Source organism: Pedobacter sp. MR22-3 (assembly GCF_026240075.1).
Classification (GTDB): domain Bacteria; phylum Bacteroidota; class Bacteroidia; order Sphingobacteriales; family Sphingobacteriaceae; genus Pedobacter.
This window is the reverse complement of sequence record NZ_JAPIVF010000004.1, coordinates 403700-519042: the sequence shown is the minus strand read 5'-3', so window position 1 is coordinate 519042 and position 115343 is coordinate 403700. Positions and strand designations below refer to the sequence as shown.

95 protein-coding genes, 2 tRNA genes and 2 pseudogenes (1 of these 99 cut by a window edge) are annotated in these 115343 nt (G+C 39.8%); 61 read left to right on the top strand and 38 right to left on the bottom strand.

All coding sequences use genetic code 11. The features are described from left to right. The 5 genes from OQ267_RS12015 to OQ267_RS11995 all read right to left on the bottom strand — a co-directional run. On the bottom strand, positions 1-126 hold the 5' portion of the coding sequence (locus tag OQ267_RS12015; protein ID WP_265836109.1) for an abortive infection system antitoxin AbiGi family protein. It extends 606 nt beyond the left edge of the window; 126 of the gene's 732 nt are visible here — the first part of the coding sequence; the start codon lies at positions 124-126; the stop codon falls past the left edge of the window. 71 nt (positions 127-197) lie between these two features. Beyond that, positions 198-1877, bottom strand: coding sequence for an ATP-binding protein (locus tag OQ267_RS12010; RefSeq protein ID WP_265836108.1), 1680 nt, complete (start codon positions 1875-1877; stop codon positions 198-200). Position 1878: 1 nt separating this feature from the next. Continuing rightward, on the bottom strand, positions 1879-3090 hold the full coding sequence (locus OQ267_RS12005) for a DUF4297 family anti-phage-associated protein (RefSeq protein ID WP_265836107.1): 1212 nt from the start codon (positions 3088-3090) through the stop codon (positions 1879-1881). A gap of 261 nt (positions 3091-3351) precedes the next feature. After that, a complete protein-coding gene (locus tag OQ267_RS12000; protein ID WP_265836106.1) occupies positions 3352-3825 on the bottom strand; it encodes a hypothetical protein in 474 nt (157 codons plus the stop codon). Between the two features lie 398 nt (positions 3826-4223). After that, positions 4224-5261: a hypothetical protein gene (locus OQ267_RS11995; RefSeq protein ID WP_265836105.1), complete on the bottom strand. Its 1038-nt coding sequence runs from the start codon at positions 5259-5261 to the stop codon at positions 4224-4226. A gap of 85 nt (positions 5262-5346) precedes the next feature. On the opposite strand from OQ267_RS11995, the gene OQ267_RS11990 reads away from it, so the two are divergent. Beyond that, complete coding sequence (locus OQ267_RS11990; RefSeq protein WP_265836104.1) at positions 5347-5751, top strand: EVE domain-containing protein; 405 nt, start codon at positions 5347-5349, stop codon at positions 5749-5751. On the opposite strand, the gene OQ267_RS11985 is transcribed toward OQ267_RS11990, so the two are convergent. Together OQ267_RS11985 and OQ267_RS11980 are read right to left on the bottom strand one after the other, a co-directional pair. Further along, positions 5748-6938: a cation:proton antiporter gene (locus OQ267_RS11985; RefSeq protein WP_265836103.1), complete on the bottom strand. Its 1191-nt coding sequence runs from the start codon at positions 6936-6938 to the stop codon at positions 5748-5750. The genes OQ267_RS11990 and OQ267_RS11985 overlap by 4 nt on opposite strands. Before the next feature lie 69 nt (positions 6939-7007). Then, on the bottom strand, positions 7008-7529 hold the full coding sequence (locus OQ267_RS11980; RefSeq protein WP_029283387.1) for an acyl-CoA thioesterase: 522 nt from the start codon (positions 7527-7529) through the stop codon (positions 7008-7010). A gap of 243 nt (positions 7530-7772) precedes the next feature. Between OQ267_RS11980 and amyA the strand changes: the two genes are divergently transcribed. Next, entirely contained in the window at positions 7773-9263 is a 1491-nt protein-coding gene (gene amyA, locus OQ267_RS11975; protein WP_265836102.1) for an alpha-amylase, read from the top strand. A 439-nt stretch (positions 9264-9702) separates the two neighbouring features. Here the strand turns inward: amyA and OQ267_RS11970 are convergent, their stop codons facing one another. The 6 genes from OQ267_RS11970 to OQ267_RS11945 all read right to left on the bottom strand — a co-directional run bounded on the left by OQ267_RS11970 (position 9703) and on the right by OQ267_RS11945 (position 17520). Beyond that, positions 9703-10629 carry a hydroxypyruvate isomerase family protein gene (locus tag OQ267_RS11970; RefSeq protein ID WP_088302032.1) on the bottom strand — a complete coding sequence of 309 codons (927 nt, stop codon included), beginning with the start codon at positions 10627-10629 and terminating at the stop codon, positions 9703-9705. A gap of 30 nt (positions 10630-10659) precedes the next feature. Continuing rightward, positions 10660-11652: an FAD:protein FMN transferase gene (locus tag OQ267_RS11965; protein ID WP_265836101.1), complete on the bottom strand. Its 993-nt coding sequence runs from the start codon at positions 11650-11652 to the stop codon at positions 10660-10662. A 6-nt stretch (positions 11653-11658) separates the two neighbouring features. After that, positions 11659-12978 (bottom strand): Gfo/Idh/MocA family oxidoreductase, encoded by a 1320-nt coding sequence (locus OQ267_RS11960; RefSeq protein WP_265818683.1) that lies wholly within the window; start codon positions 12976-12978, stop codon positions 11659-11661. Between the two features lie 31 nt (positions 12979-13009). Further along, entirely contained in the window at positions 13010-13972 is a 963-nt protein-coding gene (locus OQ267_RS11955; RefSeq protein ID WP_265836100.1) for a formylglycine-generating enzyme family protein, read from the bottom strand. Positions 13973-14117: 145 nt separating this feature from the next. Then, positions 14118-15395 (bottom strand): DUF5103 domain-containing protein, encoded by a 1278-nt coding sequence (locus OQ267_RS11950; protein ID WP_265836099.1) that lies wholly within the window; start codon positions 15393-15395, stop codon positions 14118-14120. 217 nt (positions 15396-15612) lie between these two features. Further along, complete coding sequence (locus OQ267_RS11945) at positions 15613-17520, bottom strand: ABC-F family ATP-binding cassette domain-containing protein (RefSeq protein WP_265836212.1); 1908 nt, start codon at positions 17518-17520, stop codon at positions 15613-15615. Positions 17521-17806: 286 nt separating this feature from the next. Here OQ267_RS11945 and nudK point away from each other — a divergent pair, with 286 nt between their 5' ends. The 4 genes from nudK (at position 17807) to OQ267_RS11925 (ending at position 20765) form a co-directional block, all read left to right on the top strand. Beyond that, on the top strand, positions 17807-18391 hold the full coding sequence (nudK, locus tag OQ267_RS11940; RefSeq protein WP_265818680.1) for a GDP-mannose pyrophosphatase NudK: 585 nt from the start codon (positions 17807-17809) through the stop codon (positions 18389-18391). Between the two features lie 105 nt (positions 18392-18496). Further along, a complete protein-coding gene (locus OQ267_RS11935; RefSeq protein ID WP_265818679.1) occupies positions 18497-18904 on the top strand; it encodes an Rrf2 family transcriptional regulator in 408 nt (135 codons plus the stop codon). Between the two features lie 38 nt (positions 18905-18942). After that, a complete protein-coding gene (locus tag OQ267_RS11930; protein WP_322974868.1) occupies positions 18943-19620 on the top strand; it encodes an NAD(P)-dependent oxidoreductase in 678 nt (225 codons plus the stop codon). 113 nt (positions 19621-19733) lie between these two features. Next, positions 19734-20765 (top strand): quinone-dependent dihydroorotate dehydrogenase, encoded by a 1032-nt coding sequence (locus OQ267_RS11925; RefSeq protein WP_088302041.1) that lies wholly within the window; start codon positions 19734-19736, stop codon positions 20763-20765. A gap of 132 nt (positions 20766-20897) precedes the next feature. On the opposite strand, the gene OQ267_RS11920 is transcribed toward OQ267_RS11925, so the two are convergent. From OQ267_RS11920 to OQ267_RS11905, 4 genes are all read right to left on the bottom strand, one after another. Further along, positions 20898-21614, bottom strand: coding sequence for a YoaK family protein (locus OQ267_RS11920; RefSeq protein ID WP_265836097.1), 717 nt, complete (start codon positions 21612-21614; stop codon positions 20898-20900). 106 nt (positions 21615-21720) lie between these two features. Further along, positions 21721-21891: a hypothetical protein gene (locus OQ267_RS11915; RefSeq protein WP_010602219.1), complete on the bottom strand. Its 171-nt coding sequence runs from the start codon at positions 21889-21891 to the stop codon at positions 21721-21723. A gap of 34 nt (positions 21892-21925) precedes the next feature. Next, positions 21926-21999, bottom strand: a tRNA-Cys gene (locus OQ267_RS11910). 69 nt (positions 22000-22068) lie between these two features. Then, positions 22069-22815: a TrmH family RNA methyltransferase gene (locus OQ267_RS11905; RefSeq protein ID WP_265836096.1), complete on the bottom strand. Its 747-nt coding sequence runs from the start codon at positions 22813-22815 to the stop codon at positions 22069-22071. Between OQ267_RS11905 and OQ267_RS11900 the strand changes: the two genes are divergently transcribed. Beyond that, entirely contained in the window at positions 22806-25220 is a 2415-nt protein-coding gene (locus OQ267_RS11900) for a BamA/TamA family outer membrane protein (protein WP_265836095.1), read from the top strand. The two genes, OQ267_RS11905 and OQ267_RS11900, sit on opposite strands and share 10 nt — an antisense overlap. Here the strand turns inward: OQ267_RS11900 and OQ267_RS11895 are convergent, their stop codons facing one another. Then, complete coding sequence (locus tag OQ267_RS11895; RefSeq protein WP_265836094.1) at positions 25221-25796, bottom strand: 2'-5' RNA ligase family protein; 576 nt, start codon at positions 25794-25796, stop codon at positions 25221-25223. It lies immediately after the preceding gene. Positions 25797-26005: 209 nt separating this feature from the next. Here OQ267_RS11895 and OQ267_RS11890 point away from each other — a divergent pair, with 209 nt between their 5' ends. Then, on the top strand, positions 26006-26959 hold the full coding sequence (locus tag OQ267_RS11890) for a DUF3829 domain-containing protein (protein ID WP_265836093.1): 954 nt from the start codon (positions 26006-26008) through the stop codon (positions 26957-26959). Between the two features lie 142 nt (positions 26960-27101). On the opposite strand, the gene dnaJ is transcribed toward OQ267_RS11890, so the two are convergent. From dnaJ to OQ267_RS11865, 5 genes are all read right to left on the bottom strand, one after another. Further along, positions 27102-28268: a molecular chaperone DnaJ gene (gene dnaJ, locus OQ267_RS11885; RefSeq protein ID WP_265818673.1), complete on the bottom strand. Its 1167-nt coding sequence runs from the start codon at positions 28266-28268 to the stop codon at positions 27102-27104. 93 nt (positions 28269-28361) lie between these two features. Further along, on the bottom strand, positions 28362-28943 hold the full coding sequence (locus tag OQ267_RS11880) for a nucleotide exchange factor GrpE (protein ID WP_088302048.1): 582 nt from the start codon (positions 28941-28943) through the stop codon (positions 28362-28364). Positions 28944-29144: 201 nt separating this feature from the next. Next, positions 29145-29837, bottom strand: coding sequence for a cell division ATP-binding protein FtsE (locus OQ267_RS11875; protein ID WP_088302049.1), 693 nt, complete (start codon positions 29835-29837; stop codon positions 29145-29147). A gap of 1 nt (position 29838) precedes the next feature. Further along, positions 29839-30042: a fructose-6-phosphate aldolase gene (locus OQ267_RS11870; RefSeq protein ID WP_088302050.1), complete on the bottom strand. Its 204-nt coding sequence runs from the start codon at positions 30040-30042 to the stop codon at positions 29839-29841. A gap of 85 nt (positions 30043-30127) precedes the next feature. After that, on the bottom strand, positions 30128-31144 hold the full coding sequence (locus OQ267_RS11865; RefSeq protein ID WP_265836092.1) for an acyl-CoA reductase: 1017 nt from the start codon (positions 31142-31144) through the stop codon (positions 30128-30130). 78 nt (positions 31145-31222) lie between these two features. On the opposite strand from OQ267_RS11865, the gene OQ267_RS11860 reads away from it, so the two are divergent. Next, on the top strand, positions 31223-31573 hold the full coding sequence (locus OQ267_RS11860; protein WP_088302052.1) for a 4Fe-4S dicluster domain-containing protein: 351 nt from the start codon (positions 31223-31225) through the stop codon (positions 31571-31573). Between the two features lie 51 nt (positions 31574-31624). Here the strand turns inward: OQ267_RS11860 and OQ267_RS11855 are convergent, their stop codons facing one another. From OQ267_RS11855 to OQ267_RS11845, 3 genes are all read right to left on the bottom strand, one after another. Further along, the gene (locus OQ267_RS11855) at positions 31625-32167 is read right to left on the bottom strand and encodes an adenylate kinase (protein WP_265836091.1); all 543 of its coding nucleotides are present in this window, start codon (positions 32165-32167) and stop codon (positions 31625-31627) included. A gap of 138 nt (positions 32168-32305) precedes the next feature. Beyond that, the gene (locus OQ267_RS11850; RefSeq protein WP_265836090.1) at positions 32306-33559 is read right to left on the bottom strand and encodes a serine hydrolase domain-containing protein; all 1254 of its coding nucleotides are present in this window, start codon (positions 33557-33559) and stop codon (positions 32306-32308) included. Positions 33560-33569: 10 nt separating this feature from the next. Beyond that, positions 33570-34028, bottom strand: a complete 459-nt coding sequence (locus OQ267_RS11845) for a universal stress protein (protein ID WP_088302055.1) — start codon at positions 34026-34028, stop codon at positions 33570-33572. A 107-nt stretch (positions 34029-34135) separates the two neighbouring features. Here OQ267_RS11845 and OQ267_RS11840 point away from each other — a divergent pair, with 107 nt between their 5' ends. Next, positions 34136-34921, top strand: a complete 786-nt coding sequence (locus tag OQ267_RS11840; RefSeq protein ID WP_265836089.1) for a C40 family peptidase — start codon at positions 34136-34138, stop codon at positions 34919-34921. Positions 34922-35146: 225 nt separating this feature from the next. On the opposite strand, the gene OQ267_RS11835 is transcribed toward OQ267_RS11840, so the two are convergent. From OQ267_RS11835 to hisG, 10 genes are all read right to left on the bottom strand, one after another. Next, complete coding sequence (locus OQ267_RS11835; RefSeq protein WP_265836088.1) at positions 35147-36046, bottom strand: WD40 repeat domain-containing protein; 900 nt, start codon at positions 36044-36046, stop codon at positions 35147-35149. A 113-nt stretch (positions 36047-36159) separates the two neighbouring features. Next, the gene (gene hisIE / locus OQ267_RS11830; RefSeq protein WP_265836087.1) at positions 36160-36762 is read right to left on the bottom strand and encodes a bifunctional phosphoribosyl-AMP cyclohydrolase/phosphoribosyl-ATP diphosphatase HisIE; all 603 of its coding nucleotides are present in this window, start codon (positions 36760-36762) and stop codon (positions 36160-36162) included. 41 nt (positions 36763-36803) lie between these two features. After that, the gene (hisF, locus tag OQ267_RS11825; RefSeq protein ID WP_265836211.1) at positions 36804-37604 is read right to left on the bottom strand and encodes an imidazole glycerol phosphate synthase subunit HisF; all 801 of its coding nucleotides are present in this window, start codon (positions 37602-37604) and stop codon (positions 36804-36806) included. Between the two features lie 29 nt (positions 37605-37633). Then, entirely contained in the window at positions 37634-38032 is a 399-nt protein-coding gene (locus OQ267_RS11820; RefSeq protein ID WP_265836086.1) for an endonuclease domain-containing protein, read from the bottom strand. A gap of 161 nt (positions 38033-38193) precedes the next feature. Continuing rightward, positions 38194-38943, bottom strand: coding sequence for a 1-(5-phosphoribosyl)-5-[(5-phosphoribosylamino)methylideneamino]imidazole-4-carboxamide isomerase (hisA, locus tag OQ267_RS11815; protein WP_088302061.1), 750 nt, complete (start codon positions 38941-38943; stop codon positions 38194-38196). Positions 38944-39008: 65 nt separating this feature from the next. Then, positions 39009-39617 carry an imidazole glycerol phosphate synthase subunit HisH gene (gene hisH / locus OQ267_RS11810; RefSeq protein WP_088302062.1) on the bottom strand — a complete coding sequence of 203 codons (609 nt, stop codon included), beginning with the start codon at positions 39615-39617 and terminating at the stop codon, positions 39009-39011. 77 nt (positions 39618-39694) lie between these two features. After that, entirely contained in the window at positions 39695-40828 is a 1134-nt protein-coding gene (gene hisB, locus OQ267_RS11805) for a bifunctional histidinol-phosphatase/imidazoleglycerol-phosphate dehydratase HisB (protein WP_088302063.1), read from the bottom strand. Then, positions 40828-41868, bottom strand: coding sequence for a histidinol-phosphate transaminase (hisC, locus tag OQ267_RS11800; protein WP_265836085.1), 1041 nt, complete (start codon positions 41866-41868; stop codon positions 40828-40830). Before hisC ends, hisB begins: the two co-directional genes overlap by 1 nt. Positions 41869-41924: 56 nt before the next feature. After that, positions 41925-43247, bottom strand: coding sequence for a histidinol dehydrogenase (gene hisD, locus OQ267_RS11795; RefSeq protein WP_265836084.1), 1323 nt, complete (start codon positions 43245-43247; stop codon positions 41925-41927). 59 nt (positions 43248-43306) lie between these two features. Then, the gene (hisG, locus tag OQ267_RS11790) at positions 43307-44158 is read right to left on the bottom strand and encodes an ATP phosphoribosyltransferase (RefSeq protein WP_265836083.1); all 852 of its coding nucleotides are present in this window, start codon (positions 44156-44158) and stop codon (positions 43307-43309) included. A 269-nt stretch (positions 44159-44427) separates the two neighbouring features. On the opposite strand from hisG, the gene OQ267_RS11785 reads away from it, so the two are divergent. The 24 genes and pseudogenes from OQ267_RS11785 (at position 44428) to OQ267_RS11670 (ending at position 67210) form a co-directional block, all read left to right on the top strand. Next, a complete protein-coding gene (locus OQ267_RS11785) occupies positions 44428-45993 on the top strand; it encodes a L,D-transpeptidase family protein (RefSeq protein ID WP_265836082.1) in 1566 nt (521 codons plus the stop codon). Positions 45994-46137: 144 nt separating this feature from the next. Further along, positions 46138-46830, top strand: a complete 693-nt coding sequence (locus OQ267_RS11780; protein ID WP_265818661.1) for an NUDIX hydrolase — start codon at positions 46138-46140, stop codon at positions 46828-46830. Between the two features lie 67 nt (positions 46831-46897). Beyond that, positions 46898-47740, top strand: coding sequence for a ribose-phosphate diphosphokinase (prs, locus tag OQ267_RS11775; RefSeq protein WP_265836081.1), 843 nt, complete (start codon positions 46898-46900; stop codon positions 47738-47740). Positions 47741-47757: 17 nt separating this feature from the next. Continuing rightward, on the top strand, positions 47758-49239 hold the full coding sequence (locus tag OQ267_RS11770; protein ID WP_265836080.1) for an ADP-ribosylglycohydrolase family protein: 1482 nt from the start codon (positions 47758-47760) through the stop codon (positions 49237-49239). A gap of 8 nt (positions 49240-49247) precedes the next feature. After that, positions 49248-49789: pseudogene (locus OQ267_RS11765) on the top strand (RNA 2'-phosphotransferase). Positions 49790-49791: 2 nt separating this feature from the next. Beyond that, entirely contained in the window at positions 49792-50526 is a 735-nt protein-coding gene (locus tag OQ267_RS11760) for a metallophosphoesterase family protein (RefSeq protein ID WP_265836078.1), read from the top strand. A gap of 33 nt (positions 50527-50559) precedes the next feature. Further along, positions 50560-52017 (top strand): nicotinate phosphoribosyltransferase, encoded by a 1458-nt coding sequence (locus OQ267_RS11755; RefSeq protein ID WP_265836077.1) that lies wholly within the window; start codon positions 50560-50562, stop codon positions 52015-52017. Between the two features lie 67 nt (positions 52018-52084). Beyond that, entirely contained in the window at positions 52085-52489 is a 405-nt protein-coding gene (locus tag OQ267_RS11750) for a hypothetical protein (RefSeq protein ID WP_265836076.1), read from the top strand. A 63-nt stretch (positions 52490-52552) separates the two neighbouring features. Further along, the gene (locus tag OQ267_RS11745) at positions 52553-52987 is read left to right on the top strand and encodes a hypothetical protein (RefSeq protein ID WP_265836075.1); all 435 of its coding nucleotides are present in this window, start codon (positions 52553-52555) and stop codon (positions 52985-52987) included. Positions 52988-52993: 6 nt separating this feature from the next. Then, a complete protein-coding gene (locus OQ267_RS11740; protein ID WP_265836210.1) occupies positions 52994-53389 on the top strand; it encodes a TlpA family protein disulfide reductase in 396 nt (131 codons plus the stop codon). 55 nt (positions 53390-53444) lie between these two features. After that, positions 53445-55484 carry a vWA domain-containing protein gene (locus tag OQ267_RS11735; RefSeq protein WP_265836074.1) on the top strand — a complete coding sequence of 680 codons (2040 nt, stop codon included), beginning with the start codon at positions 53445-53447 and terminating at the stop codon, positions 55482-55484. After that, positions 55481-56737, top strand: a complete 1257-nt coding sequence (locus OQ267_RS11730) for a dihydroorotase (protein WP_265836073.1) — start codon at positions 55481-55483, stop codon at positions 56735-56737. Before OQ267_RS11735 ends, OQ267_RS11730 begins: the two co-directional genes overlap by 4 nt. Before the next feature lie 162 nt (positions 56738-56899). Beyond that, positions 56900-57568 (top strand): hypothetical protein, encoded by a 669-nt coding sequence (locus OQ267_RS11725; RefSeq protein ID WP_265836072.1) that lies wholly within the window; start codon positions 56900-56902, stop codon positions 57566-57568. Positions 57569-57584: 16 nt separating this feature from the next. Next, on the top strand, positions 57585-58154 hold the full coding sequence (locus OQ267_RS11720) for a DUF4199 domain-containing protein (protein ID WP_088302075.1): 570 nt from the start codon (positions 57585-57587) through the stop codon (positions 58152-58154). Positions 58155-58326: 172 nt separating this feature from the next. After that, positions 58327-59277, top strand: a complete 951-nt coding sequence (locus tag OQ267_RS11715; RefSeq protein ID WP_088302076.1) for a glycosyltransferase family 2 protein — start codon at positions 58327-58329, stop codon at positions 59275-59277. A 72-nt stretch (positions 59278-59349) separates the two neighbouring features. Continuing rightward, positions 59350-60318: a glycosyltransferase gene (locus OQ267_RS11710; RefSeq protein WP_265836071.1), complete on the top strand. Its 969-nt coding sequence runs from the start codon at positions 59350-59352 to the stop codon at positions 60316-60318. Between the two features lie 112 nt (positions 60319-60430). Continuing rightward, on the top strand, positions 60431-61258 hold the full coding sequence (locus OQ267_RS11705; protein WP_088302078.1) for a hypothetical protein: 828 nt from the start codon (positions 60431-60433) through the stop codon (positions 61256-61258). Positions 61259-61305: 47 nt separating this feature from the next. Continuing rightward, positions 61306-62805 (top strand): GH3 auxin-responsive promoter family protein, encoded by a 1500-nt coding sequence (locus OQ267_RS11700; RefSeq protein WP_265836070.1) that lies wholly within the window; start codon positions 61306-61308, stop codon positions 62803-62805. A 124-nt stretch (positions 62806-62929) separates the two neighbouring features. Beyond that, a complete protein-coding gene (locus tag OQ267_RS11695; protein WP_088302080.1) occupies positions 62930-63307 on the top strand; it encodes a four helix bundle protein in 378 nt (125 codons plus the stop codon). Between the two features lie 94 nt (positions 63308-63401). Then, complete coding sequence (locus OQ267_RS11690) at positions 63402-64589, top strand: 1-deoxy-D-xylulose-5-phosphate reductoisomerase (RefSeq protein ID WP_265836069.1); 1188 nt, start codon at positions 63402-63404, stop codon at positions 64587-64589. 29 nt (positions 64590-64618) lie between these two features. Beyond that, the gene (rseP, locus tag OQ267_RS11685; protein ID WP_265836068.1) at positions 64619-66007 is read left to right on the top strand and encodes an RIP metalloprotease RseP; all 1389 of its coding nucleotides are present in this window, start codon (positions 64619-64621) and stop codon (positions 66005-66007) included. 75 nt (positions 66008-66082) lie between these two features. Then, a complete protein-coding gene (gene hscB, locus OQ267_RS11680) occupies positions 66083-66619 on the top strand; it encodes a Fe-S protein assembly co-chaperone HscB (RefSeq protein WP_265836067.1) in 537 nt (178 codons plus the stop codon). Between the two features lie 56 nt (positions 66620-66675). Further along, positions 66676-67050 carry a DUF3817 domain-containing protein gene (locus OQ267_RS11675; RefSeq protein WP_265818646.1) on the top strand — a complete coding sequence of 125 codons (375 nt, stop codon included), beginning with the start codon at positions 66676-66678 and terminating at the stop codon, positions 67048-67050. 80 nt (positions 67051-67130) lie between these two features. After that, positions 67131-67210: transfer RNA gene (locus OQ267_RS11670), tRNA-Leu, on the top strand. Positions 67211-67938: 728 nt separating this feature from the next. On the opposite strand, the pseudogene OQ267_RS22545 reads toward OQ267_RS11670, so the two are convergent. Further along, a pseudogene (locus OQ267_RS22545) lies at positions 67939-68700 on the bottom strand (recombinase family protein); the annotation flags it as partial. Positions 68701-68714: 14 nt separating this feature from the next. Then, positions 68715-68960 carry a hypothetical protein gene (locus OQ267_RS11665; protein ID WP_265836066.1) on the bottom strand — a complete coding sequence of 82 codons (246 nt, stop codon included), beginning with the start codon at positions 68958-68960 and terminating at the stop codon, positions 68715-68717. A gap of 245 nt (positions 68961-69205) precedes the next feature. Between OQ267_RS11665 and OQ267_RS11660 the strand changes: the two genes are divergently transcribed. From OQ267_RS11660 to OQ267_RS11530, 27 genes are all read left to right on the top strand, one after another. Beyond that, complete coding sequence (locus tag OQ267_RS11660; RefSeq protein WP_265836065.1) at positions 69206-69526, top strand: hypothetical protein; 321 nt, start codon at positions 69206-69208, stop codon at positions 69524-69526. A gap of 511 nt (positions 69527-70037) precedes the next feature. Next, complete coding sequence (locus tag OQ267_RS11655; protein ID WP_265836064.1) at positions 70038-70634, top strand: RNA polymerase sigma factor; 597 nt, start codon at positions 70038-70040, stop codon at positions 70632-70634. Between the two features lie 97 nt (positions 70635-70731). Then, positions 70732-71877 carry a FecR family protein gene (locus OQ267_RS11650; protein ID WP_265836063.1) on the top strand — a complete coding sequence of 382 codons (1146 nt, stop codon included), beginning with the start codon at positions 70732-70734 and terminating at the stop codon, positions 71875-71877. A gap of 269 nt (positions 71878-72146) precedes the next feature. Continuing rightward, positions 72147-75863, top strand: coding sequence for a SusC/RagA family TonB-linked outer membrane protein (locus OQ267_RS11645; protein WP_265836062.1), 3717 nt, complete (start codon positions 72147-72149; stop codon positions 75861-75863). Positions 75864-75868: 5 nt separating this feature from the next. After that, positions 75869-77314, top strand: a complete 1446-nt coding sequence (locus tag OQ267_RS11640) for a RagB/SusD family nutrient uptake outer membrane protein (RefSeq protein WP_265836061.1) — start codon at positions 75869-75871, stop codon at positions 77312-77314. A 29-nt stretch (positions 77315-77343) separates the two neighbouring features. After that, positions 77344-78489 (top strand): TlpA disulfide reductase family protein, encoded by a 1146-nt coding sequence (locus tag OQ267_RS11635; RefSeq protein WP_265836060.1) that lies wholly within the window; start codon positions 77344-77346, stop codon positions 78487-78489. Positions 78490-78494: 5 nt separating this feature from the next. Then, positions 78495-81437, top strand: coding sequence for a M16 family metallopeptidase (locus tag OQ267_RS11630; RefSeq protein WP_265836059.1), 2943 nt, complete (start codon positions 78495-78497; stop codon positions 81435-81437). A gap of 20 nt (positions 81438-81457) precedes the next feature. Beyond that, positions 81458-84391, top strand: coding sequence for a M16 family metallopeptidase (locus OQ267_RS11625; RefSeq protein WP_265836058.1), 2934 nt, complete (start codon positions 81458-81460; stop codon positions 84389-84391). Positions 84392-84746: 355 nt separating this feature from the next. Next, a complete protein-coding gene (locus OQ267_RS11620; RefSeq protein ID WP_132401805.1) occupies positions 84747-85331 on the top strand; it encodes an RNA polymerase sigma factor in 585 nt (194 codons plus the stop codon). A 110-nt stretch (positions 85332-85441) separates the two neighbouring features. Beyond that, complete coding sequence (locus OQ267_RS11615) at positions 85442-86578, top strand: FecR family protein (protein ID WP_265836057.1); 1137 nt, start codon at positions 85442-85444, stop codon at positions 86576-86578. A 278-nt stretch (positions 86579-86856) separates the two neighbouring features. Beyond that, positions 86857-90531 carry a SusC/RagA family TonB-linked outer membrane protein gene (locus OQ267_RS11610; protein ID WP_265836056.1) on the top strand — a complete coding sequence of 1225 codons (3675 nt, stop codon included), beginning with the start codon at positions 86857-86859 and terminating at the stop codon, positions 90529-90531. A gap of 18 nt (positions 90532-90549) precedes the next feature. Next, positions 90550-92064, top strand: coding sequence for a RagB/SusD family nutrient uptake outer membrane protein (locus OQ267_RS11605; protein ID WP_265836055.1), 1515 nt, complete (start codon positions 90550-90552; stop codon positions 92062-92064). Between the two features lie 85 nt (positions 92065-92149). Further along, positions 92150-93073, top strand: a complete 924-nt coding sequence (locus tag OQ267_RS11600) for an ABC transporter ATP-binding protein (RefSeq protein WP_265836209.1) — start codon at positions 92150-92152, stop codon at positions 93071-93073. Positions 93074-93085: 12 nt separating this feature from the next. Beyond that, positions 93086-95527, top strand: a complete 2442-nt coding sequence (locus OQ267_RS11595; protein ID WP_265836054.1) for a Gldg family protein — start codon at positions 93086-93088, stop codon at positions 95525-95527. 78 nt (positions 95528-95605) lie between these two features. After that, the gene (locus tag OQ267_RS11590) at positions 95606-96952 is read left to right on the top strand and encodes a MutS-related protein (protein ID WP_265836053.1); all 1347 of its coding nucleotides are present in this window, start codon (positions 95606-95608) and stop codon (positions 96950-96952) included. Further along, entirely contained in the window at positions 96952-98292 is a 1341-nt protein-coding gene (locus OQ267_RS11585; protein ID WP_265836052.1) for a MutS-related protein, read from the top strand. The genes OQ267_RS11590 and OQ267_RS11585 overlap by 1 nt, the downstream gene beginning before the upstream one ends. A 32-nt stretch (positions 98293-98324) precedes the next feature. Continuing rightward, complete coding sequence (locus OQ267_RS11580; protein WP_265836051.1) at positions 98325-101111, top strand: M16 family metallopeptidase; 2787 nt, start codon at positions 98325-98327, stop codon at positions 101109-101111. Positions 101112-101437: 326 nt separating this feature from the next. After that, a complete protein-coding gene (locus OQ267_RS11575) occupies positions 101438-102007 on the top strand; it encodes an RNA polymerase sigma factor (protein ID WP_265836050.1) in 570 nt (189 codons plus the stop codon). A gap of 109 nt (positions 102008-102116) precedes the next feature. Then, positions 102117-103256 carry a FecR family protein gene (locus tag OQ267_RS11570; RefSeq protein WP_265836049.1) on the top strand — a complete coding sequence of 380 codons (1140 nt, stop codon included), beginning with the start codon at positions 102117-102119 and terminating at the stop codon, positions 103254-103256. Between the two features lie 268 nt (positions 103257-103524). Continuing rightward, the gene (locus tag OQ267_RS11565; RefSeq protein WP_265836048.1) at positions 103525-106788 is read left to right on the top strand and encodes a SusC/RagA family TonB-linked outer membrane protein; all 3264 of its coding nucleotides are present in this window, start codon (positions 103525-103527) and stop codon (positions 106786-106788) included. Positions 106789-106794: 6 nt separating this feature from the next. Beyond that, the gene (locus OQ267_RS11560) at positions 106795-108192 is read left to right on the top strand and encodes a RagB/SusD family nutrient uptake outer membrane protein (protein WP_265836047.1); all 1398 of its coding nucleotides are present in this window, start codon (positions 106795-106797) and stop codon (positions 108190-108192) included. Positions 108193-108198: 6 nt separating this feature from the next. Then, positions 108199-109395, top strand: a complete 1197-nt coding sequence (locus OQ267_RS11555; RefSeq protein ID WP_265836046.1) for a TlpA disulfide reductase family protein — start codon at positions 108199-108201, stop codon at positions 109393-109395. Positions 109396-109414: 19 nt separating this feature from the next. After that, positions 109415-110557 carry a TlpA disulfide reductase family protein gene (locus tag OQ267_RS11550; protein ID WP_265836045.1) on the top strand — a complete coding sequence of 381 codons (1143 nt, stop codon included), beginning with the start codon at positions 109415-109417 and terminating at the stop codon, positions 110555-110557. 279 nt (positions 110558-110836) lie between these two features. Further along, positions 110837-111052, top strand: coding sequence for a hypothetical protein (locus OQ267_RS11545; protein WP_265836044.1), 216 nt, complete (start codon positions 110837-110839; stop codon positions 111050-111052). A 177-nt stretch (positions 111053-111229) separates the two neighbouring features. Beyond that, a complete protein-coding gene (locus OQ267_RS11540; protein WP_265836043.1) occupies positions 111230-113605 on the top strand; it encodes a TonB-dependent receptor in 2376 nt (791 codons plus the stop codon). A 10-nt stretch (positions 113606-113615) separates the two neighbouring features. Then, entirely contained in the window at positions 113616-114359 is a 744-nt protein-coding gene (locus tag OQ267_RS11535) for a DJ-1/PfpI family protein (protein ID WP_132401754.1), read from the top strand. Positions 114360-114385: 26 nt separating this feature from the next. Next, positions 114386-115336, top strand: a complete 951-nt coding sequence (locus tag OQ267_RS11530) for a DJ-1/PfpI family protein (RefSeq protein ID WP_265836042.1) — start codon at positions 114386-114388, stop codon at positions 115334-115336. Positions 115337-115343: the final 7 nt, after the last annotated feature.

Below are 115343 nucleotides of genomic sequence, written 5' to 3'. Positions count from 1 at the left end.
CTCTACTGGTTTAGTTTTATGATTTAATTTTTCTAAACAATATTTAATTTTAAAGTTGTTAGCTAAGATTCCTTTTAATCCATCCTTTGATGTAAAGTGAAATAGTGTCGATGGTGATAGTCCCATATCTGAGTGATGTTATGATCAAAAATGATAATTGTATATTGGTATAATTATGCTTATGTATCTGTATTAAATTAGGAATACCACTCATTTTTAATTTCATCAATGCTCATGTTTTTCCACTCTTCTTTCCAGAGTTCCCAATATGGTATATCATTAGATGATGGTTCATTAATACACCTATCTATTTGAACAATAGAAGGCAAAATAATTGATTCACCAACTAGTAGTGCTTCTCCTTGTTTTAGAGATGGCATTGTGTCAATAAGTGTTCCCAATGTGTCTGGAAGAAGTTTTTTTACGTAACCTTGGTCGACAGGATTGGTCAAACGCATGGCTATAAAATTATTACATTGAGAAAAAATTGTTTCCGAAATTTCCGATGGTCTTTGACTTGCAAGAAGTAAGGTAATGCCATACTTTCGACCTTCTTTAGCTATTCGTTCAATTGATTTTTTAGAAGACCGATACTTAACTAGATCGCTATTTGGAACATATTTATGAGCTTCTTCATAAACAAGTAAAATTGGAATGTCGTTATTTATTTTTTCATTTGGGTCTTTGGCACTTCTGAGCCTTTTATAGAAATAACCATACTCAAAAACCATTCTCGAAATTAATGAAACCGTAATACTCAAAACTTCGAAAGGAACACCACTTAAGTCAATAACCGTTACATTAGATTGTTTTTCAGTTTGATAACCTATGAGTTGATTCAATGTTTCTTCAAAAGTTATTTCTTTGGATTTTTGTGCAAGTAAAAAGTCAAGTCGATTGTCATTTATTTTATTTTCTAGCCTATTTACAAAGTTGGTAAGCTTTCCGTTTAAACTTCCATTTGTAAGCTTTGGTTGTCCCGCTTTTTCTTTATTGCTAGCGGCATAAACTTCACCTGAATCAACTAGTTCGGTATTTTTTGCTTTTGCATATTCTAAAACATAATCAATATCAAAGTACAAAGGTGAATCATAATGGATTTTCTTTTTGCTTGCATCGTTTCCTTTGAAATGCTTTTTCCTGTCTGAAACTATGGCTTCCTTAAATATAAATTTTTGATTATGATCATTAGCTTCTGTATCTAAAAAGAATTCCTCAAGTTCTTCACTGTTTAAAAGCCAGTAGGGTAGCACCAAGTTTTTAATGTCAATAAAATTAGCTGCTGGAAATGCCGATTTATATTCGGAATGAATATCAAAGATAATAACGTGAGAATTGTTAATTGAAAAATCTCCATTTTTTTCCGAGACTGCTTTCTGGATTATAGTAGATAAGGTATGCGATTTTCCTGAACCTGTTGAACCAACTATTGCAACATGTTTGTTGAAAAACTTATTTCCATTTACCGATATCCTTATGTTCGGATTAGAGGATAACGAAGCAAAAGTAAATTTCTCTTTAGCTTCAATCGATTGCTCATATATTTTCTTAATCTCCTCCTCGGTTGCTGGCTCAACTTTCTTCGGTGGAATTGCTAATGAATCACCGCCTCTAATAAATTTGCCGTTTTTTATCATCCCTAAAGGAAGCGCTTCTATTGCATAATCTCGTTTTCCTTTGTCGTTCACAATAATCGAAAAGTTTTCAATTATTGCCATTAGAATAGCATTTTCATTATCTGAAATTTTAAGATAGGAACCAACCTGTAGGGCTTCTCCGGCTAATCTAAAGTCTTCTAGGTTGTCAACAATTACTTTTATTTTGTCAGGATAAACTGCAATTACTTCCGCATTTATTTTTTCTAATTCATCTGCCATATTATATGATTTTTTTGATGTCAGTTAGTAATGAAAATTGAATTTCAACTTGTTTTACATTTTGGTATTTAATGTCAAAAAAGGGGGTGGTGTTATAGAATTGATAAATTTCTTTGGTTTTGGTGATTTCTTTAACGGTTAAATCTATATGTTCAAATTTGTTGAGTATTTTAATTTTAATAGAATTGTTACTATTAGCCGGTTTTAATATAGATTTTGGATTAAAATCCGAACCGTCAAAGTCAAATCCATCTATGAATTGGAAGCCCTCTGAAAAAAGCTCCTTTTTCAGTTCGAGCAATTCTTGCGGAAGAATGTTATGCAGATAAATATACGGGCAGAACGGCTGTGGTTCTCGTGTAGAAAGTTTCGACCATTTTTTGGAAATTGTTAAGATCAAATCCTTTATTTCTGCCCTTAGATAATTAGTATTTGGAATTTCTATTATAAAAAGGCGTTCATAAGGTGAGATGTTCAAGCCTGTAAAGTATTGGCTTCGCAATTCTGCAAATAATTTTGACTCTCCTTTATAGGTAATAAACCACTCATTGAATAGAACTCTTTTGAAATTAATCTTACTTAGAAACTCCAGCTTACTTATTTTCCTTTTCGCTATATCGCCTTCAACAGCAATATCTTTTATTACTTTTAGAGCATTATTATAAAAAAAGTGTTCGGCTTCAAATGCCTGACAATTAAACTGCTTCATCAATAGGGTTATGATTTTTGAAACTTGTAATTGGTACTCTAAAGCCGAAATATCTATGGTAAGTAATGAAAGGAAATCATTTAATTCTGCATCTGATAAATTATGCTTTGTATGGTGGCAATGTTTTACTTTGTTTTCAATGTAGGTTAGGAAATAGTCTTTAAGAAAAATTGTATCAATAGGCAAGGTTAGCTTAGCCTGTCCTGATTGAAAATACCCATAGAGTTTATAATTTATTCTTTTCTTATTACCATTCGTTACTTCTTTATAATGGTCGAGCATTAGTCTGATAGGCTTCGCAATAACTGAATGATTATATTCTGTTTTTGCGTAATACTTACATTGAATTGCCAATTCATCTGTTGCCGTACTTACATCGACATCTTCAATGCCTTCAATAATAATCGTATCTGTATCTAGGTCTAATTCTAATAATTCAGAAATGGCATAGTCGAACTGATAGAAATAACCCTTTATTGTGTCTATAGCAGTTCTATCTGTCATTTTATTATGAGTTTGAATTTTTACTAACTATTCGGCGATCAATTGTGAACAGAATGAGAGGTTATTATTATGAATTAGGCGGAGTAAATTAAAATGGAGCATAACGGTTTATTTAGTTTACTAATGTATGAAGAAAAAAGAAAGGTGGATACGGGAAACCATAAATACACAAATCTAAGTATGCATATCCTATACCTATTGAGAAAGAGGTTGCGGTAAGGTAGAACGATATAATAAAAATTTAGGGAGAATCGAGTGAAATTAATACTCGTTAAGTGTTATTATTCTGCGAATCATTTCAATGTCGATGTTCTCTACTGCAATTGGAATCTTCTTGAATCCAAGCAAATAGGAAACCTTTGCTCGATGTCTTCCATCTATGAATGAAAGTTCTTTATTATTATCTCTTAAACTTATTGTTGGAGGATCCAAATGGGTGGTGTTTTCCCAGTTATATAATATGCGAGCAATCCTGTAATTGTTGGTTATATCTGTGGTGAATAATGTATCCAAATTAACTTCGTAGAAGAGGGCATTTTCAATAAGTTCATTGGTATATACTTCGAATATCTTATATGTTTTATGTATTGGTAGTTGAATCTTATTGAGTACTTTATCTGCGTCATCACCAAATGCCCAATATGGTTTTATATGAGACAGCTCTGCAATTGATTTGTCTATGTAAAGTTTAATTACTGATTCGTGACTTTGTGTTGATGCTTTTTGAAGTTTCATATTGAGTAGTCCTGTATAAATATAGGATAAGTTTTAATGTGCTCACTGGCTGCGAACTGAGAAAATGTGTGAGAACTGGTAATTGCGTAGCAATGAGGTTCGATCTATGTTTTAACACAAGCGACTGGCAAGATATTTGCACCAAATATCGTGACAGTTGTGCAGCATTTTTGATTGCGCAGGTGAGCTGAAAAGTAGAGCCTGACTAGATTTATCCAGGATGAAGCGAAGCAAATCCTAGATAAAGATAGAGAGAAGGCTCACGAAGCCATCCGCTTTGCCAAAATTAAAACCATGACAGAACGAATGTGATGGCGTGTGTTTTAAATGGCATTAGACATGGCGTAGTACCGATCTTCCTAATCGGGTTTGCAGTGCCTTAACCGATGCACCACTGGCTAAAGCTTTAAATGACACGGGAGATTGTGTTTGCTTTTAAAGAACCTCCAGTTTTGCCCAAAATAGTCGGAACAGACCTGTAAATATGCTGGTTTATTTCTTCCACCGAAAACAAACCATTCTTTTGGAAAACCACCTATTAACTGATTTAAAAGGTTTAAAGTGTCTCTATCCAGTTTAAATCGGGCTTCATTACCATTTTTTGTTTTTGATGGCGGTATTATTAGTACTTCGTCTTTCAAGTTTAAATCAGCAATTTGAAGCCTTGTTAATTCCAACGGTCTGATGTTATATTTGAAAAGTAGCTTAGTCGCTACATATAAGCCGAAATGACGCTTGTCGTTTGATAATAGTGATGAAACCAGTAGTAATTCTTCTTTCTCGAAAACTTTAAAACGTGTAGAATCATAACGAGTGACTTTCTTACTTACCTTATCACATGGGTTTTCTTTGATGATCTTCAGGTCTTTTAAATAATTGAAGAATGTACCAAGGTCAATAAGGTAAGTATTGTAGCTTACTTTACCCCAGTTTCTTTCAAATGCTTTAGTATCGACAAATTCCTTTACATGTACGTTAGTTATGTTTTTTGCTTTAATGTGGGTAAGATTATTATTGTCGAGAAACGACCTAAAATGCATCATCAAAATTTTGTTATTCTTTAGCGTTTTCTTAGCTATCGATTGATTTTTAAGGGCATCTTCACGTTTATTTATCCAATATGAAATGCATTCTTCAATCGATGTAGTTGAGTTTATAACCTCTTCGTTTTGTAAATTGGTCAAAGGGTTCCAATTGTCGTCGAGTAATGTGACCAATTCTAATATGAGTTTCTTAGCTTCATCCCTAATCAATTTTATATTCCCATCATTCTTTCCAATGTATTTCCTAATCCGTGCAGATTTATTAGTTTTGGGGTCTAAATAGTAGAAATAAACATAGGGCTTATTAGAACCTGTAAAGGTTTTCGGGATGCTTAAATAGAATTCATAATCTTCCCAAATGTGGATAAGTTGGGATTGCTTTGACTGTTTCATAAAGTTGCTTTTGTCGCCACTTTTGTAGCCAATTCGAAAATTGAACCAATAATATGCCTTTAAAGCCCTTTAAATAAAGAATAAGATGAACCATTGGTTAGTGAAATCAGAGCCTTTTAAATATAGCTGGGAAAAATTTAATGAAGATGGCCGTACCTTTTGGGATGGCGTTCGGAATTACCAGGCCAGAAACAACCTCAGGGACATGAAAGAAGGTGATTTGGTGCTGTATTACCACAGCAATGAAGGTAAAAATGTAGTGGGGGTGGCGAAGGTGGTGAAAGAAGCTTACCAGGACCCTACCACGGATGATAAAAACTGGGTGGTGGTCGATTTGGTACCCGTAGAATCATTAAAAAACCCGGTAACATTGGAGCAGATTAAAGCAGAGCCCAGCCTTTCTGATATCTCATTGGTGCGCCAGGGGCGTTTATCGGTCATGCCGTTAAAAGCTACTGAATTTGATAAAATTTTAGAAATGGGCAGTTAAGCCGTAGGGATCTCTTCCGTTCTGGTTTTACTTAAGGTAATGCCCAGCGTCATGACAATACTGGTGCCCAATACCACCAGGAATAAAAAGGACGTACCCACCTCCGGAATCTTCAGCGAAGCAGGCAGGTTAAAGTAGAGCAAAATACTGATCAGTCCGCGGGGCGCAATATAGGCGATGGGGGTTAGCGCACCCTTTTTGAAAACCTTCAGGAAGAAAAAACGGACGGCATAAATGGTGATCAGGATAAAAAGTCCGTTGGCCAGTACGGGTTTATCGTTCAGCTCACTAATGTTCATGGTGAAGCCAAAAATCACGAAGAAAAACGTGCGTAAAATAAAGGCACTTTCTGCTGAAAGCTGATAAAGTTGGGATAAATCGGCGGTAAGATTCTTATACAAAAACACCCCCCTGAACCAGGCATTCTGAATGGTATCAGCATTGTTCAGAAACAATCCGGTACTCAGAATTAACACCAATGACGATAAATGGTACGATTGCCCGATGGCGTAAACCAGGATCAGAATGGAAATGATCAGGAAAAATTTAATATGGTGCATCAGTTTGCCCATAATATAAAGCAGCACTACGCAGGCAATTGCCGATAAGAGAATAATCAAAAAGGTACTCAGGCCCAGGCCAATAAAGGCCGATGTGGTAATGGAATGGTTGGTGATGGCGAAATTAAACAGGATGATGCCGAGAATATCAGAAAAGGAAGATTCATAAATCACAAATTCCCGCTCCTGTTTCCCCAGGGCCGCCGCAGAGGGGATGGCAATGGCCGAACTGATTACGCTGAACGGAATGGCATTGGCAATACAGGTATATAAATCTTTATGGGTAATCTGGTAAATAATCAGCGTAATGATGGTAACGGTGCCCAGCAAAATGGTTAAGGCAGAGAAGAAAGCACTTTTGATGATTTTATTTTTTTCGCGGTCATATTTCAGCTCCAGTGAACCCTCAAAAACAATGAGGATTAAGCCTACGGTGCCGAGTGTAGGTAAAATGGAGAGGAAATTAAAGGTATGGATGTTCAGGTAATCAACCAGGAAGCGGAGGCCAATACCCAGTAAAAGCAACAGTAAAACCGACGGTACTTTGGTTTTACTGGCCACTAAGTCAAACAGATAGGAGAAGATGACCAATCCGCTTAAAATAATCAGTATGGTATAGGTTGTCATATTTTTTGCGAATGATAAGCTGCTAAAATAAGACAAACAGATGAAGCAGAAAGAAGTTTGATGTAAAATTTAGGCTTTAAAGAAGAGGGCTTTCAGTTCGCTGGCATCATCAGGGTTCATTTTTCCACCCAAAACCAGTCGCAATTGCCTGCGGCGTAAGGCACCGTTAAAAAGTTCCAGCTCTTCGGGCGTTTCCGGAATCAGCTCGGGTACAGGAATGGTCCGGGCACTCTGATCAAGCGCTACAAAAGTATAATAAGCTTCATTGCTTTTCTGGCGTGCACCGCTTGGGATATTTTCTGCCCATACATCTAAACGCACTTCTACAGAAGTATTAAAAGCCCGGGTAACTTTCGCCTCAATGGTAATGACATCACCCAGTTTAATGGGGTGTTTGAAAGATACATTATCAACAGAGGCGGTTACCACAATCCGGTTGCAGTGTTTCTGCGCAGAAATGGCTGCCGCAATATCCATCCAATGCAGTAACCGGCCGCCCATTAGGTTATTCAGCGTATTGGTATCATTGGGTAATACCAGTTCATTCATGATGGTAAAACTCTCTCTGGCAAATTTATTTTTCAGACTCATAATCCAGCAAAAGTAATCAAAAAGACGGTTAGTTGTTTGGTTGGGTGAGCATTGGTTAGTGGTTTAGTATGGGCTAGGGGAACATATTGCTGATGAGTGCATTTTTTTCGTGCTAAGCTACCAGCCTGCCACCTGCTTAACTGCTAAACTTCTAACCCAAAATACCCGGCACTAATCCTGCATCACGTTCTCTCTGACTATCGCCAAACAAACGTATATTTACCCTGAAAATAACAGTCGTACATGCAGAATCAAACGCTCATTCAATATTTCCATTGGTATTACAATGAATCAGAAAACTTATGGATCAAAGTGGCGAAGGAGGCTGCTTACCTGAAAGGAATCGGCGTAACGGGTGTTTGGTTGCCTCCGGCCTATAAGGCCAGTACCGGTGGGTATTCTGTTGGTTATGACATTTATGACCTGTTCGATTTAGGGGAGTTTGACCAAAAGGGAAGCATCAATACCAAATATGGATCAAAGGACGAATACCTGGCGGCCATCCGGGCTTTGCAGCAGCAGGGCATCACTGCCATTGCTGACATTGTTTTTAACCACAAAGCAGGGGCAGATGAGGTGGAGAAAGTAAAGGTAAGAACGGTAAACCCTGAAAACCGGAACGAATTTACCAGTGATGTTTTTGAAATTGAAGCCTGGACGAAGTTTACCTTTCCCAGTAGGAAGGGCAGGTATTCTGCTTTTATCTGGGATCATCAATGTTTCAGTGGGGTAGACTGGGCGGAAGACCGTAAAGAAACTGCCATTTATTCCATCCAGAATTTTGTGGGTGAGGGCTTTGAAGAGGTGCCTTCTACAGAGCTTGGAAATTATGATTACCTGATGTTCAGTGATATTGATTTCCGTAACCGGGCAGTGGTAGAAGAATTGAAATATTGGGGGGAATGGGTAGTTAACACCACCAACATTGATGGTTTCAGGCTGGATGCCGTGAAACACATCAACCCTGATTTTATTAAAGAATGGATTGCACACCTGGATACAACCTTTAATAAGCAGTTTTTTATTGTGGCAGAAGACTGGAATGTCGATAATTATGAATCGCAGCTGGAATATATCAAACTGATGGAAGGGCGGACGCAGATTTTTGATTCTTTACTGCACCATAACTTTTTCATGGCGAGCAAAGAAGGGAATACCTTTGACATGCGGACTATTTTTGACAATACCCTGGTGCAGGTGGCACCGGAATCGGCAGTTACTTTTGTGGATAACCACGATTCTCAACCGCTGCAGGCCCTGGAAAGTTATATTGATTTTTGGTTCAGGCCTATGGCCTATGCGATTATCCTGCTGCGTTTACAGGGTATTCCATGTTTATTCTTTCCGGATATATATGGCGGAATTTATGATGATGAAGACAAGGAAGGGGATGAGGTCCATATTGAACTGGCCATTTTGCCTGAGGTGGAGGTGATGAGTAAAATCAGGGCTGCGCTTGCCTATGGTGAACAACATGATTATTTCGACCATGGAAACTGTGTGGGCTGGACCCGGGGTGGAGATGATGATCACGAAAATAGTGGCCTTGCAGTGGTGTTGAGCAACAGTGAGGAAGGATACAAAACCATGGAGATAGGAACGCGTTTCGCCGGTAAAACCTTTGTCGATGCCTTAGGTCACCGGTCGCAGGAAGTGGTTATTGATGAAAAAGGCTGTGCCGAATTTCATTGCAATGCCGGAAGTGTATCGGTATGGGTATTGAAAATGGGGTAAGTTGCTCCCAAACTCGTCGTGGCGTGGAGGTATAGCAGCCTGCCCCGATCCTTCGGGGAAGCCATCTGTCTGGTACGGCTCACTATAAAGATTGCTTCATACCATCGCTCAGCCCGTACTTCGGTTCGCAATGACGGTTTTTTGTGGGGATTCGTCATGGCGAGGCGGCTTTTTCAGCCGGCGAAGCCATCTGTCTGGTACGGCTCACTATAAAGATTGCTTCATACCATCGCTCAGCCCGTACTTCGGTTCGCAATGACGGTTTTTTGTGGGGATTCGTCATGGCGAGGCGGCTTTTTCAGCGGGCGAAGCCATCTGTTTGATATGGCTCACTATAAAGATTGCTTCACGCCATCGCTCAGCCCATACTTCGGTTTGCCATGACGACCTACGTTAAATTCGTCATGGCAACGACGCTTTGAGTTGACCATGCCGGACCCTACAGGAAATTATCTTCCGCCCGGTATGCGGCTATAACGGCTAATTCGCCTTCCTTCCCACCTTTTGAATTGCCATGCTCCATGCCCATTACCCCTTTATAGCCTTTGGCATGCAGGTGCTTAAACAGGTTTTTATAATTAATCTCTCCGGTGGTTGGTTCTTTCCTGCCCGGATTATCGCCAATCTGGATATAGGCAATCTCATCCCAGCAACGATCGATGGTTTTAATTAAATCACCCTCGGTGCGCTGCATATGGTAAATGTCGTACAGAATTTTACACGACGGACTTTGCACGGCCTTGCAAACGGCATAGGTTTCATTGGTTTTCTGCAGGAACAACTCAGGCGTATCACTTAAGGTTTCAAGCACCATGACTAAGCCATGCGGTTCAAAAATTTCTGCTCCGGCACGCATGGCATCAATCACATTGGCGAACTGATTGCCGTAGGGTAAATTGCGCTCGTAAAATCCCGGAACCACCGTAAGCCATTTGGCATTGCAGCGTTTGGCCGCTTCAACCGATTTTTTGCAGGTGGCGATAAATTTATCTTTAAACTCTTTTTTACCGGTGGTGAGCGATGTTTTCCAGTTGTCGCCGCCATCTACCACAAAAACCCCCATTCGCATACCGAGTTTAGTCAGCAGTTTTCCGATTTTTTCCTGTTCTTCTACCGGTCGGTTAAGGTAACCGTTATCTTCAATGGAACGGAAGCCTTTATCATACATAAACTGGATCTGATCCAGGAAACTTTTGCCGGCATGGTTTTCAAACATGCCCTGGTGCGGGGCATAATCCATATTGAACACTTTATCTGCTGCGGATGGATCGGATTTCCCGGCGGCAAAGGTATTGGTAATGCCTGCGCCGGCAGTAAGTGCGCCCGCTGTAAGCAGGCTGCTTTTTATAAATTCACTTCTTTTCATTTAGGGGTGGTTAAAATGTAAAAGCCGGTTTTAATGTTTTAATATTTTTTTAAATCCTGTACTTAAGGTATCGGCAATCGCACCATCTGGCTGGTGGTACACAAAGTAAGCTTCCAGATCTGGACGTTCTTCCACAAATTTCAGGGCTTCCTGAAGGTGCATGCCCATTAAGGCATTGTCATAGCCATCAGCGGTTATGGCATCTGTCGCATAAACCGTTACACTGATCATTTCATTTTCCAAAGGATAGCCGGTTTGGGCATTGATCAGGTGCGAAATCTTTTTCTTCCCGCTCTGGTGAAATTTCCTATAGTTGCCCGAAGTGGTAATGGCGCCCTGATTTAAAACCGCAATATGCCTGATGGATGGTGCATCGTTCTGATCGGGACCTTCAATCCCGATTCTCATAGGCGAACCATCTGGCTTTGGGCCTGCAACCCTGATTTCTCCGCCCAGTTCAGCGACATAACTTTTAATTCCTTTCTGATCCAGGTAAGCGGCAATTAAATCAACACTGTAACCCTGGGCAATGCCGTTTAAGTCAATCTGGATGCAGGGCTTTGTTTTTGTGAGTATACCCTTTTCCAGTTTAAGATTTTGCATGCCCACACATTGGAGGATGGATTTGATCTCTGCGGTATCCGGCACCGTGCTGACCTGCTTGGGTCCGAAACCCCAGGCCTGCACCAGCGGCGCAACAGTAATGTCAAATATCCCTTTCGTATCGGCATTGATTTCAAAACTTCTTTGCAACACCGCATTTAAAAAACGATCTGTTCGGATTTGTTTCTCTGCAGCATTAAACTGATTGATCAGCGAACCTTTCTGGTATAAAGACATCGACTGATCAATCACTTTTAATAAACTATCAATACCACTTTTGGTTGCCACACTATCCTTTGCATAATATAAGATGGTATAATCTGTTCCCTGTGCCAGTCCGCTGATTTTGTATGCTTTCATTTCATCTACAGAAAATAAAGCAAAAAGTACAGGTAAACACAGGAACAGGATTTTATACATAGGACCTTACAAAACTTTGGTTTTACCCGGCATAGGAATAGGATAGAGGCCATTCTCATCAGGCATTAATTTCGGGTTGGCATCCCAGGCGAAACGCTCGGGCATTAAGCTGTTATTTGCCGCCAGGGCTTCATCCCATTTAATGGTTTGGCCCGAATAGGTGGCATAACGCCCCATAATGCCTGAAAAGGTGGTTGTGGCACCATAGTCGGCATTGGTAAATTTATATTCTCCTTTTGATATGGCATCAAAAAGTTCATCATGTTCGGTTTGATAGGGGTTGGCGTTCCCTTTGGTATTATGGTTATAAATTTCCTTTCCGCTGGCATCCCAGATAATGGCCTGGTTACCCGCCGATAGGTAAACTTTTCCTTTTGTCCCCTGGAAGCTTTCATCAACCCGGTTTCGGGTGCCTTCAAAATGCCTGCACTGGCTATAAATCTTTGCGCCATTGGCATAGGTAAATTCATTGGCATGGTTATCATAAATTTCACCATAGTCTTTTCCGGTGCGCCAGGCCCTGCTTCCTGTACCTTCTACTGAAATGGGGTGCTGCCCGGTGATCCAGTTGGCGATATCAATGTTATGTACATGTTGTTCTACGATGTGATCGCCACATAACCAGTTAAAATAATACCAGTTGCGCATCTGATACTCCATCTCTGTCTGGTTCGCCGTACGCGGACGAACCCAAACCCCGCCACTGTTCCAGTATACCTGGCCGGAAACGATGTCTCCGATGGCACCATCCTGAATGCGTTTCATGGCTTCACGGTAATTACTCTGGTATCTTCTCTGTAAACCCACCACCACGTTAAGCTTTTTCTTTTTGGCTTCTTCTGCTGCGGCCAATACTTTTCTGATGCCTGGTGCATCTACGGCAACCGGTTTTTCCATGAATACATGTTTACCTTGTTTTACCGCTTCTTCAAAGTGAATGGGCCTGAAACCCGGAGGCGTGACCAGCAAAACGACATCTGCCAGGGGGATGGCTTTCTGATAAGCATCAAAACCGACAAACTGGCGTTCTTTCGGGACATCCATTTTGGCGGCAAACTTGCTGCTTAACGATTGGTAACTGCTATCCAGCCGATCCTGAAAAGCGTCGGCCATGGCCACTAATTTTAAATTGAATTTGGTGCTTAACGCCTGGAATGCGGCACCTGTTCCGCGGTCGCCACAACCGATCAGTGCAATTTTGATGGTATCGCTACCCGCTGCATAAGCACCTGCAAGGGGGATGCTGCTTAAAATGGCGCCACCGGCCAGCAGGGCAGAGGCTTTTAAAAAATCGCGTCTTTCGTGTACGTTTGGTTCTTTTTTCATGCTTGGTTTATATTGGTTTGGTCAATTGGTATTATAAATCTTTAATCGGTTGTTTATTGTAATAGGCATCAATTTCAGCTTTTGACGGTGTTTTGGCCGGGCAAACTAAACGGATGCCAACAAAGGGTGCTTCAGGAAACCACCAGTTGCTTTTAGGGATTTGCGGGTCCAGTTGTTTCCAGGAGGGGTCTGAAGCCAGCCGTACAGCAGAGGTGAGGTTTTCCGGTGTTTCATCATACGAACCACCGCGAACAGCATTCGGGTAAAGCTGATTGGGGATGGCCACGGGATTAACCGCCACTTTTGCTTGATCTCTGGCATAAAAATCAGCAATATACTGGTCGTATGTCCATTCGCTAACGTTGCCGTGCATATCAAACAGCCCCCAGGCATTGGCTTTTTTTTGTCCCACGGGATGCGTTTTATTGTTGCTGTTGGCTTTATACCAGGCATAATCTTTCAGGTTGGCCTGGTCGTTACCAAAAGAATAATCAGTGGTGGTACCGGCCCGGCAGGCATATTCCCACTCTGCCTCGGTGGGCAGGCGGTAAAACACACCGGTACGTACATAAAGCCATTTGCAGAATTGAATGGCGTTGTACTGGGTCATGGCTACAGCAGGCTGATGTTCCTTGCCCATGCCAAAAGTCATGTCTAAATAGGGTTTAGTAGGGCGGGTAACGGCGTCTACTTCTGCAGGAATGGCACCGATACTGGCTTGTTTCTCGTAATCCCGGTAAAGGAAGGGTTCAAAAATATCCCAGGTTACTTCATGTTTACCCATCCAGAAAGCATCCAGCTTAACCTCATGAATGGGTTGTTCATCTGGCTTGCCGTTTTTACTGCCCATTTTAAAAGTGCCGGCCGGGATGGCCTGCATATCAAAGCTTAATTTGGTTCCGTTGATGGATTGGGTGTATGACTTTGAATCCTGGGCAAAGTTTTGCCCGTGTACAGTGATGATTAATGCCAGTGCAAAAATTCTCTTCAACATATAGATTGGTTAGACACACCTTTTAACAGGTGTTTTTAAATTACTCAATAATCTGATGACTAAAGTAATTATCCCATTTTAAAATGAAGAAAATTTATGTAACAATAAAGGTGTAAATGACAATTATTATTTATGCTAAAAGGTTTTATCTGCCTTCCGGAATCTTATTGCTTAAACTGGTGTAGCCCACCAGGGTATCCCAGCGTGCACCCGGGCGGCGATAATAAACAAAGATCTGGTAACTGTTTTCTGTTTGAAAGAATGATCCTTCAAATGGCTGGGTTTCTACTGTTTTGGTATCTTTATTCAGCCAGGTGTATTCATAATCATATAAGCCCTGTTTCATTAAGATGGTTGTATAAAACTGCTTTCGGTCAGCATCATAAATCAGCTGATTTTCTTTGTTCAGTGCATAATTGTTAAAACGGCCGATCACGTAAGCCTCGCCATTGGCACCTGGTGCGGCAGCATTCAGGGTAAAAAGTACATCGATGTATTCTGATTCTGTTTTATCATCCCTGCCATCGGTGTTGCGGATAAAGAAGTTGCCGTTTTCATCAAACTGATTACCGAAAGCACCTGTGTTTCGGGGTGCATCTCTGAAAAGCATTACATTTACCGTCTGGTTGTCGCGGTAAATGTCTTTTACATTTTCTGCTTTGTACCGCAGGCTTCTGGTATCAAATTTTCTGAATTCGTTATTTCCCGGAAAATCATTGGTGTTGATATCGTTGTAAACCAGCTGATTCGGACGGATAAAAGCCGGACGGGTATTAACCACTGCCGTATTCGGATCAAAATTTTGCATCACCACTGCTTTGATGTCCTGGTAAGGATTTGCAATCTGCATGGTATAATTGATGCTGAAATTAATTTTCTGCCATGCGTTCCGGTCTGCCACCTGTACGGGATTGGTGATCTCGCCCGCAACGGCTACTTGGCTATCCAGAATATAAAAACGCTGTGAAATAACAGGCTTACTTTTATCGTTGTCCAGGTAAACTTTAAGCATATAATTGCCGCTGATTTTCGGTTGGATTTGTGTATTCGGCAGGCTGATTTCGTAATGGGTATATTTTCTGACGGTGTTTGAGGAATAGCGGTAATCAATGACGCGGTCATCATTGAAACCATCCAGATAATCTGTGGTGGAGATTCTGGAAGATTGCCAGTCGGAAGTACAATGCTCAATCGTGTACCAATAATTTTTGGTTCCACCCAGCAGGTCATCAAAAGTCAGCATGATTTTTTCTGCCGAATTCAACGTAATTACCGGGATGCTTTGCTCTTTTAAATGGTTATAGCAAATTACCGTTTTGATGTTGGGCAGGTATATTTTGTTCTCGTTGCTGAAAGTTTGCTTGTTTTGCGCAAAGGCCAGGGAAGAGATAAAAAATAAAAGGATGACGATCAGTTTTTGCATAAGTAAATGTAGTGAGATTCATCGTAAAGTCGTCTTTGAGAAGCAGATCTTTCATCTGCTGAAGCGATTTCCCTTTGATGGGCCTGCAAAAGAGATGGCTTCGTCGGCTGAAGAACCTCTTCTCAAGGATGATTTGGCTGGTAGAATTGACTTACTGAACTTGATAAAAAAAAGCCACAGAAATAGTCCTGTGGCTTCCGTCAATATTAAAAATTATTTAACCTTCCAGCTCCATAATTTCAGCGGCTAAGGTTTCCCATTTAGCCTGATGCTGATCCAGATCTTTTTTGGTTGCTAAATAGCGCTTATTTGCTTCTGCCAGTTTATCCGCTTTGCCATAAACATTTTCATCAGCCAGTTCTGCCTCAATATTTTTTACGGATGTTTCCAGTTCAGCAATGGAAGTTTCTGTTTTCTTCAATTCATCATTCAGTTTTTTTAGCTGACTGGCGGTATTTGGCGTAGCAGGTTTAGGTTCTTCCTTTTGCTTTTCAGGCATCTTTACCGGTATCGGTTTTGAAACCGGAATTTCACGTTTGCTGTTCCATTCTTCATATTCCTCATACGTGCCCGGATATTGCTTAATTTTTTCGCCTTCAATAAACCAGATTTTATTGGCCACATTATCCAGGAAATACCTGTCGTGAGATACCGCAATGAAAGTACCCTCAAACTGTTCCAATGCCTGAATCAGGATGTTCACCGACTGAATGTCCAGGTGGTTGGTCGGCTCATCCAGAATCAGGAAGTTCGAATCTGTGGTTAAGGATTTCGCCAAGGCCACACGTGATTTCTCTCCACCCGACAGTACTTTAATTTTTTTGAACACATCATCACCGGTAAACAGGAAACAACCTAAAATACTGCGCAATTCGGTATCACTGTGTTTTGGCGCAAATGCCTGTAATTCTTCCAGGATGGAATTTTCAAGGTGTAAGGATTCCAGCTGGTGCTGTGCAAAGAAAGTGGTAGTTACATTATGCCCGGTTTCGCAGAAACCTTCAAATTTCTCCGTGCCTGCAATCATCCTCAGTAAAGTGGATTTACCCTTTCCGTTGGCACCGATTAAGGCAATTTTATCGCCTTTTTCAATCACAGCCTCTGCATCTTCCAGGATGTGCACATTCGGGTAATGCTTGGTAGCATGTTCAATGCGGACCACATGGCGACCGGATGGTTTGGTAAATTTAAAGCTGAAATTTACCGTTGGGTTATCATCATCTACATCATCCACACGCTCCATTTTATCCAGGGCTTTCATGCGTGATTGAGCCATTTTAGCCTTTGAAGCTTTGGCCTTAAAACGCTCAATTAAACGCTCTTCCTGTTTAATCTTCGCCTGCTGGTTTTTAAATTCGCCTTTCTGGATCTCCCCGCGTAATGCTTTTTCTTCTACATAAAAGCTGTAATTACCGGCATATACCGTTAACTTACCTTTACGCGATTCAACGGTGCGATTTACAATTTTATCTAAGAAGTACCTATCGTGTGATACAATGACGATGGCACCTTCAAAACCCATTAAATAGTTTTCCAGCCATTTAATGGATGGTAAATCCATGTGGTTGGTCGGCTCATCCAGCAGGAGGATATCAGGGTTTTGCAAAAGAATTTTAGCCAGCATTACCCGCATGCGCCAACCTCCTGAAAAGGTATTTAGCGGACGTAACTGATCGGCTGTACTGAAACCCAGACCAGCCAGAATTTCATTGGCCCTGTATTCGATGTTGTAACCATCAAGTGCCTCAAATTCCTGCTGTTTATCACTCAGTTTATATAAAACTTCCTCACTGTAATCTGTCTCTATTTTTTTAAGCAGCTCTTCAATTTCATCATGCAGCTTGTTCTGGCGCTCAAAAGCTTCCATGGCCACGTGCAGAATGCTATGGTGTGAATCGTAAGAGAGTAAATCCTGGTTGAGGTAACCGATTTTCAGGTCTTTAGACATGGAAACTGTACCCGAACTCGGTGCGTATTCGCCCACAATTATTTTTAGAAGTGTGGATTTTCCCGTTCCGTTTGCACCAATTAAGCCAGCCCTGTCTCCTGGTTTAATGTGCCAGTTGGCCTCATCATATAAGGCTCTGGAGCCAATCAGGAATGTTAAATTATTTATTGAAATCATTTCGGCTGCAAAAGTACAAATTTTAAAGGCTTTTTTTAGTTTCAAAATGAAATTGGAAATGAAAAGAATTTTAGTCCATTTTATAAGTAAATGGAATAAGATCAGGCTGTGTCTTGCCTGCAATTAACTGCATCTGGTTTACGATTGTACCCTAACTTCTTGCCATTGCCCTTCTTTTTAAATAGTGACGCGATCGCTGATGGAAATGAATGATCAGTTAAATTATGTACTATTTGAGTGAAGTGAACTCAAGATTAGTAATATATTTGGGCGCAAAGCAATTGATATGAACAACGAAAACATTAAGATCATTGACACTGAACTGTTGTCAGATAACTGGTATACCTTAAATAAAGTTACTTTCGAATACCATAAAAAGGATGGATCAGTGGAGACCCAGAGTCGCGAAACCTACGACAGGGGCAACGGTGCAACCATTTTACTTTATAATAAACAGGCAAAAACCGTTGTTTTGACCCGTCAGTTTCGCCTTCCCACCTATGTAAACGGGAATGAAAACGGCATGCTGATTGAAACCTGTGCCGGCTTGCTGGACCAGGACAATGCTGAAACTGCCATTAAACGCGAAACAGAAGAAGAAACAGGTTACAAAATTACAGATGTAAAAAAGGTGTTCGAAGCCTACATGTCGCCGGGTTCTGTGACGGAAATCCTGTATTTTTTTGTGGCTGAATATTCAAAAGAAATGAAAGTGGGTGATGGCGGCGGACACCATGAAGAACAGGAGAATATTGAGGTGTTGGAAATGTCTTTTGATGATGCAGTTAGCATGATTGCAACAGGCGAAATTAAAGATGGAAAAACCATAATGCTTTTACAATATGCGCAGCTTCATCATTTATTGGATTAAGGATGCCAGATAACAAAGGCTATGATTCTTTTCAGCAAAAGAATAAATAAATTTTGAAAAGCAGGGAAACTGCTTATCTTTGTACTGTAACAAAAAATATTACAGATGAACAGCCGGTTTCCAGTTTCCCTGCATATCCTCACTTTGCTCCATGATGCGAAAGGGCAGGTGATGAGTTCGGAATACCTGGCCGGAAGCATTAACATTAATCCGGTGCTGGTGCGCAAAGAAATTATGAACCTGCGCAAGCATGGCTTTGTCGATAGCAAAGAGGGGAAAGGCGGCGGTTCTTTTTTAGCGAAGAATGCGACAGATATTAATCTAGGGGAAGTGTATACTGCTGTAAAATCAGATCACATTTTGGGGCAGCATAAAAAGGATCCCAATCCGAAATGCCCGATAGGAAGACAGATCAATCAGCATTTAACAGATTTGTATACGCAGGCTGAACAGGCTCTGATTGAAAACCTGTCTAAACAAACACTGGCAGATTTTGCCTTGAATTTCAATTAAAATTTTTTAACCGTAACTGTAATAAAAATTATTACAATATTAAATCACAATTAAATTTTAAAAACATGAAAGTAGCATTGATTGGCGCATCGGGTTTTGTAGGTAAAGCCCTTTTGAATGAACTGGTAAGTCGCGGAAACGAGGTAATCGCCATTGCCCGTGACACCGATAAAATTGAAAGTACAGATGAAAAAGTAACAAAAGTTGCCGCTGATGTATTAAATACTGATGCATTAGCTGCGGCTTTAAAGGGTGCAGATGCAGTGGTAAGTGCATTTAATCCGGGCTGGACCAATCCAAACCTTTATCAAGATACGGTTGCAGGAGCTGAGGCTATTCAGGCAGGTGTTAAAGCTTCAGGTGTTAAACGTTATATTTTTATTGGGGGTGCCGGTACTTTACAAATCGATGGTCACCAGTTGGTAGATGGACCTGATTTTCCTGCAGATATTAAACCTGGTGCCACTGCGGTTAGGGATTACTTTAACACATTAAAAAAAGAAACAGATCTGGACTGGGTATTTTTTAGTCCAGCCATTGAAATGCATCCTGGGATTACCATTGGCCGCACGGGTAAGTACCGTTTGGGCAAAACTTCTCCGGTTTTTAATGAAGAAGGTCGTTCGATATTATCTGTTGAGGATTTATCCATTGTAATTGCCGATGAGCTGGAAAAAAATGCACATCATCAAGAACAGTTTACAGCAGCATACTAAAAAATACAGGATGCCTGAAAAGTGGTGATGTGGTGTCGGGATTAGGGTAAGCGATTGTCCGATTTCCGTATTACATCATCCCTTTTTTTCCATATTTTATTTATCTTCGTGGCATGTATCGCCTGATTAAACCAATCTTCTTCAAATTTGACCCTGAGAATGTGCATTACTTTGTGGTTAAGCGGCTCAAATGGTTTAATGATAAGTTTCCTTTAGGCAAAACCATCATCCGGAGCAGTTTTGATATTAACATCAAAGGTCTGGAAAAAGAGGTTTTCGGCATTAAATTCAGAAATCCGGTTGGATTGGCCGCTGGTTTTGATAAGAATGGTGAATATGTAGAAGCATTGAGTAACCTTGGATTTGGTTTCGTGGAAGTCGGTACCGTTACCCCAATGCCACAGCCGGGCAATGATAAACCCAGGATGTTCCGCTTACCCAATGATGAGGCACTGATCAACCGTATGGGGTTTAACAATAAAGGTGTGGATGTGATGGCTGAGCGTTTGCGCTTGCTTAAAGACAGGCATCCTGATATTGTAGTTGGCGGAAACATTGGTAAAAACAAGGCTACGCCAAATGAAGATGCGGTAAGTGACTATATTAAATGCTTTGATCGGCTTTTTGATGTAGTAGACTATTTTGTCGTGAATGTGAGTTCTCCCAATACACCAGGTCTTCGCGAATTGCAGGAAAAGGAGCCACTAAAAAACATTCTGAATACCCTCCAGCAACGTAACCGCAAAAATGATATTTCACGTCCGATTTTATTAAAGATAGCACCTGATTTGACGGATGCCCAATTGGATGATATTATTGAGATTGTTGCAGAAACCAATATTGCCGGTATTATCGCCACCAACACCACCATCAGCAGAGCGAATTTAGCTACTGAAAAAGTTTTAGCAGGGGAAACGGGTGGTTTAAGTGGTAAACCGGTAAAAGAGCGGTCTACAGAAGTGATCAGATACCTCTCCGAAAAATCAAATAAAGCTTTCCCGATTATTGGCGTGGGTGGCATTCACTCTCCTGAAGATGCAAAAGAAAAACTGGATGCTGGCGCTTGTCTGATTCAACTGTATACTGGCTTTATTTATGAAGGCCCGGGGTTAATTAAATCCATCTGCAAGTCGCTGATAAAATAAAGTTTTCTGTTTATTCTTTAGATTGCCTTCAGTAAACATCTTTTACTGACGCATCTAGAATTTTAAGTCAGCAGATCAATTTAAATGTAAAATCTCTAAGGTTGTTTGTTCATCTTAAAACAGTTTCTCCTGTTAATGATTTCTTTTCCAATGAATGATTTTGAACTTTAGCGTATCGTAAAATAAGCCTAATATTAAAATTATGGTTGGTATGAATAAATTGTGCAGGCCAAGAGCAGGGTAAGTGAGGCCACCAATAACACCACCAATAAAAAAGAAGCAGATTATTCTTAATCGTAATTGCGTGTTTGTGATTAATTTTCTTCTTTGCTCTTCAGTTTTGCGAAAAAATAATTGTGAAAGTTCAATGCCGAGATCTGTAAATAAGCCAGTTAAGTGGGTAGTGCGAATAAGTGCGCCAGAAATTCTTGTGACTAATGAATTTTGTAACCCCATGGCAAATAATAAACTGCACGCAATTAAATTCGGGTTTTCTGTAATTAACGTTTTGCCGAATAAGGCAACAAGAAATAAGATAATACATTCTATGATGGTAGGTATAACAAAAACATAGCGCATGTTCTTTCTGGATATGATTTCTATCAAAAAACTGGATGTAAATGAACCTAAAAAGAAAAAGAAGATATAAAGAAAATACGCCATGCTCGCGCCAAAATGAAGTTTAAAAACCTCATCTACAAAAAATGCAAAATGACCAGTAACATTTGTGGTTAATTTTTGGACGGCTAAAAAACCGGCAACATTTACCACACCGGCAACGAAAGACAAGAGAGAAGCAATTTTTAGGTTATGACTTAATGTTCTTGATTTTCCGTGATGCGTAAACATTTAATTTTATTGATACTATAAATTTACATCAAATTTTAACCAATAAAAAAGCATCCTTTGATCAGAAGGATGCTTTAAATCTTTAAGAAGAATTTCTTTCTAAAAACTATTTTGCTAAACCAGCTAAAACAGCATTGTTTTTAGCCAATTGATCGTTTTTAGGTTGAGCAGAACGGCTTCCTAACTCGATATTAGTTGCTCTTTTTAAAAATGCTACCTCTTGGTGAGCTGTATTTTTATTTCTTCTGTCTTTTCTTTTTAATCTGGTAACTGCCATGGTAATAACCTTTTAATTATTTTATTTGTACAAATGGAGGTCGAGAGCGGATTCGAACCGCTGTAGAAGGTTTTGCAGACCTCTGCCTAGCCACTCGGCCACTCGACCTTTAAATTCAAGGTTGCAAAAATAGCAATTATTACTAAGTCCGCAAATAATATCGCAATAAATATATATTTAATTTTTAACCCTCACGATTTCAGTGCAAAAAATAGCCGCGCTTACGGCAACATTCAATGATTCTGCCGCCCCAATCCGGGGGATAGTTACAGGATAGTTGATTTTTTTGATCACATCAGCTGAAATTCCTTTCCCTTCATTGCCGAGTACCACCAATCCTTCCTGGCCCCAATTGATTTTGTAAATGGAATTTCCCTCCAGCAGGGCACCAAAAACCGGAATATCAGTATTCGCCAGTAAAACGGGCAGGTCTTCATAAAATAAGTTAACGCGAGCCAGGGAGCCCATGGTGGCTTGTACCGTTTTAGGATTATAAGCCTCAACTGTATCTATTGAGCAAATGATATTTTCAAAACCAAACCAATCTGCCGTTCGGATAATGGTACCCATATTTCCAGGGTCCTGAATGCCATCCAGTACCAGTGTGAATTTATTTTTAAGGTCTTTTTGAGTGGCTGTTTTAGTTTCGGGTATTTTAACTAAGGCTAAAAAACCTTGCGGGGTTTGTAAAGTACTAATCTTGCTTAATTCAGCGTTGTTTACTTCAAATAAGTTTATATTTGCAGGTAATTTGGGTAAATGTTGATATTGCTCACCAATGTAGTAAATGGTGTCAATCCGGTAATCTGATGATATAAATTCTTTGATCGATTTTATGCCCTCAACCAGGAACAGCCCATTTTCTTTACGATACTTTTTTTGATGTAATGATTTAATAAAACTAATCTGTGATTTTGAAAGCATATCAATCCTCTATATATTCTAAACTGAAAAGTCCTGCAATATTACTATTATTTATTGTTTTAATACAGGCCTGTTCCTCCACAAAATACATTGCCGATGATCAGTCAATTGTTAAAAAGGTAACCATTGATAGTGTGGATAAAAGATTTGAAGAGCAGGCATACAATTATGTACAGAAGGATATCAGGCCGCTTTCTGCCTTTAGCATCAATGTACCGCTGTATAATCTTTTTAACACGAAGGACGGACGTTATAAAACCAATAATATAAAACCATTTGGTACACCGCCAGCCATTTTAGATAGCACGCTGGTTGAAATTTCCAGAAATCAGATTGAAAAGTTTTTAGCAGGTAAAGGTTATTTTTCAGCAAAGGTTACCGCAGATGTAGCGGTGAAAAATAAAAAGGCTGAAATCAGATTTAAGGCCAGCCAGGGGAAACCCTCCTATATTGATAAAATATCAGACTCAATATTTACTCCGAGTGTAAAAAGTGTTTACCATAGCACCAAGCCTACTTTTTCACGTTTGCACGAAGGCATGCAATATGATGTTGATTCACTTACCTATGAGCGTGAGCAGATTTATCGGGTAATGAAAGAAAACGGCTATTTTTATTTCCTTCGTCCATATGTAAATTTTGATGTGATCGAAACAGAAAAACCTGAAAAAGTTGATTTAAGATTAAACATTACCGATCCGCCTAAAGGACCTCATAAACAGTATAACATCGATTATACGCATATGATTATTGCACCCAGTCCGGATGGCTTTCCCGATTCTGTAAGAAGTAAATTGAGTAAAGATACTGTTGGGGGTATTATTTTTACTGATTTTTCTAAAAGATACAGAAGAAATCCAATTGTAAGATATGATTTTCTGAAAAAGGGTGATATGTTTGATATCCGGAATGAAAACTTAACTTATGATCGTCTTTATGAATTGAACATTTTTAAAAATGTAAAAATCGATTATTATAACCGCGACAGCACATCCAATAAAATTATTCCGATTATATTACTCACACCACAAAAGGTAATGAGTAATCGGGTAGAAGGGGAGGTGCCCTTTAATGGCGGTACAGTGGGCTTTAACCTCAGTAATACCTACACTAATAATAACCTGTTCAGGGGGGCTGAACGTTTCGAACTACAGGTTAAAGGTGGCTTGCAATCACGTATAGGAAATGGCTCGAAGCCTTTTAAAGATATTTATCAGCGCGATTTTTCAGTAAGTGCCAGTATTTCTGTACCCAGGTTAATCATTCCTTTCTATAATCCTGAACTGGGCGGGAACGGAATGCCACATACGACTTTTTCGTCAAGTTATATCTATGCCCTGCAAAAGGACATTTCTGTCAGAAATATATTTATTAATTCCGTAACTTATGACTGGTTCGAAACCAAATCAAAGCTTCATTCTTTTACGCCATTGAATTTTGAATACCGGTTTGGAAATATTGAGCCGGGTGTAGATTCTGTTACTTTAAATAACAATATTTATTACGCTGCATTACTGAACCGGAAAGATTTTACGCTGGGAATGAAATACGTTTACACTTTAAACAACGACAAGCTAAATCAATACCGCACGTTTGTTTATTTAAGAGGGGGAATTGATATTGCAGGTAATTTACTACAGGCCATAACCAGTATTACAGGCGCAGAACGTGACCCCAACAGGAGCAATACAGCCAAAATTTTTGGTTTGCCCTTTAATCAATATGTCAGACCTGAAGTTGATTTGAGATGGTACAAGCACCTGGGCGGAGAAAAACAATTTATTGCCAGGTTAAATGCAGGGGTCGGATATGCTTACGGTAATGCCATCAATTATGGAATTCCGTTTGAAAAGCTGTTTTTTGCCGGAGGATCAAGCGGGATCAGGGCATGGCAGGCCAGAACTTTAGGGCCCGGTAATTACAATCGTGAAGTCATTTCCACTCCGGAAGCACGTAAAGCTTTTTTTGGTCTGGATCAATTGGGAGAGATGAAAATTGAAACCAATTTTGAGTATCGCTGTACCCTGGTGAGGAATTTTTTGGGAGCCAAACTAAAAGGAGCCGCTTTTGTTGATGCAGGTAACGTTTGGAACCTGAATAATTCAAGCTTTATATTTAATGTTGATGAGGCAGAGCGGGAAAAGACCTTGTTTAAATTAAGCAAATTAGCTCAACAGGTAGCCATTGGAACAGGTATTGGTTTCAGGTACGATGTGCAGTATTTTGTTTTTCGTTTTGATGTTGGCATAAAGCTAAAAGATCCTCAGTTTTCAGGTAACGATCAATGGGTAATTGGTAAGTTATTTTCAGGAACAAAAGAATTTAAGGATAGTTATAATGCTACCCACTCGCCAGATACTTATCGTTTTGTTCAATATAATTTTGGAATCGGAATGCCGTTCTAATTAACTGAAAAGATCAAAGTTGTTTGGATTATCTTTGGGGTTTTTAAACAGAAATTCTCTGTATGGCTGCCATCTTTTATTTATATGCTTATAAACGGAAAATCCGGTTACTAAAAATTCTCTTTTAAACTTCCGGTCTTTAAATGTTTTAACGATCTCTTCAAAAACAGCAGGCTTTACATCTTTGAAGGCCAATGTTAAATGTGGCGTAAATTTAAAGTTATCCTTTTCCATCAATAACTTTAAAGGTTTTAAAGCAGCTTTAATCTGCGCCTGAAGAAACATAATGCCTTCATTTTGTGCTACATCCAGATAGAAGGTGTGTGTTGGGAATGAACTGAAATTATAGAGCACCTGAATAAAAGCATCCTGAAAGATCGTAGAAGACAGCGCATTGAAAAAACGGTCTTCCATCTGCGAAGACGTAATTTTCACCGGGTTATAAAGTGTAATGTGTGCAGGGCGCTTCAGGGATTCATAAACCTTAAATGCTGAAGAAATATAAGTTCTGATTTCATCGATATCTTCCACAATTGAAGGAGGCGGAACCAGACAAACTAAGTATAAATTTTCCATATATTAAGGATCAGTCTTTAAATCAAACGATTCATTTTCTACTGGTAGAACAGTGGTTAATTGTTTAAAGTTTTTAATGCCGGCCGGAGTTTAATTTCATATTCAGAAATCATCTATCTTCCGGTCAAACAACTTAAGGTTGTAATTGTTTAAGCTTTCACCTGAGGGCAAGCTTTCAATTCATATCAGATAAATTAATAACTAAAAAAATGAAATTAACAATTAAACTATTAGTGGTGGCAGTTGCCATTTCATTTGCAGCCTGCAAAAGTGGAGATAAAAAGAAGGAAGATGGAACAAAAACGGAATATGCTGATGCCGACAATGATGATGCCAATCAAATTGTAGAGTATAATAATGTTTTGGTTGGTTTAACCGATAAAAACAATGAATACTTAAAAAGACTTGATGAGAATTTGCAGAAGATAGCAAAAGGGCTAAACAATCCCAATGATCGGTTTGCCTTTATCGGTATTGTTTCACCTTATTCTTCATCTGCTTTTAGCCATTCAAAACTTAAACCAGAAACACCACCATCTGCTTTAAGCAGTGACGACCAGAAATACTTTAAAGAAAATGTGGCTGGTTTGAATGAAACATTTACAAAAATAAAGGATACTTATAAATCTTTAGATGATTATCTAAAGGCTGAAGATTGGAAGGACGACAAAAGTGTTAAAGGTAAAAAGCTGATTGATTCTATTTATTCGATGAGTAAAGCTTACTATCAATATGACGAGAATGTTTTGGCCAAACTTGAAGCAATTGGAGATGATGCAGAAAGGACTATTTTAAAAACACATCCTTTAAAAGAATATATTTTTGCGATGAAAGATGATAGAAAGGCTGTAGGGGAGTTTAATAAGCTGCTAATTGGTTCTAAGAATTTTAAGGCGGATGAGTCTAAAATAAAATCAGCTTATGAGGCGCTGGATGCACAAAATAAAAAACATACCGAAATGGATGCCCCTGATGCTACAAAATTCCCAAGTAAAGACGGATCTTTTAAGCGCTTTAATGAAAGTTTCAAAGATTACCTGATCGAGGCAAAAAAAACAATCAGAGATGCTTCTGCTTCAGGAAAATTAACTGAAAGCGATATGGAAGATTTAGTGCGGAAGCATGAATATATGCGTACTACTTATAACTACTTTGTAGGTTAGTTGGTAGAATAAAGTTGTATTGCCAGCTGAAAAGCTGCGTTGCAATGAAGATTTTTTTAATTTCAGTGCTAGAATTTTAACACAACAAAAAACCCGGTAGCTTTGCCATCGGGTTTTTTGTTATATTCTTTTAGAAAAGGAATTACTCAAAATATTCTTTCATTCTTTCGAAGAAGCTTTTATCATTTTTACCTGGCTGAGGCTTAAAGTTGGGTGATTCACGTAGTTTTTCTAAAACATTGCGCTCTTCGCTGCTTAGTGCTTTTGGTGTCCAGATATTAATGTGAATGATTTCATCGCCTCTGTGGTATGAATTCACTTCAGGTAAGCCTTTACCTTTAAGGCGCAATAACTTGCCACTTTGCGTGCCCGGCTCGATTTTTATTTTAGCCTTTCCGTCAATCGTTGGCACTTCTATGCTTAAACCTAATGCCGCATCAACAAAACTTAAATGAAGGTCATAAACAATGTTATTTCCTTCACGCTTTAGGGTTTCATGTGGGGTTTCTTCAATTAAAATAATTAAATCCCCAGGGATACCACCATTTGGAGCCGCATTTCCTTTTCCACTCATGCTTAACTGCATGCCTTCGCTTACACCGGCAGGAATGTTTATGGTAATGGTTTCTTCTCCGCGCACTACACCGTCGCCGTGGCAAACATTACATTTAGCGGTTATCTGCTGTCCGCTACCATTACAGGTAGGGCAGGTAGATGCTGTTTGCATCTGACCTAGAATGGTATTTGTTACACGTCTCACCTGTCCGCTACCACCACAGGTACCACAAGTACTTACAGAAGATTGGTCTTTAGCACCAGTGCCATCGCAGGTTTTACAAACAACCAGTTTGTTTACCTTTATCTTCTTTTCTGCGCCATGCGCAATTTCTTCCAGCGTTAATTTAACTTTAATGCGAAGATTAGAACCTTTGGCTACTCTGCGGCCACCACGTTGCTGACCACCGCCTCCTCCACCGCCAAAAAAGCTTTCAAAAGGATTATGTCCGCCAAAAATATCTCCAAAATTACTGAAGATATCATCCATGTTCATATTACCACCGCCATAGCCGCCTGATGCACTGCTGCCTACTCCGGCATGACCGAACTGATCATAACGTTGTTTTTTTTCAGGACTGCTTAAAACTTCGTAAGCTTCTGCTGCCTCCTTAAATTTATCTTCTGCGGCTTTATCACCAGGGTTTTTATCCGGGTGATATTTAATGGCCATTTTCCGATAGGCTTTCTTTATCTCATCAGCTGCGGCACTTTTGCTAACGCCTAATACATCGTAATAATCTCTTTTACTCATCTTCTTTTTAAAATGATTGAATTATTGAAGGATTGAATTAGAGAATGTATAAACCATTCAATCACTCGATCATTCTGGCATTCAATAATTAATTTATGCTCCTACCACCACTTTAGCAAAGCGGATCACATTATCATTTAAGGTATAGCCTTTTTCCACTTCATCAATTACTTTTCCTTTCAAATCCTCGCTAGGAGCAGGGATATTTGTAATGGCCTCATGAAAATCGGTATTAAAAGGCTCATTGATGCTTGATACATCTTTTAAGCCTTTTTGTGCAAGTGTATTTTTTAATTTGGTGCTAACCAATAAAATGCCCTCTTTAACGGGGGCTACGTCAGCTGCAGTTTCCATCGCTTTTAAGGCGCGGTCGAAATCATCCAGAACGGGTAATAGCGATACGATTACATCTTTTCCTGCCGTTTGCAATAACTCTACACGCTCTTTTTGGGTACGGCGTTTATAGTTATCAAATTCGGCATATAATCTTAAATATTTATCATTAAGCTGTTGAACTTCAGCTTGTAATTTTTCTTCTGCCGATAATTCAGGAGCTTGTTCGGTATCATTTACCGTTGCATCAGTTGGTTCTGCATTTTCTACAGGGTTTTCTGATGTATTTTCAGGATTTACTATATTTTCGTCTTTATCGTTATTTTTCTTCTTATTAAACATAATATACAGGCTGAATTTTTTGTGTTAGTGTCAACTATTTTGCCATTAACGTAAATCAGCCAAGCTGGCAGATTTATTTGGAATAATCTGAACAGATTGACAGCAGACATAAGTTTCCAGACTTCTGATTTACGATTTTGGCAGAATGAATTAGGGTTACTGATTTACGGTTTTGATAAGATTCCTATCTAAAATCTAGTTCTACAAATCTAAAATTCCCTGCGCACCTTCCAATACTACGCCATTTTCGCATTTAATAATGCGGGAAGGAAAGGTACGAATGATGTGATAATCGTGTGTTGCCATTAAAACAGCTGTTCCGGCCTGACTGATTTGTTTTAAAAGGGTTACAATTTCTGCTGATGTTTCAGGATCTAGATTTCCTGTTGGCTCATCAGCGAGGATAATTTCAGGATCATTTAACAGCGCCCTGGCAATTACAATCCGCTGTTGCTCACCACCTGAAATTTCGTGTGGCATTTTCCTGATTTTTGAACGTAAGCCCACTTTATCCAGCACATCTTTAATCCGTTCACTAATTAGTTTGGCATCATTCCATCCGGTAGCTTTTAGAACAAACTCGAGGTTTTTTTCAATTGTCCTATCTGTAAGCAGTTGAAAATCCTGAAAAACTACACCCAGTTTGCGGCGTAAAAACGGCACCTGGCTTTCCTTTAAATTTTTCAGATCAAAACCTGCAATATTTCCTTCACCATTACCAATGTGTAAATCGCCATATAATATTTTCAGTAAGCTACTTTTGCCTGAACCGGTCTGGCCGATTAAAAAAATGAATTCATCTTTTTCGATATGTAAATTTACGTTAGAAAGTACTAAGTGTTTCTGTTGAAAAACATCAACATTGCTCAAGTGAATTACTGCGTTTCCTGCCATTTTATATTTCTAATTTAGCAATCTGCCCGAAAGGCAAATCTTTGATCATTTCCATAATGTAATCTTGTTTCTCAGCCAAACCGAGTTTTTCCAGCGATTTATCTGGCCGGTCTACCCTGAAATAAGCCAAAAGTGTAAACTTATCATCCCTTAACTGTACGTAATCCGGGATTTTGGCGATGCCTTTTACTTTAACGATATACATGGTGTCCAAAAATAGCTAATTAAGCTGAAAGCTGAAAGGCAAAAGACGAAGCTGCCCTGGTTCAAAGCAAACCTGTTTAAAATATTTAAGCCAGGCGATTTAAAAATTCAACTGTGTTAACATTATCAGCATAATCCCAGAGCTTAGGGTGCTGGCTTTCTCCGAAGTTAAATTTAGGGCATTTTAAATCAGCCTTTGAAATGATGCATTGAATGTTGTCAGATTGCACACTCAATTCAGCTTCAACCTCGGTAAGACTTTTATATTCCTGGTAAAATAAAACCGCCAGCGGAGAGGTTAGCTGCTCATCTTCTTTTAGTAATAAAAAGCCGTTATCAAAATGTTTGGCCATATTCACCAGGTAAATCGACTTATTGTAATCGTAGTTATTCTGATATTTGAAGTGATTGATGATGTTTTGATAACGCTCAATGCCTTCATAAAAACGCGCAATATCATAACCTTTGGGATAGTAAAGTTTAGAAACGTTTCTGCAACCCAAACCAAAATAATCAAAAATATCGGCACCCAGATTATCAATGTCTTCAGGGCTTTCAGTTCCATCAAGCACAGCTACACTATTTCTGTTTTTTCTGATGATGTTGGGCACTTTACTGAAATAGTAATCGAAGTATCGGGATGAATTGTTACTACCGGTCGCAATTACGGCATCAAAATCCTTCAGCCTTTCCACATACTCAATTTTGTCATTAAATGCAGGTTCAATCCTGATCAGCGCTGTAATCACCATTTTGATCAGTTTGTCATCTGATGAAGATAATTTGATTAAGGCTATATTTCCCGTGGCCAGTACACATAACACATCATGAAAACCAACCATAGGAATATTCCCGGCGAGGATTAAACCTATTTTTTTTGATGATGAAGTAAACTGAACAGATTTAAACCATTGATTTATATCCGCATCATTTAACATTTCAGAAAATGATAGAATTGCTTTTTCTATATTCTCTCCAGTAAACCAGGCATTGCTGTTTTGGACCTGAGAAATGGCATCTCCTAAAAAGTCAGTAGGATGTGCAAGTTTTTTGCCTAGTGTTTTAAATGCAATAATTGCTTTTTCCTGAGTTAATGCTGACATATTTAGAATTATTATTAATTGATTATATCTTATATTTGCAGCGCAAAGGTAACCTAAGCAAAAGAATTAGACGAAGACATGGCAATTAAAATAACAGATGAGTGTATAAATTGTGGGGCTTGTGAACCGGAATGCCCTAATAACGCAATTTACGATGCCGGTACTGCATGGCGATTTTCAGACGGTACAAATTTGGAAGGAATCATTGATTTTGGTAATCAGCAGATCGAGGCTGATTCTGCTCAGGAAGCAGTTTCTGATGAAGTTTATTACATTGTATCGGATAAATGTACAGAATGTAAAGGATTTCATGATGAACCTCAATGCGCAGCGGTTTGTCCGGTAGATTGTTGCGTGGATGATGAAGATATCCGCGAAACAGAAGATGAATTATTAGCGAAAAAAGCCTGGTTACATCAGGAAGGATAAGCTCTGAAAGATATCACAATTGAAGGCGCTAATTTTTAGCGCCTTTTTATTTTAAAGATATTTCATAATTCGCTCCAATCTTTCTTCTACACTAAAATCACCCCTGATTTCCAGTACTTCCCTGTTTAAGGATTTTATCCAGTCTTCGTGTACTTTTAAAGACCGGCCGGTAAAGCCTGATTCATTCGGGTCAATATCATATTGAGCTGCCCATTCTATAAATTCCCGGTATCTTATGTTTCGATCTGGATCATCGTAAATGGCCGTTCCATACCGCTCCAGCTCTCTTTCTTTGAGTCTTTTTAATCTTATTTCAGGCGGAATCCAGAGGAATACAATCAAATCAAATTCAGGAAATACATCATCACCCCAGCTTACACTTGATCCACCAAAAATCCAGTGTTCATGTGTTGTTAAAGCTGTTCTGATCAATTGGTTTCTTTCCTCAGGATTGCGTTTTAAGGCGAATGGTATTTCAGATGGAAGCCAGAAATACTGGTCACTATCAAAGTAGGGAATGTGTAATTTCTTTGCGAGTGCATGGCCAAGCGTGGTAACACCCGAAGCAGAAGCCCCGAATAAATGAATTTTCATTTTGTTTGATTGAAGAACTCATCTCAAACATCGCATTTATTCGGGACATTTCAAATTGGTAAAACTAATTTTCACGCAAAGGAATAAGACATTGCTAAAGATTCGATACGATCACTTTTGGTTTAAGGATTATACCATTTATTTAGCATCCTGATAAATTATTGCTTTAAATTGGTTAGGCAGTTGCCCGTGAGATAATGGTGATTGCTGAACATAGATCTGTGCCGTCATTTTCTTTTGAGGGTCTACCCAGTAGGTTGAACCAAAAAATCCTCCCCAGCCATAAGAACCTGCTGTTTGACCTAATTTTTTACTTCCTTTATCTGAGACAACTTCAAAGCCTAAGCCAAAATAATTGGCTCCAAACGGAATCTTACCCATTTGATTTTGGGTCATTAAGGCTACGCTGTTTTTTGATAGCATTCTTTTGCCTTTGTATTCACCACCATTTAAAAGCATTTGTAAAAAGATTCCATAATCTTTAGCGGTAGATACTAAGCCCGCACCACCTGCAAAATAGCCATTTTCATTAATGGGGTAATTGATCGTTGATCCGTTAACTGCACCATCCTTCCAGGGTATAACGGCTTTAGTTTTTGGATCTTCGGTATAAACGGATGATAATCTTGACTGTTTATTTTTAGGTAAAGCGAAATAGGTGTCGTTCATGCCTAGCGGAATGAAAATTCTTTCTCTGAAAAATTGATCAAGGTTTAATCCTGATGTTACTTCAACCAACCTACCCAAAACATCCATGCCCAAACTATATTGCCATTTTTGGCCTGGCTCAAAAGAAAGGGGAAGTTTACCTAATTTATCAATATCGGTTTCCAACAGTTTTTTATGGTTTACAAATCCTGCTGATATATCTGCCTTAGCATAAATGGCCTGCATTTCTGGTGAGCCGATTTGTGCATAGCCAAGTCCGGAGGTGTGGGTAAGCAATTCGCGGATGGTGATTTCTCCTTTTGCAGGTTTGGTGGTGTAAGTGGTATCCTTTGGATTGAATTTATCTAAAATCTGCGGATTTTTAAAAGTTGGAAGATATTTAGAAATGGGATCATCCAGTGAAAATTTGCCTTCTTCCAGCAGCATCATTACCGCAACGCTGGTAATTGCTTTTGTTTGTGAAGCAATTCTTAAAATATCATCGGTTTTAAATGGCCTGCCTATCTGATTGCCAAAAGCTTTGCTGTAAACTGTTTTTCCATCTACGGAGATGTTAGCAGTAATGCCTTTTATCCAGCCGCTATCCAGGTATTGTTTAAAGAGCTGGTCGATCTGATGGATTTTTTTTTCAGAAACAGAAAAGGATGTGTTATTGGTTTGCGCCTGTGTAAACTGGCAGGTGAATAATACAAAAAGAAGCGGAAGATAAAGGAGCTTTTTCATTGATTCTTAATTATTCAGCAGTTAAATCCCATTTATTCGGAATAATCAACACCGGACAGGCAGATTTTCTGGCCACATGCTCTGCCACACTGCCCATTAAAAAGTGATATAAACCTGTTCTGCCATAAGTTCCGATAACGATCAGGTCTGATCCCCATTCATCCGATTGTTGAATAATGCCATGGGCAGCAGTATCTATCACACTTAGATAGGTTGTTTGGATACCATTGCCATATTTATTTTCAATCTCCTTAAGTAGGATGTGGCTATTCTCTTCACTGTTGTCGTAAGTTTCCAAAAATACCGGCGCCAGCGTTAAGTCGGGATTTACATTTGCAGGAACGGGTTCTATAATATTAACCAACGCCACTTCAGCCTGAAATTTTTCAGCCATATCATAACCAGTTTTAGCCGCTTTTTCTGAACAGGTGCTGTTGTCCACAGCAATTAATATTTTTTTAAAATTCATATCGGAAAGATTAAATATCATCATAAAAATAACAAATTTAGAGGCGAAATGTTAGACAATTGATTAATTTATTAGTTTTACAGATATCTTTTACCGATCAGAATCAGATGGAAAATCAATATGGAATTTGCAGGGTTGCCGTAGCACCTTTAAGAGCTGAACCTTCAGATCGAGCAGAAATTGTTTCGCAGCTTTTGTTTGGTGATCATGTAGAAATTCTTCAAAAAGATGAGCGCTGGTGGCTGATTCAAAATGGTTTTGACGGTTATCAGGGCTGGCTGGATTTCAGGCAGTTAACGTCCATTACTCAGGATCAGTTTGTCGAAATGCAGCAATGCAAATGGCTGGCTCCATTAAGTTTTGATAATGTATTAACAGCCATGGACGGAAGTTTGTATCACCTAAGCCCTGCGAGTAATCTGCCTTATCTGCAAGATGGCTTTTGCTTTGCCGGAAAGGAAAAATACCAGTTGAAATTTGAAGCACATAATGTCCATAATGTAGATTTTAAGAAAGATGTTGAATCAACTGCGAAGTTTTTCCAAAACATTCCATACTTATGGGGCGGGCGGCATTTATTTGGCATGGATTGCTCTGGCTTTGTGCAAACGGTTTTTAAAATGTTGAATATCAAATTAAACAGAGATGCTGCCCAGCAGGCAGAGCAAGGTGAACTGGTTGGTTTTTTAGCAGAATGCAGGGCCGGCGATGTGGCTTTTTTTGATAATGCAGAAGGAAAGATTACACACGTTGGGATTATGTTGAGCCCGAATGAAATCATCCATTCCTCTGCCAAAGTAAAAATTGATCCGATAGATGACCAGGGAATTTTTAATCGGGAATTAGGTATATACAGCCACAAATTAAGGATTATTAAACGATTTGTGGAATAGCTTTCTGCGTCTGAAATTTAAATTATGGAGCCTAAGGTTAGAAAAATGGCAATGGTTATGCATAAATTTAACATGTATGAGCATGATCAGGCCGCTGATGATTTAATTATTGGCATTCTAAATCTCCTTTAGAAAGGATTTCGGCCATGACTTATTTTTAATCAAACTTTAAACCCAGGGCAAAAAATGGATAAAACAAAATTCAGAAAGATACATTGGATAATCTTAATCCTCCATCTCCCAAACCATTACCTGCCTGTCATCACCAGTTGAAATCAAAAACTTTCCATCATTGCTCCAGATGATTTTATTGATGGAATGCGTATGACCAACCCCGGCTTTTTCTTGACTTAAAATTTTGTATAGTTTAAAGTTTTTAGCATCCCAAAGCTTAATGCTTTTATCCTGACTACTGGTCGCGAAATAGGGTAGGGTAGGATGAAAAGCAATATCATATACGGTAAACATATGCGCCGGAATGGTGTTAATCAATTCATAGCCAGGTAAGGTCCAAATTTTCAATTGTGCATCTCTGCTGCCAGAAATTAAATATTTTTTGTCTGGATGATAGGCCAAGGACGTTACCGGTAAAGCATGACCTTCCAGATTCTGTTTTAAACTATAATCAGCAAGATTGTAGATTTTAATTAAATGGTCTTTGCAACCAAAAGCAATTTCAGTTTCATCAGGCGAGATGGCAATTGCCCTGACAGTATCGTATGCGGCCTGAAAACGGTAAACTTCTTTAAAATCATTAAGCGACCAAACGGCTACTGATCCATCTTCCCCTGTAGTGAGCAGTTCGTTTTTACTTTTAACCGTTTGAATATTGAAGATGGGCTTGGTGTGGCCATTAATTCTGGCGATCACTTTTTCTTCCATTAAATCGTAAACACTGAAGGCGCCACTGCGTTCGCCAACAAAAAGCTGGTTGTTGTAATAATGGAGATAATAAACAGAGCTTTGGACAGGCATTTTCACCTTTACAAACGCCATTTCCGCTAACGACCATTCTACAACACCTTTATCATTACCTGCGCTAAAGAATGTTTCATTCTGATCTGAATTTGCCAGCGCATAAACAGGATTTTGATGGCCGGAAAGGTTTTTTATTTGTTTAAGCACTGTGTTATAGGTTACAGGTTAAAAGTTTTAGGTCAAAATGTAGATAGGTTACTAAATTTAGTATGCTTATTTCTTAAGCTAGTTACTTTTAACTTATAACCCGCAACATGTAACTATTGATGTCTCTTTTCTAAATTCTTTGCAATATCCTGAATAGACAAACCTTTTTCTTTCAATAAAAATAACAGGTGAAAAACTAAATCAGATGCTTCGCCAATCAATTCTTCTTCGCTTTCTGCCAATGCGGCAATAACGGTTTCTACCCCTTCTTCACCAACTTTCTGTGCAATTTTGTTTAAACCTTTGCTGCGCATCTTATTAATATAAGAGCCCTCAACAGGATTTTCGTATCGATCAGTAATGATATTTTCAAGTTCAAAAATGAAATTCTGATTAAAATCTGTTTTAAAACAGCTGCGGCTGCCAGTGTGGCAAGTGGGGCCAACGGCATCGGCCTTAATAAGGATGGTATCGTTATCGCAATCAACGTAAAGTTCCTTTACATAAAGAAAATTATTACTGGTTTCACCTTTAGTCCAAAGGCGGTTTTTAGCGCGCGAGAAGAAAGTGACCTTGCCTTCGGTTTGTGTTTTTTCCAAAGCTTCAGCATTCATATAGCCTAGCATTAAAACTTCAAGCGTTTTATAATCCTGAATAATGACAGGAAGTAAGCCAGCTGTTTTATCCCAATCAAGAGATTGTATATCGATGTTCATTTTTATGATGTTGCCTCGCAATGACGAGTGTATTTTATAATTTATAATCTTACGGGGATTCCATGTCCTCGCAACTCTTTCTTTAAATCAGGTATTAAAATTTCGCCGTAGTGAAATACGGATGCTGCTAACGCTGCATCTACATTGGCTTTTTGGAAAACTTCTGTAAAGTGTTCCATACTGCCTGCGCCACCTGAGGCAATGATCGGGATGTTAATCATTTGGTTAATTTTACCAAGTAATCCACAATCAAATCCAGCTTTTGTGCCATCATGATCCATGGATGTAAGCAAGATTTCTCCTGCACCCAAATCTTCCGCCTGCTTAATCCAGTTTTCAGTTTCCAGTTCTGTGATTAATCTTCCGCCATTGAGGTGAACCATATTTCTGCCCTCCACATATTTGGTGTCTACTGCCAAAACCACAAACTGAACACCAAAAGCTTTGGCCAGTTCTTCAATAAGTTTTGGATTTCTCACTGCTGCAGAATTGATGCTGATCTTATCAGCACCAGCATTTAGTAAAGCCTCTGCATCTGCAATTTCAGTAATACCGCCACCAATAGTGAAAGGAATATTGAGCTGGCGTGCAACAGATTTTACCATTTCAATCATCGTTTTCCTACGTTCGTGAGTGGCGGTAATGTCTAAGAAAACCAACTCATCAGCACCTTGTTGTGCATATTGAGCCGCTAATTCTACAGGGTCGCCTGCATCGCGTAAATCAACAAAGTTGACACCTTTTACTGTGCGGCCATCTTTAACATCTAAACAAGGAATTATTCTTTTACTTAAACCCCCTCCGCCCCCTAAAGGGGGAACTGTAAATTGCTCAGCCTGCATGGCTTTATTTATTTTGTTCAAAACAATGTCTATGTTTTATAAATTTCTTGGTTTTTAAATCTGATAACCTTTATTCCAAAAGCTTCAATTGCTGCCTGTCTTTCTAAATCATTCTCAAAAATTTCTTTTATATTGTGGATGCTGCCATCTAATTCAATGATTAATTTTTTCTCATGACAATAGAAATCAGCAATAAAGGAAGAAATTGGATGCTGACGTCTAAATTTTACACCTAGTTTCTTTTCTTTGAGATGTTCCCATAATATTTTTTCAGCATCTGTAACCGTATTTCTTAACTTCTTGGCGTTTTCAAAAATGATGCTCGAAGCACCATAAAACATTTTTGGTTCATTGACTTGCAAAAAATCAAGATCATCATCAATTAAACCCCAATTTTTTACATTAGGCTTTGTCTTTTCGTTGCTCATCCTTTATTAAATATAACTATTATGCGAACAGACATTTTAACCTTACATTCCAACTCGTTTGTAACTCTTAATTTCCTTAAGTTCTATCGCACCAAATGTTATGGTACTATCTACTCGCCTTTCCACCATGCTATTAGCTCCTCCTTTAGGGGGCTGGGGGGTTATATACTACTCAATGCTTTCAAATTCCATTCTTTAATTTCTTCAATAGTAATCCGATCCTCATAAATGGCTTTTCCAACCACCACACTTCTAATCGGATATTTAGCCAATTCATAAATATCTTCCATAGCACTTACACCACCTGAAGCAATTAATTTAATCATTGGAGAATGTTCCAGCAGTTTTTTATACAATTCAACAGCGGCACCACCTAATTTCCCGTCTTTGCTGATATCCGTACAAAGAAAACGGAAGAAACCCAATGCCAGGCATTTATCTACATAATCCATTAGCTTGATTGGCGAACTTTCCATCCAGCCCGAATACTTAATCACTTCGTCCAGCACATCGATAGCGATTACAATGCGGTTGGCATAATCATCTTTCTTGGCGAAAGCTTCACTTAATTGCTGTAAAAAATCGGGATTGGTAATGGCCTGTGTACCTACGATTACCCGGTGAATTCCGGCGTCGAGCAAATTGGTAACCTGCTCAATGGTACGGATACCACCACCATACTGTACCTTCATTTCGGTTTTCTTAATGATTTCAAATAGTGATTTCTGATTGCTAAAATCACCCTTAGCACCATTTAAATCAATAATATGAATGAAATCTGTTCCGTTTGAACGGTATTTTTCTATCATGTCGGCAATAGAAACATCATACTCAGTTTTCTGATTGTAATCACCTTCACGAAGGCGGACAACTTTTCCATCCAGAATATCAATAGCAGGAATTATGTACATTTTCTTAAGTTAAAAGTTAAAGGTTGAAAGTAAAAAACTAATATTCAGGTTTTACAAACTCAAATCTAAATATAAAAGTCTCCTCCACTCAAGTTTGAAAAATTTTTTAATATCTGTTCGCCAGCTTTACCCGACTTTTCGGGATGAAACTGAACGCCATAAAAGTTATTTTTTTGTACTGCTGCCGAAAATTTTAATCCATAATTTGCGGAGGCGATGTCAAAAATAGGGTTATATTCAATAAAGTACGAATGAACGAAGTAAAATTGTGCATTATCTTCAATCCCCTCAAACAGGGAATTGTTTTTATGCTGCACAGCATTCCAACCCATATGTGGAATTTTGATATTCAGCGACTTATCAAACTTTCTGGTTTTTACCGGGACAATGTCCAACAAGGCAACGTCACCTTCTTCTGAATGTTCGGTAATCAGCTGCATGCCTACGCAAATCCCTAAAACAGGTTTAGCCAATGCTTTTATCGCTTTGATTAATCCGGTATGCTTTAATTTTTCCATCGCCGCACCAGCGTGACCAACGCCAGGGATAATAATGTGGCTATATTTTTCAAGGTCGGTTTCTGTATTTACCATGCCGTAGTTCACATTTAAGCGGTCTAATGCAGCAGTAAGAGAGAAAATATTCCCGGCACCGTAGTTTACTATTCCAATCATATTCTTAGGATTAAAGAATAAAGAACAAAGAATAAAGACAATCAGTCATTGTTCCTTGTTCATTTCTCCTTGTTCGTTTACAAAAGCCCCTTTGTACTTGGTAATACCATTTTTTCTGCATCACGTTTAATGGCCATTTTAATCGCCTTAGCAAAGGCTTTAAAGATAGCTTCAATTTTATGATGTTCGTTATCTCCTTCAGCTTTAATATTTAAATTACATTTTGCCGCATCGCTGAACGACTTAAAGAAGTGATAAAACATTTCTGTAGGCATATCGCCCACTTTTTCTCTTTTAAACGCGGCATCCCAAACGATCCAGTTACGGCCACCAAAATCAATGGCTACCTGCGCCAGGCAATCATCCATTGGCAGGCAGAAGCCGTAGCGTTCAATGCCAAGCTTATTGCCCAAGCCTTTGGCGAAAGCTTCACCAAGTGCTATTCCGGTATCTTCAATGGTATGATGTTCGTCAATGTGCAGGTCGCCTTTGGCAATCACTTCCATATCCACACTTCCATGTCTGGCAATCTGATCCAGCATGTGGTCGAAAAAGTTCAGGCCAGTTTCAATTTTGGCTTTTCCAGTCCCATCTAAATCCAAATTAATTACGATATCCGTTTCATTTGTTTTACGTATGTGGTTAATTTTTCTGCTTCCTGCCTTCAACAGGTTATAGATATCTTCCCATTTTTTGGTTTCCAGTACGATAATATCAAGCAAAGTTTCATGTTTGTCCAAGGCCTCGGTAGATCCTAACGCATCATTTTGACGGAGAAAAATTGCTTTTGCGCCAAGATTCTTCGCCAGCACCACATCATTTAAACGATCTCCGATAACATAAGAATTTTTTAAGTCGTAATCTTCACTAAAATATTTTGTTAACAAAGCGGTACCTGGCTTCCGGGTAGGTGCATTGTCTTTGGCAAATGTTCTGTCGATCACAATCTCACTAAAGTTCACACCTTCGCCGGCGAAAGTGTCCAACATGAAATGATGGATCGGCCAGAAATTCTCTTCCGGATTTGATGGTGTTCCCAGTCCATCCTGGTTCGTTACCATCACCAGTTCATAATCCATTTCACTGGCTATTTTCGACAAGTAATAAAGCGAGCGCGGATAAAATTTTAACTTTGCAAAACTATCTACCTGCTCATCATCCGGTTCAATGTTTAACGTCCCATCCCGGTCAATAAATAATACCTTTTTCATTATAGATTTTTTAGCACATTTAACAATTTATCATTCTCCTCTTTTGTGCCCACCGTAATCCTTAAACACCCTTCGCATAAGGTTACTTTTGATCGGTCGCGAACGATGATTCCCTGGTCAACTAAAGTGTCGTAAATTTTCTTTGCTTCAGTAACTTCTGCCAAGACAAAATTAGCATCGGATGGGTAAACTTTTGTGACAATTTTTAGTGCATTCAGATCAGCAGAAAGTCGCTCTCTTTCGGCAACAGAAATTTTGATCCAATCGTTCACCTGACTGATGTTTTTTAGTGCTTCAAAAGCTAAATCTTGAGTAGCCTGATTGATGTTGTAAGGTGGTTTGATTTTGTTCAAAACATCGATCACTTTTCTGGAAGAAAATGCCATGCCCAAACGCAAAGCTGCGAGTCCCCATGCCTTTGAAAAAGTTTGTAAAATGACCAGGTTTGCGTACTCCGTTAATTCCTGAATAAAGGTCTTTTGACGGGCGTAATTAATGTATGCTTCATCCACTACAACCAAGCCCTTAAAGTTGGTTAAAATGGTTTCAATATCTTCGCGATTGATTGAATTTCCTGTTGGATTATTGGGCGAACAAATGAAGATTAATTTTGTGTTTTGATCAATCGTTTCTGCAATTTTTTCCATGTCCAACTGAAAGTTCGGAAGCAGGCTTACTTTACGGATTTCCACATCATTTATATTTGCAGAAACTTCATACATCCCATAGGTTGGTGGAAGTATAATCACATTGTCTTTTCCCGGGTTACAAAAGGCACGAAACAATAAATCAATGGCCTCATCACTACCATTTCCTAAAAAGGTGTTTTCTATCGGTACACCTTTAATTTTACTGATGGCATCCTTTAGATCCAGCTGCAAAGGATCTGGGTAGCGGTTGTAATTGGCGGGTAGGGGAGAACCGTAACTGTTCTCGTTGGCATCTAAAAATACGGATGCCTGTCCTTTAAACTCATCTCTGGCTGTAGCGTATGGCTTAAGGTTTTTTATATTTTCTCTTACTAATTCGTTAATGTCCATGTTAGTGGTTTACTTCGGTTTGATTACACTGATGATGTGATTACACAGATTTTTTATTATGCTTTGTTGGCTTCAGACTTTTTACTTCCGACTCCGGACTCAAAATTCAATCTAATACTTACGGCATTCTTATGCGCATCCAGGCCTTCTGCAGCTGCCAGTGTTTCAACAGTAGTGCCAATGCTGTTTAAGCCCTGGTTTGATAAATGCTGAAAGGTTATTTTTTTAACAAAGGCATCGAGTGAAACACCAGAATAAGCCTTTGCAAAGCCGCTGGTAGGTAGAGTATGGTTGGTTCCGGAAGCATAATCACCTGCGCTTTCTGGTGTAAGGTTTCCTAAGAATACTGATCCGGCATTGATAATAGATGGAATAAGGCTTTCGAATTGATCAGTAGCCAGAATTAAATGTTCCGGGGCATATTGATTGGAAAAATCCATAGCTGTCTGTAAATCAGCGGTAAGTATAGCATAAGAGTTGGCTATTGCTTTCATTGCAATTGCTTTTCTAGGTAATGCAGCTAGCTGATTTTCAATTTCTTTTAACGTATCAGTTATGATTTCATTTGAGGTAGAAACTAAAATTGCCTGACTATCAATACCATGTTCAGCTTGTGCAAGTAGGTCTGCGGCAACAAATGACGGATTGGCAGTCTCGTCAGCAAGTACTAAAACCTCAGAAGGGCCGGCTGGCATATCAATAGCTACCCTATTTTGAACCATGGTTTTAGCAGTAGTTACATAGCGGTTACCTGGTCCGAAAATCTTATATACCTGCGGAATGCTTTCGGTTCCAAATGCCATTGCAGCTACTGCCTGAGCACCTCCAACAAGGTATATTTTGTTAATACCCAAAAGTACCGCACAGTAGGCCAGATAGCAATTGGTTTTGCCGTCGCTTTGGGGTGGTGAGCAAACAATAATCTCCTTACATCCTGCAATAATTGCTGGTGTGGCAAGCATTAAAAAAGTACTGGGTAAAACAGCAGTTCCTCCTGGTATATAAAGGCCAACCTTTTCAATGGCCCTGGCTTCACGCCAGCAAACCACGCCAGGCATGGTTGCCACCTTATCTTCAGTTTTCAATTGCGACTCATGAAACACCTTAATATTTTGATAGGCAATATTAATTGCTTTTTTAGCTTCATCCGGAATAGTAGAAGCAATCAATTCCAATTCTTCAGCGCCTAAAAAAAGTTTTTTAAGCACAACCCGGTCAAAGGTTTCTGCAAAATTAATCAGTGCTTGATCACCATCTTTTTTTACCGTTTCAATGATGTTTGCAACGCGCTCTTCAATCAATTTATCGTCCTCAATTTGTCTGGAACACAATTCCTCAATTTTTGATTTAGATAAATCTGTATAATTATAGATTTTCAATTAATTATGTTTTTAAATTAACTATTAGTTAATGTTTTTTGGTGTGATTTTGACCTGTTTTAAGTGATGATTTTCTCAATTGGCATCACTAAAATTCCTTCTGCGCCTGCAGCTTTCAGGCTGTTAATTTTATCCCAGAAATCTTCTTCGGCAATTACAGAATGAACAGCAACCCAATCCGGTTCAAAGAGCGGAACAACCGTTGGACTTTTAACACCTGGTAATAAATCGACCACTTTTTGAAGGTTATCTTTTGATACATTAAGTACAACATATTTATTTGATTTTGCACTTAATACCGAGCGGATTCTCTGAAGCAATTCTGCTACTTCGGGGTTGTCGGCAATTGATTTATTTCCGATTAAAACGGCCTCCGATTGCATCACATCGGCGAAGGGTTTTAGACCGTTGCTTTTCAATGTTCCGCCTGTAGAAACGATATCAAAAATGGCATCGCTTAATCCTAAACCCGGACCAATTTCTACCGAACCGGAAATGGTTCTGATATCAGATTTTATTCCTTTTTCCTGTAAGAATTTTTCGAGAATCACCGGGTAAGAAGTAGCGATTGCTTTGCCATTTAATTCTTCCAGATTTTGAATGTTACTGGTGGCTTGAACTGCAATTTTTAAAGTACATTTTCCAAAGCCTAATTTTTGTAAATAACTTACTTCAGCTTTGGTTTCTACGATAACATTTTCCCCAACAATACCCAGATCGGCAATGCCATCCTGTACGTATTCCGGAATATCATCATCACGAAGAAAAAGTATTTCTAAAGGGAAGTTGGTAACAGTAGATATCAGGGAGCTTTTGTAGTTTTCGAATGAAAGGCCACAATTTTTTAATATTTCTACGGATTTTTCGTTTAGTCTACCCGATTTCTGGATAGCAATTTTAAGTGTTTTCAAAGTATTGAATATAGAGTGAGCAAGAAATAATTTTACGGAAAAAAAGTTTTGAAGTACAAAACAAACATATCATATCGCCTAACGGCGATGGTGCAAATGTAAGTGATGGTTCAAAGTTAAGTTCATAAATATATTTCTGCCAATATCAATGCTTTAGCTGACTAGCGCTGGCAAATATAACGTTTGCATCTGTAAATCAAAAAATAATGGCACTTAATTTGCCATTTAGCCTTTAGATAATTAAATCTGTTGAACTAACTTATTACGTGTTGAAAAACTTTCGCTTTCTAATCATTCCCTTTATCATATCTGTTTCGGCCTGTAACTGGTTTAAATCGCCACCTGAAATTGGAAAAGTGTTATCTGAACACTTTAAAAACAAGATTTACAAAGATTTTGATACCATAGCATATGATAGCGTTTTTGTTAAAACGATGGATAGTCTTGATCAGGGTTTCATCAATCCAAAGACTATTAGAGCTTTTTACCTGGAAAACCATGGGTCGCCGGAATTGGTTACAAAATTCTACACTAACGGGGAACTGGATTCGCTGACCGCTTATTTGGACAACAGCAAAGTACATGGTTTTAATCCAGAACTTTTTAAAGTTAGCCAGATTAAGGCGCTGCTGAAGCAGCTTTCTGACAACAAGTTTAAGAAAGTAGACGAAAGTTACCCTGTGATTGCCCGTTTGGAGTTACTTTCTGCAAATGCATATTTAAACTACAACAATTTCCTGAAGTATGGTGTAGTGAATCCAAGGAGTATCTTTTCCAGGTACTATATTAAAGTGAAGCGACCAGATAGCGCAGGCATGATCAGGCTGCTTTCTTCTAAGAACATGCTCGATACCTTAAGGGAAGTGCAACCTTCATCTATACAATATAAGGGGCTTCAAAAGGCTTATCTAAATACAATTGATGAGGCTGAAAAGCGGATATTGCTGGTGAATATGGAGCGTTTTCGCTGGAAAATGCCTGAAACCGGATCCAATTATGTACAGGTTAATATTCCTGATTTCAGGCTTACCTGGTTTGATAAAACAGATACAGTTATTAGTATGAAAGTTTGTGTGGGCGGCAAGCGCGAAAATGGGTATGAAGATAAGCAGAAAGCCTTCGCTAAATCGGGCAATTTAGATGATAAACCGAAGAATCATGAGACCCCATTATTGTTCAGTAAAATTAACTCTATTCAAGCTAATCCGGTATGGAATATTCCGGTAAGTATTGCGCAGAGCGAGATCTATTGGATGGCTAGAAAAGACCCTTATTATTTGTCGAATAGTAACATCAAAGTTTACTATAAAGATAAGCTGATTGGTGAGCCTGATACGATCAACTGGAGCCGGTATTCAAGGGATAAATTACCCTTTAAATTTAAGCAGGGATCAGGTGGTGGAAATGCCCTGGGAAAGTTTAAATTTATCTTTGATAACAGTTCCAGTATTTACCTTCATGATACGAATAATAAAAATGGTTTTAACCTTAGTAACCGGGCCATTAGCCACGGTTGTGTGCGGGTAGAAAAACCGTTAGAATTTGCTGAAAAATTAGTAGGTGATACTTATACTTATGATAAATTAAGGGCAGAAGTAGATTTGCCACCCGTAGACAGTAGTCACATCAAATGGTATAAAAAGAGGATGGCCGCAAAAGCTGATACTTCAAAGGCATTTCAATTAAAACCAGCATGGTTCGGGCCCAAAAAACAAGTTCCAATTTTGATTACTTATATCACTGCCTGGCCGCAAAATAATAAAATTGAATATCGTCCGGATGTTTATCAGATGGATATGAAACTTTGGGGAGCGATGAAAAAGTTTAGGTTATAAGCTAATCGACGTATTTGCAGTTATTTTAATTTTATTAATCTGTTTTATGAGTACACTTAGTTTGGCTGATTTATATTAATGACCAGGGCAGTTCTCTGAATTATGAAATTTCTTAACTTTGTGTTGTTTTTACACAAATAAGGGATGATCGATCAAAATATTAAAATCGCTGTTGATGCCATTGTTTTTGGCTATGAGAAGGGGACGCTTTACGTACTGACGGTACAGCAGCGTTTTGGTGAACTGGCAGATAAATGGGTATTGCCCGGCGGTTTTGTTAAAGATGAGGAGCCTTTACTGGCAGCTGTGGAGCGAGAGCTTAAAGAAGAAGCAGGGATAAATGTAAATTACCTTGAACAGTTGGGTACCTTTGGAGATGACATCAATCGCGATGATCGGTTCAGGGTGGTTTCTGTCGCTTATTTTGCTTTGGTAAATCCTCAGAACTTTGTTTTAAAAGCAGATACAGATGCAAAAGATGCGAAATGGTTTCCCTTAAACCAGCTACCGCAATTGGGATACGACCATGATGAAATGGTTAGACTGGCGCATCAGCGCTTAAAAAGTAAATTAACTTATCAGCCTATCGGGTTCGACCTCCTGGATCAGGAATTTTTATTCTCAGACCTTGAAAATTTATATTGTTCCATCCTGGAAAGAGATATCGACAGAAGAAATTTCAGAAAAAAAATTCTCAGTTTTGAAATTGTTAAAGAAACAGGAAAGGTAGTGAAAATAGGAGCTAGTGGCCGTCCAGGCAAGCTTTTTACATTTGATAAGCCAAAATATAATCAACTTTCAAAGGATAATTTCCAGTTTGACATTAGGTTTGCGTAAAATAAACACAAATTATTTTTTGGATTTAAAAATCATTTCTATATTTGTGTAAATAATACGCAAATATATGATAAATTTAGATCCGGATTTTACTCCGCTAGGCGAAAACAACGCCATAAGCTACAAATCTTTCCTGTTTGCAGGTGGCGAACCACACATTAAAATTGCTGACGATTTCGATAAAGATGCGCCGGTAACCATTACGCAAAGAATTAATTCTTTCCATGATTTAGGTCTGATCTGTATTACAGTTGATGCCCTGAAGCGAATGGGCGTGAAGGAAATTCACCTTTATATTCCATACTTCCCGGCAGCGAGACAGGATCGGGTGATGATTCCTGGTGAGCCATTATCCGTAAAAGTATATGCAGACATCATCAATGCATTGGCATTGGCCAGCGTTACCGTCTTCGATCCGCATAGCGAAGTTACACCAGCATTGCTTAACAACTGCATTACCATTTCCAATCATGAATTTATTAGGCAAGTGATTGCTAAAATCGGATCAGAGGTGAAACTTATCTCACCTGATGGTGGCGCACTGAAGAAAATTTATAAAGTTTCTGAGTTTTTAGGTGGTGCTGAGGTAGTAGAGTGCTCTAAAAGTAGGGATGTGAAAACAGGGAAACTTTCCGGCTTTAAAGTATATGCTGAAGATCTTAGTGGTGCCGATTGTCTGATTGTAGATGATATCTGCGATGGTGGTGGAACATTCAATGGCTTGGCTGAAGCACTTCAGGCAAAAAACGCAGGCAAGCTTTACCTGGCCATAAGTCATGGTATTTTTAGCAAAGGCTTTGATGACCTGAGCAAATACTTTGAACAAATTTTTACAACGGATTCAATCAAAAGCGTGGAACATGCTGGCGTAACACAAATCAAGTTGCAAGATCTTAGTCAAAATCAGTAAACATTAAATCCTATCACATGAAAAGCAAGGTTATTCACGGCGCACTATTTGGTTTAGCGGTTGGCGATGCACTCGGTGTACCCGCAGAGTTTAAATCAAGAACCTATTTAGCAGAACATCCGGTAAACGGAATGGAAGGCTTTGGAACCCATAACCAACCTGCTGGAACCTGGAGTGATGACAGTTCGCTAACCTTTTGCCTGGCAGAGAGCCTTTGCTCTGGTTACAACTTGCAGGATATGGCCCGGAAATTCCTTCAGTGGTATCGTGCGGAGATCTGGACACCACATGGTGAAGTATTTGATATTGGCATTGCAACCAGTAAGGCCATCAATGAAATTGCCAAAGGCACCGATCCGGTTTTGTGTGGCGGTAATCGCGAAGCAGATAATGGAAATGGTGCTTTAATGCGGATTTTACCCATGGTATTTTATTTCCGCCATGAAGCTGATCTTCAAACGATCTATGAACGGGTTAAAGAAGTGTCTGCTATTACTCATGCACATTTCCGCTCTGTTTTTGCCTGCTTTATTTATGTGGTTTATGGTTTGGAATTATTAAAAGGCTGTGATAAAAAAGTGGCTTACCAGAATATGCAGGCGGCAGTTAAGCGGTTTGTTGAAAAAAATGCTTTTGAACCCAAAGAAATTGATCTTTTTAAACGGGTTTTAGATGGTGATATTTCAACAATTGCTATGGCCGAAATTTCTTCAACTGGTTATGTTTTGCACAGTTTGGAAGCCAGTTTATGGTGTATTCTTACCACACAATCTTACGAAGACGCGGTGCTGAAAGCAGTTAACTTGGGTGAAGATAGCGATACCACGGCTGCAATTGCCGGCGGACTTGCAGGTTTAATCTATGGTTTTGACGGTATTCCGGAGGAGTGGATAAATGTTTTGGTAAAGCGATCAGGTATTGAGAACCTTTGCAAGGAACTGGAAATGAAGCTGATGAAAAGTCAGAAGTATACCGTTTCTGCCATTAAAGAGACTGATGAATTCTTTTTCTTTTGGGAACATCATGTGTCGAATGATGGAATGCTCACCAAATCCTGTTTAACCCAATGGTGGGATGCTCCTTTTCTAGTGGATCAAGTTGAATATAAAACCGCTGAACATTGGATGATGAGCAAGAAAGCAGCATTGTTTAATGATCAAATTACATTAGCCAAAATTTTATCGGCGAACTCGCCGGAAGAAGTTAAAAACCTGGGCAGGCAAGTAAGTAATTATGACGATGCCATCTGGTCTGAAAACAGATATGAAATCGTAAGAGAAGGCAATTTTCATAAATTTAGCCAGCACAAAGTGTTAGGTGATTATTTGATCAATACGGGGAAGAAGATCTTGGCAGAAGCAAGTCTGGTGGATTTCATTTGGGGAATTGGATTACCAGAAGAACATCCCAATGCGAAGAATCCGGTTAGGTGGAAGGGATTAAATCTTTTAGGTTTCGCATTGATGGAAGTGCGGGATAAAATGAAACTTAGTTTATAATTAATGCTATGAACGATAAAATAATAAAAGAAACCAGTAAGCTATTAAGCTTTGTTTTGAGGCATTCGCCGGAAGCAATAGCGCTAAAACTTGATGATAATGGTTGGGCAAAAGTAGATGAATTAATCGCTCAATGTAATCTGAATAATAATAAAATAGATTTTGGATTACTCGATTATATTGTTGTAAATAACGACAAAAAGAGATTTGCATTTAATGATGATAAAACTAAAATAAGGGCAAATCAAGGACATTCTATTTCTGTAGAATTAAATTTGAATGAAACAAAACCATTGGAATATCTCTATCATGGTACTGTTGCAAAATTTATATCTAATATAAAAATGCAAGGTTTGCAAAAATGAGTCGTCAACATGTTCACTTAAGTGCCGATAAAAATACAGCAAATAAAGTAGGAAGCAGGAGAGGTGTCCCTGTAATTCTAACTATTCAAAGCGGTGCAATGTACAACGCTGGATATAAATTTTATTTATCAGACAACAACGTTTGGCTTACAGATGTTGTGCCTGCTGAATATATAGAATTCTAGATATGAACAGAACATTGGTAATAGGAGATATTCATGGCGGCCTGAAAGCCCTAACCCAGTTATTTGAACGTGCTGAAGTATCAACAAATGACCGGTTAATTTTTTTAGGGGACTATGTAGATGGATGGAGTGAATCCGCTCAGGTAATTGACTATCTCATCCAGTTAGCGCAAACACATTCCTGCATTTTTATCAAAGGCAATCACGATGCCTGGTGTATCGATTGGCTTTCGGAGGGGATTATTGATGAAGTTTGGTTTGCACATGGCGGAAAATCAACCATGGAAAGCTATCAACAGCTGCCAGATTCAGTAAAGCAAGCGCATCTTAAGTTTTTGAGAAAGATGAAAGATTACCATGTTGATGAACAAAATAATCTTTTCATTCATGCCGGATTTTCCTCTATGCATGGTCCTGAGAAAGAACGTTATTCTTCCAATTATTCCTGGGACAGAACACTTTGGGAAATGGCATTGACGGTAGACAGCAAAATTCATCAGGACTCGCCACGCTATCCGAAAAGATTACTGCTTTATCATGAAATCTATATCGGCCATACGCCAACCCTATACTACGGAGTAAATGTACCGATGCAAGGCTGCAATGTCTGGAATATCGATACCGGCGCCGCTTTTACAGGTAAACTCAGCTGCCTCGATCTTCAAACGAAAAAGGTCTGGCAAAGTGATGTATTGCCAAGTCTTTATCCGAATGAAACAGGACGAAATAAAAATTAACCAATTTAACAGAAACCATAAATATCAAATATCATGAACCCATTATTATTAACAGACGGATACAAAGTAGATCACCGCAGGCAATACCCTGAAAATACAACCTTGGTTTATTCAAACTGGACACCAAGAAAAAGCAGGTTGGATAAGGTAAGCCATGTTGTTCTTTTTGGTTTGCAGTATTTTATTAAAAAATATATTATCGAAGATTTTAATCAGAATTTCTTCGCAAAACCTAAAGAAGAAATTTTGAAAAAGTATGCCCGAAGGATCAATAATTATCTTGGCGAAAATTTAGTAGGTACGCAGCATATTACAGATTTGCACGATCTGGGTTATATTCCAATGGTTTTCAAATCATTGCCCGAAGGTGCTGAGGTGCCACTTCGGGTGCCGATGTTTACCATGTACAACACCTTGCCCGAATTCTTTTGGTTGACCAATTATTTTGAAACATTGCTATCTGCCGTGGTTTGGTTGCCTTGCAACTCTGCGACTATTGCCAAACAATACCGGGCAATTATGGATCAATATGCTGCGGAAACCTCATCAGTACCGGAATTTGTAGATTGGCAGGGACACGATTTCTCCATGCGTGGAATGGGCGGAATCGAAGCAGCAGTGACCTCGGCCGCTGGTCACTTACTAAGTTTTACCGGAACGGATACCATTCCGGCTATCGATTTCCTGGAAGAATATTACCGTGCAAATTCAGATGAGGAGTTAATCGGCGGTTCTGTGGCAGCTACCGAACACTCTGTAATGTGTATGGGCACCAATACAGGGGAATTGGAGACCTTTAAAAGGTTGATTTTAGAAGTTTATCCAAAGGGCATTGTATCCATTGTATCAGATACCTGGGATTTGTGGAAAGTGCTTACTGAATATTTACCTGCCTTAAAGAACGATATTATCAATAGAGAAGGTAAGGTAGTCATTCGGCCAGATTCGGGAGATCCTGTTGATATTATCTGCGGGAATCCGAATGGTAAAGATGAAAACGAGCTAAAAGGCGTAATAGAATTGCTTTGGGATGTTTTCGGAGGGAAAACCAACGACAAAGGTTATAAGGAATTGGTTCCGCAAATTGGTGCTATTTATGGTGATAGCATTACAACCGAGCGTGCCACCCAAATTTGTGAACGGTTAAAAGCAAAAGGTTTTGCTTCTACCAATGTCGTTTTCGGCATCGGTTCGTTCACTTACCAATACAATACCCGCGATACTTTTGGTTTTGCCATGAAAGCCACCTATGGAGAAGTAGCAGGCATTGGACGTGAAATTTTTAAAGATCCGATTACCGATGATGGTACTAAAAAATCAGCAAAAGGTTTACTCCAGATTTTTAAAAATGCAGCAGGCGAATATGAGTTAAAAGATCAATGTACCTGGGAAGAAGAAGCACAGGGCGAATTAAAGGAAGTTTTTAGAGATGGTCATTTATTGATCGATTATTCTCTCGCTGAAATTAGAGAAAGGCTAAAGAATAGTTAACTTCGCCAAGTTTTTAACCGACCGGCAAAAATGTTGGTCGGTTATTATATGAAAGATACCTTAAAAAATGCAAGAAAAATCAACTTTCAATCATGGAGCCGATATCGTAAACAGTGCGATCAGATTTACGAACGCATGGTTTAAACAATCCAAAACGATTACGGAAGAGCTGAGTGATTTTTTTATTCTTCCGGGTAAGAAAGTGATGGATAAACAGGTGATCATAGCCCGGCTTAAAGGTATTTTTGGTCAATCTGATGAATATGTTGGCGGAAGATATGACATCATTGATACCCATTATGAATTGCTTGATGGTGGCAAAGGAATGGGTTTTGTAGAAGGGGTGGCCGGCTTCAGGGCGGTACTGAAAAAAGAATCCAAAATTATCAGCGGCCCGTTTAAGTTATATTTCGCATTGCAAAACGGCCGATGGAAAATTGTTAATATTGAATTTCCGGGGTTTTCATATTAGGCTAACTGGTTTCTTCGTTTATAATATTATTTGTAGCTTGTTCTTGATCAACCAGCTATAATTATGAGAAACCTAATCACCATTTTTATTTCATTTGCATTTTTCCTTGCGTCGTGCTCGCAAAATTCAAAATCCGACAAACCTAAAACTGAATCCGCTCGAGTTTTATCTGTAAAACAAAATACGCCTGAAGACGGAGAGCCCGAATATCCTTTAGCTTCAATAACTTCTGACTTTGCACATTATTGGAACTACCATGACCGGTATGTCAAGCTATATCGGGATTTTTCGGCTATTGATGAAGATGGTAAAACCATAAAAAAGGAAGCGTTTTTAAGAAAACTTACTTCAGGGAAGTTCTTACCACTTCTGATCTATACTGAAAATTCAGGTGGCAGTTATAAGCTGGTTAAAATTCCTGCTCATATCGCAAAAGATGGTTGCGCCGTTATTGCTGCTAATGCTAAAACTGAACTTCGTTATTTTAAAATGGAATGAAAACCCATTCCGGCATTTAATTTTAAGGACATAAATGGTGTTGAATACTCATCAGCAAATACCAAAGGAAAGATTGTCTTATTTAAGTGCTGGTTTATCGGTTGTAGCACTTGTGTAAAAGAAATGCCAGAATTAAATAAGATGGTCGAAAAATATAACAATCGAAAAGATATATTATTTGTGAGTCTGGCAATTGATGATAAAAAGCCACTTCAGGAATTTTTAACCAAAACAAAGTTCGAATATGCAACTGTTCCTAGCCAGGATAAATACATGACAGAGAAATTAAAGGTTGCTGCTTATCCAACTCACTTTTTGATGGATAAAAATGGTATTCTGGTTAAGACAGTCAACACCGAAACCGCAATTTCAGAAGTACTGGAACAGCTGGCAGTTCAATGAGTTTATTACAATTGAAATTCGCCACTTAACATAATTTTTCTATCTTTGGTTTTTAATGAATTTCCTGTATCCGGGCTTTCTTTTCGCACTATTATCGGTTGCCATTCCGGTTATCATTCATTTATTCAATTTCAGGAAATTTAAAAAAGTTTATTTCTCCAATGTCCAATTCCTGAAAACGGTAGAGCAGCAACGTTCATCTAAAGAAAAGCTAAAAAATGTATTAATCCTTTTATCCCGGATTTTAGCCATAATCTTTTTGGTATTGGCCTTTGCACAGCCTTTTATCCCGGTAAATCAGCAAAAAAGGGGGATGCACAATAATATTGTCAGCATTTATATTGATAATTCTTACAGCATGGAAGCCATTAATAAAGATGGTAACCTGTTTGATGAAGCGAGGCGAAGGGCAAAAGAAATCGTAAAAGGCTTTGGTATAAATGATCGTTTTCAGTTACTAACCAATGATTTTGAAGGTAAGCATCAGCGGTTGTTAAATCAGGAAGAATTTCTTAAGGCTCTTGATGAAGTGAAAATTTCGGCCACTACCCGTAATCTTCAACAAATTTTAAACAGGCAGGAAAATGTATTTAGCGGTGCGGCCAATCCGTATATTTTTGTGCTATCCGATTTTCAGAAAAGCATTACAGCAACTAAAAGACTCAACACAAATCCTGATATCCAATATGCATTTGTTAAGTTAAATGCCAGCACATTGCCTAATGTTGCTGTGGATAGCGTGTGGATGTTGTCGCCCAATCATCAGCCTGGTGCAAATGAAAGATTGGTGGTTCAATTAAAAAACTATTCGCCGGAAACAGCTAAAAATATCCCGCTCAAATTAAGCATTAACAATCAGCAAAAAGGTTTAGGCTCAGTCACTATTCCGGCAGAACAAACCATGCGAGATACCCTAAACTTTTCGGGGTTAAGTGCCGGCTGGCAAAAGGGGATAGTGAGTATTAAAGATTTTCCGGTCACTTTTGATGATGCACTGTCTTTTAGTTTTAAAGTGGATAAAAGCTTGCCGGTGTTAAGCATTAACGGTGCCCGCGCCGGAAACTATATTAAGGCACTTTTTGGTGCCGATGATTATTATAAGCTTACAGAAAATGATGAGCGGAACGTCAATTATAATGGCTTTACCAATTATAGTCTAATTGTACTGAATGGGTTGCAAAATCCATCTACAGGCTTAGCCCAGCAGTTAAAAACTTATTTAAATGCCGGAGGTCTGGTGGTTATCTTTCCGGATCTTGATGCAGATATTCAAACGTACAATACTTTTCTAACAGCCCTATCCTTACCGGTCATTCAAAAACTGGAGAAAACTGAAACCAGGGTAGATCAGATTGATCTTCAGCATCCCATTTTCAAAACTGTTTTTGAAGAGATACCAAAAAATCTTGATTTACCAGTATCAAACCGATATTTTTCCTTTGCAGAAAGGAATGCCGTCAATAAGGAAAATATTTTATCCCTACCCGGCAAGAAGCTGTTCTTTGCCAAATATGGGATGGGGAATGGATCTGTATACCTTTCGGCGGCAGGTTTAAATGTTGCAGACGGTAATTTAGCCCGTCATCCGGTTTTTGTGCCGTTAATGTATCGTGTCGCCTTAAGTGGTGGTGCAGAAGGTGCGCTTTATCATTATCTTGGGATTGATCATGTGCTGTCAGGAAAGAAGATCGTTATGGGGAAAAATCAAACCCTCAAGCTAAAGGCAAATGACTTTGAAACCATTCCTGAAATCCGGCAGGTAGATGGTAAAACATTAATTTATACAGCTGATCAGGTTCGGGATGCTGGTTTTTACAACCTTAGTCTGGCCGATTCCATTCTTGCTGTATATGCTTTCAACAGCGATAGGAAAGAATCTGATCTGCACTACCTGAGTAAAGCGGAACTGAAGAACCTGACGGCAGATAGTCGCTTAAAAATATTTGATACCGATCAGGATGCCATAAAGCTAACTGCCGGAGCCAATAAAATCGGGCAAACTTTATGGAAACTTTGTTTAATTTTGTCACTGATTTTTATTGCAGCAGAAATACTCCTTATCCGATTTTTTAACAACACAAAAAGAACAATATGAATCTCCTGGTTAAGAATGTAATCATTGCCGACCCGCAAAGTCAATTCAACAAACAAGAATGTGATGTCAGGGTAGTTGATGGTCAAATTAAAAACATAGGTAAATTAACAGCCCATCCGGACGAAACTATTTTTGATGCGTCGGGTGCATTCCTCACACCAGGTTTCTTTGACCTGAATTGCGTAGCCGGAGATCCCGGTTTCGAAACTAAAGAAGACATTCAAACCCTTACCGCCGCTGCTACAGCAGGTGGATTTACTGGCCTTGCTTTATTGCCACAGGCAAACCCGGTGGTGCAATCTAAATCGCAGGTAGAATATATTATTAATAAAGCCAAAAACAACCTGGTTGATGTGTTACCTGTTGGGGCCATCAGTCAGAACAGGGAGGCAAAGGAACTTGCTGAACTGTTTGATATGCAGCAGGCGGGAGCCGTGGCTTTCTCCGACGGCGATAAAGCCTTACAGGATGATGGCTTTATGAGTCGTGCGCTTCAATATGCGAAAGGGTTTGATGCCTTATTAATGGTTTATCCGGAAAACAAATCCATTGCCGGGAAATCACAGATTAACGAAAGTAAGAACTCAGTGCTGTTGGGCATGAAGGGGTTACCTGCATTAGCCGAAGAAATGCACATTGCCCGCGATATTTTTCTCGCTACCTATAATGAAACGAAAATTCACATGAGTAATATTTCTACCGCTGGTGCCGTAGCTTTGATTAGAAAAGCTAAAAAAGAGGGGGTTCAGATTTCCTGTGATGTGACGGCACACCATCTGGTGTTTACCGAAGAACTTTTAGCCGACTTTGACAGCAATTACAAAGTGAAGCCACCTTTGCGTGGTAAAGCTGATGTGAAAGCACTTATTGCAGGTTTGAAAGATGGAACCATTGATGCCATTACCTCACAACACCGTCCGGAAGAGATTGAGTTTAAAAATGTCGAATTCGAAATTGCTCATTATGGCATTATTGCTTTGCAAACCGTGCTTCCCTTATTATTAAAGGCTGGTTTAGACGTTGGGCTAATTGCAGAGAAATTAGCCATTAATCCACGTAAATTATTAAATTTAGCCGTTCCGGTGATTGCAGAAGGAGAGAAGGCAAACTTTACGATTTTTAACACGAATGAAAAATGGTTGTACAATTCATCAAGTAATTTTTCTAAATCGGCAAATAGTCCTTTATTAGGTACCGAGCTTAGAGGAAAAGTGACTTTAGTGTATAATAATAAGCAGTTCCTTAAGTATTAAGGAGGTCAGAACAAGGAGCAAAGAACAAAGATTAAGCAGCAATAACAAGGATTAGAAACTAATAAAAAAATTAGGGATTAAAGTTGATAGGGATAAGATTTGTTTAGGCTCATGGGCTTTCATCTTTGCTCTTTTATCTTTACTCCTTTAAATTTAAAAAAGATGGATAACAGGGTAAAAAAAGCGCTGGTCGCTTCACTAAATAAATATGCTGAAGTTGCAGCAATCAATGTTGAAGGTTTTGAAACGGAGTTACTCGCTGCGTTTGAACTTGATGCTAAATTTTTGGATAAAGTAACTGCATTTGATGCCGTTTTCGATACTCACCCAAAATTTGAAGAATTAAGGGAAGTATTTTTCGATTTATTAATGGTGAATTTCTTCAGCAGTGATGTACAGAAACTCGAAGATGATTACCTGGAAAGCGATGAATGGGCAAAAATTGAGGAAGAAACCATTGACAGGGGAACAGAATTATTGAATCTTTTACTTTACATTAAAGAATGTAAGGATGAAGATATTGAACCTGAATTAGGTGATTTCCTGAAAGAGTTTTTATTAGTGGAAGATGATGAGTTTCAGGATGAATTTGAAATTTACGAAGAAATGATCAGTAACCAGCAATTGGCTGAAGGGAGCGTGGAGGAAATTTGCAAAACAGCACCAACCTTAAGTATTAGCGAAGAAATGCAGGAATTGTTTGTTCCCTTTATGGTATTTTTCCTTGATGTAGAAGGAAGCGCAACCACCACCAAAGAAATAATTCAATTTAGCAGTAACAAATCGTTCGATTCTGCTACTTATATATTAATTACAACAATTAATAACTAAATTAAACTTCATTACAATGGACAAAAGTGCTCAAATTTCCCAATTATCCCTTAAGTATGGTTTCATGCTGGCTGCTGTTTCTATAGCATTATCACTGACCATGCATTTCATTAACCCGGTTTTGGTATATACCAATGTCATGGTATCAATTGGTATTTTTATTTTATTTATTACCTTATTGGTTGTTTCCGGAATTAATATCCGTAAAGAAATTGGTGGCTTCTGGACTTTTGGAGAAGCATTTAAAGCCTTTTTAGTCATTTCTTTAATATTAGCCATTACCGCAACCTTATATAATTTTGTATTAATGAAGCTTATTGATCCTGATCTTCCGGCGAAAGCTGCTGCTGCCATTGAAGACGCGCAAAGGGCAATGATGGAAAAATTTGGTTTAGGTAATGATGAAATTGATGAAGCAATGGCGAAAGCGGGTAACATGCAGGAAAAACTAGAGCCTAGTTTCAAAAATACTTTTACCAGTTTCGGCGTTTCAATCGCATCATATGGCGTAATCTCATTAATTTTAGCTGCGATTTTAAAGAAAAAACCACCAGTTACTTTTAATACCTTCCCAACAGAAGGTTAAGTTTTATAAAATTTTGAACGTGCAGGTTTTATCATTTAATTTGATGAGATTTGCACGTTTTTCAATAATGCATCATTGCGAACGAAGCGTAGGGATGAGCAACGCGTGTGGCAATCTTATTTTAGCAGATTGCTTCGTTGTACCTCCTCGCAATGACGAAAAGACCCAATAAATGGATATATCAGTTGTAGTACCCTTATTCAATGAAGATGAATCCCTGCCAGAATTAACGGCATGGATTGATAAAGTGATGGTGGAAAATAATTTCAGTTATGAAATTGTTTTAATTGATGATGGCAGTACCGATAAATCATGGGAAGTTATTGAAACATTAAGGGGACAAAATCCAGCCATTAAAGGAATAAAGTTCAGGCGGAATTACGGTAAATCAGCAGCACTTAATGTTGGTTTTGAAGCTACACAAGGTGATGTGGTGATTACCATGGACGCCGATTTACAAGACAGCCCGGATGAAATTCCCGAATTATACCGTCGCATAAAAGAAGAAAAGTTAGATCTGATTTCCGGTTGGAAAAAGAAACGTTACGATCCCATTACCAAAACCGTGCCTACTAAATTATTTAATGCCGCCACCCGGAAAATGAGTGGCATTGAGTTAAATGACTTTAACTGTGGTTTAAAAGCCTATCGCAGCGATGTTATCAAAACCATCGAGGTTTATGGTGAAATGCACCGTTATATTCCTGTCATTGCTAAGTGGGCAGGATTCAGCAAAATTGCTGAACAAGTGGTAGAACACAGGGCCCGTAAGTATGGCACGACAAAATTTGGTTTCAGCCGGTTTATTAACGGCTTTTTAGATTTGCTGTCTATTTTCTTTGTTGGCAAATTTGGCAAACGGCCGATGCACTTTTTTGGCTCTCTGGGTGTATTGAGTTTCTTAGTCGGCATAGTAATGTCACTTTACACCTTAATCGAAAAACAATACCTCATCTGGAATGGTTTGGCCTATCGTGATGTAACCCAACAACCGCTATTTTATTTGTCGCTAGTGGCTATAGTAGTGGGTTCTCAAATGTTTCTGGCTGGTTTTATTGCCGAACTTTTGTCGCGAAACGCACCAGAAAGAAACCAGTACCTGATTGAAAAGGAATTAAGGTAGAAGGATTGAAGGCGGAAGTTTAATCCGCCTACACGTTCAACCTTTATACCCTCAACCTTCAACCTCTGCAAAATGTTTTTCTCTATCATTATTCCGCTCTACAATCGTCCGCAAGAAATTGATGAACTTTTGTATACTTTAACCAAACAGACGTATTTACAGTTTGAGGTACTGGTTATTGAAGATGGTTCTGTTCACGATGCAAAAGCAATTGTAAACAGTTATGCCCACCAGCTTGATATTAAATATTATTTTAAAGAAAACGGTGGACAAGGTTTTGCCCGCAATTATGCTTTTGAAAGGGCTGAAGGAGATTATTTCATTATCTTTGATTCAGATATCCTGGTTCCGCCGGATTACCTGGAAATCGTAAAAAATTATCTTTACGAACACCAGCTGGATGCCTACGGCGGTCCGGATGCAGCACATGAAAGTTTTACGCCGGTACAAAAGGCCATCAGTTACGCCATGACCTCTCCATTTACCACAGGAGGAATCAGGGGAAATAAAAAGCATGTAGGGCAGTTTCATCCAAGGAGTTTCAATATGGGCGTTTCCCGTGAGGCATGGGAAAAGGTTGGCGGATTTATTTTAACCAGATTAGGCGAAGATATTGAATACAGTATCCGCATTCATGAAAATGGTTTTAAAATTGGCTTAATTCCGGAGGCTAAAGTATACCACAAGCGGCGGACCAGCTTCAGGCAGTTTTATAAACAATTGCACTTTTTTGGCAGAGCAAGAATTAATATTTATAAACACTTTCCAAGGGAGTTAAAGCTGATTCATTTTTTTCCGGCAGTGGCTACAATCGGTATGATTATAACATTGCTCATGAATGTAATCTATTCGCCTTTAGCGTATATTTTGGATTTTATGGTGTTATTGTATTTTATGTTGATATTTTTTCACTCCTGGTCTGTAAATAAATCTATAAAAGTTGCATTTTTGAGCATAATATCTTCATTCATCCAGTTAACGGCCTATGGTTTAGGATTTATACAGGATTTATTTAAAAGAGTGATTTTTTCAGGGAAATAAAGACAGAGGAATAGGAAGTAGAGAATAGAGGAAAGGAGACGTTTAGTGGGAAATGAATGAATGATACCGAATTCGAACACCTTGCAACAAAAAATAAGAATCAGAAATTAACATGATCAACTATCTAAAAGAAAGTACATTTGCAGTAAATGATGTCATCCGTAAGGCCTGGAGCATTATGACAAAGCATTATTTTTCTATTGCCACGCTATGTTTTCTGATGTTTATTACGGCGAGCGCATCCAGCCTGATGGCTTTTTTTATTAAGGATGTGAGTAAGGTGCTTAGTTTTTTTATGGTGGTTATTTTCATCATGTTATACTTTACCATCAATCTTTCGCTTTTTAAGTATATTTTTCACCTTATTGATAATGAAGATGAAGATGTTACGATTGTTGGTACACTCCCAACCAGGCAACAGATTATCAGGTTTTTAATTGCTACGCTTTATTTTATTGGCTGTATTTTATTTATCGGACTGATCCTTTTCCCGGTTTTATATGTGCTTGATCCGGTATTACGTTATCTGGTGAAGATTGGCTGGGTAGAAAGTTTCCAAACCACCGGTGTTATCATCACACAAATTGCTGTAGGTATTGCCATCCTGGCTTTGTTTATCACCTGGCTGAGGATTTCCTTTTTCCCCTTTTTTATTATTGATAAAAATGCCCCGCCATTTGAGTCCATCAAACTTAGTCTGGCCATTACCAAAGGTAATTTTACAAAGATTTTATTACTGCTGTTGGTTTTGGGTGGGGGCTACCTGATTTATTTATTATTTAATCTGTTACACTGGCCATTCGTTGCTTTTGTTGTTAATATTTTAAGTTCATTTATTATTGTTCCTTTATCCAGTGTTGCCTTAACGGTAGCCTATCGCAAAATTGCAGGAGAGTATGAAGGAGATGAGCATCCTGATATCTTACATAACATCGTTTAACGGAAAAGCATTCAATTGTTTAATCATCCAAAAATCAATCATTAATTATGGGATTAAAAGCAGCATTAAGTAAACCATTTGCGGCATTTGCAGTATGGCAGATCAACAAGTGGAAGAAGAATGCCGTTGTTGCCCAGGATAAAATTCTTAAAGAGCTCGTCTTTGAAGCCAGGGGCACAGCTTTTGGCAAGGACCATCATTTTGCTGAAATTAAAGACTATAGTGATTTTAAACAACGTGTACCCGTACAGGATTATGAAGGGCTCAAACCTTATGTAGATCGTGTGGTAAACGGCGAGGCAGATGTGCTTTGGAAAGGCAAGCCACTTTATTTCGCTAAAACATCCGGTACCACATCTGGTGTGAAATACATTCCGCTTTCTAAAGAATCGATGCCAGAGCACATTAAGGCTGCCCGGAATGCCATCCTTACCTATATTCATGAAACAGGAAAGACCGATTTTGTGAACGGAAAAATGATTTTTTTGCAAGGAAGCCCTGTATTGAATGTAAAAAATGGAATTAATGTAGGGCGTTTATCAGGAATTGTAGCCCATCATGTTCCTGCCTATTTGCAAAAGAATCGATTGCCTTCTTATGGTACTAATATTATTGAAGATTGGGAAGAGAAGGTGGATGCGATTGTGGAGGAAACCCTTCACGAAGACATGACACTGATTTCCGGGATTCCACCCTGGGTGCAAATGTATTTCGATAAGCTCACCGAAAAAACAAATGGGAAAAAGATAAGCGAGATTTTCAAAAACTTTAGTCTGTTTATTTATGGAGGGGTAAATTTTGAACCTTATCGGGCAAAAATTGAGCAAAGTATTGGTCGTAAAATAGATGCGATAGAAACCTATCCGGCATCAGAAGGCTTTATTGCCTATCAGGATGCTCAAAACGATAAAGGCCTGTTACTTTTGGCTGATGCGGGAATTTTTTATGAATTTATTCCGGCAGATGAATATTATAATGAGCGCCCAACCAGGCTATCGCTGGGAGAAATAGAACTGGATGTGAATTATGCTTTGGTTTTGAACACTAATGCAGGTTTATGGGGCTATAGTATCGGTGATACGGTAAAATTTGTTTCTAAAAATCCTTATAAAATAGTGGTCACCGGGCGGATTAAGCACTTTATATCTGCATTTGGTGAGCATGTGATTGGCGAGGAAGTGGAGCAGGCCTTATTAAGTGTGGCCAATGACGAAAAAGTAGAAATTACAGAATTTACAGTAGCACCACAGGTAAACCCTGAAGGCGGTGCCTTACCTTATCATGAATGGTTTGTAGAGTTTTCAACTGCACCACAAAATATGCCTGCTTTTAGTAAAAAAGTGGATCAGGCTTTGCAAAAGAAAAATATTTACTATTTTGATTTAATTGAGGGTAACATCCTTCAGCCCCTAATTATACGTACGTTACAAAAAGATGCCTTTGTTAATTATATGAAAAGTGAAGGCAAACTCGGCGGACAAAATAAAGTGCCAAGATTAAGTAATGACCGGAAATTGGCGGATGGGTTGGAGAAATATATTGTTTAATTGTTAAATGGCTAAATTGCCATATGGCATTGCGCTAATGAAAATTGCCAATTGCTGAATTGTTGCTGGATTTGGCTGGTAATGAGAATAATTGCTAAATTGTTATTTACATAATGGCTAAGCGATGGAAAAGAATTATTTACAATTAAATCAAATAACAGCCTATACGAAAGCTTTTCATTTAAGCAATTTGGTATGGAATTTAGTTGCTAATTGGGATAGCTTTGCAAAATATACTGTTGGGCAACAATTTGTAGATGCCGTTGATTCCATATCTGCAAATCTAGCGGAAGGTTTTGGTCGATATCATAAAAAAGATAAAATTAAATTTTATTACTATAGTTTTGGTTCGGTTAAAGAATGTTTAGACTGGAATGAAAAAGCAAAGGTTAGAAAATTAATTAATGAGGAAACATACATAAAGATTTTTGCAACTTTGGAAACTTTGCCTAAAGAGATTCATCAACTTATAAAATTTACTAACGAAAGGCTGAAAATTTAATCCGTTGTAGTAAGGTTTTTAATATAAAAGAAAGCTAAATACTCGTTTCATATAACAACAGAAGCATTCTTTTAATAAGAGAGGAAAATAACAATTGAACAATATTACCATAAAACAATCTGTAAAATACATAACCATATTAGGCTCTACAGGAAGCATTGGTACGCAAGCCCTCGAGGTTGTCAGGGATAATCCCGGCATCTTTAAAGTTGCTGTATTATCTGCCTTAAAAAATTCGGAATTGCTGATTCAGCAGGCCATGGAATTCAGGCCGGAACTTGTCGTGATTTGCGATGAAAGTCAGTATTTACCTGTGAAAGAAGCTTTATCCGCTTTACCCATTAAGGTGCTGGCAGGTGAAGCGGCACTTTCAGAAGTAGCGGCTTATCCGAAAAGTGATATTGTACTTACCGCTTTAATGGGGTCAGTAGGTTTAAAACCCACCATAGCCGCCATTAAAGCTGGTAAAAATATCGCTTTGGCGAATAAGGAAACTTTAGTGGTTGCGGGTGAATACATCACCGCATTAGCAACTGAATATCAGGTGAAAATTCTACCGGTCGATTCGGAGCATTCAGCCATTTTTCAGTGTCTGGTAGGCGAGGAGCAAAACGAAATCGAAAAGATTTACCTAACTGCATCCGGCGGTCCTTTTCTGGGAAAGGGAAAAGATTTCTTATCTGCCATTAAAAAGGAGCAGGCTTTAAAACATCCCAATTGGGTAATGGGCGCAAAAATCACCATTGATTCTGCCACTTTAATGAATAAGGGCCTTGAAGTGATCGAAGCAAAATGGTTGTTTGATCTTGATGTGGATCAGATTGATGTGATCGTTCATCCGCAATCTGTTATTCATTCTATTGTCCAATTTACAGATGGTTCTATGAAGGCACAAATGGGCGTGCCAGACATGAAACTTCCTATACAATATGCTATTAATTATCCCGACAGGCTAAAAAACAATTTTAAACGTTTTAATTTTCTGGACTATCCAAACTTTAGCTTTCAGCAGGCAGACCGGGAAACATTCAGAAACCTGGATTTGGCTTTTAAAGCCTTAAGAAAAGGTGGAAACATGCCCTGTATCTTAAATGGGGCCAATGAAATTGTGGTGGAGGCATTTTTAAAAGATAAAATTGGTTTCCTTGAAATGAGTGAAGTAATTGAACAGTGTATGGCAGAAATCCGCTTCATAGAAAAACCACAATTGACCGATTATTTAGAAACTGACAAACATAGCCGTATCTTAGCCGGTGAATTAGTAACAAAAATTAAAATTTAACATCTAAAATAAAAATATTAGTATAGCATATGAACGGATTGATTATGGCGGGGCAGCTGCTGCTCGGATTGTCTCTATTGGTAATATTACACGAATTAGGGCATTTTCTGGCAGCCAGGGCATTTGGTATTAAGGTAGAAAAGTTTTATCTGTTTTTTGATGCCTGGGGATTTAAACTTTTCAGCTTCAAAAAGGGAGATGTAGAATACGGTGTGGGGTGGTTACCGCTGGGTGGCTATGTTAAAATCGCTGGTATGATTGATGAAAGTATGGACACCGAGCAAATGGCTCAGCCAGCTCAACCCTGGGAATTTCGTTCTAAGCCTGCCTGGCAACGTTTAATCGTGATGCTGGGAGGAATTATCGTGAACGTGATCGTGGGAATCTTTATCTTCTGGATGCTCACCTTTAACGTTGGTCAAAACTATACCGTAAATGGAAAATTAAACGATGGTATTTCGGTTGGCACACTGGGTAAAGAAATTGGTTTAAAAAACGGCGACCGCATTTTAGCGATTAATGGCAATAAACTGATCAAATTTGAAGATGCCATTTCAAGTAAAGTATTGTTTGATGGCGCACAACTAACCATTTTAAGAGGCAACCAAACTTTATATGTTTCGGTTCCGGATACGATTTTAAATAAGCTGTCTAAAAACGATAAGGAGAATTTTATTAGTCCGCGGTACCGCATGGCAAGTGTAGCCACTGTACTTGCACCTGACGAAAAAGCTGATCAGCAATCTTTTCTGGACCGGATTTTTGGCCGCAAATATGTGAAGCCGGTTTATCCGGCATATGCGGCAGGTATTAAACCCGGCGACAGCATCCTGGCCGTAAACGGAAAGCCCATTATTTTCTTTGATCAGTTTAAGGAAGAGGTATCATCCAATAAAAATAAGAATATTTCCATTCAGGCCTTGCGTAATGGCAAACCGATTGATTTCAATTTAAAAGTTGGAGCGGAAGGAACCATTGGTATTGCACCAAATTTCAAAATGCCTGAAACAGCACACGTTGATTTCGATTTTGCAGAATCCCTTCCGGTTGGAGCAGGAATGGCCTGGAGCACTTTTGTTGATAATGCAAAAGGCATTGGTAAAATGATTACCGGTAAACTCAGTGCCAGGAACATCAGCAGTCCGATAGGGATTGCAAAGGTTTACGGCAGCACTTTTGATTGGGTAAAATTCTGGACGTTAACAGGCCTGATTTCTATGGCACTGGCCTTTATGAATTTATTGCCTATTCCCGGTTTAGATGGTGGCCATGTGGTGTTCTTACTGATTGAGATGGTACAACGCAAACCCGTAAGTGAAAAAGTGCTGGAGAAAGCGCAAATTGTGGGTTTCGTGATTTTAATTTGCCTGATGGTGTTTGCTTTTGGTAATGATATTTTAAAATCCTTCGGGAAGTAAAACCAAATTGATATTATTGCCGCAGCTGGATAGATTTAACCTGAACAGCTGCGGCTTTTTATTTATTCCCCTATCATGAGCAAGACCATACAGCAACCCAACTATTTTGAATTTTACGAATTACCGGTTCAGTTTAATCCAGATCAGCAGGCAGTGAAAGCGAAGTTCTATGCTTTAAGCAAGCAGTATCATCCGGATTTTTATGCCAACGAAGAAGATGAAAAACAACAGGAGGTCCTGGACCTATCAACCTTAAACAATAAAGCCTACCAAACGCTTACTCATGCTAAAAGGCGGTTAAAATATGTGCTTGAGCTTAAGGGGATTGTAGAAACAGACGAGGGCTACCAGTTGCCGCCAGCTTTTCTGATGGAAATGATGAACATAAACGAAGCCCTGATGGATCTGGAGTTTGAGCCTAATGCTGAAAAACTGGCCCAGGTAAGTCGTGAGGTTGATCAGCTGGAAGAACAGCTGGCAGGAGAACTTGACCAGTTAACCTTAAAGTATGATGAACACCCTGAAGATTCAGCGCAACTGCTGGCGACTATAAAAGATATTTTTTACCGCCAGAAATACATTTCCAGGTTAAGGGAAAAGCTGAAAGCGTAGAAATCGTAAATAAACAGGCAGTTTATGAGATATTGGTAGGCCTGCTAAACACCTTAATGTCAAATCATTTTTTAGTTTTTGATCGTCAGGGTGTTTATATTACTTTCGGACAAAAATCAGATTCCATGAGTTCACTATCCGTTTTTAGAAAAGTTGCTGTAGCCGAGGGGATTTCCTATTTGCTTCTATTATTTGTCGCCATGCCCCTGAAATACTGGGCTCACCTGCCTTTATATGTGAAATATACGGGATGGGCACATGGATTGCTGTTTGTAATGTATGCAGCCACCTTAATTATGGCCTGGCAAGAACAAAAATGGACATTCGGCAAAGCAGTGCTTATTTTCTTTGCTTCACTATTGCCATTTGCACCATTTATCGTTGATAGAAAGTTAAAAGATGAGCGTGCTGAATCTGCAAGTGGCATTTAATAAATGGGTTACGAATTATTTTCAAATAATGTTGTAATTTAAGTTTCGGATATCTACATTTGCATCCCCGTCCAACACATGCCCGGATGGCGGAATTGGTAGACGCGCTGGTCTCAAACACCTGTGGGAAACCGTGCCGGTTCGACTCCGGCTCCGGGTACTAACCGGGCTCATGCCCGAAACCTTGAAGGGTTGCTCGTTAAAAAGCAGCCCTTTTTGTTTGATTTTCAGTATGTTATCATTGAACGTAGGATCAATAAAAGCGGTTCTAAACATATCGTCACCCCATACCAGATTATCTTTGAACACCCCTCTCATTAGCGTATGCTTCTGTGTGATGTTGCTCTTCTCATAAATTTCATAAAGATTCCCCAAACTTGGTAGAAGCCTTTCAACCAACTCATCTTCATCTCTTATTTTTGATGGTTCACTTTTATTCAAAGAATATTCGAGTACTGCTTTTTCTTCCTTAAATTTTTGAAACCAAGTTTGATATGTTGAACTTTCAATTTCGTTATTCATCAACCGTTCCTCGAGCTTATAGATCTTTTCATTCAAATCATGAAGCTTTTTTATTTTTTGAGAGTGTTGCTCTTTTTTAAGTTTCATCGGCTCAATTAAAAGTGCTTTGGCAGTTTCTTTGACGAACTTGATCTGATGAGATGAAAAACTAAGTCCACGCAGTACTGATTCTAATGCATCATGTAATCTGCCTCCTGCGAGATTATAGTTTGTATGTTCAGTACACCGGTAGTAGAGATAATAATTCGATCTTCCCTTAGTATAACCCGCAGTCATCCCCTTTCCACACCAGCATTTCAATATTCCTCTCAAAGGAAAGTCTTCTGATGGTTGTATCCTTGTTCTTCTTTTGCTCTTGTTGATCATGTTTTGTACAAGCCAGAACTCTGCATCTGCTATTATTGGAAGATGAATTGATTTTACATATTTTTCTGGTAAGTCCTGAAATGCTGGTACTTTAATTAGTCCAGCATACACACAATTGTTTAAAATTTCCTGAATGGCAGATTTACTCGTCCTGGTAAAGCCAAGTGCTTTAACATTTTTGTAAATTAAATATTGTGGAATTCCCTGAATATATTCTCTAAATATTCGTTCTACAATCAATGCTTCTCCTTGGTGTATCTCAATTAGATTTTTTCGACTTCCGTCAATAATATTCCGATAGCCATACGGTGCCCTGCCCAGATATCTCCCGCTTTCCTTCGCATTTCGTACTCCTTGTTTAGTTCTCTTCCTAATATTAAATAATTCCTTATTAGCCATCATGTAGTCAAATGCACGTTTCATGAAAACATCTGGGTCAGAAGTATCGAGATCAATTCTTTCATTTGTAGATAAAACTTTTACGCCGTACTTGGTTTCAAGTTCTCCGATTTTCATCAAGGCTTCAGGAAGATTCCGGCTAAATCTATCATGGTCCAATACAATTAGATAATTGCACTGGCTTTTGTAATTCTTTAGATAAGATTCTAAAGCCCGATAGTCTGGTCTATCAAAAGTATAACTTGACTCCCCGTTGTCTTTAAATAATCCGATTAAGTTTAGATTGTTTCGATTGCAATACTGTTTAATCGATGATTCCTGATACTCAAGTGATTTGGATTGGTCCTTTGTACTCAATCTCATGTAGCCAATAGCATTCATAATTCTTCTGTTATAATTATCTCTACAATGATGTTTGCTATTAAAGTTAGTAATATTTCTTCCTCTTTACTAATATTGTTATGTGTTTTTTTATGCTTTTTCTTTCCAAAACTTTTATCGAGATTCTCAATTAAAAGAATTGGTCTCAACGGGACGCATGATCGATAAGTCTCTTGATTATTCGTTGAAGATTGAATACTATCTGAAGAATCCATGACGTCTTTGGAAAACTTTTCTTTCATAAAGTAACTTTAAGAATCAAAAATACTCCACTATATTTCCTGTAGTTGACACTTTTTAAATGTTGTTAATGATTTTCATAACTCTTGGCCTGAGGTATTTTGCCAGTATGTGTTATAAACCAAAAATGCAAGACTTATGAGCACCTTAAAGCCAAATTAGTTCTGTTTTCTAAATATTTTCGCTCATTTATAAGGACTTATCTTTTTAGTCTTGATATTCTGGTTTATCGGTATATTTTTGCTGTATGACTGTAACCGTGGTTGCCATTTTAGAGACTGATTTTAAACCTGAAAAGGCTTTGGCCAAAGTGATGAACGACAGGTTGCAAAATGCAGCTAGAGATCTTGAGCGCGTTCATTTAAAATCGTTATTTGGTAGAGGTTTTCAGTCTGATGATCTTATAATATACCTTAGCTACAACCCAAAGTATAAGATTAGGTTTCGGATCGTAAACGATGTGCCTGCGGATATTGAATATTTTGTTGCTGAATGTTGTGGTAGGTTAGGCTATATTCTATGGCGGGCGAATGCGATAGGGGTTAGCAAAGATGGGACTAATGATTAATCAGGAAAATCAAAATGTATTGGAACTTCCTGGCTACCAATAATTTTTTTAAAATCTCTCTATTCATTGTGTTATTGATGCTGTAAAAAGAGGCAGATTGATTTGCATTTCCACACTAGCCCTTACTGGGCAAATTTCGAACTTTTTCTTGTCTGATTTGCAGGAATTGGCGAAAGTTGCCAATTATTTTAAAATTTAAAGGTACGTTACTGGACAATTTTCGAACTGAAATAAGTGGACATTTAAGGGAATCATGAAAACCTTTTAAACTGCATAATGGTTTGTCCTTTTGAAAGAGGAATCAATCATTATAGAATAAATAACAAAGTTTTGTTGAAGCGTAGGCAGCTTAATAAACGATACAATCAAAAAAAATTACAGGCACAACTTTCTTTTGTAAAATAATTGGTTATCATTGGTGATAGATTTTTGTTTAACTTTAAACTACTCATATCCTGAAACCATCATTCAAGAATAAAAGCCAATCGAATTAAGCGTGGGGGTAAATGAAATGTATAATTACGGTGAACTTGCTGACGAAGAATTGGTTCTTTTATTAAAGGAACGGGATAAACTGGCATTTACTGAGATTTATCGACGAAACTGGCACCTGCTCTATCTGCACGCTTTTAAAATTCTGGGAAATGAGGATGAGGCAAAAGATTTAGTTCAGGATACCTTCTTCTCCGTCTGGGAAAAATCAAACGATTTACAAATTAAAACAAATTTAAAAGGCTACCTTTTTATTGCTGTCCGTAATCGGATTTTTAGTTTAATACGTAAGAAAAAGGCCAATCCTGATTTTGTTGACATTCTATTGGAAGAATTAAATCAATTAGACAATACTACAGTCGAACACATCGATGAAAGGGAGTTAATCCGCTTGATTGATCTGGAAATTGAACAACTGCCAAAAAAGATGAAAGAAGTATTCAACTTGAGCCGGAAAGAATTTCTCACAAATAAAGAGATTGCCCTGAAGTTGAATATGAGTGAAGAAGCCGTTAAAAAGCAAATTCACAGGTCGATTAAGATTTTAAAGCTGAAGCTTGGAAATTACGCCGGAATCTCTATGGCATTGATTTCGTTAATCCATCAAAGGATTTAAAGTTAAGAACTACTCGTTATTAATTTGCTGTTAAATAATCTTTATTATAAATGTCCCCCTGAAGCAGATCTTTGCGTCTTGTAATTAGAACCAGACTATGGAAGATTCCAAACAAGACCTGAACCAATTAATCGATAAGTACCTTTCGGAAGAAACGAATTTCGAAGAAAGAAATTTGCTTGAGCAATCTTATATGAAAGCCTCGGCAAAAATGTCAAAGGACATTTCTTATGAACATTCTGCCCGCATCCATGGCATTGGCGCGAAGAGTTGGGAAGACCTGATGGAAAAAATCGACGGATCAGGTGCTAATCACTCAAACCTTTGGCCTCGTATTATTGCTATTGCAGCTTCTGTTGTTATTGTATTTTTAGCAGTTTATTTTTTTAAAAGAAATCACCGTACGGATGTGACCAATTCGCAATTTGTTGCGCATGATGTTGCTCCAGGATCTGTTGGCGCAACACTAACTTTGGCCAATGGCAAAAAGATTCGGCTCACCGGTGCTGCCAATGGCGAGCTTGCGCAGGAAGCGGGTGTTATCATCACAAAATCATCAAATGGTAGTTTGGTTTATGAAATCAAAGACCGAGCTTCTCGTTCTGAGAAAAACAACACCTTGACTACCGCCAATGGAGAAACCTACCAGGTTCGTTTACCAGATGGATCAATGGTTTATTTAAATGCCGCTTCAAGTTTGACTTATGCCACCTCCCTGATTGAAAATGGACATCGAATGGTTACCCTTCGTGGTGAAGGCTATTTTGAAATTTTTAAGGATAAAAAGCATCCATTTATCGTAAAGACAGAAAAACAGGAAGTAGAAGTTCTGGGAACCCATTTTAATATCAACAGCTATGGCGATGAGTCTGCAGTAGCAACAACTTTAATTCAGGGATCGGTCAAAGTGAGGACCGGAAAAAAAGTTCAAATGCTCAAGCCAGGCGAACAATCTATAAATGATGGGAAGACCATAAAAGTTAACCAGGTTGACGTTGACAGCAGCATCGACTGGAAAAATGGAGATTTCAATCTTGATGGGGTGGAATTTAAAATAGCCATGCGAAAAATTGCCAGGTGGTATGATGTGGAGGTTATTTATGAAGAAGCTATTTCAGATAACATCCGATCTGGCGGCTGGGTTTCAAGGAAGAATTCATTATCTGCGGTACTCAAATCTATTGAAGCGTCGGGTCAGGTACATTTCAGAATAAAAGGAAAGCAGATATATATCACTAAATAACGCTTTCATTTAATAATAAAAAAATCAATAAACCATTCACCAAACGGTAACGAACGAACCAAATACAGAATTAGTGTTCGACCGTTTTTAAACCCAAACAAACATGAAACTATTTTTACGACGGCAAAATTAAAGGAATAAGCAAACCAGAAGTATAGCTACTCCTGGTCTGTGTTTGGCACAATTTATTAAGAAATCAACTCCTAACAGCAGTATGCCGATAGTTTTCGACGACGAGAAGCACACTGCTAAAACCAAACTAAACGTAAATGTATCAAATTTCTACTAAAAAATTTGGTATACCTGAAAGGCTATACCATAAAATCCTGTTAACTATGCGCTTAACCACCGTTATATTAATAGCAAGCCTGATGCAGGTAAGCGCCGCAACATTTGGCCAGCGCATCACCTTAAATAAAACCAATGCGCCGCTTTCTGCTGTTCTTAAGGAAATCAGAAAACAAAGCGGATATGATTTTTATTATGATTTTAACAAGCTTTCCCAAAATCAAAAGGTTAATGTCAGGCTAACTAATGAAAATTTGGACAATGCCTTGTCAGCAGTTCTTAAAGGATTAAATGTAGAGTATTCCATCGAGGGGAAAATAATAACACTAAAAGAAAAGAGCAGAACATCAGTTATAGGTGGCATAGCTGGCTATTTTTCCAGTATCACGGTGAATGGGTCGGTAGTGGATGAAAAAGGAATTCCAATTACAGGTGTAACCATTTCCGCAGGTTTTCCAGTTAAGCAGGGCAATTTTCATGGTAATGATGACCCCATTCGTGATTTTAGAGATGTGACGGTCGCAGCTTTAACTGACCCGGACGGGGAATTTACAGTTAAACGTGTAGATGAAGATGCTTACCTCATTTTTACTTACGTAGGCTATAAGACTAAGGTTGTCAAAGCCGCAAAAGATATGGGCGTGATACGACTGGAACTCGACTCAAAAAACCTGAATGAGGTTAATGTTACCGTAAATACCGGTTATCAAACCATTTCTAAAGAGCGTAGTGCCGGGTCATTTGCGAAACCCAATATGGCTACTGTCGCCGCGCGTACCGGTAGTATGAATATTTTGCAACGCCTGGATGGATTAGTACCAGGTTTAACCGTAAATAATTCGCCTGGCGCCCGCCAAAGCCCTTTGTTAATCCGTGGTTTATCTACCATCGGTATACCAGGCAATTCCAATCAGACCAATGACGCCTATGTGGGTACCAATCGAAATCCTTTATTCGTAGTAGACGGTATTCCTTTGAATGACGTATCGACAATCAATCCGCAGGATGTAGCTGATGTTACTGTATTAAAAGATGCAACCGCTGCTTCCATTTGGGGCGCCAGGGCATCCAACGGGGTCATAGTCATTACTACTAAAAAAGGCGTTAAAGGTGATCGCATACGGATAACTTACGACGCATTTGTTAACTTTCAGGGTAAACCTGACCTGAATTATCTGCCTACATTAAATAGCAGGCAGTTTATCGACGCCGCTACTCAATATTTTGATCCTGTTTTAAATCCCTGGGAATCGGTGACCGCATATGCACCAATGGGTACAGGAGTTGCACCACACGAAGTAATTCTATACAATAAATACCGTGGACTGATCTCTGCGGGCCAAGCCTCAGCAAGTCTGGATAGCCTTGCCAATATTGATAACCGCCAGCAAATTAAAGACCTATGGTACCGCAATTCTTCGCTAATGAACCATACAGTTACCTTATCCGGAGGCAGTACTAATTATGCTTTTTATGGCTCTGCGGCTTATACCAACACCACGAGTAATCGCCCGGGCGAAAAAGATAATACTTATAAAATAAACGTTCGGCAAGAATTCTCGCTAGGTAAACGTGTTCAGCTAAGCTTGATTACCGACTTAAACAACAATATCAGCAGCGCTATGCGAAATATTGATGTCAATAACAAATTTTATCCTTATCAATTGTTTCAGGATGGCGCAGGTAAAAATATTTCCATGCCCTACATGCAATTACTTAGCGAAGATGCGAGAACTGATTTTCAAAACAGGAGCCGTATAAATCTGGATTACAATCCGCTTGATGAATTTAATTACGGTTCCACGAAAAACAATAGTTTTTTTAGCCGCAATATTTTGGGCCTGAATGTAAACCTGGTTAAAGGTTTAAAATTTGAGGGTACCTACAGCTATAATAAAGGCAGCAGCAAGTCTGAAATTTATGATGATGCCAGAAGTTACAAAGTTAGGAGCGAACTAGCCCAGTTTACAGTAGCACCAACTGTAGAAGATACGCCAATTTATTATTTGCCAAGTACAGGCGGAATTTATTCAATAGGAAACACTAATCAGCAGGATTGGACCATCAGAAACCAGTTGAATTACAGCAATAGCTGGAATCAGGATATGCATCAATTAAACGTATTAATTGGGCAGGAGGCTCAAGAACAGTTGACGATGACAAATGGCAGCAAGGTGAGGGGTTATAATGATAAATTACTGACTTCTGTTCCAATTGATTATGCTACCCTATCCAGGAGCGGTATTTCCGGAACTGTGATGCCAAACAATTATTTTGGTAGTATTTTGCCTAGTGACTATTTTACCCAGGGTGAATACCGAAGCAGGTTTTCTTCCTATTATTCAAACATTGCTTATACCTATGACCGTAAATATTCGATCAACGGAAGCTTACGTATGGATAAGAGTAATTTGTTTGGTTTGGATAAATCAGCACAGAATAAACCGGTTTGGAGTGTGGGTGGAAAATGGCTAGTGAGTGGTGAAAAATTTATGGCTCCAGCCACCTGGTTAAACTCTTTGGCGGTCAGGGCAACCTATGGATTAACTGGGAATGCGCCTTCTCCTGGTACAGCTTCTTCTTTTGATATTCTGCAGGGATATGAAAACTCCTGGTTACCAGGCGGAAACGGATTGATAATTTCGACGGCATCCAATCCCAAACTGACCTGGGAAAGTACCAGGACTATAAACTTGGGGCTGGATTTTGCGCTTTTAAACAATCGCATCAGTGGTTCGATAGACGCCTATCAAAAGAAAACCACCAATCTACTGGGCAGTCTGCCTACCAATACATTTACAGGTTATACGAATATTATCGGAAACCTGGGCGATTTGCAAAATAAGGGCATAGAGCTTAGCATTAACAGCTCGAATCTCAGGGGCCGTTTTAGCTGGTCTACTTCGTTCAATATTGCGTACAATAAAAATACCATTACCAGTTTAAACCAACAATATCCAACTACATCGGCAGCCGATAGGGTAGGTCAGAATTATGTAGCAGGCTATCCCGCTTTTGCAATTTTTGCCTATGAATTTGCTGGTTTAGATAACATGGGGGATCCTCAAATCAGGCTGGCTGATGGAACGGTGACTAAGGCACCTTACGTTGGAAAACCGGAAGATGTAAAATTTATGGGAACTTACCAACCGGTTTGGAACGGAGGTTTATCTAACGTATTCACTTATGGTGGCTTGAGTTTAAGTGCAAACATTGTATACAGTTTGGGGCATGTGATGCGAAAAGATGTATCCCAGTCCTTTTCCGGAAGAATTACGCACGTAAATGAAGCGGGAACAGGGTTTGGTTTCAGAACCGGTAACTTATTGGCTGACTTTGCTGACCGCTGGAGAAATCCGGGAGATGAAAAGGATACCAACGTCCCTTCTTACGAAGTCAATTCTTCCGCAAGTCAAAGCCGCAGAGATATTGATTACTATAGCCGTGCAGACATCAATGTGGTTAGTGCATCTTATATAAAAATGCGTGACATTACGCTTTCTTACAGCCTTCCTTCGTTGTGGATTAAAAAGTTGAAAGCTGAACAGGTCACCCTACGTGCCCAGGTTTCTAACGTAATGTTATGGAAAGCAAATAAAGACGGTATTGATCCGGAATTCCAGGAAGCCAGTTTAGCCTTCAGGAACATACGGATTAACCAGGGCTCCGTATCATTTGGTTTGAACGTAAAATTCTAATAAACATGAAAAAGTTATCTAAAAATATAAAAACCGCGGTTGTGTTTGCTTTGCTTTCGACCGTTTTTTTCTCCTGTAAAAAGTCTTTTCTGGAAGTAACGCCCAAAGGCAAGCTGATTGCACAAACGACATCAGATTATAATTTGCTGCTCAATAACGTGGATTTGGTCAACATAATCTCCGCAAACGCGCAGATTACTTTGGGGGATGAAATGGTTGCAATTGAGCCTTATTATAGTGGAATGGATTTAAGAACACAACGCTTATTCCGTTGGGATGACGTAATCTATCAACCTACTGAAGATGCAGGCGAACTTTCTGCCCCTTTAAAAAATATTTACACTTATAACAAAATCATTACCGAATTGCCTAATGCTACTGATGGTACCGAACAACAAAAATCATCTATCAAGGCCGAAGCGATGGCGGGTAGGGCATGGACCTATTTTCTATTGATAAATTATTTTGGCAAACCTTATAATACAAGCACTTCTGCAATCGATCCGGGTTTTCCGATTGTGACAGCGGCCGATGTAACACAAACCAGGTTTACAAGAGCAACGGTAAAAGAAGTTTATGATTTTATTATAAGCGACCTTGTTAACGCTATTCCAAACCTGCCGCAGAAGGTAAGCTCCCGAATCCGGATGTCGAAACCTGCTGCAGAAGCAATCTTAGGGAAAGTCTATACTTTTATGGGTAGATATAATGATGCTTTACCCCATTTAAATGCATCGATACAAGGGTTGGCAACTTCATCCATCCCGGTAGGACTTTACGACTATAACCAAACATTTGCTCCGGGTGGACAATTTACACCGATTGATGATTTTGGGGTTCCATACCCACTTCTTGATGGGAACCAGGAAAATGTATATGGCAAACAGTTTTATAATGACGCACCATTCGGAAATGCACTTGTACTCGATAAAAAGACCATTGACCTTTACCAATCTTCAGATTTAAGGCTTAATTTTTATTCATCAAACGCGGTCTTTGGACCCGACTACCCACAGGGCTTTCTTAGAAGGACAAGCCCGGGTACCATTCAATTTGGTGTGATTGTTCCCGATCTGTATCTGCTTCGTGCGGAATGTAAAGTACGTACGAATGATTTATCTGGTGCGAAAACGGATTTGGAAAGTTTGCGCATCAATAGATTGCCATCAGACAGCTATGAGGTACCGGCCTCTGTTGCTGGTCAGCAGTTGACCTTATTAAATTTTACCCTTAATGAGCGTATCAGAGAATTTGCGGCTACGGGATACCGCTGGTTTGACATGAGAAGGCTATCTGTAGACCCACTCTTCAGCTCAAATTCCTATACTCATACCTTATATTCATCATCCGGCGCGATCACGAACTCTTTCAACTTAAAGCCAAATCGTTTTACACTCCGTTTACCTCAAAAAGTAATCAATGAGAATCCGGGTATGGAAAACAATCCCTAAATTTTAAACACCATTAATTCTAAAAAACAATGTTGAAAATACTAGTTACTGGCTTAATTGGCCTGATTGCCTTTTCTGTAAACGCACAAAATGGCTTTTCCATCAAAGGAAAAATTTCAGCTAAGTATGATGGTCAGAAAGTGATGCTCGAATACCGCACCGCGAATAAGGAAGTGAACGATTCTGCAGTTGTTAAAAACGGTTCTTTCTTCTTTAATGGCAAAGTGAATGCCGTTGTAAAGGCGTACCTCAATTTAAAATCAACAGAGAAAACCAAAGAAATGGCAAATAACGATGATTTCTCTGCTAGAAATTATCAGACTTTCTTTTTAGAAAATACCAATATCAGCATTGTGGGTACGCAGATCAGTAATGCCACCATTAAGGGCGGACCTGCACAGTCTGATTACCTGATTTTAAAATCCCGGTTAAAATCCCTGGAAGCAAAACAGATGGTGTTGAATGAGCAGGTTATGCGCAGTTTCGAAAAAAAAGAGAAGGAGCATACCAATGATGATGCTCCAAATGAATTTGCGCCACAATTACAGCGTCTGTATACTGAGATGGGTAAGATACAAAATGCTTTTATACAGCAACATCCAGACTCTTATGTGAGTCTTGACCTGATTAATGAAAGAAACGAAGGCGCGGTTGAACTGGCAAAACTGAAAAGTGATTTGAAGCTTTTGAGTCCAAGAATGAAAAACACGGCCACGGGCAGAAATTTGCAGGTAAAATTGGCAATGGCTGAAAAAACTGGCATCGGTCAGCAAGCCCTGGATTTCACCCAGAATGATACCAATGGAAAGCCGGTATCCCTGTCATCCTTAAAGGGAAAATATGTCCTGGTCGATTTTTGGGCCAGCTGGTGCGCTCCTTGCCGGGAAGAAAACCCAACAGTATTAAAGGCTTACAAGAAATTTAAAGACAGGGATTTTGAGATTATCTCCGTTTCCCTGGATGATAAAAAAGAACCATGGTTAAAAGCGATTGAAACAGATGGCTTGCCCTGGATTCAGGTAAGTGATTTGAAAGGCTGGAAAAATTCAGTAGCCAGGTTATATGGGGTAACATCTGTTCCTCAAAACCTGCTTTTAGATCCTAACGGAAAAATTGTAGCCAAAAACCTTCGGGGTGAAGAATTACAACTGGAGCTGGAAAAAATCTTTAAATAATATTAATGCTGATGAGATATCGATTGGTAGTGTTCGTAATGCTGTTTCTTACGCACATGAACTTAATGGCGCAGTCCGAAAAACAATGGAATACTGGGTTTTCAGGCGGTTATACCTATAAGTATGTAAGCAATGATCCTACGAAATCCCGCTTCTATATCCTGAAAAACGGCCTTACCGTAGTCTTGTCGCAAAATACACAGCATCCGGTTATCGAGTTTCGGCTTGCGGTAAGGGCCGGCAGCAATACCGACCCGAAAACGGCGACCGGGTTAGCACATTATCTTGAACATTTACTTTTTAAGGGTACCGATAAATTCGGTACCCTTAATTATGCAAAAGAAAAACCACTCCTGGATAAAATTGATTCCTTATATGGACAATACGGGAGAACGGTAGATCCGGTAAAAAGGAAGGAAATTTACGCAGAAATTGATAAAGTCTCTGGCGAAGCCTCAAATTTTGCAATTGCCAATGAATATGACAGGATGATGAAATCAATCGGAGGCAAAACCACCAATGCGCATACGCTATATGAAGGAACAGATTATAATGAAGACTTTCCTTCCAATGCCGTAGATCAGTTCCTGGCATTACAAGCCGAGCGCTTCAGGCATCCTGTATTTCGTCTTTTTCACACTGAACTTGAGGCCGTTTATGAAGAAAAGAATAGCCTATTGGACGATGATAATGCAAAGACGGATGAAAAAGTTTTAGCCGCATTGTTTCCTACCCATAATTATGGACAGCAAACCGTAATCGGTACCATAGCGCATTTGAAAAATCCATCATTGACTGCCATCAGGGAGTATTATAACAAGTATTATGTTCCTAATAACATGGTAGTAGCTTTTGCCGGTGATTTTATTCCGGACGAAATGATCAAAAAAGTTGACCGCGCTTTCGCCTACATGAAGGCAAAGCCATTTCAGCTATATAATCCAGCCCCTGAAAAGCCATTGACCAAAGTTCAGCGGATTGATGTTTATGGTCCGAATAAGGAAAGCGTTAAGATCTCTTATAGGGGCTATGCTCAAAATACCAAGGAAAGCATGTTGCTTAAACTCATTTCAAGCATTATGTCAAACGACAAGGCTGGTATTCTCGACATTCAATTAAACCAGCAGCAAAAGGTCCAAAGCTCGGGTGCAAACTATCAGCAGATGAAAGATTATGGCGTATTTGGTATGTATGTCGTGCCTAAACAAGGACAGCGTCTGGATGAGGCTCAAAATCTATTGCTAGGGCAAATCGGACGTCTTAAACATGGTGATTTCGATGAAAGTCTTATCAAGGCTATTGTTGCCAATAACAAGCTGAATTTACTTTATGAATTTGCCGATAATGGCATGCGTGTAAATGCAATTGTTACGGAGTTTGTTCTAAACCGGGGTATAAACTGGGACAAGACCTTAAATATGCCCGAGGCGATGGCCGGAATTACCAAAAAGGAAATTGTAGAATTTTCCAACAAATTCTTCAAAAACAATTATGTAGTTGCTTATAAGCACCAGGGCGAAGATAAAGAGACCCTCAAAGTTGAAAAACCAACCATTACGCCGGTAAATACCAACCCCTCCGCAATATCAACATTTGCGAAGAATATTTACAAAATGTCCCTGAAACCAATCTCCCCCAAATTTTTAGATTATAAAAAGGATTTGAATTTGGATAAAGTAGGAATTGCCGATGTGGTGACCGTTCAAAATGTAGAGAATAGCCTGTTTAGCCTGTCTTACAAATTCGATATCGGCAGCTGGAACCTGAAGTTATTGCCTTATGCTGCGCAATACCTTAATTTTTTAAGTACCGATAAATATACCGTAGAGGAGATTAAGCGGCAGTTTTATACGATTGCCTGCGATTATAACTTTTCTGTAGAAAACGAAAGTGCCACCATTTCCATCACTGGTTTGCAGGAGAACTTTGATAAAGCCGTAAAGCTTGTCGAATACATTTTCGCAAACTGTAAAGCCAATGAACAGGCTTTGGCCGAACTTAAAAATGGGATAATTAAAGAACGGGAAAATAACAAATTGAGCAAGGAAGAAATTTTTAGGGGTATGAGCATTTATGCACAATATGGCGCAAATAATCCTTTTAACGATAAACTGAGCAATAAAGAGATTCAGAATATTTCATCAGCAGACCTGCTGTCAATTATCCACAACTTTAGTAAATACAAGCATACCATTACCTATTATGGGCCTAAAACATTAGCCGCTTTTAAAGCTGATATTGGAAAGCTTCATCCCTTGCCCGATACATTTGCTGCAGATCCAGTAGTTAAAAAGTTTAATTATACCACAATGGATAAGGCCCAGGTTTATTTTGTACCCTACAACATGGTACAGGCCGAGGTCTGCTGGGTACACAATAATGGCGGCCCTTATGATCCCACTCAAGCTGCAAAGATTAATTTGTTCAACAGTTATTTTGGCCAGGGTATGAGTTCGGTCGTTTTCCAGACCATCAGGGGCTCAAAAGCGCTTGCTTATTCTACCGGTGCCTTATATTCATCGCCTAAGAAAAAAGCTAAGGAATATACCATGTTTGCCTACCTCACCTGTCAGGCCGATAAAATGGGTTATGCCATTAATAGCATGAACGAATTGCTGAACAATTTACCAAGAGAGGATCACACGTTTGAAGTTGCTAAGGCCAATGCATTAAATGAAATAGAAACTGAGCGGATTAATAAAGAAGAGATCATCAAGGCATACTTCAGGGATAAGCAATTGGGTATCGACCACGATTCCAGGATCGAACAGTATGCAGGTTTGAAAGCATTAAACTTTTCAGATATTAAGGTATTCCATGAGCAAAAGGTTGCAAACAAGCCTTATTATTACTGCATAATGGCTTCTGAAAAAGATGTTAAAATAGAGGAAATGAAAAATACCGGCCCGGTAACCAAATTAAGCCTTGAGCAGATTTTTGGCTACTAAATTCTAGAAAAATTATTCGCATGAAATACAAATTCCTGTTGTTTGCCATACTGCAATTTGCTTGTTTCAGGCTAATAGCGCAAAAGTCTTATGAGTGGAAGGAAGCCACATCCGGCGGTTATACGTATAAGTATGTAACCAATGACCCTACCAAATCGCGATTCTACACTTTGAAGAATGGCCTCACGGTAGTATTATCTCAAAATGCCAAAGCACCGGTCGTTGAATTTAAACTGGCCGTGAGGGCAGGCAGCAATACAGATCCTAAAAATGCTACCGGTCTGGCGCATTACCTGGAGCACATGCTTTTTAAAGGAACCGACAAGTTTGGAACGTTAAATTATGCTAAAGAAAAACCATTACTCGATAGCATAGAAATATTGTATGAAAAATATCGTCAGACAGCCGATCTGCTAAAACGCAAGGAGATTTATGCTAAAATCGACCAGGTATCCGGCGAAGCGTCCAATTATTCAATTGCTGGTGAGTACGGAAAAATGATGAAATCGATTGGTGGGAAATCCAGCAATGCGCATACCTGGAATGAAGAAACCGTCTACGATGAGGATTTTTCTTCCAACGCAACCGACCAATTCCTGGCTTTGCAGGCAGAGCGTTTCCGTAATCCGGTATTCCGCCTTTTTCATACTGAACTGGAAGCCGTGTATGAAGAAAAGAATAGAGGACTGGACGATGATGACAGAAAGATTGAAGAGCAAACCTCTGCAAAATTGTTTCCGACGCATAATTACGGGCAGCAAACTACTATCGGCACCATAGCACATTTGAAAAATCCATCATTGGTAGAAATCAGGAAATATTACAATAAGTATTATGTCCCAAACAATATGCTCCTGGTTTTTGCCGGTGATTTTGTTTCCGATGAACTCATCAAGAAAATAGACCGTTCATTCGCCTACATGCAACCTAAACCATTGGAACTGTACAATCCTGCACCCGAAAAACCAATAACAAAAATCGAGCAAGTTGATGTATATGGTCCAAGTGCTGAGCGTGTTAAAATATCCTTTAGAGGAGCAGCCCAGTCGACATCCGAAAGTAAAATGTTATCCCTGATTTCGGGCATCCTGTTTAACGGGAAGGCCGGCCTGGCAGACATTAATCTAAACCAGCAGCAGAAAGTTCAGTACGCTGATGGGGGTTATCAGCAGATGAAAGATTATGGCGTTTTCAGTTTAACTGCCCAGCCTAAAAAGGGTCAGACATTGGATCAGGCCAGAGCTTTGTTGCTGGATCAGATTGCCCTGCTTAAAAATGGTGATTTTGATGAAAGCTTAATAAAAGCCACGGTAGCTAATAAAAAGCTGGATCTGTTGAAAGAATCAAGCCAGAACCGCTTCCGTGTTAATGCCATTATGCGCGAGTTCATCCTGAACCGGGGCGTTAATTGGGACAATACATTAGCTAGTTTGGATGCTATGGCAAGCATTACTAAAAATGAAGTTGTAGCTTTCGCTAAGCAATTTTTTCTTGATAATTATATCGTCACCTATAAGCATCAGGGGGCAGATAAAAGTATGGTGAAAGTTGAAAAACCACAGATAACGCCAGTTAAAACCAATGCACTGGCCACTTCTGAATTTGCTAAAGCACTGTCCCTGCTCCCTGTTAAACCCATCCTGCCTAAGTTTCTGGATTACAGAAAAGACCTTAATTTTAGCAAAGAAGGGATTGCCAATGTAATTACCGTGCAAAATACAGACAATAGTCTCTTCAGTTTAACCTATCGATTTGATATCGGCAACTGGAATTTACCCTTATTGAATTACGCAGCGCAGTACCTTCCGTTCCTGGGCACAGAAAAATTCAGTGCAGAAGAGATTAAAAGACAATTCTACAACATTGCCTGTACCTATAGCTTCAATGTTGGGACCGAAAATGCCAGCATTACCATAAGCGGTTTGCAGGAGAATTTTTATCAGGCTGTACGTTTAACCGAACAAGTCTTTGCTGGCTGTAAAGCCGATGAGCAGGCATTAACCGAGCTAAAAAATGCGATCTTTCAAGAAAGGGAGAACAGCAAGTCTGATAAAGATTATATTCAGGCTGGCCTCAAGAGCTATGCCCAATATGGACCAAAAAATCCTTTTAACACCAACTTGAGTAATGATGAAATCCGAAGCATCAGCTCAGCGCAATTGCTATCCCAGCTACACAATTTCAGTAAGTACAAACATATCGTTACTTATTTTGGCCCTGAAACGATGGACGTATTTACGGCCGGTCTAAGAAAACTCCATTACTTACCAAAAGAATTTCTCCCTGAACCTGTAGCCAGAAAATATAGCTCAGTGCTGACCGATACGAATGAGGTTTACTTTGTGAATTATGACATGGTTCAGGCTGAAGTTTCCTGGCTTCGCAACACCGAACCCTCTGATCCGAAACTGGAGGCGAAGATAGACTTGTTTAATAGTTATTTTGGTGATGGAATAGAGTCGGTCGTTGCCCAGTCTATCAGGGAATCTAAAGGACTGGCCTATTCTACTGAAGCGTTTTACCTCTCTCCCAACAAAAAAGGCAGGTTGAATGTGATGACTGCTTATGTGGGAAGTCAGGCAGATAAAATGAACGAGGCTGTAAAAAGTATGAATGAGCTGCTGGCAGATCTTCCTGAGATAGATCAGTCTTTTGAAGTTTCTAAAAATAATACATTGAACGGACTGGAAACCAACAGGATTACTGGCGAAAGAATTATTTCAGCTTATTTTGGGGATAAGAGGAGAGGTTTGGATCATGATTCCAGAATTGATTTATATGAAGGTCTAAAGCCATTAAGATTTGCAGATATTAAAACCTTCCATAAAGAACATGTAGCTGGAAAATCTTATAAGTATTGCATCATTGCTGCTGAGAAAAATGTAAAATTGGAAGATATGCAAAAGTTTGGCAGGGTGACTAAATTAAGCCTGGAGGAGATTTTTGGCTACTAGATTCAATACTTAAAGTGTGACTTTACCATCGGATGTATCGTGCTTTGTCAATATTTTAATCGCAAGCTAACGGTACGTCCGTGGTTATTTTTTAAAAAGCCGCCCAGACCTACATATTTTAACCAATGAACGAAGAAAATAATAACCATGTTCCAAATCGCCAATAGGTACTATTGTTGGCGAACCTTTTTGGAGCAACAAAGTAATGCTAATTAACGAGTGACTTAATCTTTTCGCGTCAATTCTTCTTTCATGTAGCCGATAAATTATAGCGGTTGTCACAATAACAACTCTGAATATGGGTACATCACTACGTTTCCATTAAATTTTCTTTATCTTAGTGTTAACTTAATTTATGAAATTGGTTTCCCTGGTCGACACTACTGATGATGTTCTTATTTCCTTACTTCGGAAGGGTAGCCAGGATGCCTACACTGAAATCTATAATCGGTATAAGTGGTCGTTGCATACCCATGCATATAAAAAATTAGGTGACAGGGATGCTGCTAACGATGTTGTGCAGGATTTGTTTACCAGTTTATGGTTAAAAAGGGAAGATATTTTTTTAACCACAACCTTGCCGGCTTATTTATATACATCAATACGTAACAGGGTGCTCAACATTATTGAACACCGCGTTGTGGAATCCAAATACATGGATTCATTATCAGCCTTTGCTAAAGATTTTGTGCCTCCGGCTGATCATCTGGTACGGCAGAATGAATTTAGCGCAATAATTGATAAAGAAATTGCGGCCCTCCCCGCAAAAATGCGGGAAGTTTTTGAATTGAGCCGTAAATCAAACTTAACGCATAAACAAATCGCTGAGCAACTTGGTATTTCTGAGCAAACTGTTACAAAACAAATAAAAAATGCCCTGAAAATTCTTAGAATGCGGCTCAGTTTGATTGCTTATATTATTTTAATAAGCAGAATATAGATTTTCGAATAATTTTAAACAAATATTAATTTATTTTGTTTTTGTCTACCCCTTACCCCACCAGTTTCCTGTCATGTATTTAATTAGGGATGAAAATCTGATAATTAGCTATGACAGATCAACAAATTACCTCATTAATAAAAAAATACAATGCAGGAAATGCCTCGGACAATGAAATAGCATTGGTTGAAGCCTGGTATTTACAATTTGAGCAAAAAAATGTACCACAACTCTCTATTGAGGAAAGGCAAAGCGACCTTGATAACATCTGGAAAAAACTTCCTGTTAACAGTGCGAAGGTTAGACGCTTCGGTACCTGGTACCGCATAGCCACCGCCGCTGCAATATTGCTTGCCATTATCTCTGTTGGCATTTACCTGTCAAATTACCAGGAAGTTAAACAGAATGAGGTTATTAATGAAATTTCACGGATTGCTAAGCCGGGTGGCAATAAGGCGATATTAATTTTAGGCAACGGCCAGCAGGTAGTCTTGACCGATGCGCAAAACGGTCAGGTAGCTAAGCAGGGTAGTGCTACGATTAATAAAACGGCAGACGGAAAAGTACTTTACAACATCCGTCCCGCTGCTGATAATAGCATAGAGGAACAAAATAAGATTATTACACCAGCTGGCGGTACTTACGAACTCATACTGTCTGACGGAACCAAAGTTACATTGGATGCGCATTCTTCCTTGCGTTATCCTGTTGTCTTTAAAGGTACAAACCGTAAAGTTGAACTTACTGGACAAGCTTATTTTGAAGTTGCCCATAACCAGGCAAAGCCATTTAAAGTAATCAGTAGGGGGCAAACAGTCATGGTATTGGGCACCCATTTTAATATTAACGCATATAATAATGAGGGATCGACCACTACAACCTTACTGGAAGGAAGCGTAAAGGTATCCAATGTTGGCAACAACATCAGCTTGAAGCCCGGCCAACGCTCCATTGTAAAAGGGAGTGGTGATACTTTACCAATTAGTGTAAGTAATGCTGACATAGAAACAACCATGGCCTGGAAGAATGGCATCTTCAGGTTTAAACGTGCTGACTTGCAAACCGTAATGCGACAATTTGCAAGGTGGTACGATGTTGAAGTGGCTTATGAGGGCGATGTGCCTGATGTAGCAATAACAGGTAAAGTGCAGCGCGCAGCTGACGCGTCGCAAGTGTTAACAATACTAAATAAATTAGGTATAAAATTTAAAGCCGAGGGCAGGAAGATTACGATACTGAAGAAATAAAAAATAATTAATTAAACTATCAACCACCTAAAAACCAAACCAACATGACCCACTATTTACGACAACCAATCTAGCTGCACAGGGGAGCCATAAAAAACCGCAGCTGTGTTGACGCACAGCCACGGAAGCTTTTGGACTAACCCTTCCCGTTTCCGGGAAAACAAATTTTGAACTGAGTTTAGTGTATTAATCCAAACATCACAAATGTAATGAAATTTCGTGCTATATTAATAGCTGTGCCTGTGGCATGGCCTAACCTTCAACAACTCCTTAGAATTATGAAGTTGTCAACACTATTGCTATTAATCGGTCTACTACAGGTCAGTGCAAAAAGCCTCAGCCAAGTAACCCTTAATGAGAAACACGCACCTTTAGAAAAGATTTTGCTAAAAATAGAAAAGCAAACAGGCTATAACTTTATTTATGATGAGGATAAATTAAAGGTTCCTTTTATAAGTGTAAGTATAAATAACGCGCCTATTGAAAAAGCGCTCGACGCTTGTTTTGCGGGTTTGCCAGCTACCTATTCCATCGTAGGTAACAACATCATTTTAAAGCCTGCCACGGCATCAGTTATAGAAAAAATTAGATCGTTTTTATTCTCTGCTGTCCCAGTAAGAGGTATTGTGACCGACACTTTAGGTAATCCACTAAGCGGCGCAACGATTTTTTTTATAAAAAAAGCCAACGGCCAGCGGGTGCGTAATCCCCGTAACTCAGTGGCTCTGGCTCCTGTTGTAGTCAAAGGCAAAAATGGGGAACTGGTTCCTGTTCAAGAAAAGTCACCTGTTACCTCCGGCGACATAAACTACATTACTGACACAAAAGGGAATTTTAATTTTGACGCAGAAGTGGGGGATGAGTTAGGCGTATCGTATATCGGATATCAACTAGCGACATTTAAGGTTACTGAAAATACGCCATTTCAAAATATTGTATTGCGTGTTAACACCCTGCAACTGGTTGAAGTTCAGGTTCAAACTGGTTACCAAAAATTATCAAAAGAACGTGCTACAGGCTCGTTCTCGAAGCCAGATATGAAAGTTTTCGCAAATCGTTCAAGTTCATTAGACCTGGTGAGCAGGTTAGAGGGGCAAATACCTGGAATGCTACTTACACCTTATTCGGTAAATGGCTATGATTCCGATCCGACTACAGGAGCGAAAACACAAAGGGCTGTGATAAGGGGTGACAACAGCATTCGCTTAAAGTCGCAGCCTTTGTACGTTGTAAATGGCGTAATTGTACCTGATTTTAGCGTAGTAAACCTTGATGACGTCGCAGATATTACCGTACTAAAAGATGCTGCCGCCGCCGCTATCTGGGGAGCACAAGCTGCAAACGGGGTAATAGTTGTAACAACTAAATCGGGAGGAAAGAACCAGGATTTAAAAATCTCCTATAACGGGTTCGTTAATTTTGACGGCAAGCCTGATTTTGATTATGCACGCAAAAGATATTTAAGCAGCAGCCAGTACATTGACGTTGCCAAACAACTATTTGATCCGGTAACCTATGACTATAGCTCGATAAACAGCCCTTATAACTTTTATGGTCCTATTGCACCAAGTTTGCAGGTGCTTTATAATCAAAACCAGGGACTAATATCGGCAGCAACTGCAAGTGCGCAGTTAGATAGTATGGCCAGAATAGATAATTCCAGCCAGGTTAAAGATTTGTGGTACCGCAATGGCTACACCACAAACCATACGCTTTCCGCTTCGGGAGGTACTCGTACCTATTCGGTTTACGGATCTTTAGGTTATGCCAATTCGCGATCCTCAACAATAGGTTCCGGTAGCACAGCCTATAAAATAAACCTCAGCCAATCCTTTACGCCTAATGATCGTTTTTCGTTCTCTTTGAATACACAACTGGCTAATAACCTTAATTCATCAAAAGGAGGCCTCACAATTGGAGCTGATGTTTTACCTTACCAGTTGTTCAAAGATGCAAACGGGAACAACATCAACTTGCCATACCTATCAGGCTGGACGCCCGATGTGATTAAAGATTTTTCTGCACAAAGTGGCATCGATATGGGAACCTACCAACCTTTTGACGAGTTAGGTTATACCAATAATAAAACGAATTCTTACGTTGTCAATGTGGTCGGTAACGCAACCGTAAGGTTATGGAAAGGACTGCAATATCTGGGTACCTATGGCTATTCTGTATCGCCAACGTCAATGATATTTAGCAGGGACAATAAAGCCTACAGTTACCGTAAACAATTGCTTAATAACACTTTTGCAGGCGACCCACCAACCTACCTTATCCCCGTTGATGGCGAATATTACGAAGCAGCCAATAACAACCAGCGTCGCTGGACCGTGCGTAACCAATTGTCTTATAACTATTCTGGCAGAGGCGGTAAAGACCTGTTATCGATACAAGGCGGACAGGAAGCGAATGAGTTATTGAGCACTGGAAGTATCAAATCGATTTATGGCTATGATGCACAACTGCAATCCTACCCATTACTGGATTATTATACATTAAACCAGGGTGTGTTCGGAACTATTGGTGGCTTTGGCGGTTTTGTAAATCAGCCATTTAAAGATGAACAGACGACAACCAGGTACAGTTCTTACTTTGCATTGGCCAGCTACACCTTAAACAACAAATACAGCCTTGATGGAAGCTGGAGAACAGACCATAGTAATTTATTCGGTAGCGATGTATCTGCCCAAAACAAGCCTTCTTACAGCGCTGGTGTTAAATGGAACCTTAAAAACGAGCAGTTTATGGAGGGGATTAAGTGGCTTGACGCACTGGCCCTGCGTGGTACATACGGCGTCATGGGAAATTCTCCATATTTAGGTGCCGCCGCTACTGTTTTTGACGTATTAAGGGCAGAAACAACCAATTATCAATATCCGCTTATTGGCGGTCCCGCTTACCAGCTGGCAAGTGCGCGAAACAGCAAACTAAGCTGGGAAGCTACGTATACCACTAATATCGGTATTGATTTCGCCGTTCTAAAATCACGCCTTTCTGGTTCTGTTGAATATTACCACAAAAAAACAGTTGACCTACTCGGCGACGCTCCGGTTAACTATTTTACAGGTTCAAGCACTTCAACGGCAAATCTTGGCAAGATGCTTAACAAAGGTCTCAATATAACCCTTAACAGTCTAAATGTTACATCCAGAAACTTTACCTGGCAGACCAGCCTCAATTTGGGCCGCAATACAAATAAGATAGTCGAATATGAAATACCTACAAGTTCTCAACTTGCGCCAATTAACTTAATAAGCGGAACATCTATAGTTGGCTATTCCCGTAATTCGCTTTTTGCCTATCAGTATGCCGGGTTGAATGACAAGGGTTACCCGCAGGTATATTTAAAAGACGGCTCAATTACCTCCGACCCCAATAAACCTACACGGGATGACCTGATATATATGGGTACTACCATTCCTAAACTAAATGGCGGTATAAGCAATAATTTCAGGTACAAACAATTTCGTCTTGCGATAAATATGTATTACAGCCTTGGCGGGTTAATGCGCAGAGATGTGAACCCGACTTACAATGGCTTTATCAGTACAACAGGCAATTTGGGCGGAAATTTGAATGTTGAGTTTTTGCAACGCTGGCAAAAGCCGGGAGATGAAAAAACCACCAACATCCCAGGCTATCTATCCTCAGAACCCTATGGCGTTCGCAGTACCCAGTTTTACACCGCTGCTGATATTAATGTAGTAAGTTCTTCTTACCTGAAGTTAAACGATGCATCGCTTAGTTATGACCTTTCTCCCGGCGTTTTACGCTTGTTAAAAATTGAAAGCGCGTCATTACGCGTACAGCTAAACAATGTTTTGCTCTGGAAAGCAAACAAATTTGGAATCAATCCCGAATTTCAGGACCCTAATGCTTACTACGGCGGCACACGTATAATGCCGGTTAATCAGCATACGATTACTTTGGGTGCTAACATTAATTTCTAACCAATAACAGAAAAGAAGATGAAAATATACAAATATGTCATAGCCACCACTTTCGCCCTGTTCTCCCTTATACTGGGTTCCTGCAAAAAGAGCTATCTGGAAGTAATACCAAAGGGAAACATTGTGGCTGTTACCTACGACGATTATAACAAGTTAATGAACGGCTCTAATTTTTATATGCTTGGAGGAGGAAACGTTGGTATTTATACGCCTGCAGCGATTATGGGTGATGAGGTTTCGGCCGAGGCTTACGCTTATAATATTCCTTATTCGGCTTATCCGGGCGCACGGGCAATGTTTCAATGGGAGGCAGATGTTTTTACGTTGGTAGATCAGCCAAATGACCGCAATTCAAGCAGAGCCCAGTTCATGTCATTTTTATTGGGTAATCTATATACCATCAATAAGATCATAAATGAGGCAGCAAGTTCAACAGGTGGGACCGAACAGCAAAAAGTGCAGCTTAAAGCTGAAGCGATGGCGCAGCGGGCGTTCACGAACTTTCAACTGGTAAATTATTTTACTAGACCCTATAATGCAAGTACAGCTGGTTCAGACCCAGGTTTCCCAATTATCAAAACAGCCGATATAACTGTTGCAACTTTCGACCGGGGGACTGTTCAGGGAAACTATGATTTCATGATCAGTGATCTTACGGAGGCTATTGCTAACCTGCCTGTTCAGTCTGCTGTGCAAACCCGCATTTCAAAAGGCGCTGCTGAGGCGATGCTGGGGAAAATATACCTGTTCATGGGTAAATATAACGAAGCCCTAACTATGCTAAACAAGGCATTTACAGATATGGCTGCAATGAAGACCCCACCGACTTTATATGATTATAATGTAACGATGGCTTCTGGCGGATCATTCTTACCTATCGATCCTTACTATGGTCCGAATTCACCCTTTACAAACGCAAGTGATACTAAAGAATCTCTGTGGGCAGTGTTTACCTATGCAGGTACCTATGGTGGTAACCAGTTTCCGACAGATTTTTTAACGATACCGTCAAAAACAATTGGATTGTTTTCCGCGAACGATTGGAGGTTAAAGTTCTACTCCAACCTAAGGTCGGATCAAAAAACAGAGATTCCTGGTGGCAGATTGCAGAGGACCAACCTAAAATTTATACGCATTGGAGTAGAGTTGCCTGATCTGATACTGTTGAGGGCTGAAGCAGAGGCCCGTACCGGAAATCTATCCGGCGCAGTGGCCGACGTTACGACTTTACGCACACACCGGATTCCAGCTGCTGAGGCTGCCGTTCCGGCTAGCGTAACGACAGATAATGTTGCGCTGGTTAAATTTATTATTGAGGAAAGGATCAGGGAATTTGCTGTGGAGGGGCATCACTGGTTTGATATGCGACGCCTGTCAACCGATCCGATATTTTCCGGACAGCCGGCGGCGCAGCACTTTCTTTATACTGATGCTACGCAAGCCACCACTTACACGCTGACGCCAAACAGGCTCACGTTGCGCCTGCCCCCAAGTTATGTTGTCCAAAATCCGGGCATGGTGAACAATCCATAACGGTAAAATAATTCAAGAAAATGCCAATCCGAAATGGTCTAAAAACCATTCCGGATTGGATTATTATATATTAAAGAAAAATAAATTGAAGCAAAGCATTGTAAAAATAGAAAACCTTTCGCACCGTTACAGCCGTGACTGGGCCATTCGCGATATTAATTTTGAGATAGACAAAACCGGTATTCTGGGTTTGTTGGGTTCAAACGGTGCAGGCAAATCAACGACGATGAACATTTTATGCGGCGTGCTTAACCAAACTGAAGGCAATGTTTATATTGATGGTATAGACATTAGACAGCAACCCGAAGAAGCCAAAAAACTATTAGGTTTTCTGCCGCAAAATGCACCGCTTTACCTGGAACTTACGGTAGGCGAATACCTTACTTATTGCGGCGAAATCCGAAATATTGACAAGCGTAATATCGCAGGTTCCGTAGCCGAAGTGATGGAGAAATGTGGGCTTACTCATTTTAAAGACCGTTTGCTACGTAACCTTTCCGGAGGGTACCGTCAGCGTGTGGGCATAGCCCAGGCCATTATACATAAACCCAAACTGGTGGTGCTGGACGAGCCAACGAACGGACTAGACCCGAACCAGATACTGGAAGTGCGCAAATTGATTAAGGAAATAGCCGAAGAACGTGCAGTGATATTTTCCTCACACATTCTTTCGGAAGTTCAAGCCATATGCCGCGACATCAGAATGATTGAAAATGGCCGAATGGTATTTGCCGATACCATGGACGCTTTTAACAATTATATTATGTCTGATACCATGCTGGTGTCTATGGATAACCCGCCATCTATGGAGGAACTGGGTGCCGTAGATGGAATTACTGGTGTAGATCAGCTTAATGACCGCCGCATCAGGTTGCGATTTAATGCCTCGCCAGATATAACCAAAAAGATAATTACCATGAGTGTGCAGAAAGGCTGGGAGCTCAAAGAAATCATGTTAGAAAAAGGCTCACTTGATGAAGTCTTTGCACAATTATCAAACAAAAAATAAGAAGATTATTAAATGAGAAAGATATTTAAAATAGCCAAGTTAGAACTCAGCATCCTGTTTTATTCGCCTGTGGCTTGGTTAGTGCTTACCATATTCATGATACAATGTGGGTTTACCTTTTTAGATAACCTCCAGCAAATACGTACCACACTGTCTTTGGGCTATCAAACTACGCCTATAACCGGTGCACTATTCAATGGTCAATACGGACTGTTTAGCGCGATGCAAGGATATATTTACCTGTATCTACCTATTTTAACCATGGGCCTGATGAGCCGGGAAACCAGTAGTGGTTCCATTAAACTTTTACTGTCATCGCCGGTTAAACTAAGTGAAATCATTTTAGGTAAATACTTCGCCATTATAACCTACGGTTTAACGCTAATCGCGATATTGCTAATTTACGGACTAATCGGCGCTCTTTTTGTTGTTCATCCTGATTTTGGATTGATACTTTCAGGTCTTTTCGGACTGTATCTGCTGATCTGTACCTATGCTGCTATCGGCCTGTTTATGTCATGCCTCACTACCTATCAGGTAGTTGCTGCTATAAGTACACTGGCCGTATTTGCTGTTATGCGCTATGTTGGCGTTATAGGTCAGGAATACGATTTCGTGCGTGATCTTACCTATTTTCTTTCTATATCAGGTCGTACTGAAAAGATGCTTGCAGGACTTATTACCACTAAAGACGTTATTTACTACCTCATTATTATCACATCATTTTTAACGCTGTGCGTATTAAAATTAAAGAATCAACGGGAGCGTAAGCCCTGGTCAGTTAAAGTTGGCCGTTATGTGGCACTGGCGGTTGTGGCTTTAACATTTGGCTATATTACATCCAGACCATTATTTACGGGCTACCTGGATACCACCGACCGTAAATCTCTGACCATTGGCAAGCCGAGTCAGGAAATTGCCGGAAAGATTGAAGGCCCTTTAAAAGTTACAACTTATGTAAATATGCTTGCGCCAAACTTGTATAATGTGTTGCCGCAATCCAGAAATATGGATTTGGGCAGGTTAGAAAGCTACCAGCGTTTCATACCGCGTATGGATATGAATTACGTTTACTACTATCAAAAGCCTGTTGATACCAATTATTATACTTTCAAGTATAATCCCAACCTGAAGGGCGTTACTGACGTTGATAAAATCGCCGAACAAACGGCAATAACCACAGGCATTGATCCCGACCGGTTTATGCCTCCCGCTCAGTTGCAAAAACAGATTGATCTTAAAGATGAAGGTTTCCTGCTGGTACGAAAATTGGAATATAAGGGTAAAAGCACCTATCTGCGTTTTTATATGAATGAGCAGGATTCATATGCGAGTGAGGCGGAAATGAACGCCGCTTTGAAAAGGTTAATTATGCCCGCATCAAAGGTTATTTTTATAACGGGTAACAAAGAGCGGGGCATTGACAGCCCGGTCGATCGGGATTACCAATCGTTTAGCAGCTTAAAAACCCGTCGTAATGCACTGGTGAATCAGGGTTTTGATGTTGATACATTAAAACTGAATAAAACGGACATTCCAGAGCACACCGATATTGTCGTAATTGGCGATCCTACCATTCCATTTACCTCGGATCAATTGGCTAAAATTACAGCTTATATTAACAAAGGCGGCAATATGCTGGTTGTTGGTGAGCCCGGTAGACAGCAATTACTTAACCCTTTGTTGAAGCAATTGGGTGTGCAGTTGAAGGGTGGTATACTGGTTAAACCAGATAAAATGCTTACTCCTGGTTTCATCAACGCTAAATTGAATAAATCTGCCGTCGAAATAGATTCAAACCTGGCGAGAATGCAAAAAGTCGGTCTTACTGTAAGTGTGCAAGGTGCCGCCGCAGTTGATTATCAGCCTACCGGCGGTTTTAAAATTACACCCCTGTTAATGAGTACTGCAGGTGGCTGGAATAAAATGTTTGCGCCGGGCAGTATTAAAGAAAAGACTGCTCCGGTCAAAGCAAATGGCACAGCATCACCTTCCACTTTAGGTGGTGGACTCGTAGCGGCATCCGGGGGCGACGCATCGTCTGATGTACCCGTGCCGGTTAATGTAGGCTCGCTCGATCTCTCAACAGCGGACCTGAGTTTTAAAGCAGATGAGGGTGATGAAAAAGGAATTTTCCCCATTAGTGTTGCCCTTAGCAGAGTTGTCAACGGTAAACAGCAGCGCATAGTTGTATCGGGAGATGCCGATTTTGCAAGCAATGGCGGATTATCGCGGCCAAAAAGCAAGTATAATGAATACTATTTACAAGGCCTTTTTAGATGGTTTAGCAATGGCGCGTTTCCAAGCGATATTACCCGTCAGCCTGCAAGGGATATGGATATCAAAATATCCCGTGGACAAATAACGGGATTAATGTGGTTGTGCAAAGCGATTATCCCTGCCATTATTGCCATTATAGGTGCCATCGTATTATTTAAAAGAAGAAGAAGTTAGGTTGATGATTGGTGGTAAAGGGAGCGGTAGTAGAAGGCCGTCTCCCCGCACCGCTATTAACAGTTAAAACATAATGCAATGAGTTTTAATACCGATAAACAAACACTCAACGACCTGAATATTATAGGCAAGCCTGGCACCGATTCGGTATACAGCCTATATAATAATACCTATACCAGGGGTGGGGCAGATATACTGGAGCAAATGTTCCTGTACCCGCTTAGCGATGCACAGTCTATTAATAGCCGAAGCGCAACTATTCAGTACTTCAATGATATTAAGGCGAAATTTCCGTTTAAAACCGATTTGCTTGATGGTGCCGAGATTTACCTGGCCATGACCGATGAGCGTACTAAGCTTAGGCATGATGACAACAACATCAGTCGTAAAATAGGCAACCTTATATCCGCTGATGGTGATTATAAAGTAATATACAATGGCATAACAGCCATCATTCAACTGCTGCATACCCTGAATAATTTTATAACGGAAATTAGATCTTCAGCAATAAATACCCCTTACCACGAGGAGCTAGCCCAAATGTCGGCTTTGTTGGCCGATCCTGGCATTGCGCCACTGTTAACCTTGAATCAAACAGTGAAAATATCCCACGTGGAAATTGTGGATCATGATAACCTGCTGCGCTTTACCCTTCGCCTCCAAATAAAAGAACTGCTTAACTGTATTTATCGGCTGGACGTATATATATCCATCGCCGAAGTGGCCTTGAAACATAACTATGTATTCCCGATGGCGGTAGCAGGCAAACAACACGCTGTAAAGTTTAGCGGCGTTTACCATCCTTTGGTTAAAAATGCCCTTGCCAACAGCATTGACATCAGTCCTCAAAATAACATTGTTTTTTTAACGGGGGCTAATATGGCGGGTAAATCAACTTTTATGAAAACTTTAGGAATAGCGCTTTACCTGGCCCATATGGGCTTTCCGGTGGCTGCCCGGAAAATGGAATTCTCGGTGATGGACGGCTTATATACCACCATCAATCTGCCTGATGATCTGAGTAGCGGTAACAGTCATTTTTATGCGGAAGTGCTGCGGGTTAAAAAGATAGCAAAAGAGTTGGGTGCCGGCAAAAACCTGTTTGTTGTTTTTGATGAACTCTTCAGGGGAACCAATGTTAAAGATGCTTACGAAGGCACTATTGCCATTACAAAGGCCTTTGCCGAAAAGCGCAACTGCATATTCGTGGTATCTACCCACATTATAGAAGCGGGGGAAGTGTTGCGGAAAGATTGCAGCAACATCAACTTTGTTTACCTGCCTACGCTTATGGAAGGAAACCAACCAGTTTATACCTATAAACTAGAGCAAGGCATCACTGCCGACAGGCATGGAATGATCATCATCAACAATGAACGGATACTGGAAATTCTTGGTAGCCGCAAAAATAAAACAGGAGTATAATGAGTTTTTTTGCAGATAAACAAACGCTGAATGACCTGAATATTCCGGGCAGGCATAAAAATAATTCTATTTCGCGGTTATTTGACGAGGTGATAACCGAAGGCGGAAGAAAGCTGATGGAAGAAATGTTTCAACGCCCGCTTACAGATGCAGATGCCATCAATAAGCGCAGCAGCATCTTTAAATATTTTACCGGCAATAACATTAAATTTCCATTTAGCCAGGCCGAGTTTGGTGTAATGGAAAATTACCTGGCTTCGGGTAGCAACAGCAACCGACTGGCCATTGGTATGGGGGTTATTTCAAAAAAAGTAATGCAGGTAGCCGCGCAGGGTACAGCTTATCAACAGCTTCATGACGATGTATGCCAAACCGTAGCATTGCTGAATCGCTTTAGCGCTTTTGCCACAACCCTGCCCGATGTTGAAAGCCCGTATAAAGACGATATAAAAGCAATAAATACCATTTTTGAAGACAAAGATTTGATTTGGCTTAAGCAGGAAAATGACTTTGCAAACCTTAGCTTACTGAACGTTGTAAAATACGATCATTTGTTGCGAACACGCCTGCACGGGCAAATGAAATACCTGTTGCAGTTGATGTGTCAGCTGGATGTTTATCTAGCCGTGGCAACTGTGGCCGCCCGGATGGGATTTTGCTATGCCAAAGCATTGCCAAAACACCACAATACCTTATCCGTTACGCGGCTTTTTCATCCAACCGTGCGTAACGCTGTTGGAAATGCGCTTTCGATGGATAAAGGGAATAACGTTATTTTCCTTACAGGAGCAAATATGGCAGGCAAATCTACATTGATGAAAGCCTTTGGGATTAGCTGTTACCTGGCACACATGGGTTTCCCGGTTGCTGCCGATGAGATGACCTTCTCTGTAAAAGACGGTCTGTTTTCTTCCATTAACGTATCCGATAACCTGGATATGGGTTATAGTCACTTTTATGCCGAGGTGCTGCGTGTAAAAACAGTTGCGGAACAGGTTGCTGCAGACAAAGACCTGATCGTGATATTCGATGAGCTTTTTAAGGGTACCAACGTTAAGGATGCCTATGATGCGACATTAAGTATAACCGAAGCGTTTTCTACCAATCGCAATTGTTTCTTTATAATCTCTACCCACATTGTTGAAGTGGGAGAGGCGCTAAGAGAACGATGCCCTAATTTTCGCTTTACCTACCTGCCAACAGTAATGGAAGGTACTGTTCCCAGGTATACTTACCGTCTGGCAGAAGGTATAACGGCCGACAGACACGGAATGATGATTATAGAGAACGAAGGTATCCTTGATATTATCAGGGGGAAAACCTCCGAAACAAAACAATAATATAACAACAAAATATTCAACTCCTAATTTTGATGAACCTAAGAAAACTTTTTTCTACAACCTTTATAACGGTTTTGTGCTACACAAGCCAGGCGCAAAACTTACCTTTTGATGCGGCGGTGCGGACCGGAAAATTGCCTAATGGCTTTACTTATTACATCCGCCACAATGAAGAACCTAAAAACCGGGTGGTATTTTATCTTGCCAACAAAGTAGGCTCGGTATTAGAGGATGATGACCAGCAGGGCCTTGCTCACTTTATGGAGCATATGAGCTTTAACGGGACCAAAAATTTCCCGAAGAATGAATTGGTAGACTATCTTCAAAAAACAGGGGTCAGGTTTGGCGCCGACCTGAACGCGACTACCAATTTTGATGAAACCATTTATCAGTTACCTATTCCTTCCGACAAGCCGGAAATTGTACAGAACGGTTTGCAAATTATGCGCGACTGGGCACAGGATGCTACACTAGACCCCGCCGAGATAAATAAGGAGCGCGGTGTTATACTGGAAGAGAAACGTATTGGAAAAGGTGCAGCGGACAGGATGCGGAGTAAATATTTTCCAGTAATGTTAAATAACTCTGTTTATGCAAAACGATTGCCAATTGGTACGGAAGAAGTATTAAACAATTTTAAACCCGAAACCCTCAAACGTTTTTATCATGACTGGTACCGGCCTAATCTGCAAGCGCTCGTTGTAGTAGGTGATGTTGATGTAGATGCAATGGAGAAAGCCATTAAAGCTAAATTCAGTGACCTTAAAAACCCGGTTAATGAAAAGCCAAGGCCAGCATTTAATATCCCGCTAAGTGGAAAAGATCAGTTCATTGTAGTTACGGACCCGGAAGTTACAGCGACAAATGCGGAGGTGATGATCAAGCAGCCTAAATTGGAATTGCATACAGCTGCAAATTACCGGGAGTTCATTGTTCGCCAGTTGCTGAATAAGATGTTGGGCGAAAGGTATGCCGATTTGCAACGCAAGCCTAACCCTCCATATTTGCGTGCCGGGGCGGGGGTAAACGGCTTTATCGCAAATTTAGACAATTATTCCGTATCGGTAACCGCAAAACCAGGTGAACTGGAAACCGGCTTTAAGGCCGCGTGGCGCATAAGCGAACAGGCAAAACGGTATGGCTTTACAACTTCTGAGCTGGAACGTGTGAAACTTGCTTACCTAAATCAGACAGAGTCAGCCTTGAAAGAGAAAAATAAAACCCGGTCTGATAGCTACGTTAAGGAATATGTAGAATATTTCCTGCATGGCACGGCAGCGCCAGGTATTGAATTTGAATATACACTGGTTAAGGACGCACTTTCAAAAATAAACCTTGATGAGTTGAATGCCTATATTAAAACCGTTATCAAGGGAACCGGCAGGGACGTACTCATCATGGCTCCTGATAAGGAAAAGGCTTCTTTACCTTCAGAACAGGTTTTTATGTCGTGGATCAAGGCCGTGGAAAGCGAGAATTTAACCGCTTATCACGAAGAAACAAATAATTTAAGTTTGTTAGATAAATCACCGGTTGCCGGAAAAATTGTTAAAACACTACATGATAAAAAACTAAATATTACAACCATATTTTTGAGCAATGGCATTAAGGTTTTATTAAAACCGACTGATTTCAGGAATGACCAGATATTGTTTAACGGCATTTCGGCGGGCGGCACTTCACTATATAGTGATGCCGATTTCCAGTCAGCCAACGCAGCTAACCTCGTTCCGTCTTTTGGAGCAGGTAATTACAATAATGCTCAATTGTCAAAATATCTGTCAGGTAAACAATTTGGTGTTCGCCCATCTATTGGCGAACGCCAGCAAAGTATAAGTGGCAGCAGTAACGTGAAAGATCTTGAAGCGGCGCTGCAGTTGATGTATGCCTATTTTAAACAACCGCGTAAGGATACGGTCTTATTTAAAAACTACGTTTCACGTACCAAAGCCTCGCTTGCGAACAGGATGAATGATCCCGCCAGCGTATTTAATGATACGGTCAGCGCGGTATTATCTAATCATAACCTGCGCAGGGCTTCTCCGACAATTGCCACACTAGATAAGATTAACCTTGAAAGGGCATTTACCATTTACAAAGAACGTTTTGCCGACGCCTCGGGTTTTACCTTTGTGTTTACAGGCAGCATTGATACTACGGCAATTAAGCCTTTATTGGAGAAATATGTAGCCAGCCTGCCTGCGCTTAACAAAAAAGAAAAGGCAAAAGATCTGCACATCAATATTCCCGCAGGATTAATAACCAAGACCGTTCACAAAGGAACAGAGGCCAAAGCCAATGTGATGCTGGTTTTCTCAGGATTGTTTGATTACAGTTTCGCTAATGATTTGAAATTGGATGCCTTGAAAGAAACTATTGAGATACGACTGATAGAGCGGTTAAGAGAGGAAGAAGGAGGCGTTTACTCGCCCAGTATTCGTGCACAAACAAGCAAATTGCCGCAGGGTAGGTTTAATTTAACCATATCCTTCGGATGCGCCCCTATGAATGTTGAGAAATTGATAACTTCTACCCTTGATGAGGTAAATAAGATCAAAAGTAACGGCCCATTACAGGTTAACTTAGATAAATTTAAAGCAGAAACGCAACGTTCTATTGAGCTTCAGCTAAAATCCAACAACTTCTGGCAAAATTATCTGCTTGGCCAGGTTCAGAATAATGAGCCGCTTGACGCTGTTAACGAATATAGTAAAGATGTTAGTAGCATGACTACTGAAGATATTAAATCGATGGCTAACAAATATTTAAACGGTAAAAACTTCATAAGATTGGTGTTGCTGCCTGAAAAAAGCAATTAGGAAATGGCACGATTAAATATCGGTAAATTCTTTAAATCAAGATTGGTTTAAAAAACTTCCTTATTCTGCTATAATAATCAGTTATAAAAACACCTGCTCCGAAGATGCAGGTGTTTTTTTATTGAAAACTTTGAAGATAGATTAATGGAGGCTTAACATCATGTTTAGCATTCCAAGATCGAACCGATTTGATTGTTAGATATATCCCGTCTCTCTGGTTAACTGCTGGTTTTTTTCTGATGCATCATACGCTTAAATAGAAAAGCAATTTATAAATAGTTTTATCTTTCCCTGAACTTTGACTAAATTCGGTTAACGATAAAATATTGACATCCCTGAACACCCTTTCCGACGAACTGTTAATTGAGCTCCTGAAATCAGGTGATAAGGATGCCTATATTGAAATATATGACCGGTATAAAGGTATCCTTCAGCAGCACGCGCTTAGAAAATTAGGTGATTTGGACGAAGTGGAAGACCTGATCCAGGAATTGTTTATTTACATCTGGGATAAAAGGAGTACATTATGTATTACGTCCGGTTTATCAGCATACCTTTTCACAGCAGTCCGTAACCGTGTTTTTAACGTCTATGCGAAAAAAAAGCGGGAAGCGAATTACCTGACCTCATTACAGGAATTCATAGATGAAGGTGCTTATACCACAGATCTGATTTTAAGAGAGAAGGAGTTCAGGGAACTGATTGAAAAGGAAATAGCAGCATTACCGCCCCGCATGAAAGAAGTATTTCTTTTGAGCCGGGATGGATTTCTTACCCACAAACAAATCGCGGCGCAGCTTGGTACTTCAGATTTAACTGTTACCACTCAGATCCGTAATGCCTTGAAAATTCTCCGTTTGCGCTTGGGTTCTCTATTCCCTTTGCTCTTATTTTAGGCAAGAAAGATTTTATTTATAATTTCTTAACTTTATTTTAATAGCCAATACCAGTATCGGTACATTTCAATTGTCATGTATTTAATTGCGATAAAACCAAACAATTAGAATGCAAAAGACTGAAGCGGAAATTGTATTACAAAAGTATCTTGAAGGAAGTGCAACAAACGATGAAAAGGCGCTTCTGGAGGCCTGGTATTCAAAAAGCGAATTTGCAGGTGCTTCTGATTTCACATATGAGGCGAAACTGCTGCAGTTAGAACGTTTACGTTCAAATTTAAAAGCACATATTGATAACAGCGAAATAATAAACTTACCTAAAAAAGTTAATATCTGGCCGCGTATAGCGGTTGCGGCCTCGCTCTTATTATTTATATTTTTTGGCGCATACTTTTTAACTGACAAATCCAATAAAACCCGGCAACTTTCTGTTCAGCAAAGCCAAGATATTCCCCCTGGAGGTAATAAGGCCATACTTACCCTGGCTAACGGAGAAAAAATTGCCATAGGCAGCGCCAAAACAAAAGCACTTGCTTTTCAGGGGAATACGAGAATAGACATTGGGGCCGCTAATGAGGTAAGCTATCATACCGACCGTAGTCAGTCCAACAATACCATACAATACAATACGTTAACCACTCCCCGCGGCGGTCAATATCCCTTAACTTTGTCTGATGGTACCAAAGTCTGGCTTGATGCAGCTTCTTCCATTACCTTTCCGGTAGCCTTTACAGGCGATAACAGGGAGGTTCGGATTACCGGTCAGGCGTATTTTGAAGTAGCCCATAATCCCAAAAAGCCATTCAAGGTGCGTACAAACGACGAAATCGTAGAGGTGTTGGGTACTCACTTTAATATCAATACCTACCCCGATGAACCTTCTTCAAAGACCACCCTGTTTGAGGGTAGCGTAAAAATAACAACGCAAGACAGTAAGAAGTTCCTCAAACCTGGCCAACAAGCACAGATCAAAGATGGCCAAATTAGTGTGGTTAATGATGTCGATATGGATGAAGCCCTGGCATGGCACAATGGCTTGTTTCAATTTCATGATGCTGACATCCAGACTGTAATGCGCCAATTGTCTCGTTGGTATGATGTAGATATCAGCTATGAAGGAACAATTACGAATCGCCGGTTTTCAGGTAAGATCCAACGAAATATAAGTGCGTTAAAGCTTTCAGATATCCTAAGCTATAAAGAAATAAATTTCCGTATTGAAGGAAAGAAGATTATAGTCACCCCCTAAGAACCAACCTAACAATTAACCAAAAACAAACATGAAATGAAAAAACACTTACGAAAGCCGCTTTAACAAGCTAAGAGGGTTCCTGAAAAACGCAGAAGTGGTTCGGAGCACTCCTGCGGAATTATTGGGTTAACCCTTCCGATATGATCGGTAAAACAATTTGGTCAACTATTAAACGTATTAACCCATACTTACAAAAGTAATGAATTTCCCTGCTATTATAAAGGGCATGCCGAAGGCGTGGCCCCCTCCAAAAATTTTCCTGGTTATGAAACTGATAACGCTAATAATCATCATCACCCTGGTACAAGCCAGCGCCAAAGGATATGGACAGAAAATCACTTTAAATGAAACGAATGCGACACTTGAAAAAGTGTTGAAAGCGGTAGAAAAGCAGTCGGGCTTTGTTTTTTTCTACGATGCTGAAGATGTTAAACAAGTGGTCAATGTACATGTGAAAAATGCAAGCCTTGAAGATGCGCTTGCTGTATGCCTCAAAAATGTTGCATTAACCTATAAAATTGCCGAAAAAACCATCTTTTTACAGCGCAGGAAATCTGAAGTAAATCAGAGAAAAAATCCGCTTGCAATAACAGAATTAATAGATGTTCACGGTAAGGTGATTGACGAAAAAGGAGTTCCTTTACCTGGTGTCACCGTTACGGTAAAAGCAACTGGCAAAACCGCGATAACAGCGAGTAATGGTGAATTTAACCTTACCGGCGTTGATGAAAATGCGGACATATTGTTCTCCTTCATCGGTTATAAGACGGTGAGCGTGAAGGCCAGAAGAGAACTTTCCACAATCCAGTTAGAGGCTTCTGTTTCAAGCCTGGATAACGTGCAGGTTATCGGTTACGGAACAACGACGAAAAGACTAACAACGGGATCAATTGCCACGATTAAAGCCGAAGATATCGAAAAACAGCCAGTTTCAAATCCTATCTTAACTTTGGCTGGAAGAATGGCTGGCGTTCAGGTTACTGAGGGTAGTGGCATTTCTGGTGGGAATTTTCGAATTATTATCCAAGGTCAAAATACCATTAATGCTGGGTTATTACCACTTTATATCATAGATGGGGTACCATTTGGTGGTCAGCCCATTGAAAGCACCGCAGGCGCGTCTACCAGTGCGCCACCAATAGTGGGTGGCACAGGTATAAGCCCGCTGAATACCTTATCACCCAACGATATTGAAAGTATATCCATCCTCAAAGATGCAGATGCGACGGCTATTTATGGTTCGAGGGCGGCAAACGGTGTTGTGCTGATCACAACAAAAAAAGGCAGATCGGGTAAAACGAAGCTGGACGTTGATGTTTACAGCGGGATAAGTGAAATCAACCGGATGCTTCCGATGCTTAATGCTGAACAATACCTCATTATACGTAATCAGGCTTTTAAAAATGATGGAATAACGCCAACCACGTCTAATGCAGCAGATCTCACGCAATTCAATACGGGAAGTAATAATAATTTTCAGAAGATATTTTTCGGAAATACAGGGCATTTCACGAACGCCAACGCGACATTGTCAGGTGGTAATGAATTGACTCAGTTCCTGGTTAGTGCAAATGTAAGACATGAAGGTTCCATTTTACCTGGGAATTCAGCAGATGACAGGGCAGAGGTGAGATACAATTTGCAGCATCATACGGCCGACAATAAATTCTTTTTTAATACGGCTGTAAGCTTTACCAAGGATAACAATAACATTGTACCCTTATACATCAATCAGATTTATGCGTTACCTCCAAATCTTCCCTTATACAATTCTAGCGGAAAGCTGGCCTGGTATACAGGATATAATAATCCTGCAGCAGCTCTAAAAAATGTTTATTCCGTTAAAACCAATAACCTGTTGGCGAATGCAACTGTAGGTTATAATATTTTGCCCGGTTTTAGCTTTAAAACAGATCTGGGCTATAACAGGATAGGCGTTAATTCACTTAATGCTACGCTCATCGCTGCTCAAAACCCGGCGAATGCCGCCTCGGCAACCGGAGAGGTTACCAAGATTAGTACAACCAATGAGTTAATTGTCATAGAGCCGCAGTTAAACTATGCCCGCAATTTCGGTAAAGGAAAACTGGAAGCTTTGCTTGGCGGAACTTATCAAAATGCAAATAACGATCAGGATCTTTTTTTGCTGGGTGCTTTCCGAAATGACGCTTTATACAACGATTTGGGAAGTATTACGCCGCTTATCAACGCAAATGGTTCAGTAAAGACCCGGTATGCTTCTGTTTTCAGCAGGTTGAACTTCAATTGGGATAATAAATACATTATCAGCGGCAGTTATAGAAGAGATGGTTCTTCCCGTTTCTCGCCAGGTAACCGCTTCGGAAATTTCGGCAGTGTTGGCGCGGCATGGATATTCTCTGAAGAAGATTTTATCAAAAACAATTTAAGCTGGCTAAGTTTTGGGAAGTTGAGAGGCAGCTACGGCAGCATCGGTAATGACCAGATCAACGATTATGGATATGCACAGTTATACCAAAGCGGATTTACCTCTTATAACGGTCAAACAGGACTCTCTCCATCAAGTATCGTTAACGACGGCAATTATTCCTGGGAGGTCACGAAAAAATTTAACCTGGCGATCGATCTGGGATTGCTAAAAGACCGTATTTCAATTTCCGGAAATTTCTTCCGCAACAGGACCAGCAATCTATTGGTCTATAGTGTTCCCGTGGCTTCGCAGGCTGGGTTCGACGGTTATACCGGTAATTTACCAGGAACCCTGGTTCAAAACAGGGGCTTCGAGTTCGAACTGAATACTTCAAATATAAGTTCAAAACGCTTTACCTGGAAGACTTCTGCCAACCTGACGATCGCCAGGAATAAATTGCTGGCTTATCCGGGACTGTCAACTGCATATTATTCGACCGGTTATTTTAGCCAGGGTTATGCGATCGGACAGTCACTGAACCTCCTGTCCGGTTACCAATATACAGGTATGGTTAACGGAATTACCAAAGTAGCTGACCTTAATGGTGACGGCTTTATTAGCCCTGGCTTAGCCATAAATCAAAAGGGAGATTTTGATATTTTAGGTACGAAAGATCCTAAGTTTTACGGTGGTCTGAACAATAGCATTTCTTTTGACAGGTTTCAACTTGATTTTCTTTTCCAGTTTGTAAAACAGAAAGCATATAATATTTACAGCTACCTCAATACATTTGGATTCCCGGCGCCTGGTGGAAACTATAATTTACCGGAAGATATCCTGAAGTATAACATATCTTATAGTACATTGGCTAGTTCCGATGCTGCTCAGGCCTACAACAATTACTTTAAATTGTCCAGCGCTACCGTTAGCGATGCGTCTTTTATCAGGCTAAAAAATGTTTCCCTTAACTATAAATTTCCGCAGGGCATCAAGGAAATCGGCGTCAAAAATTTAAGTATTTATTTAAGAGGTCAAAATCTTTGGACGAAAACAAAATATGTAGGATTTGATCCGGAAACTCAGGGAACGGGAATTCCCCCATTGAAATTATACACTTTAGGTTTACAAGCTTCATTTTAATAGGATATGAAACAGATCACTCAACATAAGCCGGCATTATATCACACCCATTCTTCAAGACTGCGCTTGAACTTAGGGAAAACCGGCATCAAACCTGGGCTTATCGTAACCCTGGTTTTGTTCCTGTTCAGCAGTTGTAACAAACTCGTCGACGTAGGGCCGAAAAAGAACAGCCTTACTCCAGAAGCAGTCTTTTCTGATTCTGTAACGGTAAACTCGGCACTCATCGCATTATATGCTCAAGGTGGAGCTTATAGCGGTAGCTTAACTTATTTAAACGGTTTGTACAGCGACGAACTAACCAATCCCAGTTACCCGCAATACCAGGGTAACGCGTTGAATTCAGCAGATCGAAGCGCGGGGACAATCTGGCAAGAATCTTATGCTAACATTTATAAAGCAAATGCGATTATAGAAGGCGTTCAAAAATCCGCTACACTATCCTCTGTAGCTAAATTACAGGCGATGGCAGAAGCTAAATTTTTCAGGGCCTTTTGCCACTTTTATCTGGTTAATATCTTTGGTAATATCCCGTTAATCACCACGACTGATTTGGCAGTAACCGGACGTCAGCCACAAACTTCTGCTCTATCTGTATATCAGCAAATGATCAATGATCTGTCGGATGCAGCGGCAAATCTGCCTGCTGATTATTCCAGGTCCAGTGGTTCCCGTGTGAGAGTAAACCAGTTTGCCGCCAGGGCGTTACTAGCCAGGGTATATCTGTATAATAAAGATTACCAGAATGCACTCATACAATCCGGGTTGGTCATCGGTAGTAGCAATTATAGATTATCAAGCGATTTAAATTCGGTTTTCCTGGCCAACAGCAATGAGGCTATATGGCAGTACGATTCTAGCATTGTCGGGTATCCCGCAATTGCGCAGAATTTTGTACCCTCGGCAGGTGCACAGCCACAATTTATTGTTAGCTCTCAATTGCTCAACTCGTTTGAAAATGGTGATGTACGTAAAATTTCCTGGATAGGGACATCAGCTGGTTTTCCATACCCGTCCAAGTATTTTGCATTATCGGGCGGAAGGCAATTTGATGTGGTTTTAAGACTGTCCGAACAGTATCTGATCCGTTCAGAGGCACGGGCGCAGCTGAATGACATCACCGGTGCGCAAAGCGATTTGAATATAATTAGAAAACGCGCCGGGTTAGCGAATACCTCAGCTGCGGATAAGGCTACTTTGCTTCTGGCAATTGAACAGGAAAGACGTGTTGAACTTTTTTGCGAATGGGGCCATCGTTTTCTGGATCTAAAAAGGACAGGCAGGCTTGATGCGGTACTGGGTGCAGAAAAACCTGGTGTATGGAAATCAAATGCGGCGTTATTTCCGATACCAGCGATAGAGATTGGAAAAAATAACAATCTGGTTCAGAACCCAGGCTATTAAACATCTATGAAAAAATTACAGCTAAATATATTTTCTTCCATCAACACCAGACTTCTGGTGTTGATGTTGATGCTACACATTACTTATGCCAAGGCACAAACAAACATGTCAGGCCGTTACCGCTTAAACCTGGACCTTAAGCAGGCAAAAGCACACCCTAAAAAAATCTATTTATGGTATGACGCTTTTAGTAAAGGTGAAAAAGTAACCTATATGGACAGTGCAATTGTAAATAACGGGAAGGTTGAATTTACAGGAACAATCAATGAACCCCATGAAGCTCAATTATCTATTAACCCTCCATTGTCGAAACAAATGGCAAACGAAGGAGACCGGCTGAATTTTTACCTTACAACCGGTATGATAAACATCATTGTTGGCGATTCATTAAATCGCTACACTCAAAAAGGGGGCTATTTCCTGAAAGATTATCAGGCTTTTTCAAAGGTTAAAAGATATTATGACCACAAGGTTATTGCGCTGGCGATGAAAACAATGCAATTGGACCGTCATAAAGATTCCACCCAATACCAACAGGCAAGTAAGGAATTTGATAAGATGGTCGATTTCTATGCGAACAGTGTATGCAAAAACTGGGTCATGCAACATCCTGCAACGCCTGTCTCTTTGTTGCCGTTACGATGGTTTGCCGGAAGCGTAATCCACGATCCCTTCGGAGTCGATTCTGTATATAACCATTTAACGAAATCTGTCAAAAGTTTACCTTCAGCAATCGACATCAAGCGACGAATCGATAATGTGAAGCGATCGGCCATTGGGAATGAAGCACCGCTATTTATGATGGCAGATACTGCTGGAAAGCCCGTATCACTGGAGGCTTATCGGGGGAGTTATGTATTGCTGGACTTTTGGGCGAGCTGGTGCGCGCCCTGCCGCCGGGAAAACCCCAACATTATCGCCAACTTTAATAAGTATCATTCCAGGAACTTCATGGTCATCAGCGTTTCGCTGGATAATCAGGGTACTAAAAGCGCCTGGTTAAAAGCCATTATTAATGACAAACTTGAAAAATGGCCGCACCTTTCTGATCTTAAGGGTTTCAACAGTGCTGCAGCGTTGCTTTATGGCGTTCAGGCCGTTCCCCAAAATTTCTTAATCGATCCCTCTGGTAAGATCATTGGGAAAAATCTTTTTGGTTCCGAATTGACCCAAAAGCTGGAGCAAGTTCTGAAATCCCGTTGATACAAACACTAAAATAAACATGAAATACATTAGATTTTTAATGATCGCCGCCGTAGCGTCTATATATTCACAGATGCTTTACGCGCAGGCTAATACCTACTTCATAAATGGAAAAATCGGCGAATTGAACACACCTGCCAAAGCCTATTTGAACTATAAAAGTGCCGCTGGCTGGCAAATGGATTCGACTTTGATTAAACAAGGTAAATTTAGTTTTTCAGGCACGGTTCCCGAAGATCAACAAGCCACGCTGTTTGTGAACAAATCAGGCGATGGTGTGCGTTCAATAAATACCGTTTCCATTATACTATACCTGGAACCTGGAAATATTGATGTAAACAGTCCGGATTCAGCAAGTAACTCCTTGGTTTCCGGCGGACCATTGAATACAGATAATGCCCGTCTGAATACTTTGATGTCAACAGTAAATAAAAAAGTGAATATGATGATTAGCGACTATCGAAAAGCAACCAAAGAGAGGAAAGCGACCAGGGAGTTCAAAGATAAAATGGAAAAGACACGTGATTCAATTATCAGTGAGCAAAATAGTGTTAACTATTCTTTTATAAAGGACAATCCCAATTCACTAGTCAGCTTATTTGCTCTCCAAAACTATGCGGGTTCTTTTCCAGATGTCAATCAGCTGGAAACGATTTTTAATTCTTTATCCAAAAAAGTTCAGTCATCTAAACCAGGCAAAGACTATGCTGCCGAGATCGCGAGGATGAAAACTACACAGATTGGGGCAATCGCCCCGGATTTTACCCAGGCCGACACATCCGGTAAAGCTGTATCACTTCATGATTTTAAAGGTAAATATGTGCTACTTGATTTTTGGGCCAGCTGGTGCGGACCCTGTAGGGCAGAAAATCCAAACGTGGTTGCTGCCTACAACAAATATAAAGGCAGTGGATTCACTGTTGTTGGGATATCACTTGATCAGCAGGGTGCAAAAGATAAATGGCTAGGTGCCATCCACAATGATCACCTGACCTGGACGCAGCTGTCAGATTTAAAATCCTGGAAGAATCAGGTGGCATTGCTGTATTCGATTCAAGCGATTCCGCAAAATTTTCTTATCGATCCCGATGGTAAAATTGTAGCAAAAGACCTTCGGGGGCAGGATCTCACTAATAAGCTGCAAGAGATTTTTAAGAAATAAAACGGTTGTAATAGGATACTCATTACAACTAAATAAAAACTCATACTGATTCATTTTTCAGTATGAGTTTTAAATATAGAACAGCTTTAATATTCTTACCTTTGCAGGCAAATGTTAAAAAGGCTCATCGCAATATGTTTATTAATTGCCCTTCTTGGCTCCGCCTTTTCACGTTTTTTTGTCTATGCGGGATTTGAAATTAATAGTAAATATATTGCTGAAAACCTTTGTGTAAACAAAAGTCGTCCTTCGTTACATTGTGAAGGTAAATGTTACCTGATGGAAAAACTGAAGCAGGCTACCGAAAAAGAGAAAAAACAAGAACGCGAAGATATTAAAAGCAGGTACCAGCAAGCCTTGCCCGCATCCGTTTTTCACTTAAAATTTCAAACGCCGACCTTTGCAACTGTTTATCCTAAATTGCCGGTGCCGCAAACCATCGGGCGTTCCATATCTATCTTTCAACCTCCAAAGATAGCGCTGCAACAAGTTTAATATTTTCTTATGCTACCACCACTTTTACAAGTGTTGTGGGATAGGTATGATCTGACTTGTCTTCTTTTTCGGGATTTCTTGATATGTCCACTTTTAATTATTTACTGTTTTTTCCAGTAAAGCCATCTTTCAGGCCTAAAGGGCCTTGTTCGGGCTATTACCGGTGTTTTCACTATTATGAAGTATATAGCCCTATTAATCTTTTCCTTTTATAGTATATCTGTTGCCGCCCAAACCATTAGGGGTAATATCAGTTCAAAAAATGCTGAACCGATGACTGGTATTACCATCAGGTTAGAGGGCACAAACTATGCTACACAAACCATTGAAAATGGTGATTTTATTTTACGCAATGTAATGCCCGGCAACTATATACTAGTGGCCGCAGGCGTAGGGTATGCGGCTAAGAAGCAAAACATTCTTATCGTTTCTGGAAAAAATCTCTTCCTGAACCTTGAACTTGACCCTGCAACCGCACAATTAAAGGACGTAGTTGTCGCTATGCGTAAAAACCGTCATCGCGATCAGGCAAGTGCTTATGCGGCAAGGATGGATTTAAAAAATATAGAAAATCCACAGGTCATCAACACCGTTACCCATCAGCTCATCACCGAACAGGGAGCGACGGATTTAAACGGGATCATCAAAAATATCCCCGGAATTGCCAAAGGCTGGTCTTCTGTTTCCGCATATTACACCAGCAGGGGCTTTAATACACGCAACTACATTCGAAATGGAGTATCAGGTTACGTAACAGCTGATCTGGATATGGCCAACATTGAACAGCTCGAAGCCATTAAGGGTCCGTCAGGTACGCTGTTTGGCAGCTCACTAGTTTCCTTTGGAGGTGTTTTAAACCGCATTACAAAAAAGCCACTGGATACCGCTAAGATTGAAATCAGTTACCAGGGCGGAAGTTATGATCTGGATCGCTTTACAGCTGACATCAATACGCCACTGACTAAAGATAAAAAGGTATTATTCCGGGTCAATGCCGCACGACATTACGAAGGCAGTTTCCAGGATGCAGGTTTTATCCGCAGTACTTTTATTGCGCCCAGTTTATTTTACCAGGCGAGTGATAAATTAAGCTTTTCTTTAGATGTAGAAATCTATGAAAGGGAGGGTACTTCCCAACCGCAAATCATTCCGGCCGGACCAGGTATTAACCGATTAGGTGCAAACAATCCATCCACGTTGCCATTGGATTACAAAAGATCCTATTCCAACAATACGGTAACACTTAAAAATCCTGCCCAGAGCATCTACGGACAAGTCAATTATAAATTGTCAGACGAGTGGTCATCTCAAACTAACCTGATTCATACGCGCGCAGAAAACACGGGTAATTATGTAACTTTTACTTTGTTAAAAGGGGATAGCGCGCTGGTAAGAAATGTATCGCAGTACCCAACGAGTCTCTCCACCATCACCCAGATGCAGCAAAACTTTAATGGAGACTTTAACATCGCTGGTCTTCGCAACCGTGTTGTGATTGGGGTTGAATTTTATCAGAACGCGTCTGATTTTTCTTCTAACGCACTCAACGGGAGAGGAGGGCGTAAATCATTTGATACCCTGAATGTTAAAGGGGCGATGCCGAATTATGGCTTGATTAGCCCGGAATCTATCAATCATAAACTGGCGGGTTTAGCCCCGACCTATTCCCGGTCTCAATTGAATACCTACGCTGCTTATGTTTCCGATGTGCTGAATCTTACCGGCAGGCTTTCCGCAATGCTAAGTTTACGGGTAGACCGCTTCATAAATGAAGGTACCACCAATGTAACCACTAACCTGACGACCGGTAACTATAATCAGACTGCCTTTGCTCCGAAAATGGGCCTGGTTTATCAGCTGGTTAAAGACCGCGTATCTGTTTTTGGCAATTATACCAATGGTTTTCATAACGTTGCTCCTGTAACGCAACCTGACGGGAATGTTTCAACCTTTAAGCCCCAGTTTGCTAACCAGCTCGAAGGCGGGGTTAAAGCTGAACTCTCTGGCGATTTGTTGACCGCTTCCCTAAGTTATTATGACATCAGCGTAAAGAACAGCTTAAGAACCGAAGTAGACAGACCAACTTTTACCACACAGGAAGGCACCCAATACAGTAAAGGTGTTGAGGTTGACCTGTTCTCAAGGCCAGTTCAAGGATTACTTTTAAATGCCGGCTTTGCCTATAATGATAGCCAGCTTACTTCTGCCGATGCAACGGTAACGGGCTTACGTCCTGTTAACTCCGGCCCATCCAAAACAGGAAACTTCTATGCTAGTTATACCCTACCTTATTCAGCCCTAAAAGGATTAGGACTAGGCTTTGGTGGAAATTTCTACAGCAGGAATTACATCATCAACAATACCACCGCTGGTCAGTTTTATCTGAATGCCTACAGGCTATTCAATGCGGCTGTATTTTACAACAAAGCAAAATATCGTGTCGGTTTGAATGCAGACAATATTACAAATACAAAATTTTATAATGGTGGTTTCGGAACCATTACCCCGGGTGGCTTACGCAGATTCGTAGCCAGCTTAACTGTTAAATTTTAATCTATCAATCATGAAAAAATTACTTTTATTACCTTTTCTTTTATGCTGTTTACTCTCCTTTGCCCAGCAGGAAACCAGCCCCGTTAAAAAATTAAATGTAGCCTTATACATCTATCCGGGTGTTGGCCTGGGCGATCTGAATGGTCCGGCTGATGTTTTTTTGAAGGCCGCCGGGCTAACCAAGGGGCAGTATAAGGTATACACGTTTGCCTTGCAGCAGGGACAAATCCGCACGCAGGGAAACGGATTAAAACTCACCGCGGACTATCTGGAAAGTGAAATGCCTAAGCCTGATATCCTGGTTATTCCCGGTGGCAGTTTCGGCCTGATGGATACGATGTGCCTTGATCCTAAAGTAATTGGCATGCTTAAAAAATATCAAAATCAGGTAGACGTGATGATGTCTGTTTGTACCGCATCTTACCTGCTGGGTAAAGCTGGTATATTAGATAATCATAAAGCAACAACCCATTATTTTATAGCAGATGATTTTCAGACCCAATATCCGGCTTTAACCCTGGTTAAAGATGTAAGGTATGTCGATGAAGGAAAAGTGATGACCTGTTCCGGAGTTACCTCTGGAATGGATGGTGCGCTTCATCTGATCAAAAAATACAGCGGCGATTCAATCGCTGCGATGTTGAGCCGTGCCATACAGTACACTCCTCACGAGCAGGAAAAGTGGCCTGTCGCACCAAATGGGATGAAGTTTGACCGCAACTGGAAGAAAAAACAAGTTTCAGTCAAACAGTAAATTGGCCCTAATTTAATACGATGAACATGGAAAATTTTAAAAATATAATAGCCACTTGTTTAGTAATATGGTTAAGTATACTCAGTTTTGGATGTAAACAGACTGAAGAAAAAAAGGACCATAAAACGCCCATGCAGGATAATAGAATAAAGGTGGGCATACTGGTGTATCCGGGCGTAGAGCTTTTGGATTTTTCGGGCCCTGCCGAAGTATTCAGCAACAGCAAGTACTTTCAGGTTTATACTATATCCGTAAATCCAGGTAAGGTCAGCACCAAGAACAATACATTAAGCATGAATCCTGATTTTACAATTTCCAATGCGCCCGAGCCAGATATACTGGTCCTGCCTGGGGGAAAATTAGAGGCTATTGGACTTGTAAGCGGAAATAGAAAGGTGATGGATTGGATCACTAAAGTAAATGTACATACCAAATTAACCATGTCGGTTTGTACCGGTGCTGCAATCCTGTCGAAAGCAGGCTTACTGAATGGTAAAACTGCAACCACCCATTCCGGCGCTATAGATACCCTTCAGAAATTAACGCCCAAGGCCAGATTTATTAGTAATGTAAGGTTTGTTGAGGATGGCAAAATCCTCACCTCTGCGGGTATATCAGCCGGTATTGACGGTGCTTTGCATGTGGTAGAAAAACTGAAAGGACTAAAGGAGGCTTTGTTTGTAACCTCAATTATGGAGTATGACAAATGGAAACCGGAAGATGGAAAAGTTATAGGTGTAACCCAGGGGATGGATATAAGCAAGATGAAGCAGGATCACACCGCTGATGCTAATGCTGATGAGCGTATGGCTAAAACCACCGATACCGAAGAGAAAGATGTAGTTTGTGGGATGACGGTGACAATGGGGCGTTCAAAATACTTCTCTACCTATAAAGGAAAAGACTATCACTTTTGTTCTGCCAGCTGTAAAAACTTGTTTGATAAAAATTCTGCATTGTATGCTTCGGAAAATTAAAAAAAAG

Excerpts from the sequence above, each read along its gene's own strand:
- OQ267_RS11665 (WP_265836066.1), bottom strand. The coding sequence starts at position 68,960 with ATGAAAGAAAAGTTTTCCAAAGACGTCATGGATTCTTCAGATAGTATT.
- OQ267_RS11715 (WP_088302076.1), top strand. The coding sequence starts at position 58,327 with ATGGATATATCAGTTGTAGTACCCTTATTCAATGAAGATGAATCCCTG.
- dnaJ (WP_265818673.1), bottom strand. The coding sequence starts at position 28,268 with ATGAGTAAAAGAGATTATTACGATGTATTAGGCGTTAGCAAAAGTGCC.
- OQ267_RS11535 (WP_132401754.1), top strand. The coding sequence starts at position 113,616 with ATGAAAAAATTACTTTTATTACCTTTTCTTTTATGCTGTTTACTCTCC.
- OQ267_RS11585 (WP_265836052.1), top strand. The coding sequence starts at position 96,952 with ATGAGTTTTTTTGCAGATAAACAAACGCTGAATGACCTGAATATTCCG.
- OQ267_RS11675 (WP_265818646.1), top strand. The coding sequence starts at position 66,676 with ATGTCAAATCATTTTTTAGTTTTTGATCGTCAGGGTGTTTATATTACT.
- OQ267_RS11705 (WP_088302078.1), top strand. The coding sequence starts at position 60,431 with ATGATCAACTATCTAAAAGAAAGTACATTTGCAGTAAATGATGTCATC.
- OQ267_RS11565 (WP_265836048.1), top strand. The coding sequence starts at position 103,525 with ATGAAACTGATAACGCTAATAATCATCATCACCCTGGTACAAGCCAGC.
- OQ267_RS11860 (WP_088302052.1), top strand. The coding sequence starts at position 31,223 with ATGGCAATTAAAATAACAGATGAGTGTATAAATTGTGGGGCTTGTGAA.
- OQ267_RS11745 (WP_265836075.1), top strand. The coding sequence starts at position 52,553 with ATGAGAAACCTAATCACCATTTTTATTTCATTTGCATTTTTCCTTGCG.
- OQ267_RS11780 (WP_265818661.1), top strand. The coding sequence starts at position 46,138 with ATGATCGATCAAAATATTAAAATCGCTGTTGATGCCATTGTTTTTGGC.
- OQ267_RS11945 (WP_265836212.1), bottom strand. The coding sequence starts at position 17,520 with ATGATTTCAATAAATAATTTAACATTCCTGATTGGCTCCAGAGCCTTA.
- OQ267_RS11905 (WP_265836096.1), bottom strand. The coding sequence starts at position 22,815 with ATGCTTTCAAAATCACAGATTAGTTTTATTAAATCATTACATCAAAAA.
- hisIE (WP_265836087.1), bottom strand. The coding sequence starts at position 36,762 with ATGAACATCGATATACAATCTCTTGATTGGGATAAAACAGCTGGCTTA.
- OQ267_RS11855 (WP_265836091.1), bottom strand. The coding sequence starts at position 32,167 with ATGAAAATTCATTTATTCGGGGCTTCTGCTTCGGGTGTTACCACGCTT.
- OQ267_RS11555 (WP_265836046.1), top strand. The coding sequence starts at position 108,199 with ATGAAAAAATTACAGCTAAATATATTTTCTTCCATCAACACCAGACTT.
- OQ267_RS11610 (WP_265836056.1), top strand. The coding sequence starts at position 86,857 with ATGAAGTTGTCAACACTATTGCTATTAATCGGTCTACTACAGGTCAGT.
- OQ267_RS11965 (WP_265836101.1), bottom strand. The coding sequence starts at position 11,652 with ATGTATAAAATCCTGTTCCTGTGTTTACCTGTACTTTTTGCTTTATTT.
- OQ267_RS11935 (WP_265818679.1), top strand. The coding sequence starts at position 18,497 with ATGAACAGCCGGTTTCCAGTTTCCCTGCATATCCTCACTTTGCTCCAT.
- OQ267_RS11840 (WP_265836089.1), top strand. The coding sequence starts at position 34,136 with ATGGAAAATCAATATGGAATTTGCAGGGTTGCCGTAGCACCTTTAAGA.
- OQ267_RS11530 (WP_265836042.1), top strand. The coding sequence starts at position 114,386 with ATGGAAAATTTTAAAAATATAATAGCCACTTGTTTAGTAATATGGTTA.
- OQ267_RS11635 (WP_265836060.1), top strand. The coding sequence starts at position 77,344 with ATGTTGAAAATACTAGTTACTGGCTTAATTGGCCTGATTGCCTTTTCT.
- OQ267_RS11770 (WP_265836080.1), top strand. The coding sequence starts at position 47,758 with ATGAAAAGCAAGGTTATTCACGGCGCACTATTTGGTTTAGCGGTTGGC.
- OQ267_RS11880 (WP_088302048.1), bottom strand. The coding sequence starts at position 28,943 with ATGTTTAATAAGAAGAAAAATAACGATAAAGACGAAAATATAGTAAAT.
- amyA (WP_265836102.1), top strand. The coding sequence starts at position 7,773 with ATGCAGAATCAAACGCTCATTCAATATTTCCATTGGTATTACAATGAA.
- OQ267_RS11755 (WP_265836077.1), top strand. The coding sequence starts at position 50,560 with ATGAACCCATTATTATTAACAGACGGATACAAAGTAGATCACCGCAGG.
- OQ267_RS11570 (WP_265836049.1), top strand. The coding sequence starts at position 102,117 with ATGCAAAAGACTGAAGCGGAAATTGTATTACAAAAGTATCTTGAAGGA.
- OQ267_RS11870 (WP_088302050.1), bottom strand. The coding sequence starts at position 30,042 with ATGTATATCGTTAAAGTAAAAGGCATCGCCAAAATCCCGGATTACGTA.
- OQ267_RS11735 (WP_265836074.1), top strand. The coding sequence starts at position 53,445 with ATGAATTTCCTGTATCCGGGCTTTCTTTTCGCACTATTATCGGTTGCC.
- OQ267_RS11730 (WP_265836073.1), top strand. The coding sequence starts at position 55,481 with ATGAATCTCCTGGTTAAGAATGTAATCATTGCCGACCCGCAAAGTCAA.
- rseP (WP_265836068.1), top strand. The coding sequence starts at position 64,619 with ATGAACGGATTGATTATGGCGGGGCAGCTGCTGCTCGGATTGTCTCTA.
- OQ267_RS11580 (WP_265836051.1), top strand. The coding sequence starts at position 98,325 with ATGAACCTAAGAAAACTTTTTTCTACAACCTTTATAACGGTTTTGTGC.
- OQ267_RS11960 (WP_265818683.1), bottom strand. The coding sequence starts at position 12,978 with ATGAAAAAAGAACCAAACGTACACGAAAGACGCGATTTTTTAAAAGCC.
- OQ267_RS11630 (WP_265836059.1), top strand. The coding sequence starts at position 78,495 with ATGCTGATGAGATATCGATTGGTAGTGTTCGTAATGCTGTTTCTTACG.
- OQ267_RS11645 (WP_265836062.1), top strand. The coding sequence starts at position 72,147 with ATGTATCAAATTTCTACTAAAAAATTTGGTATACCTGAAAGGCTATAC.
- OQ267_RS11650 (WP_265836063.1), top strand. The coding sequence starts at position 70,732 with ATGGAAGATTCCAAACAAGACCTGAACCAATTAATCGATAAGTACCTT.
- OQ267_RS11820 (WP_265836086.1), bottom strand. The coding sequence starts at position 38,032 with ATGAGCAACGAAAAGACAAAGCCTAATGTAAAAAATTGGGGTTTAATT.
- OQ267_RS12005 (WP_265836107.1), bottom strand. The coding sequence starts at position 3,090 with ATGACAGATAGAACTGCTATAGACACAATAAAGGGTTATTTCTATCAG.
- OQ267_RS11660 (WP_265836065.1), top strand. The coding sequence starts at position 69,206 with ATGACTGTAACCGTGGTTGCCATTTTAGAGACTGATTTTAAACCTGAA.
- OQ267_RS12010 (WP_265836108.1), bottom strand. The coding sequence starts at position 1,877 with ATGGCAGATGAATTAGAAAAAATAAATGCGGAAGTAATTGCAGTTTAT.
- OQ267_RS12000 (WP_265836106.1), bottom strand. The coding sequence starts at position 3,825 with ATGAAACTTCAAAAAGCATCAACACAAAGTCACGAATCAGTAATTAAA.
- hisB (WP_088302063.1), bottom strand. The coding sequence starts at position 40,828 with ATGAAAAAGGTATTATTTATTGACCGGGATGGGACGTTAAACATTGAA.
- OQ267_RS11990 (WP_265836104.1), top strand. The coding sequence starts at position 5,347 with ATGAACCATTGGTTAGTGAAATCAGAGCCTTTTAAATATAGCTGGGAA.
- OQ267_RS11955 (WP_265836100.1), bottom strand. The coding sequence starts at position 13,972 with ATGTTGAAGAGAATTTTTGCACTGGCATTAATCATCACTGTACACGGG.
- OQ267_RS11590 (WP_265836053.1), top strand. The coding sequence starts at position 95,606 with ATGAGTTTTAATACCGATAAACAAACACTCAACGACCTGAATATTATA.
- OQ267_RS11750 (WP_265836076.1), top strand. The coding sequence starts at position 52,085 with ATGCAAGAAAAATCAACTTTCAATCATGGAGCCGATATCGTAAACAGT.
- OQ267_RS11595 (WP_265836054.1), top strand. The coding sequence starts at position 93,086 with ATGAGAAAGATATTTAAAATAGCCAAGTTAGAACTCAGCATCCTGTTT.
- OQ267_RS11640 (WP_265836061.1), top strand. The coding sequence starts at position 75,869 with ATGAAAAAGTTATCTAAAAATATAAAAACCGCGGTTGTGTTTGCTTTG.
- OQ267_RS11540 (WP_265836043.1), top strand. The coding sequence starts at position 111,230 with ATGAAGTATATAGCCCTATTAATCTTTTCCTTTTATAGTATATCTGTT.
- OQ267_RS11625 (WP_265836058.1), top strand. The coding sequence starts at position 81,458 with ATGAAATACAAATTCCTGTTGTTTGCCATACTGCAATTTGCTTGTTTC.
- OQ267_RS11850 (WP_265836090.1), bottom strand. The coding sequence starts at position 33,559 with ATGAAAAAGCTCCTTTATCTTCCGCTTCTTTTTGTATTATTCACCTGC.
- hisC (WP_265836085.1), bottom strand. The coding sequence starts at position 41,868 with ATGGACATTAACGAATTAGTAAGAGAAAATATAAAAAACCTTAAGCCA.
- OQ267_RS11845 (WP_088302055.1), bottom strand. The coding sequence starts at position 34,028 with ATGAATTTTAAAAAAATATTAATTGCTGTGGACAACAGCACCTGTTCA.
- OQ267_RS11725 (WP_265836072.1), top strand. The coding sequence starts at position 56,900 with ATGGATAACAGGGTAAAAAAAGCGCTGGTCGCTTCACTAAATAAATAT.
- OQ267_RS11720 (WP_088302075.1), top strand. The coding sequence starts at position 57,585 with ATGGACAAAAGTGCTCAAATTTCCCAATTATCCCTTAAGTATGGTTTC.
- OQ267_RS11560 (WP_265836047.1), top strand. The coding sequence starts at position 106,795 with ATGAAACAGATCACTCAACATAAGCCGGCATTATATCACACCCATTCT.
- hscB (WP_265836067.1), top strand. The coding sequence starts at position 66,083 with ATGAGCAAGACCATACAGCAACCCAACTATTTTGAATTTTACGAATTA.
- hisF (WP_265836211.1), bottom strand. The coding sequence starts at position 37,604 with ATGCAGGCTGAGCAATTTACAGTTCCCCCTTTAGGGGGCGGAGGGGGT.
- hisH (WP_088302062.1), bottom strand. The coding sequence starts at position 39,617 with ATGATTGGAATAGTAAACTACGGTGCCGGGAATATTTTCTCTCTTACT.
- OQ267_RS11655 (WP_265836064.1), top strand. The coding sequence starts at position 70,038 with ATGTATAATTACGGTGAACTTGCTGACGAAGAATTGGTTCTTTTATTA.
- OQ267_RS11695 (WP_088302080.1), top strand. The coding sequence starts at position 62,930 with ATGGAAAAGAATTATTTACAATTAAATCAAATAACAGCCTATACGAAA.
- OQ267_RS11545 (WP_265836044.1), top strand. The coding sequence starts at position 110,837 with ATGGAAAAACTGAAGCAGGCTACCGAAAAAGAGAAAAAACAAGAACGC.
- OQ267_RS11925 (WP_088302041.1), top strand. The coding sequence starts at position 19,734 with ATGTATCGCCTGATTAAACCAATCTTCTTCAAATTTGACCCTGAGAAT.
- hisA (WP_088302061.1), bottom strand. The coding sequence starts at position 38,943 with ATGTACATAATTCCTGCTATTGATATTCTGGATGGAAAAGTTGTCCGC.
- OQ267_RS11920 (WP_265836097.1), bottom strand. The coding sequence starts at position 21,614 with ATGTTTACGCATCACGGAAAATCAAGAACATTAAGTCATAACCTAAAA.
- nudK (WP_265818680.1), top strand. The coding sequence starts at position 17,807 with ATGAACAACGAAAACATTAAGATCATTGACACTGAACTGTTGTCAGAT.
- OQ267_RS11760 (WP_265836078.1), top strand. The coding sequence starts at position 49,792 with ATGAACAGAACATTGGTAATAGGAGATATTCATGGCGGCCTGAAAGCC.
- OQ267_RS11915 (WP_010602219.1), bottom strand. The coding sequence starts at position 21,891 with ATGGCAGTTACCAGATTAAAAAGAAAAGACAGAAGAAATAAAAATACA.
- OQ267_RS11980 (WP_029283387.1), bottom strand. The coding sequence starts at position 7,529 with ATGAGTCTGAAAAATAAATTTGCCAGAGAGAGTTTTACCATCATGAAT.
- OQ267_RS11890 (WP_265836093.1), top strand. The coding sequence starts at position 26,006 with ATGAAATTAACAATTAAACTATTAGTGGTGGCAGTTGCCATTTCATTT.
- OQ267_RS11710 (WP_265836071.1), top strand. The coding sequence starts at position 59,350 with ATGTTTTTCTCTATCATTATTCCGCTCTACAATCGTCCGCAAGAAATT.
- OQ267_RS11550 (WP_265836045.1), top strand. The coding sequence starts at position 109,415 with ATGAAATACATTAGATTTTTAATGATCGCCGCCGTAGCGTCTATATAT.
- OQ267_RS11700 (WP_265836070.1), top strand. The coding sequence starts at position 61,306 with ATGGGATTAAAAGCAGCATTAAGTAAACCATTTGCGGCATTTGCAGTA.
- OQ267_RS11875 (WP_088302049.1), bottom strand. The coding sequence starts at position 29,837 with ATGGCAGGAAACGCAGTAATTCACTTGAGCAATGTTGATGTTTTTCAA.
- OQ267_RS11615 (WP_265836057.1), top strand. The coding sequence starts at position 85,442 with ATGACAGATCAACAAATTACCTCATTAATAAAAAAATACAATGCAGGA.
- OQ267_RS11865 (WP_265836092.1), bottom strand. The coding sequence starts at position 31,144 with ATGTCAGCATTAACTCAGGAAAAAGCAATTATTGCATTTAAAACACTA.
- OQ267_RS11995 (WP_265836105.1), bottom strand. The coding sequence starts at position 5,261 with ATGAAACAGTCAAAGCAATCCCAACTTATCCACATTTGGGAAGATTAT.
- OQ267_RS11620 (WP_132401805.1), top strand. The coding sequence starts at position 84,747 with ATGAAATTGGTTTCCCTGGTCGACACTACTGATGATGTTCTTATTTCC.
- OQ267_RS11950 (WP_265836099.1), bottom strand. The coding sequence starts at position 15,395 with ATGCAAAAACTGATCGTCATCCTTTTATTTTTTATCTCTTCCCTGGCC.
- OQ267_RS11985 (WP_265836103.1), bottom strand. The coding sequence starts at position 6,938 with ATGACAACCTATACCATACTGATTATTTTAAGCGGATTGGTCATCTTC.
- prs (WP_265836081.1), top strand. The coding sequence starts at position 46,898 with ATGATAAATTTAGATCCGGATTTTACTCCGCTAGGCGAAAACAACGCC.
- OQ267_RS11895 (WP_265836094.1), bottom strand. The coding sequence starts at position 25,796 with ATGGAAAATTTATACTTAGTTTGTCTGGTTCCGCCTCCTTCAATTGTG.
- OQ267_RS11970 (WP_088302032.1), bottom strand. The coding sequence starts at position 10,629 with ATGAAAAGAAGTGAATTTATAAAAAGCAGCCTGCTTACAGCGGGCGCA.
- OQ267_RS11605 (WP_265836055.1), top strand. The coding sequence starts at position 90,550 with ATGAAAATATACAAATATGTCATAGCCACCACTTTCGCCCTGTTCTCC.